This window comes from Synechococcus sp. MU1611 (assembly GCF_020514255.1).
GTDB lineage: Bacteria > Cyanobacteriota > Cyanobacteriia > PCC-6307 > Cyanobiaceae > Parasynechococcus.
In genome coordinates this window covers 1-106789 of the sequence record NZ_VTLC01000005.1, presented here as the reverse complement: position 1 = coordinate 106789, position 106789 = coordinate 1, and the positions used below count along the sequence as shown (strand labels likewise).

The 106789-nt window shown below is 56.2% G+C and carries 129 protein-coding genes and 5 tRNA genes (1 of these 134 cut by a window edge); 44 read left to right on the top strand and 90 right to left on the bottom strand.

The genetic code is table 11. From position 1 onward, the window contains the following. The 13 genes in view from rplE to rplC are tightly spaced (at most 40 nt apart) and all read right to left on the bottom strand, a layout consistent with a single transcriptional unit that may run on beyond the window. Positions 1 to 222 carry the start of a 50S ribosomal protein L5 gene (gene rplE, locus FZZ92_RS10675; protein WP_115022791.1) on the bottom strand. It extends 318 nt beyond the left edge of the window, so 222 of the gene's 540 nt are visible here — the first part of the coding sequence; its start codon is at positions 220 to 222; its stop codon lies off the left edge, out of view. A gap of 40 nt (positions 223 to 262) precedes the next feature. Further along, positions 263 to 619, bottom strand: a complete 357-nt coding sequence (rplX, locus tag FZZ92_RS10670) for a 50S ribosomal protein L24 (RefSeq protein WP_115022793.1) — start codon at positions 617 to 619, stop codon at positions 263 to 265. A 2-nt stretch (positions 620 to 621) separates the two neighbouring features. Beyond that, a complete protein-coding gene (gene rplN, locus FZZ92_RS10665) occupies positions 622 to 987 on the bottom strand; it encodes a 50S ribosomal protein L14 (protein WP_115022795.1) in 366 nt (121 codons plus the stop codon). After that, positions 984 to 1280: a 30S ribosomal protein S17 gene (rpsQ, locus tag FZZ92_RS10660; protein ID WP_115022797.1), complete on the bottom strand. Its 297-nt coding sequence runs from the start codon at positions 1278 to 1280 to the stop codon at positions 984 to 986. The genes rplN and rpsQ overlap by 4 nt, the downstream gene beginning before the upstream one ends. A 16-nt stretch (positions 1281 to 1296) precedes the next feature. Beyond that, positions 1297 to 1506 carry a 50S ribosomal protein L29 gene (gene rpmC, locus FZZ92_RS10655; protein WP_038551201.1) on the bottom strand — a complete coding sequence of 70 codons (210 nt, stop codon included), beginning with the start codon at positions 1504 to 1506 and terminating at the stop codon, positions 1297 to 1299. A gap of 2 nt (positions 1507 to 1508) precedes the next feature. After that, positions 1509 to 1985 (bottom strand): 50S ribosomal protein L16, encoded by a 477-nt coding sequence (gene rplP, locus FZZ92_RS10650; protein ID WP_115022799.1) that lies wholly within the window; start codon positions 1983 to 1985, stop codon positions 1509 to 1511. A gap of 16 nt (positions 1986 to 2001) precedes the next feature. Continuing rightward, positions 2002 to 2730 (bottom strand): 30S ribosomal protein S3, encoded by a 729-nt coding sequence (gene rpsC / locus FZZ92_RS10645; RefSeq protein ID WP_115022801.1) that lies wholly within the window; start codon positions 2728 to 2730, stop codon positions 2002 to 2004. Positions 2731 to 2750: 20 nt separating this feature from the next. Continuing rightward, positions 2751 to 3116, bottom strand: a complete 366-nt coding sequence (gene rplV / locus FZZ92_RS10640) for a 50S ribosomal protein L22 (RefSeq protein WP_115022804.1) — start codon at positions 3114 to 3116, stop codon at positions 2751 to 2753. Between the two features lie 3 nt (positions 3117 to 3119). Continuing rightward, positions 3120 to 3395 carry a 30S ribosomal protein S19 gene (gene rpsS, locus FZZ92_RS10635; RefSeq protein WP_006849645.1) on the bottom strand — a complete coding sequence of 92 codons (276 nt, stop codon included), beginning with the start codon at positions 3393 to 3395 and terminating at the stop codon, positions 3120 to 3122. A gap of 35 nt (positions 3396 to 3430) precedes the next feature. Then, positions 3431 to 4294, bottom strand: coding sequence for a 50S ribosomal protein L2 (gene rplB / locus FZZ92_RS10630; protein WP_115022806.1), 864 nt, complete (start codon positions 4292 to 4294; stop codon positions 3431 to 3433). Positions 4295 to 4309: 15 nt separating this feature from the next. Beyond that, positions 4310 to 4612 (bottom strand): 50S ribosomal protein L23, encoded by a 303-nt coding sequence (locus tag FZZ92_RS10625; RefSeq protein ID WP_226398187.1) that lies wholly within the window; start codon positions 4610 to 4612, stop codon positions 4310 to 4312. Next, complete coding sequence (gene rplD / locus FZZ92_RS10620) at positions 4605 to 5240, bottom strand: 50S ribosomal protein L4 (protein ID WP_115022810.1); 636 nt, start codon at positions 5238 to 5240, stop codon at positions 4605 to 4607. Before rplD ends, FZZ92_RS10625 begins: the two co-directional genes overlap by 8 nt. After that, positions 5240 to 5896: a 50S ribosomal protein L3 gene (gene rplC / locus FZZ92_RS10615; RefSeq protein ID WP_115022811.1), complete on the bottom strand. Its 657-nt coding sequence runs from the start codon at positions 5894 to 5896 to the stop codon at positions 5240 to 5242. The genes rplD and rplC overlap by 1 nt, the downstream gene beginning before the upstream one ends. 380 nt (positions 5897 to 6276) lie before the next feature. Between rplC and FZZ92_RS10610 the strand changes: the two genes are divergently transcribed. From FZZ92_RS10610 to recA, 6 genes are all read left to right on the top strand, one after another. Further along, the gene (locus tag FZZ92_RS10610) at positions 6277 to 6738 is read left to right on the top strand and encodes an NAD(P)H-quinone oxidoreductase subunit N (RefSeq protein WP_115022813.1); all 462 of its coding nucleotides are present in this window, start codon (positions 6277 to 6279) and stop codon (positions 6736 to 6738) included. Then, complete coding sequence (locus tag FZZ92_RS10605) at positions 6705 to 7736, top strand: LdpA C-terminal domain-containing domain (protein WP_226398188.1); 1032 nt, start codon at positions 6705 to 6707, stop codon at positions 7734 to 7736. Before FZZ92_RS10610 ends, FZZ92_RS10605 begins: the two co-directional genes overlap by 34 nt. A gap of 22 nt (positions 7737 to 7758) precedes the next feature. After that, the gene (locus tag FZZ92_RS10600) at positions 7759 to 9387 is read left to right on the top strand and encodes an AAA family ATPase (protein WP_226423196.1); all 1629 of its coding nucleotides are present in this window, start codon (positions 7759 to 7761) and stop codon (positions 9385 to 9387) included. 103 nt (positions 9388 to 9490) lie between these two features. Further along, a tRNA-Gln gene (locus FZZ92_RS10595) sits at positions 9491 to 9562 on the top strand. A 9-nt stretch (positions 9563 to 9571) separates the two neighbouring features. Beyond that, positions 9572 to 10321 carry an HAD family hydrolase gene (locus tag FZZ92_RS10590; RefSeq protein WP_115022818.1) on the top strand — a complete coding sequence of 250 codons (750 nt, stop codon included), beginning with the start codon at positions 9572 to 9574 and terminating at the stop codon, positions 10319 to 10321. Positions 10322 to 10407: 86 nt separating this feature from the next. Beyond that, positions 10408 to 11529 carry a recombinase RecA gene (gene recA, locus FZZ92_RS10585; RefSeq protein ID WP_115022820.1) on the top strand — a complete coding sequence of 374 codons (1122 nt, stop codon included), beginning with the start codon at positions 10408 to 10410 and terminating at the stop codon, positions 11527 to 11529. A gap of 2 nt (positions 11530 to 11531) precedes the next feature. On the opposite strand, the gene FZZ92_RS10580 is transcribed toward recA, so the two are convergent. From FZZ92_RS10580 to FZZ92_RS10570, 3 genes are all read right to left on the bottom strand, one after another. Continuing rightward, a complete protein-coding gene (locus FZZ92_RS10580; RefSeq protein WP_226398191.1) occupies positions 11532 to 11876 on the bottom strand; it encodes a DUF1815 family protein in 345 nt (114 codons plus the stop codon). Between the two features lie 70 nt (positions 11877 to 11946). Continuing rightward, on the bottom strand, positions 11947 to 12195 hold the full coding sequence (locus FZZ92_RS10575) for a DUF2839 domain-containing protein (RefSeq protein ID WP_115022824.1): 249 nt from the start codon (positions 12193 to 12195) through the stop codon (positions 11947 to 11949). 35 nt (positions 12196 to 12230) lie between these two features. Further along, positions 12231 to 13676, bottom strand: coding sequence for a helicase (locus tag FZZ92_RS10570; RefSeq protein ID WP_226423195.1), 1446 nt, complete (start codon positions 13674 to 13676; stop codon positions 12231 to 12233). 83 nt (positions 13677 to 13759) lie between these two features. Between FZZ92_RS10570 and FZZ92_RS10565 the strand changes: the two genes are divergently transcribed. Beyond that, the gene (locus FZZ92_RS10565) at positions 13760 to 14641 is read left to right on the top strand and encodes a prephenate/arogenate dehydrogenase (protein WP_226398252.1); all 882 of its coding nucleotides are present in this window, start codon (positions 13760 to 13762) and stop codon (positions 14639 to 14641) included. Here the strand turns inward: FZZ92_RS10565 and crtD are convergent. After that, a complete protein-coding gene (crtD, locus tag FZZ92_RS10560) occupies positions 14625 to 16127 on the bottom strand; it encodes a C-3',4' desaturase CrtD (protein WP_226423194.1) in 1503 nt (500 codons plus the stop codon). The genes FZZ92_RS10565 and crtD overlap by 17 nt on opposite strands. A 50-nt stretch (positions 16128 to 16177) precedes the next feature. Here crtD and FZZ92_RS10555 point away from each other — a divergent pair, with 50 nt between their 5' ends. Then, positions 16178 to 17065 carry a fructosamine kinase family protein gene (locus tag FZZ92_RS10555; protein WP_226423193.1) on the top strand — a complete coding sequence of 296 codons (888 nt, stop codon included), beginning with the start codon at positions 16178 to 16180 and terminating at the stop codon, positions 17063 to 17065. Between the two features lie 3 nt (positions 17066 to 17068). Here FZZ92_RS10555 and FZZ92_RS10550 read toward each other — a convergent pair whose 3' ends face one another. Further along, entirely contained in the window at positions 17069 to 17455 is a 387-nt protein-coding gene (locus FZZ92_RS10550; RefSeq protein ID WP_186571359.1) for a CAAD domain-containing protein, read from the bottom strand. 10 nt (positions 17456 to 17465) lie between these two features. Between FZZ92_RS10550 and FZZ92_RS10545 the strand changes: the two genes are divergently transcribed. Further along, a complete protein-coding gene (locus FZZ92_RS10545) occupies positions 17466 to 17993 on the top strand; it encodes a M67 family metallopeptidase (protein ID WP_226398194.1) in 528 nt (175 codons plus the stop codon). After that, complete coding sequence (gene moeB, locus FZZ92_RS10540) at positions 17965 to 19101, top strand: molybdopterin-synthase adenylyltransferase MoeB (protein WP_226423192.1); 1137 nt, start codon at positions 17965 to 17967, stop codon at positions 19099 to 19101. Before FZZ92_RS10545 ends, moeB begins: the two co-directional genes overlap by 29 nt. 9 nt (positions 19102 to 19110) lie before the next feature. On the opposite strand, the gene FZZ92_RS10535 is transcribed toward moeB, so the two are convergent. Continuing rightward, complete coding sequence (locus tag FZZ92_RS10535; protein WP_115022838.1) at positions 19111 to 20259, bottom strand: cob(I)yrinic acid a,c-diamide adenosyltransferase; 1149 nt, start codon at positions 20257 to 20259, stop codon at positions 19111 to 19113. A 53-nt stretch (positions 20260 to 20312) separates the two neighbouring features. On the opposite strand from FZZ92_RS10535, the gene larE reads away from it, so the two are divergent. After that, a complete protein-coding gene (gene larE, locus FZZ92_RS10530; RefSeq protein ID WP_226398196.1) occupies positions 20313 to 21140 on the top strand; it encodes an ATP-dependent sacrificial sulfur transferase LarE in 828 nt (275 codons plus the stop codon). Between the two features lie 16 nt (positions 21141 to 21156). Here the strand turns inward: larE and speD are convergent, their stop codons facing one another. Further along, on the bottom strand, positions 21157 to 21624 hold the full coding sequence (gene speD / locus FZZ92_RS10525) for an adenosylmethionine decarboxylase (protein ID WP_226398197.1): 468 nt from the start codon (positions 21622 to 21624) through the stop codon (positions 21157 to 21159). A gap of 31 nt (positions 21625 to 21655) precedes the next feature. Then, on the bottom strand, positions 21656 to 22750 hold the full coding sequence (gene recF / locus FZZ92_RS10520; RefSeq protein ID WP_244279297.1) for a DNA replication/repair protein RecF: 1095 nt from the start codon (positions 22748 to 22750) through the stop codon (positions 21656 to 21658). 103 nt (positions 22751 to 22853) lie between these two features. On the opposite strand from recF, the gene FZZ92_RS10515 reads away from it, so the two are divergent. After that, positions 22854 to 22927 (top strand) — tRNA-Arg (locus FZZ92_RS10515). Between the two features lie 17 nt (positions 22928 to 22944). On the opposite strand, the gene FZZ92_RS10510 is transcribed toward FZZ92_RS10515, so the two are convergent. The 8 genes from FZZ92_RS10510 to FZZ92_RS10475 all read right to left on the bottom strand — a co-directional run bounded on the left by FZZ92_RS10510 (position 22945) and on the right by FZZ92_RS10475 (position 33350). Beyond that, positions 22945 to 23400, bottom strand: a complete 456-nt coding sequence (locus tag FZZ92_RS10510; RefSeq protein WP_115022843.1) for an N-acetyltransferase — start codon at positions 23398 to 23400, stop codon at positions 22945 to 22947. 6 nt (positions 23401 to 23406) lie between these two features. Continuing rightward, a complete protein-coding gene (gene ppc / locus FZZ92_RS10505; RefSeq protein ID WP_226398199.1) occupies positions 23407 to 26400 on the bottom strand; it encodes a phosphoenolpyruvate carboxylase in 2994 nt (997 codons plus the stop codon). Positions 26401 to 26432: 32 nt separating this feature from the next. Next, positions 26433 to 27578: a glutamate--cysteine ligase gene (gene gshA / locus FZZ92_RS10500; protein WP_226398253.1), complete on the bottom strand. Its 1146-nt coding sequence runs from the start codon at positions 27576 to 27578 to the stop codon at positions 26433 to 26435. Continuing rightward, positions 27575 to 29092, bottom strand: a complete 1518-nt coding sequence (locus FZZ92_RS10495) for an anthranilate synthase component I family protein (RefSeq protein WP_226398200.1) — start codon at positions 29090 to 29092, stop codon at positions 27575 to 27577. Before FZZ92_RS10495 ends, gshA begins: the two co-directional genes overlap by 4 nt. 60 nt (positions 29093 to 29152) lie before the next feature. After that, complete coding sequence (locus tag FZZ92_RS10490; protein ID WP_226398201.1) at positions 29153 to 29584, bottom strand: photosystem I reaction center subunit II PsaD; 432 nt, start codon at positions 29582 to 29584, stop codon at positions 29153 to 29155. Positions 29585 to 29686: 102 nt separating this feature from the next. After that, on the bottom strand, positions 29687 to 31036 hold the full coding sequence (locus tag FZZ92_RS10485; RefSeq protein WP_226423191.1) for a sensor histidine kinase KdpD: 1350 nt from the start codon (positions 31034 to 31036) through the stop codon (positions 29687 to 29689). Then, the gene (rodA, locus tag FZZ92_RS10480) at positions 31033 to 32271 is read right to left on the bottom strand and encodes a rod shape-determining protein RodA (RefSeq protein ID WP_226423190.1); all 1239 of its coding nucleotides are present in this window, start codon (positions 32269 to 32271) and stop codon (positions 31033 to 31035) included. The genes FZZ92_RS10485 and rodA overlap by 4 nt, the downstream gene beginning before the upstream one ends. 2 nt (positions 32272 to 32273) lie before the next feature. Next, positions 32274 to 33350, bottom strand: coding sequence for an Mrp/NBP35 family ATP-binding protein (locus tag FZZ92_RS10475; protein WP_115022852.1), 1077 nt, complete (start codon positions 33348 to 33350; stop codon positions 32274 to 32276). A 115-nt stretch (positions 33351 to 33465) separates the two neighbouring features. Between FZZ92_RS10475 and hemF the strand changes: the two genes are divergently transcribed. Continuing rightward, positions 33466 to 34554: an oxygen-dependent coproporphyrinogen oxidase gene (gene hemF / locus FZZ92_RS10470; RefSeq protein ID WP_226398204.1), complete on the top strand. Its 1089-nt coding sequence runs from the start codon at positions 33466 to 33468 to the stop codon at positions 34552 to 34554. Here hemF and FZZ92_RS10465 read toward each other — a convergent pair. The 3 genes from FZZ92_RS10465 to FZZ92_RS10455 are packed head-to-tail and all read right to left on the bottom strand — an operon-like array spanning position 34551 to position 36406. After that, positions 34551 to 35414: an N-acetylmuramoyl-L-alanine amidase gene (locus FZZ92_RS10465; RefSeq protein WP_226398205.1), complete on the bottom strand. Its 864-nt coding sequence runs from the start codon at positions 35412 to 35414 to the stop codon at positions 34551 to 34553. The two genes, hemF and FZZ92_RS10465, sit on opposite strands and share 4 nt — an antisense overlap. Before the next feature lie 3 nt (positions 35415 to 35417). Beyond that, positions 35418 to 35972: a cofactor assembly of complex C subunit B gene (locus FZZ92_RS10460; protein WP_166017557.1), complete on the bottom strand. Its 555-nt coding sequence runs from the start codon at positions 35970 to 35972 to the stop codon at positions 35418 to 35420. A gap of 50 nt (positions 35973 to 36022) precedes the next feature. Next, a complete protein-coding gene (locus FZZ92_RS10455) occupies positions 36023 to 36406 on the bottom strand; it encodes a helix-turn-helix transcriptional regulator (protein ID WP_115023011.1) in 384 nt (127 codons plus the stop codon). A 115-nt stretch (positions 36407 to 36521) separates the two neighbouring features. Here FZZ92_RS10455 and FZZ92_RS10450 point away from each other — a divergent pair, with 115 nt between their 5' ends. Next, a complete protein-coding gene (locus FZZ92_RS10450) occupies positions 36522 to 37166 on the top strand; it encodes a ribonuclease D (RefSeq protein ID WP_226398206.1) in 645 nt (214 codons plus the stop codon). Between the two features lie 2 nt (positions 37167 to 37168). Here FZZ92_RS10450 and FZZ92_RS10445 read toward each other — a convergent pair whose 3' ends face one another. Continuing rightward, on the bottom strand, positions 37169 to 37426 hold the full coding sequence (locus FZZ92_RS10445) for a hypothetical protein (protein ID WP_115023012.1): 258 nt from the start codon (positions 37424 to 37426) through the stop codon (positions 37169 to 37171). A 19-nt stretch (positions 37427 to 37445) separates the two neighbouring features. Continuing rightward, positions 37446 to 38666, bottom strand: coding sequence for a lipid-A-disaccharide synthase-related protein (locus FZZ92_RS10440; protein WP_226423240.1), 1221 nt, complete (start codon positions 38664 to 38666; stop codon positions 37446 to 37448). Positions 38667 to 38720: 54 nt separating this feature from the next. Between FZZ92_RS10440 and FZZ92_RS10435 the strand changes: the two genes are divergently transcribed. Then, positions 38721 to 38791 (top strand) — tRNA-Cys (locus tag FZZ92_RS10435). Positions 38792 to 38802: 11 nt separating this feature from the next. Here FZZ92_RS10435 and FZZ92_RS10430 read toward each other — a convergent pair. After that, positions 38803 to 39276 (bottom strand): hypothetical protein, encoded by a 474-nt coding sequence (locus FZZ92_RS10430; protein ID WP_226398207.1) that lies wholly within the window; start codon positions 39274 to 39276, stop codon positions 38803 to 38805. Beyond that, a complete protein-coding gene (locus FZZ92_RS10425) occupies positions 39276 to 39434 on the bottom strand; it encodes a hypothetical protein (protein WP_166017559.1) in 159 nt (52 codons plus the stop codon). The genes FZZ92_RS10430 and FZZ92_RS10425 overlap by 1 nt, the downstream gene beginning before the upstream one ends. Between FZZ92_RS10425 and FZZ92_RS10420 the strand changes: the two genes are divergently transcribed. Further along, positions 39433 to 40449: an aldo/keto reductase gene (locus FZZ92_RS10420; protein WP_226398208.1), complete on the top strand. Its 1017-nt coding sequence runs from the start codon at positions 39433 to 39435 to the stop codon at positions 40447 to 40449. The two genes, FZZ92_RS10425 and FZZ92_RS10420, sit on opposite strands and share 2 nt — an antisense overlap. Before the next feature lie 9 nt (positions 40450 to 40458). Here the strand turns inward: FZZ92_RS10420 and FZZ92_RS10415 are convergent, their stop codons facing one another. Together FZZ92_RS10415 and purM are read right to left on the bottom strand one after the other, a co-directional pair. After that, positions 40459 to 41091 (bottom strand): histidine phosphotransferase, encoded by a 633-nt coding sequence (locus tag FZZ92_RS10415; protein ID WP_226398209.1) that lies wholly within the window; start codon positions 41089 to 41091, stop codon positions 40459 to 40461. Positions 41092 to 41209: 118 nt separating this feature from the next. Beyond that, entirely contained in the window at positions 41210 to 42253 is a 1044-nt protein-coding gene (gene purM / locus FZZ92_RS10410) for a phosphoribosylformylglycinamidine cyclo-ligase (RefSeq protein WP_226398210.1), read from the bottom strand. A 319-nt stretch (positions 42254 to 42572) separates the two neighbouring features. Here purM and FZZ92_RS10405 point away from each other — a divergent pair, with 319 nt between their 5' ends. Then, positions 42573 to 43112: a septal ring lytic transglycosylase RlpA family protein gene (locus tag FZZ92_RS10405; RefSeq protein ID WP_226398211.1), complete on the top strand. Its 540-nt coding sequence runs from the start codon at positions 42573 to 42575 to the stop codon at positions 43110 to 43112. Further along, positions 43109 to 44626 (top strand): bifunctional pantoate--beta-alanine ligase/(d)CMP kinase, encoded by a 1518-nt coding sequence (locus FZZ92_RS10400; protein WP_226398255.1) that lies wholly within the window; start codon positions 43109 to 43111, stop codon positions 44624 to 44626. Before FZZ92_RS10405 ends, FZZ92_RS10400 begins: the two co-directional genes overlap by 4 nt. On the opposite strand, the gene FZZ92_RS10395 is transcribed toward FZZ92_RS10400, so the two are convergent. The 9 genes from FZZ92_RS10395 to FZZ92_RS10355 form a co-directional block, all read right to left on the bottom strand. Beyond that, positions 44610 to 45086: a low molecular weight protein-tyrosine-phosphatase gene (locus tag FZZ92_RS10395; RefSeq protein ID WP_226423189.1), complete on the bottom strand. Its 477-nt coding sequence runs from the start codon at positions 45084 to 45086 to the stop codon at positions 44610 to 44612. The two genes, FZZ92_RS10400 and FZZ92_RS10395, sit on opposite strands and share 17 nt — an antisense overlap. After that, complete coding sequence (locus FZZ92_RS10390) at positions 45087 to 46436, bottom strand: HEAT repeat domain-containing protein (protein WP_226423239.1); 1350 nt, start codon at positions 46434 to 46436, stop codon at positions 45087 to 45089. 148 nt (positions 46437 to 46584) lie between these two features. Beyond that, the gene (locus FZZ92_RS10385) at positions 46585 to 47178 is read right to left on the bottom strand and encodes a chromophore lyase CpcT/CpeT (RefSeq protein WP_226423188.1); all 594 of its coding nucleotides are present in this window, start codon (positions 47176 to 47178) and stop codon (positions 46585 to 46587) included. 79 nt (positions 47179 to 47257) lie between these two features. Continuing rightward, the gene (cpcA, locus tag FZZ92_RS10380; protein ID WP_115093396.1) at positions 47258 to 47746 is read right to left on the bottom strand and encodes a phycocyanin subunit alpha; all 489 of its coding nucleotides are present in this window, start codon (positions 47744 to 47746) and stop codon (positions 47258 to 47260) included. Between the two features lie 42 nt (positions 47747 to 47788). Continuing rightward, positions 47789 to 48307, bottom strand: coding sequence for a phycocyanin subunit beta (locus FZZ92_RS10375; RefSeq protein WP_226409249.1), 519 nt, complete (start codon positions 48305 to 48307; stop codon positions 47789 to 47791). Positions 48308 to 48483: 176 nt separating this feature from the next. After that, on the bottom strand, positions 48484 to 49257 hold the full coding sequence (locus FZZ92_RS10370) for a phycoerythrobilin:ferredoxin oxidoreductase (RefSeq protein ID WP_186571382.1): 774 nt from the start codon (positions 49255 to 49257) through the stop codon (positions 48484 to 48486). Then, on the bottom strand, positions 49254 to 49961 hold the full coding sequence (locus FZZ92_RS10365; RefSeq protein WP_166017566.1) for a 15,16-dihydrobiliverdin:ferredoxin oxidoreductase: 708 nt from the start codon (positions 49959 to 49961) through the stop codon (positions 49254 to 49256). The genes FZZ92_RS10370 and FZZ92_RS10365 overlap by 4 nt, the downstream gene beginning before the upstream one ends. 5 nt (positions 49962 to 49966) lie before the next feature. Beyond that, the gene (locus tag FZZ92_RS10360; protein WP_226423187.1) at positions 49967 to 50578 is read right to left on the bottom strand and encodes a phycobiliprotein lyase; all 612 of its coding nucleotides are present in this window, start codon (positions 50576 to 50578) and stop codon (positions 49967 to 49969) included. 60 nt (positions 50579 to 50638) lie between these two features. Continuing rightward, entirely contained in the window at positions 50639 to 50872 is a 234-nt protein-coding gene (locus tag FZZ92_RS10355; RefSeq protein ID WP_226398219.1) for a hypothetical protein, read from the bottom strand. 310 nt (positions 50873 to 51182) lie between these two features. Here FZZ92_RS10355 and cpeB point away from each other — a divergent pair, with 310 nt between their 5' ends. The 5 genes from cpeB to FZZ92_RS13195 all read left to right on the top strand — a co-directional run bounded on the left by cpeB (position 51183) and on the right by FZZ92_RS13195 (position 55390). Continuing rightward, positions 51183 to 51737 (top strand): class 1 C-phycoerythrin subunit beta, encoded by a 555-nt coding sequence (gene cpeB, locus FZZ92_RS10350; RefSeq protein WP_115022906.1) that lies wholly within the window; start codon positions 51183 to 51185, stop codon positions 51735 to 51737. A gap of 61 nt (positions 51738 to 51798) precedes the next feature. Next, positions 51799 to 52293: a class 1 C-phycoerythrin subunit alpha gene (cpeA, locus tag FZZ92_RS10345; protein ID WP_115022908.1), complete on the top strand. Its 495-nt coding sequence runs from the start codon at positions 51799 to 51801 to the stop codon at positions 52291 to 52293. Between the two features lie 130 nt (positions 52294 to 52423). Then, positions 52424 to 52858 carry a DUF2656 family protein gene (locus FZZ92_RS10340; RefSeq protein ID WP_226423186.1) on the top strand — a complete coding sequence of 145 codons (435 nt, stop codon included), beginning with the start codon at positions 52424 to 52426 and terminating at the stop codon, positions 52856 to 52858. 496 nt (positions 52859 to 53354) lie between these two features. After that, entirely contained in the window at positions 53355 to 54674 is a 1320-nt protein-coding gene (locus FZZ92_RS10335) for a HEAT repeat domain-containing protein (protein WP_226423185.1), read from the top strand. 77 nt (positions 54675 to 54751) lie between these two features. Beyond that, a complete protein-coding gene (locus FZZ92_RS13195; protein WP_226423184.1) occupies positions 54752 to 55390 on the top strand; it encodes a HEAT repeat domain-containing protein in 639 nt (212 codons plus the stop codon). Between the two features lie 11 nt (positions 55391 to 55401). On the opposite strand, the gene FZZ92_RS10325 is transcribed toward FZZ92_RS13195, so the two are convergent. Beyond that, complete coding sequence (locus tag FZZ92_RS10325; protein WP_115093405.1) at positions 55402 to 55746, bottom strand: Nif11-like leader peptide family natural product precursor; 345 nt, start codon at positions 55744 to 55746, stop codon at positions 55402 to 55404. Between the two features lie 404 nt (positions 55747 to 56150). On the opposite strand from FZZ92_RS10325, the gene FZZ92_RS10320 reads away from it, so the two are divergent. Further along, positions 56151 to 57302, top strand: coding sequence for a HEAT repeat domain-containing protein (locus tag FZZ92_RS10320; RefSeq protein WP_226423183.1), 1152 nt, complete (start codon positions 56151 to 56153; stop codon positions 57300 to 57302). Between the two features lie 32 nt (positions 57303 to 57334). Here the strand turns inward: FZZ92_RS10320 and FZZ92_RS10315 are convergent, their stop codons facing one another. From FZZ92_RS10315 to FZZ92_RS10285, 7 genes are all read right to left on the bottom strand, one after another. Next, positions 57335 to 58300, bottom strand: coding sequence for a helix-turn-helix transcriptional regulator (locus tag FZZ92_RS10315; RefSeq protein ID WP_226423182.1), 966 nt, complete (start codon positions 58298 to 58300; stop codon positions 57335 to 57337). 3 nt (positions 58301 to 58303) lie between these two features. Continuing rightward, on the bottom strand, positions 58304 to 59287 hold the full coding sequence (locus FZZ92_RS10310; protein WP_226423181.1) for a helix-turn-helix domain-containing protein: 984 nt from the start codon (positions 59285 to 59287) through the stop codon (positions 58304 to 58306). Positions 59288 to 59551: 264 nt separating this feature from the next. Then, positions 59552 to 60448 (bottom strand): HEAT repeat domain-containing protein, encoded by an 897-nt coding sequence (locus FZZ92_RS10305; protein ID WP_226423180.1) that lies wholly within the window; start codon positions 60446 to 60448, stop codon positions 59552 to 59554. Positions 60449 to 60605: 157 nt separating this feature from the next. Continuing rightward, positions 60606 to 61475 carry a phycobilisome rod-core linker polypeptide gene (locus FZZ92_RS10300; RefSeq protein ID WP_226398227.1) on the bottom strand — a complete coding sequence of 290 codons (870 nt, stop codon included), beginning with the start codon at positions 61473 to 61475 and terminating at the stop codon, positions 60606 to 60608. Between the two features lie 351 nt (positions 61476 to 61826). Beyond that, entirely contained in the window at positions 61827 to 62324 is a 498-nt protein-coding gene (mpeA, locus tag FZZ92_RS10295; protein WP_115022927.1) for a class 2 C-phycoerythrin subunit alpha, read from the bottom strand. Between the two features lie 46 nt (positions 62325 to 62370). Next, positions 62371 to 62907 carry a bleomycin hydrolase gene (locus FZZ92_RS10290; RefSeq protein ID WP_006850273.1) on the bottom strand — a complete coding sequence of 179 codons (537 nt, stop codon included), beginning with the start codon at positions 62905 to 62907 and terminating at the stop codon, positions 62371 to 62373. Between the two features lie 177 nt (positions 62908 to 63084). Beyond that, positions 63085 to 64281: a HEAT repeat domain-containing protein gene (locus FZZ92_RS10285; protein ID WP_226423179.1), complete on the bottom strand. Its 1197-nt coding sequence runs from the start codon at positions 64279 to 64281 to the stop codon at positions 63085 to 63087. A 242-nt stretch (positions 64282 to 64523) separates the two neighbouring features. Between FZZ92_RS10285 and FZZ92_RS10280 the strand changes: the two genes are divergently transcribed. From FZZ92_RS10280 to FZZ92_RS10270, 3 genes are all read left to right on the top strand, one after another. Then, positions 64524 to 64844, top strand: a complete 321-nt coding sequence (locus tag FZZ92_RS10280; protein ID WP_226423178.1) for a hypothetical protein — start codon at positions 64524 to 64526, stop codon at positions 64842 to 64844. A gap of 2 nt (positions 64845 to 64846) precedes the next feature. After that, positions 64847 to 65128, top strand: a complete 282-nt coding sequence (locus FZZ92_RS10275; protein ID WP_226423177.1) for a Nif11-like leader peptide family natural product precursor — start codon at positions 64847 to 64849, stop codon at positions 65126 to 65128. Positions 65129 to 65189: 61 nt separating this feature from the next. Beyond that, positions 65190 to 65423, top strand: a complete 234-nt coding sequence (locus FZZ92_RS10270) for a Nif11-like leader peptide family natural product precursor (protein ID WP_115022935.1) — start codon at positions 65190 to 65192, stop codon at positions 65421 to 65423. A gap of 8 nt (positions 65424 to 65431) precedes the next feature. On the opposite strand, the gene FZZ92_RS10265 is transcribed toward FZZ92_RS10270, so the two are convergent. The 11 genes from FZZ92_RS10265 to FZZ92_RS10215 form a co-directional block, all read right to left on the bottom strand. Next, positions 65432 to 65737, bottom strand: coding sequence for a CpeR family transcriptional regulator (locus tag FZZ92_RS10265; RefSeq protein WP_226423176.1), 306 nt, complete (start codon positions 65735 to 65737; stop codon positions 65432 to 65434). A 1-nt stretch (position 65738) separates the two neighbouring features. Continuing rightward, entirely contained in the window at positions 65739 to 66353 is a 615-nt protein-coding gene (locus FZZ92_RS10260) for a chromophore lyase CpcT/CpeT (protein ID WP_226423175.1), read from the bottom strand. 9 nt (positions 66354 to 66362) lie between these two features. Continuing rightward, positions 66363 to 66905 carry a phycobiliprotein lyase gene (locus FZZ92_RS10255; RefSeq protein WP_226423238.1) on the bottom strand — a complete coding sequence of 181 codons (543 nt, stop codon included), beginning with the start codon at positions 66903 to 66905 and terminating at the stop codon, positions 66363 to 66365. Between the two features lie 282 nt (positions 66906 to 67187). After that, positions 67188 to 67931: a phycobilisome rod-core linker polypeptide gene (locus FZZ92_RS10250; protein WP_186571399.1), complete on the bottom strand. Its 744-nt coding sequence runs from the start codon at positions 67929 to 67931 to the stop codon at positions 67188 to 67190. A gap of 74 nt (positions 67932 to 68005) precedes the next feature. Next, complete coding sequence (locus FZZ92_RS10245; protein ID WP_226423174.1) at positions 68006 to 69652, bottom strand: phycobilisome rod-core linker polypeptide; 1647 nt, start codon at positions 69650 to 69652, stop codon at positions 68006 to 68008. Positions 69653 to 69707: 55 nt separating this feature from the next. Continuing rightward, positions 69708 to 70592 (bottom strand): phycobilisome linker polypeptide, encoded by an 885-nt coding sequence (locus tag FZZ92_RS10240; RefSeq protein WP_226423173.1) that lies wholly within the window; start codon positions 70590 to 70592, stop codon positions 69708 to 69710. Positions 70593 to 70764: 172 nt separating this feature from the next. Then, entirely contained in the window at positions 70765 to 71478 is a 714-nt protein-coding gene (locus FZZ92_RS10235; protein WP_226423172.1) for a pentapeptide repeat-containing protein, read from the bottom strand. A gap of 1 nt (position 71479) precedes the next feature. Continuing rightward, positions 71480 to 72238 (bottom strand): phycobilisome rod-core linker polypeptide, encoded by a 759-nt coding sequence (locus FZZ92_RS10230; RefSeq protein WP_226423171.1) that lies wholly within the window; start codon positions 72236 to 72238, stop codon positions 71480 to 71482. A gap of 72 nt (positions 72239 to 72310) precedes the next feature. Further along, positions 72311 to 72886: a phycobilisome polypeptide gene (locus FZZ92_RS10225; RefSeq protein WP_226423170.1), complete on the bottom strand. Its 576-nt coding sequence runs from the start codon at positions 72884 to 72886 to the stop codon at positions 72311 to 72313. Beyond that, complete coding sequence (locus FZZ92_RS10220; protein WP_166017587.1) at positions 72883 to 73308, bottom strand: hypothetical protein; 426 nt, start codon at positions 73306 to 73308, stop codon at positions 72883 to 72885. Before FZZ92_RS10220 ends, FZZ92_RS10225 begins: the two co-directional genes overlap by 4 nt. Positions 73309 to 73417: 109 nt before the next feature. Continuing rightward, on the bottom strand, positions 73418 to 74074 hold the full coding sequence (locus tag FZZ92_RS10215; protein WP_115022950.1) for a TVP38/TMEM64 family protein: 657 nt from the start codon (positions 74072 to 74074) through the stop codon (positions 73418 to 73420). Between the two features lie 59 nt (positions 74075 to 74133). Here FZZ92_RS10215 and FZZ92_RS10210 point away from each other — a divergent pair, with 59 nt between their 5' ends. Next, the gene (locus FZZ92_RS10210; protein ID WP_226423169.1) at positions 74134 to 74613 is read left to right on the top strand and encodes a hypothetical protein; all 480 of its coding nucleotides are present in this window, start codon (positions 74134 to 74136) and stop codon (positions 74611 to 74613) included. Here the strand turns inward: FZZ92_RS10210 and FZZ92_RS10205 are convergent, their stop codons facing one another. Continuing rightward, the gene (locus tag FZZ92_RS10205) at positions 74614 to 74853 is read right to left on the bottom strand and encodes a hypothetical protein (protein ID WP_226423237.1); all 240 of its coding nucleotides are present in this window, start codon (positions 74851 to 74853) and stop codon (positions 74614 to 74616) included. Positions 74854 to 75068: 215 nt separating this feature from the next. Here FZZ92_RS10205 and FZZ92_RS10200 point away from each other — a divergent pair, with 215 nt between their 5' ends. Both FZZ92_RS10200 and FZZ92_RS10195 read left to right on the top strand, forming a co-directional pair. Next, a complete protein-coding gene (locus FZZ92_RS10200; protein ID WP_226423168.1) occupies positions 75069 to 76499 on the top strand; it encodes a hypothetical protein in 1431 nt (476 codons plus the stop codon). 101 nt (positions 76500 to 76600) lie between these two features. Then, positions 76601 to 76876 carry a hypothetical protein gene (locus FZZ92_RS10195; RefSeq protein WP_226423167.1) on the top strand — a complete coding sequence of 92 codons (276 nt, stop codon included), beginning with the start codon at positions 76601 to 76603 and terminating at the stop codon, positions 76874 to 76876. Positions 76877 to 76949: 73 nt separating this feature from the next. On the opposite strand, the gene FZZ92_RS10190 is transcribed toward FZZ92_RS10195, so the two are convergent. The 3 genes from FZZ92_RS10190 to FZZ92_RS10180 are packed head-to-tail and all read right to left on the bottom strand — an operon-like array spanning position 76950 to position 77899. Continuing rightward, positions 76950 to 77135: a hypothetical protein gene (locus FZZ92_RS10190; protein WP_226423166.1), complete on the bottom strand. Its 186-nt coding sequence runs from the start codon at positions 77133 to 77135 to the stop codon at positions 76950 to 76952. A 3-nt stretch (positions 77136 to 77138) separates the two neighbouring features. Further along, complete coding sequence (locus FZZ92_RS10185) at positions 77139 to 77321, bottom strand: hypothetical protein (RefSeq protein WP_226423165.1); 183 nt, start codon at positions 77319 to 77321, stop codon at positions 77139 to 77141. Continuing rightward, entirely contained in the window at positions 77315 to 77899 is a 585-nt protein-coding gene (locus FZZ92_RS10180; protein WP_226423164.1) for a recombinase family protein, read from the bottom strand. Before FZZ92_RS10180 ends, FZZ92_RS10185 begins: the two co-directional genes overlap by 7 nt. A 222-nt stretch (positions 77900 to 78121) precedes the next feature. On the opposite strand from FZZ92_RS10180, the gene FZZ92_RS10175 reads away from it, so the two are divergent. The 4 genes from FZZ92_RS10175 to FZZ92_RS10160 are packed head-to-tail and all read left to right on the top strand — an operon-like array spanning position 78122 to position 83295. After that, positions 78122 to 78826: a hypothetical protein gene (locus tag FZZ92_RS10175; RefSeq protein ID WP_226423163.1), complete on the top strand. Its 705-nt coding sequence runs from the start codon at positions 78122 to 78124 to the stop codon at positions 78824 to 78826. 5 nt (positions 78827 to 78831) lie between these two features. Then, the gene (locus FZZ92_RS10170) at positions 78832 to 79596 is read left to right on the top strand and encodes a hypothetical protein (protein ID WP_226423162.1); all 765 of its coding nucleotides are present in this window, start codon (positions 78832 to 78834) and stop codon (positions 79594 to 79596) included. Then, positions 79596 to 82133, top strand: a complete 2538-nt coding sequence (locus FZZ92_RS10165) for an AAA domain-containing protein (RefSeq protein WP_226423161.1) — start codon at positions 79596 to 79598, stop codon at positions 82131 to 82133. Before FZZ92_RS10170 ends, FZZ92_RS10165 begins: the two co-directional genes overlap by 1 nt. Positions 82134 to 82167: 34 nt before the next feature. After that, complete coding sequence (locus FZZ92_RS10160; protein WP_226423160.1) at positions 82168 to 83295, top strand: DUF4236 domain-containing protein; 1128 nt, start codon at positions 82168 to 82170, stop codon at positions 83293 to 83295. Here FZZ92_RS10160 and FZZ92_RS10155 read toward each other — a convergent pair. After that, positions 83279 to 84157, bottom strand: a complete 879-nt coding sequence (locus FZZ92_RS10155; RefSeq protein WP_226423159.1) for an ion transporter — start codon at positions 84155 to 84157, stop codon at positions 83279 to 83281. The genes FZZ92_RS10160 and FZZ92_RS10155 overlap by 17 nt on opposite strands. A 255-nt stretch (positions 84158 to 84412) precedes the next feature. Between FZZ92_RS10155 and FZZ92_RS10145 the strand changes: the two genes are divergently transcribed. After that, positions 84413 to 84661 carry a DUF1651 domain-containing protein gene (locus FZZ92_RS10145; RefSeq protein ID WP_226423236.1) on the top strand — a complete coding sequence of 83 codons (249 nt, stop codon included), beginning with the start codon at positions 84413 to 84415 and terminating at the stop codon, positions 84659 to 84661. 1358 nt (positions 84662 to 86019) lie between these two features. Here FZZ92_RS10145 and FZZ92_RS10140 read toward each other — a convergent pair. The 10 genes from FZZ92_RS10140 to psbB form a co-directional block, all read right to left on the bottom strand. After that, a tRNA-Phe gene (locus tag FZZ92_RS10140) sits at positions 86020 to 86092 on the bottom strand. Positions 86093 to 86122: 30 nt separating this feature from the next. After that, a complete protein-coding gene (locus tag FZZ92_RS10135) occupies positions 86123 to 86767 on the bottom strand; it encodes a ComF family protein (protein WP_226423157.1) in 645 nt (214 codons plus the stop codon). Between the two features lie 54 nt (positions 86768 to 86821). Continuing rightward, on the bottom strand, positions 86822 to 87097 hold the full coding sequence (locus FZZ92_RS10130) for a DUF2470 domain-containing protein (protein ID WP_115022958.1): 276 nt from the start codon (positions 87095 to 87097) through the stop codon (positions 86822 to 86824). A gap of 181 nt (positions 87098 to 87278) precedes the next feature. After that, entirely contained in the window at positions 87279 to 88517 is a 1239-nt protein-coding gene (locus FZZ92_RS10125) for an FGGY-family carbohydrate kinase (protein ID WP_226398237.1), read from the bottom strand. 3 nt (positions 88518 to 88520) lie between these two features. Next, the gene (gene metK, locus FZZ92_RS10120) at positions 88521 to 89771 is read right to left on the bottom strand and encodes a methionine adenosyltransferase (RefSeq protein ID WP_115022963.1); all 1251 of its coding nucleotides are present in this window, start codon (positions 89769 to 89771) and stop codon (positions 88521 to 88523) included. Positions 89772 to 89794: 23 nt separating this feature from the next. Further along, positions 89795 to 90568, bottom strand: a complete 774-nt coding sequence (locus FZZ92_RS10115; RefSeq protein ID WP_226423156.1) for an HAD family hydrolase — start codon at positions 90566 to 90568, stop codon at positions 89795 to 89797. A gap of 6 nt (positions 90569 to 90574) precedes the next feature. Next, positions 90575 to 91666, bottom strand: a complete 1092-nt coding sequence (locus FZZ92_RS10110; protein ID WP_226398240.1) for a 30S ribosomal protein S1 — start codon at positions 91664 to 91666, stop codon at positions 90575 to 90577. A gap of 118 nt (positions 91667 to 91784) precedes the next feature. Beyond that, the gene (nrdR, locus tag FZZ92_RS10105) at positions 91785 to 92267 is read right to left on the bottom strand and encodes a transcriptional regulator NrdR (RefSeq protein WP_115022969.1); all 483 of its coding nucleotides are present in this window, start codon (positions 92265 to 92267) and stop codon (positions 91785 to 91787) included. A 213-nt stretch (positions 92268 to 92480) separates the two neighbouring features. Next, complete coding sequence (locus FZZ92_RS10100; protein ID WP_011128841.1) at positions 92481 to 92576, bottom strand: photosystem II reaction center protein T; 96 nt, start codon at positions 92574 to 92576, stop codon at positions 92481 to 92483. Between the two features lie 21 nt (positions 92577 to 92597). Continuing rightward, positions 92598 to 94157, bottom strand: coding sequence for a photosystem II chlorophyll-binding protein CP47 (gene psbB / locus FZZ92_RS10095; RefSeq protein WP_115022971.1), 1560 nt, complete (start codon positions 94155 to 94157; stop codon positions 92598 to 92600). 182 nt (positions 94158 to 94339) lie between these two features. On the opposite strand from psbB, the gene FZZ92_RS10090 reads away from it, so the two are divergent. Then, complete coding sequence (locus tag FZZ92_RS10090; protein ID WP_166017597.1) at positions 94340 to 94816, top strand: 2Fe-2S iron-sulfur cluster-binding protein; 477 nt, start codon at positions 94340 to 94342, stop codon at positions 94814 to 94816. A gap of 59 nt (positions 94817 to 94875) precedes the next feature. After that, complete coding sequence (gene psbM / locus FZZ92_RS10085; protein ID WP_115022976.1) at positions 94876 to 94980, top strand: photosystem II reaction center protein PsbM; 105 nt, start codon at positions 94876 to 94878, stop codon at positions 94978 to 94980. Positions 94981 to 94982: 2 nt separating this feature from the next. On the opposite strand, the gene FZZ92_RS10080 is transcribed toward psbM, so the two are convergent. Then, on the bottom strand, positions 94983 to 95831 hold the full coding sequence (locus tag FZZ92_RS10080; RefSeq protein ID WP_115022978.1) for a universal stress protein: 849 nt from the start codon (positions 95829 to 95831) through the stop codon (positions 94983 to 94985). An 83-nt stretch (positions 95832 to 95914) separates the two neighbouring features. Here FZZ92_RS10080 and FZZ92_RS10075 point away from each other — a divergent pair, with 83 nt between their 5' ends. The 5 genes from FZZ92_RS10075 to FZZ92_RS10055 all read left to right on the top strand — a co-directional run bounded on the left by FZZ92_RS10075 (position 95915) and on the right by FZZ92_RS10055 (position 99114). Beyond that, on the top strand, positions 95915 to 96319 hold the full coding sequence (locus FZZ92_RS10075) for an acyl-CoA thioesterase (RefSeq protein ID WP_226423155.1): 405 nt from the start codon (positions 95915 to 95917) through the stop codon (positions 96317 to 96319). 110 nt (positions 96320 to 96429) lie between these two features. After that, entirely contained in the window at positions 96430 to 97446 is a 1017-nt protein-coding gene (locus FZZ92_RS10070; RefSeq protein ID WP_226423154.1) for a DNA-processing protein DprA, read from the top strand. Next, entirely contained in the window at positions 97425 to 98330 is a 906-nt protein-coding gene (prmC, locus tag FZZ92_RS10065; RefSeq protein ID WP_370631281.1) for a peptide chain release factor N(5)-glutamine methyltransferase, read from the top strand. The genes FZZ92_RS10070 and prmC overlap by 22 nt, the downstream gene beginning before the upstream one ends. After that, the gene (locus FZZ92_RS10060; protein ID WP_226398244.1) at positions 98330 to 98944 is read left to right on the top strand and encodes an L-threonylcarbamoyladenylate synthase; all 615 of its coding nucleotides are present in this window, start codon (positions 98330 to 98332) and stop codon (positions 98942 to 98944) included. The genes prmC and FZZ92_RS10060 overlap by 1 nt, the downstream gene beginning before the upstream one ends. Next, positions 98941 to 99114 (top strand): hypothetical protein, encoded by a 174-nt coding sequence (locus tag FZZ92_RS10055; protein WP_226398245.1) that lies wholly within the window; start codon positions 98941 to 98943, stop codon positions 99112 to 99114. Before FZZ92_RS10060 ends, FZZ92_RS10055 begins: the two co-directional genes overlap by 4 nt. A gap of 9 nt (positions 99115 to 99123) precedes the next feature. Here the strand turns inward: FZZ92_RS10055 and FZZ92_RS10050 are convergent. From FZZ92_RS10050 to ctpZ, 7 genes are all read right to left on the bottom strand, one after another. Then, a tRNA-Thr gene (locus FZZ92_RS10050) sits at positions 99124 to 99195 on the bottom strand. Then, on the bottom strand, positions 99186 to 99443 hold the full coding sequence (locus FZZ92_RS10045; RefSeq protein ID WP_226398246.1) for a response regulator transcription factor: 258 nt from the start codon (positions 99441 to 99443) through the stop codon (positions 99186 to 99188). The genes FZZ92_RS10050 and FZZ92_RS10045 overlap by 10 nt, the downstream gene beginning before the upstream one ends. Positions 99444 to 99461: 18 nt before the next feature. After that, positions 99462 to 99749: a cell division topological specificity factor MinE gene (gene minE, locus FZZ92_RS10040; RefSeq protein WP_115022992.1), complete on the bottom strand. Its 288-nt coding sequence runs from the start codon at positions 99747 to 99749 to the stop codon at positions 99462 to 99464. Between the two features lie 4 nt (positions 99750 to 99753). Then, on the bottom strand, positions 99754 to 100566 hold the full coding sequence (minD, locus tag FZZ92_RS10035; RefSeq protein WP_226398247.1) for a septum site-determining protein MinD: 813 nt from the start codon (positions 100564 to 100566) through the stop codon (positions 99754 to 99756). A 56-nt stretch (positions 100567 to 100622) separates the two neighbouring features. Further along, complete coding sequence (gene minC, locus FZZ92_RS10030; protein ID WP_226423152.1) at positions 100623 to 101261, bottom strand: septum site-determining protein MinC; 639 nt, start codon at positions 101259 to 101261, stop codon at positions 100623 to 100625. Beyond that, positions 101258 to 102532: an HD domain-containing protein gene (locus FZZ92_RS10025; RefSeq protein ID WP_226398249.1), complete on the bottom strand. Its 1275-nt coding sequence runs from the start codon at positions 102530 to 102532 to the stop codon at positions 101258 to 101260. Before FZZ92_RS10025 ends, minC begins: the two co-directional genes overlap by 4 nt. Then, positions 102529 to 103806: a carboxyl-terminal processing protease CtpZ gene (ctpZ, locus tag FZZ92_RS10020; protein ID WP_226398250.1), complete on the bottom strand. Its 1278-nt coding sequence runs from the start codon at positions 103804 to 103806 to the stop codon at positions 102529 to 102531. Before ctpZ ends, FZZ92_RS10025 begins: the two co-directional genes overlap by 4 nt. A gap of 67 nt (positions 103807 to 103873) precedes the next feature. On the opposite strand from ctpZ, the gene petB reads away from it, so the two are divergent. Beyond that, positions 103874 to 104530 (top strand): cytochrome b6, encoded by a 657-nt coding sequence (petB, locus tag FZZ92_RS10015; protein ID WP_011363493.1) that lies wholly within the window; start codon positions 103874 to 103876, stop codon positions 104528 to 104530. Between the two features lie 39 nt (positions 104531 to 104569). Continuing rightward, positions 104570 to 105052 carry a cytochrome b6-f complex subunit IV gene (gene petD / locus FZZ92_RS10010; RefSeq protein WP_115022998.1) on the top strand — a complete coding sequence of 161 codons (483 nt, stop codon included), beginning with the start codon at positions 104570 to 104572 and terminating at the stop codon, positions 105050 to 105052. Positions 105053 to 105128: 76 nt separating this feature from the next. Here petD and FZZ92_RS10005 read toward each other — a convergent pair whose 3' ends face one another. Beyond that, positions 105129 to 106586 (bottom strand): glycoside hydrolase 100 family protein, encoded by a 1458-nt coding sequence (locus FZZ92_RS10005; RefSeq protein WP_226398251.1) that lies wholly within the window; start codon positions 106584 to 106586, stop codon positions 105129 to 105131. Positions 106587 to 106789 lie beyond the last annotated feature (203 nt).

The following is a 106789-nucleotide window of genomic DNA, read 5'->3' as shown; positions in this document are numbered from 1 at the left end:
GGCGATGGCCTTCTTTGCACGGGTCACCAGGACCTTCTGGCCGGTGATCTGCGCCAGCTCATTAACCGAGGCCTCGAGGGACTTGGCGTTGGCGGCGGCTTCGCCGAGACCCCGGTTCACGGTGACTTTCACCACCTTGGGGACTTCATGGATGTTGTTGAGGGAGAGATCCTTCTTCAGCTTGGGCTGAATGGTCTCCCTGTAGCGCTTCTTGAGTGACATAACGGGTTGGGGTGCTTCTGGACGTGGTCAGAAGTCGGGATCAGTCGAGGACTTCACCGGTTTTCTTCAGCCGGCGCTTTTTGGTGCCGTCCTTCTCGACGACGATTTCAACGCGGCTTGCCACCTTTTTGGCGGTGGAATAAAGCATCACGTTGGAGGCATGCAGTGATGCTTCCTCGGTCACGATGCGGCCTGTCTCGCCCTCCTGGGTGGGCTTTTCGTGGCGGGTGCGCATGTTCACCCCTTCCACGACGACACGGTTCTCGTTGGGCAGGGTGCGCAGAACGGCACCGGTCTTGCCCTTGTCCTTGCCGGCGATCACCTGGACGGTGTCGCCCTTGCGGATGCGCATTTTGATGCGCTCGGTGGCCTTGGCCTTGGTGGTTGCAGTCGCCATGGTCAGATCACCTCCGGAGCGAGGGACACGATTTTGGTGAAGCTGCGCTCGCGCAGCTCACGGGCCACCGGTCCGAAGACGCGGGTGCCTTTTGGGTTCTTGTCGTCGTTGATGAGCACGGCGGCGTTGTCGTCAAACCGGATTGAGTTGCCGGTTTCACGGCGCATGGTGGCTTTGGTGCGCACCACGACAGCCTTGACGACGTCGGATTTCTTGACGCCCATGTTGGGGGCGGCATCCTTTACAGCGGCAACGATCACGTCGCCCACGTGGGCATAGCGACGGTTGGTGCCGAGGACGCGAATGCACTGGATGCGCTTGGCGCCACTGTTGTCGGCAACGGTGAGATAGGACTCCTGCTGGATCACTGCTTCACCTCCTGAGCTTCAGCCTTGCTGGCTTCCTCAGCTGCAGCCTTGGGGCTGTGGCTGAGAACCTCGGCAATGGCCCACCGCTTTTGGCGGCTCATGGGACGGGTTTCAGTGATACGAACGCGGTCTCCGACGCGACAGGTGTTGTCTTCGTCGTGAGCCTTGTAGCGGGTGGTACGGCTGACCGTCTTTTGATAGATGGGGTGAGGGAAGCGGCTTTCCACCGCGACCACCACCGTTTTCTCCATCTTGTCGCTGACGACGGTGCCGACCCTTTCCTTGACTGCCATGGTTACGGAGGGGGGATCAGGAGGCGGTGGAGCGCTGGCGCTCCGACTGCACCGTCAGCAGCTGGGCCAGCTTGATGCGGACCTCTTTGAAACGGTGCGTGTTGGCGAGCTGGCGCGTGGCCTGCTGGAAACGGAGTTGGAACAGTTCGCGGCGGAGGCCGTCGATCTGTTCGGTGATGTCCGAATCGGAGAGGCTGCGCACATCTGCGGCGTTGGGACGGGCCATGGTCAGGACTCCACGGTGACGGCTTCAGAAGCTGCCGGGGCCTTGGCACCAGCTGGCTTCTCCTGCTCATCCAGCTGGATGAACTTGGTCTTCACGGGAAGCTTGTATTGCGCGAGGCGCATGGCTTCCTTGGCGATTTCGGGGGTGATTTCATCACCGCCCATCTCGAACAAGATCCGGCCGGGCTTGATCACCGCCACCCAGAATTCTGGGTTGCCCTTACCGGAACCCATCCGGGTTTCGGCAGCGCGCATGGTGACTGGCTTGTCGGGGAAGATCCGGATCCAGATTTTTCCGCCACGCTTGACGTAGCGGGTCATGGCACGACGGCTGGCCTCGATCTGGCGCGAGGTGATCCAGCCACATTCCTGTGCCTGCAGCGCGAACTGTCCGAAGGCAATGGTGTTGCCCCGGGTGGCGACGCCGCGCATGCGGCCTCGCTGCTGCTTACGGAATTTGACGCGTTTTGGACTCAGCATGGTTCAGGCCTCCTGTTCAACCCTCGTTGGAGCGGTCTTCGAACTGTTGGGGCCGACGGCTGGCCCGGCGCCGGGGGGCGGCACCCACCGGCATGGGCTGAGCCTGTTCGCTCAGCACCTCGCCCTTGAACACCCACACCTTGATGCCAAGCACGCCGTAGGTCGTACTAGCCACTTTGGTGGCGTAGTCGATGTCAGCACGCAGGGTGTGCAGGGGAACTCGACCCTCACGGGTCCACTCCGTCCGAGCAATCTCAGCACCGTTCAGGCGACCGGAAACCTGGATTTTGAGACCCAGTACACCGGCACGCTGGGCGCGCTGCACAGCCATGCGGATGGTGCGGCGGAAGGCCACACGCTTTTCCAGCTGCTGGGCGATGTACTCGGCCAGGAGGAAGGCATCACCGTCGACGCGTTCGACCTCGACAACATTGATCCGCACCTGACGACTGGAGTCGCCGACGGTCTTCTGAATGCCGGAGCGAAGTTCTTCGATACCGCTGCCTTGACGGCCGACCAGCACACCGGGGCGTGCGGTCTTGAGTTCAACTTCCAATTGATCGGCCTTGCGGGCGATCAGCACATCGCTGATGCCTGCCGAGCCGTACTTCTTATGGATGAACTTGCGAATCCGATCGTCCTCTTGAAGGAGGGCCGGATAACTCTTGCTGGAGGCGTACCAGCGTGACCGGTGTTCCTGGGTGATCCCCAGGCGCAGACCGGTTGGGTGGATTTTGTGTCCCATTGGGTCAGAGTCCTCGGGGGTCAGGAATCGGTCTGAGCCGCCACAGCAATGCTGATGTGGCAGGTCTGTTTCTTGATCTGGAAGGCCCGGCCCTGGGCGCGGGGGCGATAGCGCTTCATGGAGGGGCCCATGTCAGCGCTCGCGCTCGCGATCACCAGAGATGAGGGATCGAGACCGAGATTGTGCTCAGCGTTGGCCACTGCAGACCGGAGCACCTTGGTGATGGGTCCGGTGGAGCGGTAAGGCATGAACTCGAGCATGATCAGTGCGTCGCGGTAAGTGCGGCCACGGATCTGGTCAAGCACACGGCGCACCTTCGAAACGGAGCCTCGGATGAAGCGTCCGTGAGCTTGGGCAATGGGTGCCGTTGGGGTAGACGATGTCATGGATTAGCGGCCTCCTTTCTTGTCTCTGATGTGGCCCTTGAAGGTGCGGGTGGGAGCAAACTCCCCCAGCTTGTGACCGACCATTTGCTCGGTGATGAACACCGGCACGTGGGTGCGGCCGTTGTGTACCGCGATCGTGTGGCCAATCATCATCGGCAGGATCGTGGAGGCCCGTGACCAGGTCTTGATCACGGACTTGTCGTCGTTGTCGTTCTGCTTTTCAACCTTGCGAAGCAGGCTGTCGGCAATAAACGGACCTTTTTTGAGTGAACGTCCCATAACGGTTTAAGCAAGCGGCAAAGTGATGGTTTGCATCAGGAATCGCGTCCGCCACGGCTCCGCTTGGAGGTCTTGCGACGCTTCCGGAGCACGTATTGGTTGCTGGGCTTGTTCCGCTTGCGGGTCTTGAGACCGAGGGCGGGTTTGCCCCAGGGAGTCACCGGACCGGAACGGCCGATTGGTGCACGACCCTCACCACCACCGTGGGGGTGATCGCAGGGGTTCATCACACTGCCTCGAACCTGAGGACGACGACCCAACCAGCGGCGACGTCCAGCCTTGCCCAGGCTGGTGTTGCGCATCTCGGAGTTGCCGACCTCGCCGAGGGTGGCGTAGCACTCGCGGCGCACCAGCCGAACTTCGGTGGAGGGCAGTTTGAGAGCGACGTAGTCGCCTTCCTTCGCCATCACCTGGGCGCTGGCACCAGCAGTACGGACCATCTGGCCGCCGCGGCCGGCGTAGAGCTCGACGCAGTGGACGCTGGAACCAAGAGGCACGGCTGAAAGCGGCATGGCGTTGCCGTTCTCAATCGGGACATCAGGTCCGGAGACCACGGTCTGGCCGACCTGCACTCCTGCGGGAGCCAGGATGTAGCGCTTCTCGCCATCGGCATAGAAGAGCAGTGCCAGGCGTGCGTTGCGGTGCGGGTCGTAGTGGATTGCCGCAACCTTGGCGGAGACACCGTGCTTGTTGCGACGGAAATCCACCACGCGGTAGAGGCGTTTGTGACCGCCACCGCGGTGGCGGCAGGTGATCACACCGCGGTTGTTGCGGCCCTTGCGGCGGTGTTTAGCCACCACCAGGGTCCGCTCAGGTTTGCGGCTGGTGATCTCACTGAAATCAGTGACCACCCGGGTGCGGGTACCGGGGGTGTAGGGGCGGAAATTACGGATTGCCATGACGATTCAGACCCCTCAGGACTCAGGGAAGAGTTGGATCGAGTTGCCCTCCGCAAGGCGCACCACGGCTTTCTTCACTTGGGCACGTTTGCCAGCGAAGCGCCCCATCCGACGCGAGCGTCGAGGGGGATTCATGGTGCTGATGCCGGTGACCTTCACATCGAAGAGCTGCTCAACGGCGGCCTTGATGTCGGGTTTTGCGGCGCGGTGGTCCACCTCGAAGGTGTACTGGTTGATTTCGAGGGCTCGTGTGGCCTTCTCGGTAATCAAGGGACGGCGGATCACATCCGCCAGGCGGGCTTGGAAACGTTCAGTCATCGCCGTAGACCTCCTGGATGGTTGCGAGAGCTTCCTCGCCCAGCACCAAAGCATTGGCATGGAGCAGGTCGAAGACGTTCAGCTGATCCGCGGAGATCAACTTGACTTTCTCCAGGTTGCGCACGGAGCGGCGAACAACATCGGAGGGGTTCGTCAGAACGATGAGCACCTTGGAACCGGCAGCGACACCGAGGCGTCCCAAAGCATCCGTGATCTCACGGGTTTTGGGGGCTTCCAGCGAAGCAGCGAAGTCCTTCACGACAGTCACATCGTCAATGCGGGCCATCAGCGCTGTGCGCAGGGCCAGACGACGCTCCTTGCGGTTCATCGCAAGGTTGTACGTGCGGGGCTTGGGTCCGAAGATGATGCCGCCGCCCGGTTTCAGGGGAGTCCGGATGGATCCCTGGCGGGCCCGTCCAGTTCCTTTCTGCTTGTAAGGCTTGCGACCGCCACCACGTACTTCTGAACGGGTGAGGGTGCTGGCGGTTCCTTGGCGTGCATGGGCCTGCTGACGCAGAACAGCCCGGTGCATGAGATCAACCGCGGTGGTCTCCTTGGCCACCTTCAGGTCCAGGGTTGCCTTGCCGGCTTCCTTGCCCTGCCAATCACGAACGACACAACTGGCCATCACTTACCTCCTTTGGCGGGCTTGGCGCCCACGCGCACGGCCGGGCGGATGTTGAGCAGCGCACCGGGTTTGCCGGGCACGGATCCCTTCACCACCAGCAAATTGTGCTCGCTGTCCACCTTGAGGATGGTCAGACCGCGGGTGGTGATCTTCTTGCCGCCGTAGCGACCGGCCATCCGCTTGCCGGGGTAGATGCGGCCCGGGGTTGTACCGGCACCGGTTGAACCCGGTTCGCGGTGGTTCTTGGAGCCGTGGGTCATCGGACCCCGGCTGAAACCGTGGCGCTTTTGGTAGCCAGCGAAGCCTCGGCCCACGGTGTCACCGCTGACGTCCACCTTCTGACCGGCTTCGAAATCGCCGACGGTGATGGATCCACCGAGTTCGAGCCCTTCAACGCTGTCGATGCGGTATTCGCGCAGATGACGAAGAAGACCCTCACCGGATTTGGTCAGGTGACCCTGGGCGGGTTTGTTGATCAGCTTTTCGCGGGATTCGCCAAAGCCGATCTGCACTGCGGAATAACCGTCAGTGTCGTTGTTTTTGAGTTGGGTGATGCGGCAGGGGCCGGCTTCGATCAAGGTGACCGGAACAGCTCTGCCCTGCTCGTCGAAGAACTGGGACATACCCAGCTTCTTCCCGAGAATGCCGATGGACATGGGTGGGGAGGAAGCGCCAGCGTGGACAACCACCAGGCGGAGATCCGCATGGGGTCAGGTGCTGATCGATTGGACGCAGACGTGGTTCGAAGCTGAACTCCCGAGGGAGTGGATTCGAATGGGCTAGCGAACGATGCAGCGAGGCTGGGACTTGCATCTGCACGGTGTGCTGTTGCAGTTTCCCGACGGGGATTTCCGAAGAAAGCTCCCGTACTGGCCTAGAGATCCGACGCAATCGTCGAATCTGTTCTGTCGACTGGAGGCCCGGCTAGCGGACGGGCACAGAAACACAGAACAAACAATGAACCTACACCACCGCCCTTGCAGCTCCCCTGATCCCTCTGCCTGCTGCCAGAATCACTCCAATCCCTGTAGATGCCATGCCTCTGCTTCTCACCGGTCAGGCATTTCGCCGCGATCTCGAAGCCAATGGCTGTCTGGCTGTTCAGGCCCCGCTCGAGGGTGGTGCAGAAACGCGCTTGCTGCGTCGTTTGCGAGGCGCTGGATACCGCACCCGCATGACATCAGCCCGGGGACTCGGTGATCCGGAGGTGTTCCTCACCCAGAAGCACGGCATCCGTCCTCCCCATCTCGGTCATCAAAGCGTGGGTCGTGGTGCTGCTGTGGGAGAAGTGCAGGAGGTGGCTCCCCAGCTCGGAGACCTGTTTGAGGGTGATGCCCCTGTGGCTCTCTGGCTTCTTGAGGGTCAGGTGCTGTCGCGTTCGGAACTTCTCTCGCTTTGCGACCTCTGCAAGCGCGAACCCCGATTACGCATCATCGTGGAGATGGGTGGTGCCCGAAGCCTGAAGTGGGAACCGATGACCACACATTTGAACGCCTGACACCTGAGGAAGCCCTCGATCAGGGCCGCTGGGTCAAGCTCATCTGTGGGGCCAGCAATCAGGATTTGCCTGCCATTGCCGATCTGACCGCTGTTTTTGCGGCTGTCGGTGTTCATTGCATTGATGTGGCTGCCGATCCAGCGGTCGCGCTTGCAGCCCGTCGTGGCCTCGACTGGGCTGAAGCCCACACGGGCCATCGTCCCTGGCTCATGGTCAGCCTCAGCGATGGCATGGATGCTCACTTCCGCAAGGCTTGGTTCGACGCCGACCGCTGTCCCGCGGACTGTCCGCGTCCTTGCGAAAGGATTTGCCCCGCTGCAGCAATTCCGCCCGGTTCTGGGATCGACCAGCAGCGTTGCTATGGCTGTGGTCGCTGCTTGCCGGCCTGCCCCCATGGGCTAATCGAGGAACGCGACCATCGACTGGCTCCAGAGCAGGTGATCACGCTGCTGAAATCCATTCAGCCCGATGCGGTGGAGATTCACACGGGGTCTGGGCATGAGGAGGGCTCCACGATGCTGATCCAAAGCCTTCAGCACCACAACGTTCCCTTGCAGCGCTTGGCCGTGAGCTGCGGGTTGGAGGGTCATGGCGTGAATGCTGATCAGTTGGCTCGGTTGCTGTGGCATCGCCATTCCTGTTTGCGGCAAGCCGGTTACAGGCCCCTCTGGCAATTGGATGGGCGGCCGATGAGTGGTGATGTGGGGGCTGGAACAGCGCGGGCTGCGGTTCAGCTCTGGCGTGCCATGCGTCTTCTGGCACCACCTGGTCCGCTGCAGCTTGCCGGTGGAACCAATGCCGCAACGGTGGATCTCTTGCATTCGACGGAACGGCCGGCTGGCATTGCCTTTGGTGGTGTGGCGCGTCGCTTGCTGATGCCCGTGCTCAATGAGGCGCAAACCCGTGGATCTGCCCTGTGGCAATGGCCCGAGGGTTGGGAGCGTGCCCTCTCCCTTGCGCGTCCATTGGTTACTCCATGGCTGCGCCGCTCTTGCTAGAAGGCTGAAACGCGCAGATCCCATGGGCACGCAACGGGTCACCGACGATCTGGATCGCCTTCTCGAACTTCTGCCGGATGCCGTGCAGGAGCAGTTGCGGGAGGAGGAGGCTCGACAGCAGTTGCTTGAGGTGGTGCTCGATCTCGGTCGACTCCCGGAAGCGCGTTATCCAGGTCGTGCCTTGGCACTGGGCTCCACGCCCTTGTCTCGGGAGGACCTTGCGGCGGTGGTGGCCAGGATTGGTCAGTTCGGAGGCGATAACCGAGCAGGGATTGAAAGGACCCTTCACCGGATCAGCGCGATCCGCAACCGCCAGGGTGAGGTGGTTGGTCTGACCTGCAGGGTGGGGCGTGCCGTGTTCGGCACCGTTGCCATGGTGCGGGATCTTTTGGATGGAGGGCAGTCCCTGCTGTTGATGGGGCGCCCGGGTGTCGGCAAGACAACGGCATTGCGGGAGATCGCCCGGGTGCTCGCTGATGAGTTGGAGCGGCGCGTTGTGGTGATTGACACGAGCAATGAGATCGCGGGTGATGGCGACATCCCGCATCCCGCGATTGGCAGGGCCCGCCGCATGCAGGTGGCCAGGCCTGAACTGCAGCACCAAACCATGATCGAGGCGGTGGAAAACCACATGCCTGAAGTCATCGTGATCGATGAGATCGGCACCGAGCTGGAGGCGCAGGCGGCGCGCACCATTGCTGAGCGTGGCGTGGTGCTGGTCGCCACCGCTCATGGCAATGCCCTGGCGAACCTGATCAAGAACCCCACCCTTAGTGATCTGGTGGGTGGAATTCAGGCGGTCACCCTTGGGGATGAGGAGGCCCGGCGGCGGCGCAGTCAGAAGACGGTGCTCGAGCGCGCGGCTGACCCAACTTTTCCGGTTGCGGTTGAAATGCACAGTCGACACCGCTGGGCCGTGCATACCGACGTTGCTGCCACGGTGGACCAGTTGCTCAGGGGCCTGCAGCCCAGAGTTCAGGAGCGCGAGCTGACTGCTGAGGGTGGTGTTCAGCTTGTCGATCCCCCGCAGTCGTCGGGTTTGCTAAGCCCTCCTTCTCCTCGACCGGCAGCTGGACGGCCTGTCTCTGTTCCTGTGTCTGTGCCTCAGACCAGTGCAGCAGAAGCATCTCCTCCTGCCCCTCCTGAGAACACCAACGTTTTGCAGGTTCTCTGTTGTGGGATCACCCCCCGGCTTGTGGACGAAACCATTCGTTCTCACGGCTGGACTGCGCGGGTGGTGGACGATTTAAGTGAGGCGGATGTTGTGTTGAGCATTCGGCTGGGACTCAGCCGCCAACCGTCTCTGAGGCGTCAGGCTAGGGATCTTGGGATTCCAATCCTGGTGATCAAGTCCGACACCCTGCCCCAGGTGACCCGTGCTATGGCTCGCCTCTTGAGTCGTCGGGCAAGTGAAACGGCTGCGGATGCCATCGCTCCCGATCGGGCGTCAAAGGACGATGAATTGGCTGCTCTTGAGGAATGCCGGCTTGCAGTGGAACAAGTGGTGATGCCGCAAGGCAGGCCCGTGGAGTTGTTGCCGCGAACGGAACGCGTGCTTCGCATGCAGGCGGATCTTGTCAGTCGTTACCAACTGCGTAGTGATGTTTTCGGTCAAGCCGAACAGTCGCGTTTGCGGGTCTTCCCTCCCTGATCGCCCTTCGCTTGATTCGCCCGGTGGATTGACGAAGGGTTGGCTGCTATGAGTAACTATTAGTGCTCCGGTGAGCCGCAGGTTGTGGTCTTTTCCGGTTCAGTGGGCCGTCGCCAAGCGGTAAGGCAGCGGGTTTTGGTCTCGCCATTCCTAGGTTCGAATCCTAGCGGCCCAGTTTTTGTTCATGAACCATCGACCCTTGCTGGTGTTCGATTTCGACGGGGTCATCGTCGATGGCATGGCCGAGTACTGGTGGAGTGCTTGGCATGCGTGTCTTCGCCTTGATGCCTCTCCGACAGGATTGACTCCCGACCGGGTGCCTGATGCGTTCCGTCGGCTGCGCCCATGGGTGCATCACGGTTGGGAGATGGTGTTGCTGGCTGCTGAGCTGCCTGTTCTGGATCCCCAGGTTTGGATGCAGTCCTACGCCGAAGCCCAGGCGCTCGCTTTACAGCGTCACGGATGGGAGCCGGAGCAGCTGCAAGCCGCCCTGGATGCGTCCCGTGATGAATCTGTTCGGCAGAACCGCTCCGCTTGGTTGGCGTTGCATCGGCCCTTCCCAGGGTTGGTGGCAAGGCTCCGCCAGCTTGAGGCTGAGGGCGTGGACTGGGCTGTCCTGACCACCAAGACCCAGGCCTTTACCGCTGAGCTGCTGAACAGTCTTGGCCTGCATCCCTGGCGTTTGGACGGTCGCGAAGCTGGAGCGAAGCCCCAGGTTTTGCTTCGGCTTCAGCAGCAGCGAACGTTGTGTGGCTTCGTTGAAGACCGTCGGGCGACGCTGGAGGCTGTGCGGTCCACGCCAGGATTGGAACGACTGCCCTGCTTCCTGGTGAGTTGGGGCTATCTTCGCCCCCAGGATCAGAGCAATCTTCCTCCCGGGATTGCGTTGCTCCATCCGGATCGTTTCCGGGCCCCCCTGGCGCAATGGCCCTGATTCGCTACGGTACGCTTGTACTACCTGAGACGATTCGGCGCTTCTGTGGCATTGGATCTCTCGTTCCTTAGTTTCAGGTCTCTTCCATGCCTGCAGATATGAAATCCAGTGCTTCCGACCCCCGCTCCTCCGGCGAGAAAGACAAGGCGCTAAATCTGGTCCTTGGTCAGATCGAGCGCAACTTCGGTAAAGGGTCGATCATGCGGCTCGGCGATGCCTCCCGCATGAGGGTGGAGACGATCTCCACCGGTGCTCTGACCCTTGATCTTGCCCTGGGTGGTGGTTACCCGAAGGGCCGGGTGGTGGAGATTTATGGCCCAGAAAGTTCCGGTAAAACCACTCTCACCCTGCATGCGATTGCTGAAGTGCAGAAGCGTGGTGGTGTGGCGGCCTTCGTGGATGCGGAGCATGCTCTGGACCCCGTTTATGCCGCTTCGTTGGGTGTGGATGTTGAGAACCTTCTGGTCTCTCAGCCCGATACCGGTGAGATGGCTCTGGAGATCGTCGATCAACTGGTGCGATCGGCGGCGGTTGATCTTGTCGTGATCGACTCGGTGGCCGCTCTCACGCCCCGCGCCGAGATCGAGGGAGAAATGGGAGACCTGGCGGTTGGCAGTCAGGCGCGTCTGATGAGTCAGGCCATGCGCAAGATCACCGGCAACATCGGCAAGTCGGGTTGCACCGTCATCTTCCTCAACCAGCTGCGTCTCAAGATTGGTGTGACCTACGGCAATCCAGAGACGACCACTGGAGGCAATGCTCTCAAGTTCTATGCCTCGGTTCGCCTCGACATCCGTCGGATTCAGACGCTCAAGAAGGGGACGGAGGAATTCGGGATCAGGGCCAAAGTGAAAGTGGCGAAAAACAAGGTGGCGCCACCCTTCCGCATTGCTGAATTCGACATTCTTTTTGGCCGCGGCATCAGCACCCTGGGCTGTCTGCTCGATCTCGCCGAAGAGACAGGTGTGGTTGTGCGCAAGGGCGCTTGGTACAGCTACGAGGGAGACAACATCGGGCAGGGTCGCGACAACACCATCACCTGGATGGAGGAGAACCCGGAATCGACGGCCACGATTGAGACGCTCGTGCGTCAAAAGCTGACGGAAGGTTCGGAAGTGAAGTCGAATTCCATGCGGCCCCTGGCGGCTGCTGCGAAGGCGACTGTCGATAAGTCGACTCCGGGTAAGGCTCCGGAAGCAGCTGCTTGATCTCAGCCGGCTTGGGTCAGTGACTGCTTGCCGCAGACCTGGCCCTGCTGAGCCAGTTCAGCCATTCGGTGTAGTTCCTGGATGGCTTCAGCTCCCTCCAATTTCACGAGTTCTCGGCCATTGCGGGATTCCACCCAGCTGATGCCGAAATCGGAGACAAGAAAGCGCACGATGTGACCATCGCCGATGTCAGCCACAAAAGACGCGCCATGGCCATCGCGACCGTCGCCGCAGGAGTAACAGGTGGCTGTGACGCCGGCAGTTTCGAGGCTGCCGGCGAGGGCCTGCAGGCTCATCACCAAGTCTTCGACGACAGACCTGTAGTGCTCGGCTAAACGCGGAAACATGATTGAGTCTCCAGTGAGACCAATCCTAAAAGTTTTCTTTCGTTTTCGCGTGTTTGGTCCGGCTGGCCGATCAGGGGGTATCCGAGAGCGTCCACCAGCCTGCGGCGGGTCCGATGAATCGCACCGTGATCCATAGGACCACCATGGCTCCGATGCCGATCCAGGCGCCGCGTGTGGTCACCGCCATGAACTGCTGTGTCTGATTGCGCGTCAGAGGAAGCCAGGACACCACTCGCGGCGATGTATCCGGTGCTTTTGTGTTGGCCTTGGGCTGACGAGGGGGCATGCCCTGTGCAGCTCGGCGGCGTGCTTCTCCCATGCACTTCTGCGCGTTGAACGGAGGTTAGGTGTTGTTCAGTCCGGCAGCAGTCGCTGCAGTGGAATCCAAGGCTCAAGCCGATGCAGCACCTGATCACCCCAACTGCGCCCTCGGAGACGACCATCAAGGATGGCTAGGCGTCCACCGCTGCGTCGCAGTGGTGCAATGGCTGCTGGAATCAAGCTCAATGCTTCCGGCAAAAGCAGGGTGCGGAACCAGTCTTCGCCCTGTTGTTTCATGCGTTCCACCCTTGCTGAGGTGAGTGGATTGTCCAGGCTGGAGAGGGGAAGCATGCCGATAATCAGCTGCGCTGGAGATGGGAGATGCTCCTGATGCTCAAGCCACCAGTCCCAGCTGCAGGTCACCACACCATTGCTTTCGGGTGCAGTCGATTCATGGTCCACACGGCGTCCGAATTCGGCAGCCAGGGAGCTGGTGAGCTGTCGCCGTAGTTGGTCGTCATTGATCAGCAGGATGGTCATTCCCGCCTGACCAAGGATGAGCCGTCTGCTCTCCTCAAGGAGATGTTGGGAATAGATCCGTGTGTTCGGCAGCGGCTGGCGGCGGGGGGCATAGAGAGGGAGGGGTTCATTGAGCTCCCGTTCGCGCAGTGTTGCGCGGACGTCGGGGACCACCCCCGCCTGCTCAAACTCCAGATCCAGCCTTGCGTTATCTCCATTGCTGCTAAACATCAGGCAGGGGTGATCATGCAGAACCCCCCGCAGAAGTTGAAGGGGTTCCAAGGGGGCCAGCTGCCAGCGCCATTGGAGCAACCGGTGATCGAGTTCAGCCCACTCCGTCCAGTCCGCCGGGTTGATCTTTCGGAGCTTGTCCCAGGGCTCAGGGCTCGATGGCATCAGCTGGAGGAGGTCACGCAGCGCTTGCCCTGCTGATCCCTCGAGTCGCACCGCGCCCCCTGGTCGCGTGGCTCCAGCGAACAGCTGTCGGCTCATCCGGTCATGCAGCTCCATCAACCCGGCTTCAGCCTGTGGGCAGGCTTGGCGAAGCTCGTCCCAGTGATGGGGAGTGATCTCAAACGTGAGGGCGTTGCGCATTCGACGGCTCAACTGATCCATCTCCGGGATCAGCAGTTGTCGCGTGCCCAAGTGCCCGTCCCGATGGGCCTGAATCAGCTCTGCAACATCCATCAACCAGAGCTGTGGCCCCTCAGGTGGGGTTGTCCCTTGCCAACAGGGAAGGCGTAGGCCCTGGTTCCGTAAACGGGGCAATTCCAATTGGAGCAGGCGCCGACGCTGGGGGGCCGTCAACACAAGAGCCCCAGCTTCGGGAGCCAGACAAAGCGGTACAAGAAGACCGAGCCACCAACGTTCGCTGCTGCTGGGGGGGAGTTGGACGAGCGTTGTATCGCGGCGCCTCAGGCTTCTGGCCACCAACCGGCTCAGGGTCAGGTGGTGGGGCCAATCCGATTCCTCCTGGCGGAGCAGGGTTTTGATCTGATGGTGGGCCTGGGCTTCCAACATCGTCAAACCCTAAGCAGGGCTCCCCCTGTGATTGGTTCATGGCAATCCATCCATCAACATGGCTTTACGACCCTGCAGGAGTGATGGCGGTGCAACCGGGAAGGGTGGGGATCGTTGGCCTTGGATTGATTGGGGGATCCCTCGGTCTCGATCTCCAGGCGCAAGGTTGGACGGTGCAGGGTCTCGTGCATCGTCAGATCACGGCGGATCGTGCCATGGCCCGAAGGCTGGTGGGAACGGTGTCGACGGATCCGCGCTGCCTCGCGGATTGCGATGTGGTGATCCTGGCCTTGCCGATTCCCTTATTGCTGAACCCACCTGATGAGTTGGTGGCCGCCCTGCCTGAATCAGCGGTGGTGACCGATGTCGGTTCGGTTAAACAGCCCGTTTTGGAGGCTTGGCGCCAACGGCATCCCCGCTTTGTGGCGAGTCACCCCATGGCGGGTACGGCCCAGGCGGGGGTCGATGCCGGTGTGCTGAATCTGTTCCGAGGCCGCCCCTGGATCGCAACTCCGGATGCTCAAACGGATCCCATCGCCCTGGACCAGGTTCGTGATCTTGCCCTCAGCGTGGGTGGACATTGGCTGACGTCCACCGCCTCTCAACACGACCAGGCCGTAGCTTTGATTTCGCACATGCCGGTGCTGGTCAGTGCCGCACTGCTGCGTGCGGTGGGCGATGAGCGGGATCCGGAAATCCGGCAGCTGGCGATGGTGCTGGCCTCCAGCGGCTTTGCCGATACCAGTCGCGTGGGTGGAGGGAATCCGCAGTTGGGGGTCGCGATGGCCTCCACCAATCGAGATGCGGTGTTGCGCGGATTGGCGGCGTACCGCTGGAGCCTCGAGCAGCTTGAAGATGCCGTTCTCCAGCAAAACTGGTCTCAATTGGAGTTGGAATTGCTCCGAACGCAAACCCTGCGCCCAGATTTTTTGAGGGCACCTGGTGAGGTCAGCTCCGAAAGCTGAGGGGCTGTCCCCGTTCCGCCATGAGCTGACGGCAGGCATTGAGGGCAGACAGGCTGACCCCTGCTGTGCCCTCGCCTGGGTGAAGGCTGTCGCCGCAGAGCCAAAAACCTGGCATTGGCGTTCGTCCTGCCAGGCCAAAGGGGCCAAACCGGCTGGGATGCTGCCCGAGTCCCCCCACCATTCCATTGGGACGACCCGTCCAGCCGGCGAAGCCCCGTGGCGTTGCCAGCTCAGCGTGCAACCAGGCATCCTCCCGAAGGTTGAGCCAGCTGTTCAGTTCTGCTTGGATCAGGGTCATCATTTCTTGCTTTCGCTGCTGATAGTCCGGCTCCGGCAAGCGGCACCAGTCACCCGTTGGGGTGAACACGCTGGCGATCAAGGTGGCCTGTCCCCGGGGCGCGCGCCCGTCGCCGTCGCGGCTGACAGAGACAAATAGGGATCCCGGGGATGCGCAGCCGCGCTGGAGATGGCCTGGGCAGGGATCGGGCAGGGCATCACGAGATACCGCTCCGTAGAGAACCAGCGCACCACTCGGTTCATGCAGGTTTTCTAGACGCCTTCGATATCCCTTGGGCAGCTGATTCAGATCGATCAGTTTCAGCAGGCACTGGGGGGGAAGGCTGCAGACCACATCGCGACTGTTGAGTTGTTTGTGCTCGTCTCCGGCCGTGGTGACATGCACTTGCCAACCGGATGAGCAGGGCTGCAGTTTGGTGACCCGATGCTTCAGAAGCACGTTCCCGCCGTCGCGCTTAATGGCGGCCACCAGCTGGTCGCTCAGCACCTGCATCGATCCCTCCAGATGCCAGAGACCCAGTGGCGCTTGAGCCATCTGTAGGACTGTGGCGCCGTAGAGAGCGGCGGTGCGATTGGCCGGCTCCTGGGAGTACAGCTTCAGCTGGAGGTCGAGAAAGCGCCGGAGTCGTTGATCTTGACCGCACCCACAAAGCTGCAACAGATCGGCGATGGTGAGTCCGGTGAACAGTCCCGATGCCAGCGTCGCGGGACGCAGGGCCCGCAGCATGGTGCCGAGATCCCAGAGGGAACGCGGTGTCACCACGGGATCCTTGTTGGCGAACTGCCAGTTGCTCGAATGCAACTGATGGCAAAGGCTCCAGAAAGGTTTGCTGCCAGGAAACTGATGCTCCCGTTCAGCGGCCCACGCTTCCGGGTCATGCCAAAGGGGAATGGGAGGTGAGCCATCGCCCAGGTCCACCACACACCCGGGGTTCAAAATCTCCGCTGCGGGAAGAGGCACGTTCAGATGCTTCAGCAGTCGTGCATGACTGCCCCCCGGCTCCAGACCGGCGACCTGGGTCGCCCCAACATCGAACACCCATTCACGGCGACGGAATGTTCCGGCACATCCCCCTGTTTGGTGGTGCGCTTCCAACAGGGAGACCTTGACGCCATCGCGGGCCAGCAGTGCCGCTGCGGTTAAGCCTGCGATGCCACCGCCCACCACGATCACGCTGGAATCGCTCACGACGCTCTGAAGAATCGAGCCATGCTGGCAAGAGAGGGGGCCTGATGAGGATGAACAGCGAACTGCGCCTCGAACTCACAGCGGAGGGTGGTCCGTTGGCGGGGGCTGACATCGCTGATGTCTCGCCCGTGGGTGGCGGTTGCATTCATCAGGCCTGGAAACTGCGTCTCAGTAATGGCCAGGTGTTGTTTGCCAAAAGCGGCGGCTTAAGCGCGCTGCCCCTGTTTGAGGTGGAGGTGGAGGCCCTTGAGGCCTTGCGTGCCCATGCAGACAACACGTTTTTGGTTGTCCCGCAGCCCTTGGCTCTGGCAGCACTGCCCCATGGTGCGGTGCTGCTGTTGCCTTGGTTGGATTGTCGTGGCAGCGACCAAGCAGCCCTCGGCCGGGGTTTGGCACTGCTGCACCAGTCGTCCATGGCATCCAGCCCAGCACGTTTCGGCTGGCACCGTGATGGCTTCATCGGTGCTGGTCCCCAGCCAGGTGGTTGGCGGGGTGATTGGGGATCTGCATTTGTGGAGTTGAGGCTGCGCCCCCAACTCGAGGCCCTTGATTGGTTGAATCAAGCTTCAATCGACTTGGACCCGTTGTTGTATCGCCTTGCAGAGCACCTGAATGAGCATCAACCGCGTCCTGCGTTGGTGCATGGCGATCTATGGGGTGGGAATGCCGCCAGCCTCGCGGATGGACGGGGAAGCATTTTTGATCCCGCCAGTTGGTGGGCTGATCGGGAAGTCGATCTGGCCATGACCCAACTGTTCGGCGGCTTCGGGGAAGAGTTCCGATCTGCCTATCGGAAAGTGCTTCCTGAGGTTCCAGGCGCTGACGGTCGGGTGGAGATCTACAACCTGTACCACCTGCTCAACCACGCCAATTTGTTTGGGGGCGGTTACATCAACCAATGTCGAGCCAGTCTTAGAGATCTGGCTCGACGGCTTTGAGGATCAGCCCAGGTACTCCTGTCGGAGTGTTTGAACACGCTGCACGAGGGCGTTGCGCTTGTCGCTGGTGGTCAGGTTCTGCCAGCTCCATTGGCCGACCACAACCACGCCGAGCAGTTCAAGTAGCCCCGGAACGATCGGTAGGAGATTGATCGTGTCCAGGATGCCCTTGATCAGAATCTGGGCAATGATGACGGCGGCAAAGATGCCAACGATCTTGCCGATGCGTCCCATCTGACTCCAGTCGACCTGGTCAAGGGTGTCGTTCACCTTGCCCAGAACGTCGCTGTAGCGCTCAGCAAAGGAGGTGGTGTCTTCCTGAGCAGGAGCGTCGATGGGTGTCGTCACAGTTGTGTCGGCATCCTTGACTTCAGTGGGGGCGTCACTCATGGAAACGACCATGTCATTCGCTATTTCAGCTGAGGGTATCGGTGAGACGCGATATACGCCATCCGTGCTGCAAATTGATTACCGATGCCACACGGATCTGTGCTCCACTCTCCTGGCACCTCACCCCGAGGAGGGTTGTGCATTGCTGCTTGGCGAACGGGTCTCGCCAGGGCTCTTGAGAGTTCAAACGGCCTGGCCCTGTTGCAATGTCTGGGGGCGAGGAGGATCAGATCAGCAGCCCGTCATCGGCCGCCGCCGCAGATTTCTGGTGGACCCCAGAGAACAGCTTGCAGCGCAGCGTTGGGCTCGTGCACGCCATCAACGTTGTCTTGGCGTGGCCCACTCCCATCCGGCTTCCCCCGCAGTGCCATCGCATCACGATCGGCTTTGGGGAGAGACTGAAGGTGTGATGCTGATTCTTTCGGCTTCGGTTGGGTTGCGTGCCTGGTGGCTGCATGGCGACCGCACCGTGGATGAAATTCCCATCCAGCTTTGGGACACTCACAACCATGCAGGACCGATCGATGCTGAGTGCTGATGAGCGGGGTCGCTATGCCCGCCATCTGATCCTTCCCGAGGTTGGCCCGGCAGGCCAGCTCCGGCTGAAATCTGCATCTGTGTTGTGTGTTGGCAGCGGTGGGCTCGGATCTCCTCTGCTGCTGTATCTGGCTGCGGCAGGCGTCGGCCGCATCGGAATCGTGGATGGTGATGTGGTGGAGCTCTCGAACCTCCAGCGACAGGTGATCCACAGCTCAAGTGGGGTTGGTCGTTCCAAGGCTCGGTCGGCAGCAGCTCGAATCCATGAGCTCAACCCCCACTGCCAGGTCGATGTGCACGAACACATGCTTGATGTGGACAACGCCTTGGATCTCATCGGTGCCTATGACCTGGTGTGTGACGGCACGGATAACTTCCCCAGTCGCTATTTGATCAACGACGCCTGCGTGTTGCTTGGCAAGCCACTTGTTTATGGATCCGTGCAGCGCTTTGACGGCCAGGTCAGCGTGTTCAACCGCACGCCGATGAGCCCTAACTACCGCGATTTGCTCCCAGAACCTCCCCCGCCTGAGTCTGTTCCGTCTTGTTCAGAGGCTGGGGTGATGGGCGTGATGCCGGGGCTGATCGGTCTGCTTCAGGCCACGGAAGCGATCAAGCTGATCACCGAGATCGGTGAATGCCTGGATGGTCGGCTGCTGGTGGTGGATGCCCTGGCGATGCGCTTTCGGGAACTCACCCTCCGCGTTGATCCCGATCGCCCGAAGATTGAAAGCCTGATTGACTATCGCGAGTTCTGCCGTCCGGCGTCATCGGAGATGGAATCCATCAATGTCACGGAGCTGAAGGCCTTGCTCGACTCCGCCCCAGGCGAGATTGTGCTTGTCGATGTGCGCAATCCTGCTGAGGCAGAGGTGGCTTCGATTGAAGGAAGCCACTTGGTTCCTTTGGCCTCCCTGGAGAGTGGAGAGGCGATCGATCTCGTGCGTTCCTTGGCGGAGGGACGGCGCCTTTTGGTGCACTGCAAGCTGGGGGGGCGCTCTGCACGTGCTGTTGATCTGCTGGGGCAGCAGGGCATTGCGGCCACGAATGTGACCGGTGGAATTGATGCCTGGTCGCAGCAGGTGGATCCTGCGGTTCCCCGCTACTGAACCCCAGGGTTAGTAATCCACCCCTCTCTTGAGATCGACACCCTGTTCGGCGTAGTGCTTGTGGCACACCATCTCCGAATGGATGCTCGCTAGATCGAAATAGGCGGGAGGGTTTTTGCAGCGCCCCGTGATGATCACTTCGGTTTCCGCCGGTTTGCGGAGCAGTGTCTGCAGGATCGGTTCGACCGGCAGCAGCTCTAAGTCCACCGTGGGGTTTAACTCATCGAGGATCACGGTCTTGTAGAGGCCACTTGAGATAGCTGCCCTTGCGATCTCCCAGGCCCGCTCGGCTTCCACGTAGTCAATCGGTTCCTGCTGCCCCCGCCAGACGATCGCATCACGGCCGGAGCGGAGGTGGTCCACCAGATGGGGATAACTCTCGCGAAGGGCAGCGATCGCCGCGTCTTCGGTGTAGCCGCTGCCGCCTTTCAGCCACTGCAGGATCAAGACCCGATGGCTCTTGTCTTGGCTGATGCCCCGACCGATGGCCTGCAGGCCCTTCCCGAGCGCACTGGTCGATTTGCCTTTGCCTTCCCCGGTGTAGATCTCGATGCCGCTGCTCACATTGAGAGGCACGACCCGGTTGTCGTTCATGCCCGGACGGCGATGGGCCCGCATCTCGGAGTGGAGGTCGGCTTCACGCACCAATGGGGCAGGTGCGGCCCGACCGGTGACGATGATTTCCATCCCCTCCGGCCGGTTGCTGAGGGTGCGGACCACATCCTCAAGATCCAGCAGACCGAGGTCCAGCACAGGATTGAGTTCGTCAAGCACCACCACCGAGTAGAGGGCACTAGCGATCGCGCCTTTGGCGATCACCCACCCCCGCTGCGCTTCCTCTCGGTCGAAGCGGGTGGCTTCCTCCGCCGTGAAGTGGTCGGCCCTTCCGGTGCGTAGGTGGTCGATCAGGTGTGGGAAGCCCTGCTGCAAGGCCTCAATGGCCGCATCCTCGTCGTAGGCACGGCCGGGACCCTTGAGGAAGCGCAGCAGCAGCACACGGGTCTGCCGCTGCTCGCAGATGCCGAGTCCGATGGTGCGCAGCACAACCCCAAGGGCGGCTTGGCTTTTGCCCTTGCCCTCGCCGTCATAAATGTGCAGCTGTCCATGGCTGCGCTCGCGACTGTCCGCTGCGGTGACGATGCCGATGCTTTGAGGCATGGGGGCGGCTCTTACCGTTGGAGCCTACAGAGATCAAACGATTTTCCCCGCTGATGTTTCGGTTGCAGGAGCCTTTGGCGGATCGTGAGCAGCAGCAGCTGGCTGAATTGCGGCAATGGATGGATGCGCAGTCCGCACTGTGTGTGGCCTATTCCGGTGGGGTCGATAGCACCCTGGTGGCGGCAATCGCCTATGAAGCCAAGGGCAGTTCAGCCTTGGCGGTAACGGGCGTATCTCCGGCATTGGCTCCTCATCTGTTGCGGGAGGCGCGTGACCAGGCTGCCTGGATCGGCATTCAGCATCGGGAGTGTCCTACGGCCGAGTTGAGCGACCCCGACTACAGCAGTAACCCCGTCGATCGATGCTTTGCCTGCAAGCGCGAATTGCATCACCATCTCCAGCCCATTGCCGCGGAGGCGGGCGATGCGTTGGTGATTGATGGCGTCAATCTCGATGACCTGGGTGATCATCGCCCGGGTATCGAGGCCGCCCAACAGGCTGGGGTTCGCTCCCCCCTGGCTGAATTGTCGATCGACAAAGCAGCGATCCGTCTGCTGTCGCGGGCCCTCGGTTTCCCCTGGTGGGACAAACCAGCGCAGCCTTGCTTGGCGTCTCGCTTCCCCTACGGCGAAAGCATCAGTGCTGAACGGCTGAAGCAGGTTGGCCAGGCGGAAGCCTGGTTGATCGCCAGGGGCTTCAGCACAGTCCGTGTGCGATCCCATGGTCTCGCTGCGCGCATTGAGGTGCCCAGTGAACAGATTCGCGCTGTGTTTGCGCTCGCGGAGAGTGAACCTCTGGTCGAAACCTTTCGCTCCCTTGGGTTCACCTCCGTCAACCTGGATCTCGAAGGTCTCGTCAGCGGCAAGTTGAATCGCCGCTGAACGCTTGCCGGTCTGTTCAGCTGGGGAGCTGGGTCGGTGTCTCCACGGGTTCTCTCACCCCAGTGGCAATAGCTGCAGGCGTTTCGCGCAGAAAGCTTGTCAGCGCATGCCGTTTCGCTTGAAGCTCCGTGCAGAGAATCGCGCAGGCCTGCTCCGGCATGGTGTGGTCACCACAGGTGAACACATCAACGGCTGCGTAGCCGGATTCCGGCCAGGTGTGGATGGATATGTGGGATTCCGCCAGCAGGGCCAGACCCGTGACCCCCTGGGGCTGGAATTGATGGGTGATCAGGTTCAGCAGCGTTGCACCAGCGCCTTTGGCTGCTGAGGTGATCGTTGTGCGGATAAAGGCTTCGTCGTCGAGCCGGTTTGGATCGCAGTCGTAGAGCTCGAGAATGCAGTGTTTACCGACCATGTCGGTGGCATGAATCTCAGTTGCACCCCATCCCGGGTTGGGATGCAGTTCAGAGAGGGTCTGCTCCATCAGGCGATGAGAGAAAAACAAGGCCGCCAGACTATCTGATGTCCAGGTCTGGTCTCAGGTCTCTTGCTCCGAGAATTTGGGCCTGCTGCTGCCAGCCGCCGCCAAAGCCTTCGAGGTGGGTGGCGCTCACCAGGCATTGATGCGATTCGCCCACGGCTTCGAGCAAAAGTTGCTGTCGGGTTGGATCCAGTTCGGCGAGCACATCATCGAGAAGCAGCAGCGGTGGCTCTCCGCACAACTGGGTCACCAACTCCAGTTCAGCCAGCTTCAGCCCCAGCACCAGCGACCGCTGCTGTCCAGCGGATCCAAACCGTCGTGCTGGGCTGCCGCCTAGGAGCAGGGCGATTTCATCCCGGTGTGGCCCCACGCGGCAGTTGCCGAGGCGTTCTTCGTCTTCCCGCTGCTCGCGCAGTTGCTCTTCAATGGCGAGTCGCCATGGTTCTTCGGCGTCTTCTCCGTCGAGTCGGCTGCCTGGTTTGTATTGCAATTCCAGAGCTTCTGTCCCACCGCTGAGGTGGGCCTGCCAGCGCTGGGCAATTGGTTCCAGCCGTTGCAGGGCCCGTTGACGCCGCCGGTGAATTCTGGTGCTGACCAGCGCCATCTGGACGTCAAAAGCGTCGAGCAGCGCATGGCGTTCGGCGCTGGGGGTCTGTCTCTGGCGCCAAAGCTGGCTGCGCTGTCGCAACAACCGGTTGAGCCGTGCCATCAGATCGGCATAGACCGGTTCGAGCTGCAGCACGACGCGGTCAAGCCACTGCCGGCGCAGACCGGGTTCGCCTCGCACCAAATCAAGATCGAGGGCGCTGAAGCCGATGCAGCGCAGCGGACCAATCAGGTCCAGCTGCCGATCCAGCAACTTTCCGTTCCGCTTGGCCTGACGCCCTCCCTGGCGACGAAGTTCCAGTTCCAGACGATCACCATCCCCCACGTCGGCACGGATCAGGGCCTGGGGTCTGTCCCACTGGATGAGGTCCCGATCATTGCTGCAGCGATGGGAGCGCAGGCTGCCCAGTAACTCAACCGCCTCGAGCAGGTTGGACTTGCCAATTCCGTTGGGTCCGATCACCAGCAAGCGCGGCTGCGTCAGTTCAAGCTGCAGAACGGTGTGGTTCCGGAAGCCCTGCAGCTGGAGCCTGTGTAGCCGGATGGGTGCAGGGGCGAACAGTGAGTAAGGTACCTGTATCGGGTCGGTTGCCGCTCGATATCACTGAGGCTTACCGCCTATCAGTGGGCATGTAGCTCAGTTGGATAGAGCATCAGATTCCGGTTCTGAGGGTCGGGGGTTCGAGTCCCTCCATGCTCGTGTTTGACCTCAATGTCTCAGCTCAGGCTGAGTCCCATGGCTCGGATGCCATTGGGATCAATCAGAAAACCTTGCTCTTTGAGAGCTTGCAGGGCATCTGCTGGTGCTGAGATCGAAAGGCTGCAGCCTGGTAGATCCCGACGCAGGATTTGCAGGGCACGATGCACCAGAACAGCGAAGAGGATCGCTTGGTTTGGCCCCGGTTTCGCTGCCAAATTCCAAAGATTGGCGTTGAGGGCTAGATCACTGGTGGCCCGCACAAATCCAATCAGTTCCCCATTCGACTCATCCAGGATGCTGATTTGCCACAGACTGCGCTGAAGCGCGAGCTCCCAGCGTTCTTCCGGGTGGGTTGATTCCCCACAGGACATCAGCAGGGTGTTGAGCTGTTCAGACGTTGGAGGGGTCGATGTCTCAAGTCGCGTGCCCTGGGGCAACGGTGGAATCGAGGGTTGTTGAAGGAACGACAGCACAGTGGCTCAACCGGTGTTGCGCATGCCGGCTGCAATGCCATTGAGGGTGAGCAGTGCACCTCGCAGCAGCTCACTGCGGCTGTAGGTGCGTGTGTCTTCGGGCGCTCCCGGGGTTTCGCTCATGGGCGGTTGCCGGTTCTGATCACGCAGTCGCTTCAGCAGCGCAACCTGGAGAAAGCCCAGGGGAACGATGGTGCGATTGCGCAGATCAACGGACAACTGCAGCCCTTGATCAGCTCCCAGCAGTCGGTTTTGTCCCGTGATTTCCAGCACCAGCTTGCGGGTGAGTTCGTATTCCTTGGCGATCACCTGGAAGATCGCTTCAAAGGCCTCTCGCTGTTCGGGGTGCCCCAGGCTGTTCATGTAGTGATGAGCCAGGTCGAGATCCACCTTGGAGAGGGTCATTTCTACCTTTGAAATGAGCATCCGGAAGAACGGCCAGCGTTGATGGAGGCGGCGCAGCAGATCGAGTTGTTCGGAGTCGCTTCCCACTTCTTCCGACAGAGCTGTGCCGAAGCCAAACCAGCTCGGCAGAAGAAATCGGCTCTGGGTCCAACCGAAGACCCAGGGGATCGCCCGCAGACTGGACAGGTCTTTTGCGCCTGTTTTGCGTCGGGCCGGTCTGCTGGAGATCTGCAGTTTGCTGATTTCTTCGATCGGAGTGACTTGCTGGAAGAACGCCACCAGATCGGGATTGTCGTGAACCAAAGCCCGGTAATGCTCCCTTGAACGGGTGGCGAGGCGACTCATCAGCTGATTCCAGCTTGGGGTGGCATCCAGCTGGTTGGTAACCAGGCTGTTCTGAACCACGGCCGTGGTCACGGTCTCCAGGTTGTACAGCGCCAACTCGGGCAGGCTGTACTTGGAGTTCAGTACCTCACCCTGTTCGGTGATTTTGATCCGGCCCTGCAGCGTGCCGCTGGGTTGGGCCAGGATCGCCTGGTAAGCCGGCCCGCCTCCACGACTCACAGACCCCCCGCGGCCGTGGAAAAGGCGAAGCGCCACATCCTGGCGGCTGGCGAGTTCCTGAAGTGCGATCTGAGCCTGGTGAATCTCCCAGTTGCTGGAGAGAAAGCCGGAATCCTTGTTGCTGTCTGAGTAGCCCAGCATGAGCTCCTGCAGCGGCTGTTTCTGTTGGCCTGCAACCGGTAGGAGTTCGCGGTAGAGCGGCGTTTTAAACAACCCCTCCATCACCGCGGGGGCCCGTTGGAGATCCTCCACGGTTTCGAACAGCGGCACCACTAGTAGGGAGGCTCGTTTGTTCGGCGGGTCCACCAGACCCGCCTCTTTCGCCAGCAGCAGAACCTCCAAGAGATCCGATGCCGTGTGGCTCATCGAAATCACATAGGAGTTGCAGATCCGCTGGCCGAATTCTTCCTGGAGGCGCTGCAGCATTCGGAACACCGCCAACGTCTCTGATGTCGGCGCTGACCAACTGGTGGCTGGCGGAATCAGGGGCCTGCGGGTCTTCAGTTCCTGGAGGAGCCATGCCATCCGCTGCGTTTCATCCATGTCCCCGTAGGCCTGGGGCAGTTCCAGGTTGCGGGTGAGTTCATCGATCGCATCGCTGTGGCGGGTGCTCTCCTGACGGATATCAAGGCTGGCCAGCGAAAACCCAAAGATGTGCACCTGGTGCAGCAGCGTGTCGAGCTGTTCGCAGCTCAATTCGGTGCTGACGAGGCTGTTGCGGACCAACTCCAGGTCACTGCGGAACTGATCCACCGAGGTGTAGTGGAGAACATCGGCTCCGCCGAGTCCGTCCTTGGGATCGGTCAGGGCTTCACAGGGCATCTGCCAGCCCGCCTCCGACAGCTGATTGTTGCGGGCGAGCGTGCGCTCAAGCTTTTCGAGCACGTAGCAGAGCTTCAGCCGGTAGGGCTCCAGTCGGTATCGAGCTGCTCTGCGCTCGTAGATCTCCGGGAACCGGAGCCGATCCATCTCCAGGGACTCCAGCAGTGATGGCGCCACCTGACTCCACTGCATGGAGATGCTCAGCTGCTGGCGTAGCGACTGGACGGAGTGGATGTACAGCTCCAGCATCAGCTGACGCTGGTAACAGGCTGTTCGCCAGGTGATCTCGGGTGTCACCGAGGGATTGCCGTCCCGATCGGAACCCACCCAGGAGCCAAATGTGCAGAAGGATGCCTGGGGGACCTGGACATCGGGGTAATGCCGATGCAAAGCAGTGATCAGCCTCTTACGCAGTTTCGGCATCGCGTCAAACAACACCTGCTGGAAGTAGTGCAGGGTCGAATCCACCTCATCGATCACGGTGGGTTTGAACTGGTGGAGTTCATCGGTCCGCCACCACAGTCGGATTTCCTCTTCCAGTTGGTCGCGACAGTCCTCGCGCAGCTGATTCGCGAGAGGGTTGTCTGATTGAAGTTGCTGGAGCAAGTTGGCCACACGCCGCTGCTTGTGACGCACTGTGTGCCGAACGATCTCCGTGGGATGGGCGGTGAACACCAGACGGATATCCAGCTCCCGCAGCAGGTGCTCCACCTGCGCGGGGGGGACGTTCATCCGACGCAGCCGCTCGAAGACTTCTCCAAAGGTGGCTGGATCAGTCTGATTGGCGAGAGGGGGTGCAAAGGGATCAAAGGCGTCCCGTTGAGCCGATTCAGCACTGAGATTGGGCCGCAGGCTATCGAGATAGCTGTCTTCCTCGATCCGTTGCTCAAGGATGTTGATGAGCTGGAAATAGAGCGAAAAGGCGCGGGCCGCCGAGATGGCTTCTGAAAGATCCATGGCTCGGATCAGCTCGACGATCGCCTCGCTCGTGCTGTCGCCGTCCCGTCCCTCTAAGGAGACAGGGTCACTGAGTTGTTTGAGTCGCAGCAGACGTTCGCTCTGCTCCGGTGGGCACTCACTGCGCAGCACCGTCTTCCACAGGTCTTCAATCAGATCCAGACGGTGCTGAAGAAGCTGCCCGGCACCCGATGCACCACCGTTCAAGCGTGCTGTCTCGTTGTCGGAGACATGGGTGGTGGACTCGGGCATGAAGTCTCCACGCTGCGATGGACTCGACATGATCATCCCAAACAGGGTTCCCCGGTGGTCATCTGTTGTTCTTCCTGCTGCATCAGTTGGATCCCCTCCTGAAGCAAGTCATCGATGGATTGGCCCCGGGCATGAGCCGCTTCCCAGCGCATGGCCTGATTGCCGTGGGTCAGCAGTGCATCCAACGGCTTCAAAAAAGCACTGAGCTGGAGGGATTCGGCGAGGGGAGCGAGCTCATCAAGCAGCTCCTCAAGCCAGTCCTTGCAGGTGATCACACGGCCATCCCGCCAATGCTTGAGTTCAGCGTTCAGGCTTGATTGAGCGACGGCTGCATCATTGCTGTCAGCCAGCTGGGCCAGCTCATCCGCGGATAGGACGCTGTTGCAAAGGGGATCGAGGCGAGTCATGTCCTGTCTGAGGGCAAGAAGCCGCAGTTCAAGCAGGCAGGTGATCGCCAGCAGCTCATGGGGATTGGTGATGAGATCGCAGATGCGTAATTCCAGTCGGTTGAGGTCGTACGGGCGTCGCGGACCATTGGGACGAACGGACGTCCATAGGTGACGTTCGTTGCGCATGGCCCCCGTGGCCAGTTGCTCCTCCACCCACTGGATGTAGTGGTCGTGATCCCGAAATAAGGGAACCGATTGCGGCGTTAGGGGGAATTGATGCCATCTCTGGGAGTGGTGGCTGGTGCTGCGCCCATCCAGAAAGGGGGAACTGGCGCTCATGGCGAGCAGGAGAGCCGCCTCGCAGCGCACGAGCCGGACCGCCGCAAACAACCAGTTCAGATCTGTGATGCCGAGGTTGATGTGAATGCTGGCCGTCACGACCCTGGTGCCGTAAAGCCGCTCGATGAGAGCGTGATACGCATTGCCGGGGTCCGAGCGTTCGAACCGGCTGCTGTCTCCCAAACTCATGGTGCTGCCTGGCAGAAGCGTGAGCTCCCGCTCGTGCAGCCACCGCCTTAATTCCCGTCGGGGAGCGAGCAGTGCCTCGGGGAGTTCGGCGTAATCCCTGATCGGGTCGGTGACGTATTCGAGATTGCGACAGTCCGGTTCTGTTACGAAGCCAGGCAGTTCCCTGGCAACGTCGGTGGCGACGCCGACGTTGGCTCCGTTGGGCTGACCGGTGAACAGTTCGACCTCGAAGCCTTTCAGTAGAAGTTGTTGAGCTGTCATCCCGGCGGGTTCAGGCAAGCCAGTGCTGTCAGCATTCCTCGTGCTTTGTTCAGGGTTTCTTCGAATTCAGCCGTCGGTTGTGAATCGGCAACGATGCCGGCCCCGGCCTGAACTTTGACCCGGCATCCACCGCCGTCTCGTGGTTGCACCACCATGGTTCGGATCGTAATGGCCGTGTTGAGGGCTCCGGCCAGATCGACGGATCCATAGACCCCGGAATAGGGGCCGCGCGCATCGGGCTCAAGCGTATGGATGAGTTGCATGGCACGGATCTTCGGTGCGCCGCTGACGGTGCCGGCGGGAAAGGCCGCCATCAGCAAATCCCACACATCGTGCGTCGGGGCCAGGCGTCCTTCGACTTGGCTGACGATGTGCATGACGTGTGAGTAGCGCTCGATCACCATGAGGTCTTGCACCGCCACGCTTCCGGGTTGGCAGACCCTGCCGAGGTCATTGCGTCCCAGGTCAACCAGCATCACGTGCTCAGCGCGCTCTTTGGGGTCGGCCAGCAGATCAGCTTCCAGCTCTCGATCCTCTAGTGGCGTGGCTCCCCGTGGTCGGGTGCCCGCGATGGGCCGCAGGCTGGCATGGATGCCATCTGCTGCAGGCTCGGCTTGAACCATCACCTCCGGGCTTGAGCCGATCAGTTGCCAGTCCCCAAAGTCGAAGAACGCCATGTAGGGAGATGGATTCACCATCCGCAAACTGCGATACAGCTCCAGGGGCGACTGAGGAACGTCGGTCTCAAGGCGCTGACTGATCACCAGTTGAAAGACATCGCCGGCCGCGATGTGTTCTTTGGCAGTGTCGACGGCAGCTTCGAATTCATCGCGGCTGCGGTTGGAGCGCACGGCGGGAAGTTCTTTGCTTCTGGCATCCCAGGTCAGCGGTTGCACGGCCGGAAGAGGTGCATCCATCCGTTGGCGCAGGTCGTCAATCCGTCCGATGGCGGTCTGCCATGCCTGTTCCTCATCCGCGCCATCGGACAAGTCGCCGAAGGCGACGGCCGTGATCTGCCGTTTTACTTGATCAAAGATCAGGAGCGCGTCCATCAACATCCAGATCCCGTCCGGGGGATCGGCCGCGGCTCGGGGATGCACCGCAACAGTTGGTTCAATCCATTGGATCAGTTCGTAGCCCCAAACGCCATAGAGCTGTCCCAGAGGGGGCAAGCCCGGCAGGTTGACGCAGGCGTAAGGAGCTAAGCAGTCGCGGAGTGATTCAAACGGGTTGCCCGTGAACTCGTCTTTGCGACCATCGCGCCAGGTGCGTGTCAGACGGTCATTCCTGGCTGATGCTGTCCAGAGGGGATCGCAGGCGATCACACTCCAGCGTCCGAGGGTTTCGCCTCCTTCGACGGACTCCAGCAAAACACCTGGAGGCCTACCCTCTCCCACCTTGATCCAGGTGGTGAGCGGTGTTTCAAGATCTGCGGGCCAACTCTGAGCCAGAGGGATCAGGTTGGCGCCACTGCAAACCGCCTGATGAAAGGCGTCGCGATCGGGACTGAACATCTCATGATCATCGCAGCCAAGACCCGAAGATCACGACCTCCGGGCTTGCAGATTGATCGTTCAGGAGTCGAAGGTGTTGCGGCCGCTGAACTTGATGTTGGCAGGGTTGACGTTTTCGCCGATGCGACGGGAGTTGTGCCCGACCATGGAACGTCCTTCGTTCACCTTTTCGGGGAAAACGCCATCCTTGGGATGCAGGAACTCGGTGTCACCACCGGGGTAGATCCGGTAGATCTTGTAGTCCTCAATCCGGGGCTTGAATTTGGTGCGCAGTTGGGTGCCGAGGGCGAGGCACTGCTCTTTGCGGGCGAAATACATCAGGTTTTCGCCTGAGTTCATCAGGGCAGCTCCACCGGTGGGGAGCTCGAAAGCCTGTTCTGTCTTGCTGGTCCAGGTGATCGCGTATTTCTCTTCAGTCTCTGCTGAGTTCAGAAGTCCGCCAGTGCTGGCGATGTGCTGAGGAAGTTGACCATTCAACGCCGTTGCTGCCATGGCTGAAGGAATCCACAAGAGCCGTTACGACTGGAAAGTAGCACCGTCATCGGTTGCTCTTTTGCTCTCCGAAAGCAAGCTTCACACCCGACAACATATTGATCAGTTTCCTGGGGTGTGTACGGGGAAGAAAACGGTGATGTCGCGATCACGTCTGGACTGATAGCGCCCCCCCAGGCTGGCCATCATTTGGCGGGTTGCATCCTGACTTAACTGCAGGCTTCCAGTGCTGGGATCCCAGCTCAGGACGGTCCCTACTTCCTCGCGTTGGGGAGCTGTGCCGGGCTCGGTGGCTGAGGTTCTGTTGGGATGCTCCACCTGGAGTTGAAGCTTCACTCGCTGGCCCGCCGCTTGGAGATGAAGTGTCAGCTGACTGCCGGGGGCTAGCCCTCTGGTGCAGCGGTCGATCAGACCTCCCAACATCGGTTCCAGCCGTCGGGAGTCACTGAGAATGGCCGGCAGGTCAGCGGTGAGGTCCAGCTCAAGGCTGATCCCTCTCCGATCCAGTTGCTCCGTCCAGCTGGGTGCAAGGGCGGTGAGGATGGCGTGTAAATCCGTGCGGGCCAAATTGGCTTCGTTGGGCTCCCGTTGAAGCTCGGCGGCATGGAAGATCAGGCCAAATCGGTCGATCTGTTCGCTGCATTCAACATCGATCTGACGCAAGCGATTCACGACGACTTCGGGCAGATCCTTCCGCCGCAGCAGAGACCGGATCAATGTTCTGATCGTTGCTAGAGGGGTTCTCACCTCATGGGTGATGGCTTCCAGCAAATTCAGATCGCCATGGCTGGGGTCTTCTGGTGGGCGCTCGGCCTGGATGGGTTGCAGCATCAGCCCTGGGGCTGTTCCGGTAAGCCGTTCAGTTAGGCGGGGCCAGAACTGTTCTGACCAGGATCCATTGCCCTGAAGGGTGCCGATGGATTCGAGTGCTTTGCGCAGCTGATCGGCCTCTGCCGGTGACTGATGCTCCAGCCGACGCCCGAGCTGCAGCAGAACATCACTGAGTGTTTCCGGGTCAGAACGCATCAGCAACTGGCGTTTCTGGGCGGGGCCGTGCAGGGCCAGGGCGACTTGGACCTCGGGCGTGATTACCAGCAGCAGGGGATCATCTCCGTCATCGCGGCGCAGTGACAAGCGTTGGCATCCCTGCAGCGTGCCTGGTTCATCGCTGCTTGACCGTCCAGGTAGTGCCGTTGGATGAGGACTCAATTGATCCAGGCGCTCTGGAGCCCAGACCCATCCCTGCAGATGTTTCAGCAACTCCGGTTCGTAGAGAGCTGGCAGGGGCGCTGCTAGCCAGATTCCACGCTCAATGCCGCGCTCAAGCAGGTCCTGTTGCAGGGTCTCCAGAGCTGCCCACCAAAGCCGTCGGACACCGATTTCATCGCAGCGCCCCTGGGGCACATCCTGCGCCAGTCGTTGCCGCAGGTCGGTAAAGGTTGGCCCGGTCAACGGTGTTGTGCCAAGGAGCGACGGCTCTGCCGAACCACAGACAGGCAGAGGCCGAGGGCGATGAAATTCACAACCATCGCTGAGCGCCCATAGCTCAGGAAGGGCAGGGGGATTCCAGTGACAGGGCCCAGGCCAATGGTCATGAAGATGTTGACCACCACTTGAAACATCAGCATCGTGCCGATTCCGATCACCACGAGCGATTCGAAGTCGGTGCGGGCATTGCGCGCGACTTGAAGCAACCGCGCCATCAATGCAGCAAAACCAAGAACCACCAGGAGACACCCAACAAACCCCGTCTCCTCGCCTAGAGCGCTGAAGATGAAATCGGTGTGCTGTTCGGGAATGAACCGCAGTTTGGTCAGTTGCCCTTGAAGAAGGCCCGTCCCCAAGACGCCGCCTGAACCGATGCCCACGGTGCTCTGAAGGAGGTGATAACCCCCGCCGAGGGGATCCTTGCTGGGGTCAAGGAACAGCACCAAACGATCCCGTTGGTAGTCCTTCAGGCCATGCATCCAAAGCCATGGCGTCACTGCAGCCATGGCGCTGTGGATGGCCAAGGTTGCTGTTGCCGCCAGGCGCTTCCAGGGCAGGGAGCGGTAGGCGACAACGACCATCAGTGGGATCCAGATCCCCATGGCCCAGGGGAGAAGCCCTGACAGAAGGGCCGTCACCAGCGGTGACAGCAAAAGAATCACCCACTCAATTGGCATTCCCGACCAATAGAGCATCGTGAGCATCAGGGCGCCGAACACAAGGGATGTGCCCAGATCAGGCTGGATGAACACCAGGAGCCAAGGCACGGCGATCACGCCCAGCGGACGCATCAGATCGATCGGTCGTTCCACCGGGTGCCGTGACAACACCGCTGCCACAAGCAGGATCGCGGCGATCTTGGCGAATTCCGAGGGCTGAACATGAACCCCGCCGATGCTGATCCAGCGTTGGGCCCCCAGCGCCGTGGTTCCAATGACCCGTACCGCCACCAGACTGATCACGGTCAAGCCATAGACGGGAACCAGCAGCGGTCGGAGCCGCTGAAGTGGCAGGCGTTCCAGTCCCAGCGCCAGCAGCACCCCAAAGGCCGCGGTGATCCAGTGGTGATACCAGTCGGCGTAGTCCGCCTGGCGTTGTGTGCTGGCGATCAGCACCCCGGCGATGGCGATCATCCCGACCGGAACACCCCAGAGCACCCACTCCCGGTGCGGTCTGCGGCGGTCACGTCGGCTGAACATCGTCAGGCGGGCTGGGTGACGGCCTTCAGCACTGCATCTGCGAGCCCTTTGAACTCTGCGGCGCTGGCTGATTCGCTGCGATTGATCACGATCGGCCGTCCTGTGTCTCCACCTTCCTGCACAGGCATTTCCATCGGAATTTGGGCCAGAAGAGGAACGTCGTAGTCGGAGGCGAGTTGGGCTCCGCCGCCACTGCCGAAGAGGGCATAACGGCAGTCGGGACGATCCGGAGGAATGAAGGCGCTCATGTTCTCCACCACGCCGAGGACGGGAATGCCCATCTGCCGGAACATGGCAAGTCCCCTTCGCGCATCTTGCAGCGATACCTGCTGCGGGGTGGTCACGATCACAACTCCTGCCATCGGAACTGCCTGGGCCAGGGACAACTGCGCATCACCGGTGCCCGGCGGCAGGTCGACGACAAGAACGTCCCTTTCACCCCATTCGGCCTGGTAGAGAAACTGACGAATAATGCCGTTCAGCATCGGGCCACGCCAGATCACGGGCTGGTGATCATCGATCAGCAGACCCATGGACACCATGGCGATTCCGCAGGTTTCGATCGGGACAATCCGCTGCTGATCTCCGCTTCCCTGCACCTCCGGCGTTTGATCAGCCACACCCAGCATGGTTGGTGCGTTGGGTCCGTAGATATCGGCGTCCAGGAGCCCAACCCGCAGGCCGGTCTGGGCGAGTGCGCAGGCCAGATTGACCGCCACGGTGCTCTTGCCGACGCCTCCCTTGCCGCTGCTCACAGCAATCACCTGGCGCACTCCTGGGATCGACTGCCGTTCAGCCGGCTGTCCGTGGCCTGCTTGGCCAATCCCCCCCTGGCTTGGTGGTTGGCCGATCTCAATCTGGACGTCGTCGATGCCGTCGATGCTCAGCAGCGTTTCCCGTGCCTCGGTCACGATTCGGTCTCTCTGACCTTGGGCGAAGCCGGGAAGGCTGAGGCGAAACACGGCCCGCGGCGGGCTGATGCGGATTTGTTCGATCCAGCCGAGCTCCAGTGCCGATTTGCCACTGCCGGCATCTTTGACTTGCTGGAGGGCGTGGTTGGCCTGCTCGACCGGGTTCATCAGTTTCATTAGGGCAAGCCGGATCCTAGGGGCGTCGCCCGTGACAGTCCCTCACGGATGCTTGTCCAGGCCTGGGGTGACTTGGTTAGGTTTCGATGTCTTCAGTCTCTGACACATGGTCCGCTCCCTGATTCGCCGCGTCCTCGGACGCCAGGACGTGGGTGTCAGCAACTCCACCCTCGAGCTTCCTCCCAGCGACTCCAGAGATCGGGCTCGGGCAATGGTGATGGGGCTTCAAGACGAGATCTGCTCTGGTCTGGAAGCTCTCGATGGTGAAGGTCGCTTTGCAGAGGAAAGTTGGGTGCGGCCTGAAGGGGGTGGTGGCCGCTCCAGGGTGATGCGTGAGGGCCGCGTCTTTGAACAAGGCGGCGTGAATTTCTCAGAGGTTCAAGGGGAAGAACTGCCCCCATCCATCCTCAAGCAGCGTCCGGAGGCGAAGGGTCATCCCTGGTTCGCCACGGGAACATCGATGGTGCTGCATCCGCGTAACCCCTACATCCCAACGGTTCACCTCAATTACCGCTACTTCGAAGCTGGCCCGGTGTGGTGGTTTGGAGGGGGCGCCGACCTGACCCCCTATTACCCCTTCCTCGAAGATGCACGCCATTTTCATCGCACCCATCAGGCGGCCTGTGATTCGGTTCATCCGGATCTGCACAAGGTCTTCAAGCCCTGGTGCGATGAGTACTTCTTTTTGAAGCACCGTGGTGAGACCCGCGGCGTCGGCGGCATTTTTTACGACTATCAAGATGCCAACGGCACGCTTTACAAGGGACAGGACCCGGCGGGCCCAGCCGCCAAGGTGTCTGCACGTTTGGGGGCCAGGCCGTTGAGCTGGGAGCAGCTTTTCTCGCTCGGCCAGGCCAACGGCAGAGCCTTCTTGCCCTCCTATGCCCCCATCGTTGAGAAGCGTCACCCGATGGCTTATGGCGACCGCGAGAGAGAGTTCCAGCTCTATCGCCGTGGCAGGTACGTGGAATTCAACCTGGTCTGGGATCGCGGCACGATTTTCGGATTGCAGACCAATGGGCGTACGGAGTCGATCCTGATGTCTCTGCCCCCGCTCGTGCGCTGGGAGTATGGCTACACCGCAGAGGCCGGATCAAGGGAGGCCCTGCTGACCGAGCTGTTCACCAAGCCTCAGGATTGGCTTGGGGATTCCACCCTCGACGACCGTTGCCGCCCCCATGGAGCGATCAACTAACTGACGCCCTGAACGAGTGCGTTCACTACGCGCTCGGCCAGGCAGTTCACGGTTTGCTCCCTTGTGCTCGGATCTCTGAGCTTCGTTTCGAGGGGGGGTTCAAGCATGGCGATTTCAAGAATCCCGATGCCACGCCTTGGACCTCCAAGGCCTCCTCGAAAATTCCGTGGGAACCGTCCAAAGGCCTTGGCCAAGCTTTCATCGACGACATTGAGTGCACGCACGTTCGCGAGCACGGGAATCAGGCCTGAGCCGAAGCCATGGGGCCGGTAGGCGTCGAAATGGATCTCTAGTACATATTCCCCGCGTTCGGAAAACACTTTGGCCTTCGACCAATTGGTGGAAGGGTGGTTGTCGTTCGCGATGGTGATTGAGGGAGGGGTGTAAGACCGGATGTTCAAGCCACGTGCTTTGCCTTGGCTGACAACAGCAGCCTGAACCTCGCGGTTCCAGAACAGCTCATCCCGAATGCCCGGTTGCATCGGCGGACGGTTTTGCTGATCCACGGCATAACCCGGTGTTCCGGGACTGACGGTGCCCTGGGAGTCGGCGTGTCCTGCCATGACGACGATCGGCAAGTTGGTTTGAACAGGGCTGCTACCGACCCATCTCCCGGATTCCTTCGTGCGCGGGCCCAGCAGCGGGTCTGGCGTGGCGGGCGCGGGACAGGGTTTTGGCTCTGGCGGTGCCGGCGCTAGTTGCTCTGCTGGTTGCTCTGGTGGTTGCTCTTTCGTCCCTGGTGCGCTCAGCCAATTGCGCTGTTCAGCAGCCTTGGTCATGGCGAGCGTCACCAGGGACAGCCCTGTGATGGCAAGGCCTGTGGCAAAGCGACGCCGTTGAATCCAGGCCGGCAGACGCATGGTTCAGATGGGGGAGGAGAGCAGGGATCCATCACTGGCGAGTTCAAGGGTCTCGGCCAGTTCCAGTTCGATCGCGATCAATTCGTCGCGATGGGCCCGCAAGCGAATGGCGCTGCCTTCTCCCTCTGGAGGAGGTAGCAACTGCAGTTCTAAGGCTTCTGTGCGTGAGGCTCGCCGTGTGTAAAGAGCTCCGGCCATAGGTCCGAAGCCAATCAACAGCAGGGGCCACCAGTGCAGTTGTGGTGACAGCTGACGCAGAACCAGGGCGAAGCAAGCGGAGCCGATGGCAGCCAGTAGAGACAGCAGAACGGCCAGGGGTTGGCTGGATGCCACCTTCCCCTTAAAGCGGAGCACCTGCCGCTCTGCATCTCCGCCATCTCGGCTCCAACCGCGAGCTTCCAGCCAAGCGCTGAGCCCGTCGAGAACGGTCAAGGGCGGTTGGGGAGACATCACATCCACAACAGTGGTTCGGTCTTTGCTTGCTGCCCGCAGGAAGAACACCAGGCCAATCGCCAGCAGAACGGTCAGCAGGAGAGTGGATTGGAATCCTGCAGGCATGGCATCCCGATCGTGATGAACCTTTTTAAGCCTTTCGCAGGCTGAATCGCTTAGTTCAACGCGAATCGGTGTGCGTCCAGCCAGCTGCGCCAGGGGGCCATGAGTCGCTCGGCTTCATTGCGGGCATCCGATTGAAGATGCAGCATGCGCCGTGGTCGTCCACGACTCGGGCAGCGTTGGGTGTAGCTGCTAATTGAGCCCTGTTGCTCTAGAAAATCCAGAGCCTGCTGCAGCACGGTTTCAGAGAGCCGCAGTTGTGGCTCTTCCTGGATCAATTTCTGCAGGAGCGCGGAGGGATAGTTGTCGTCTTTGAGCAGGCACTCAAGGATCCAGCAGACAGCCAGTTCCAGGTCGAGAAATTGTGGCGGTGGCTGGTGGAAGTACTGCTCGATGTCTGCCAGGCAGGTGCGCGATGGCTTTCTGCGGGAGAACACAGGCGAGGGATAACTTCCCCAATCAAATGCGATCTCATTTCGAGATTCAAGAGGAGAGTCTTGAGACTTGCTGTAGAGGCGGTTGGCCACACTGGCCATATCCATCCTTGAAGCCATGGCTGAGCAGTCCTCGTCCCCTGCGGAATTCGCCGTCTTTGATCGCGATCTCGATGCAGCTTGGACGGAGCGCTATTTGCAGTGCCCGCGGCTTGCGGTCGATACCGAAGCGATGGGATTGATCCATGGCCGTGACCGGCTTTGTCTGGTTCAAATTGCGGACGCAGAGGACCGTGTCGCCTGCGTCCGCATTGGCTTGGGCCAGACCGATGCGCCCAACCTGAAGCGCCTGTTTGAGGCCTCCACTGTGGAGAAGGTGTTTCACTTCGCACGGTTTGATGTGGCAGCTCTCGCCGCCGGTCTGGGGATTGCGGTGGATCCTGTCTTCTGCACCAAGGTCGGGAGTCGGCTCGGGCGGACCTACACCCCCCGCCACGGTCTCAAGGATCTGGTGATGGAATTGGTGGGTGTTGAGCTTGATAAGGGCGCCCAAAGCAGTGATTGGGGCCGTGTGGACGAACTCACGGATGCTCAGCTGGCCTATGCCGCTAACGACGTCCGATATCTCTTGCCGGCCCGGGAGCGTTTGGAACAGATGCTGCGACGGGAAGGGCGCTGGGATCTGGCTCAGCGCTGTTTTCAATGCGTTCCGGTGGTTGCCGAGTTGGACCGGCAGCGTTTTCACCAGATCTTTGAGCACTGAAGTCAGTCTTCAAGCATGAAATTGCCATCTCCTTCGCTGTGCTCCAACAACGTGTTCAGCTGACGGGCGTGCTCACCGTTGTCGTTGTCGAGGGCGGCCAGCATGGATTCAGCCGTCGCCCGTCGCCCCTGCACATCGCGATGACCTTCACGGGCCGCGGCTTGCTCGACCTGGCGACGGGCGCTGGCGAGGCTGATGCTCAATCGACTCGCCAGCTGAGCGCAAAGTTTGACGAGGGTGGGGTCTTGAATCGCAGCCATCGCATCCAACCGGGTGTCTTCAGTATCCGTTGAAGCGATCCAGGATGAGGCGTGCCAGCTGATCGCTCCCTCCTGCAGGTCCCATCCGCTGAGCACCGATTCGTCCCAAGTGGGAGCGGAGTGCCGGGTCATCCAGGAGGTATTCGAGCCGTCTGGTGAGCTCGGATTCGTCAGAGCACGGACGAACCGCTCCCCCCAGCAGGCGGCTCTGACGGCGGGCGAAGCCTGGCTTGAACTGTGGTCCTCGTCCCGGCAGGGACAGGGCAGGAATGCCTAGCCCCACCAATTGTTCCGTCGCCGTTCCGGCGGTGGCGATGCCGGCTTCCGCCCAGCCGGCCCATTGGTCAAAGCAACCTCGCCCGATCAGCACCAGACAGGCTCCTTTCACCCAGCACGCTTCGGCACCCAGTTGGTCCGAAGGAGGAAGGCTGCGTCGAAAACCCAGTTGTTCAAGACTGTCGCTCAGGGCCTTTGCATCGGGTTGGGCGCCGACGGCCACGAGCAGTGCCATCGGGACACTGCCGGGCAGGGCCATGGCGCTGCGAACCAACCGCTGCAGGTTGCGCTGGGCCTCCGGCATGCGACTGCCGCAGAGCAGGAGCACCCGTCGGCAGCGTTCTAGGGCCGACGGCAACGGATGAATTCGTAGGCCATCCATCATCGGATTGCCCGGAGACAGAGCATCCACTCCTTTGCGGCGCAGGCCACGGGCCGTGAGGCGATCACGCAAGGCCACAACTCGACAGCGCCGCGAGCGCATCAAGCTCCATTCCCAGGGATCCCACTCACTGCCTTTGAGCAGGTGGTAGCAGTCGCTTCTTGCCCGTCCGGGCCCGCTGCGCCAGGTGTAGTCGCTCTTGGGGGTGCCGATGAAACCAAAAGGGGAGCCACTGCTCCAGGCCATCAGCAGCGGCAGCAGATCGCCGACGGCAACGATGGGTTGGTGGTGATGACCCAGGCGGCGCACCAGGCGCCACTGGCTCCAGCTCAGGGTTGGGAGGCCAGCGCTGAGGTCCGCCAGCAGTCCCCGCAGGCTTTGGTTGCTGAAGCCACCGCTTGGTAGAGCCGCTTTAGGCCCCATGCGCGTTAACCATCCCTGCTGAACCGCAGCATCAAAAACACGGCCGGTTCCCACCAGAGGAAGCACGGATAGGGAAAGTCGGGGAGCACGTCGATGGACGGCCTGGATGATCCGCAGGGTGATCAGGTCTTCGCCGTGGCCATTGCAGAGAAACAGCAGAGAGCCAGGGGCATGGCTGATACGATCCCCTGATGGGAGCGGCTGTTCCCCAGCGGCGGCATGGCCAAGTGGTAAGGCAGAGGATTGCAAATCCTTTATCCCCAGTTCGAATCTGGGTGCCGCCTTTTAATCCTCGTCACAGTTGAGCCTCCGCGCTCATTGCGGGAATGTTGCGTGAGTGACTCTCGCAGTTGACGGTTTCGGCATCAATCCAACAGCTGCCAGTGGCTGTGCGTGCCACTGGCAGGCCCGTGGGAAGTCCTCTGGCGTCAAAGCGGGCCCATGCGGTGCTGAGAAGGCTCGCGCTCCAGCTGCGCTGATCCAAGCGGCAGCCGGAGCGGTCGCAGAGAAGCGGACTGCCCTGGTCTCCATCAAGGCTCACGAAGCTCAATTGAAAACTGCCCCCCGTCGCCTCATCGTCTCCGATGAAGCGAAGCCGCAGGCCACTACTTCCGTTCGCACTGATCTGGAGGCGCTTGCAATCCAAGGGACGCCCGTCGACAAGGATGCGGCATTTTGAAGGCCTGTGCTCCAAGCGGCCAAAGGTCAGCATTGGATTGGCCGTTGCAGGAACGGCGAGCAGCAGGGAAGCCAGCCACAGGCGGATCATCAGTAATCACTGTCGGCGACGCACATGCCCAGGCAGCGAATCCCGTTGCTGGCGGTTCTTCGGCAGTGGTTGCAGAGGATGCGTTCCTCGTCTGCAGACGATCCCTCCACAGCCTGATCGGGCGATGTCGCAGGCTCCTGTGCGGGGGATGCGGTCATGACGCAGCTGGACGAGATGAAGGCGATCATGGCTGGCAGCAGCGTCGCCCCGTTGAACGGCATCGGTTTTGGCACCTGGGCCTGGGGTAACAAGGCGGTTTGGGGATACGACCCCGAGCGGGACGATGGTCGACTGCGCGACACGTTTCGACAGGCCCTTAGTTCTGGGCTCAACCTGGTGGATACAGCGGATTCCTATGGCACGGGGAGGCTGACTGGGCGCAGTGAAGAGCTTCTTGGCGAATTCATTGCTGAGTTGCCAGCCCTTCGTCGATCCCAGCTGATGGTCGCGACAAAGTTGGCACCCTTCCCCTGGAGATGGGGCCGTCGAGGATTCGATGCCGCCTTTGAGGCCAGCCGAAAGCGTCTCAAAGGGCAGCTCCAGCGGGTGCAGTTGCACTGGAGCACCGCTCGCTATGCGCCTTGGCAAGAGGCAGGCCTTCTCGATGGCTTGGCTGAGCTCGTGCTTTGTGGCCGGGTCTCCGAGCTGGGGCTGTCCAATTTGGGCCCCCAGCGCTTGGCGTTGATCCACAACCGTCTGTTGGAACGCGGTGTTTCCCTGCGCAGTGTTCAGGTTCAGTGTTCACTCTTGGCGCCTGGGGATGATCAGCTGCTCGAGTTGATCGCCGTCAGCAGGGACAGGGATGTGGAGGTTTTGGCTTACAGCCCTCTGGCCTTCGGCGTCCTTGGATGTCCTCCCGGGGCTGAGCAGACGCTTCCCGCAACCTGGTTGAGACGTCGTCTGTTCCGGCGACTCCTTCCCGCAAGTTTTGAGCTGCGCAGGGTGATGCATGCCATCGCGATCGAGCATGGAGCAACGATGGTGCAAGTCGCCTTGAACTGGTGCAGATCACTGGGTACGACGCCGATTCCTGGGCTACGAACTCCGAACCAAGCAAGGGATGTTGCCGGTGCACTGCAGTGGTCCTTGTCGACGCAGGAATGCCAGCGTTTGGATGCTGCCCGATGCAGTTGCAGCGAGCGGATGCCCGCTAATCCATTCCAGAGTCGCTAAACGAGATGCTCAGGCCTCCGAGGCGGATTCGGGGGCTGGACTCACCACGACTGGGAGGCTATCTCCGTTGGTGCGAATCGGAATGACCTTGTCTTCGGAGGGTTCCCGGGGAGTGGGAGCGGGGGAGGCCTCCTGCTGTTGAGCGCAGGCGGTTAGCGCTTCTTGCAGGAGTGAATCGAAGGTTGCCCCGGGCAGTCGATGCCGGGCGACCTCCAGAAATGTGCGAGGTAGGGATTCGCTTGCAGCGCTCTTTAAAGCAGGGTTGTTCTGACGGTTCTCCTGCTCGTCCTGAATGGCGCGGATGAATCGTCGGGTGACGTCGCGTTTGGTGCACGCCTTGATCAGGGTGTCGCGCTCCTGAGGGCCCTGACTGAGCTCCTGCTCCATGTCTTGAATCCGCCGTTCAAGGCTTTCCAAAACCTCTTCGGCTTCTTTCCCGATGTGGGCCAACTGCCCATCTGAGAGGTACGGCATGTCGGCCACGAAGACCTTGCCGTGATCTCGCAGTGTGAGAAATGTCGGCCTTGCACCCTGCCTGTAGCCCTGCTGCCTGTCTTGTCCGGAAGCTAAAGGGCGTCTTGGTGGAACCGGTCCTGCAGACGATCGACGTCGCGTGATGCGCTGGGGCTTATCAAAAGGCATTGAAAATAAATGTATTGACGTTGCTATCGGAAAAGATTCCGATGTGCTTGGCAGCACCCTATTCGATCCTTTCCGTTCTGGTGCTCAGCTGCATTGAACCCGTCTGAAACTGACGCAATCAGGCGGGCACCCCCTCCAGAGCCGTTGTGTTACCCGGGTCGTTGGACTTGGACGCCACGTCGCCAATCACCCAGGCCTGATGTTGTTTGACGCGGCAGTAATCGATGACAGTGCCTTCACTCCCTGCCGGCACAACCAGACAGAAACCGATGCCGAGGTTGAACGTGTGCCAGAGGTCCCGTTCGGGAATGTCTCCTGCGTCCTGCAGCCAGCGGAAGAGTGGAGGCCTGGTCCAGCTGGTGGCGTCGATGCGAGCAGATAAGCCTTCTGGCAGGCACCGCGGCAGGTTTTCCGGTAGTCCCCCGCCTGTGATGTGGGCCATTCCGTGGAGCTCACATCCGCCCTGCAGCAGATGTTGCACGAGGTCGGCATACAGGGTTGTGGCTGCCAGTAGGTCGCTGATCAGAGGCCGCTGGTCATCGCCATAAACGGTGCTCGCATCAGCATTGGCGCGTTGCAGCACCTTGCGCACCAGGCTGAAGCCATTGCTGTGCACGCCGCTGCTGGCCACACCGATCACGCTGTCGCCAGGCTGGATGCGCTGGCCGTCAATGAGTTGGTCTTCTTCGACGACGGCCACGCAAAAGCCGGCGAGGTCGTAGCGCCCCTTGGGATAGAACCCCGGCATCTCCGCGGTTTCTCCACCAAGCAAGGCACAGCCGCTTTGCCTGCATCCATCGGCGATTCCCTCCACGACCTCAGCCATCGCCGACGGCGCCAGAGCACCAGTGGCCATGTAATCCAGAAAAAAGAGAGGCGCTGCTCCTGAGGTGATCACATCGTTGACGCACATCGCCACCAGGTCGATGCCAACGCCGTGATGGCTGCCATGCTCCTGGGCCAGTTCCAATTTGGTTCCGACGCCATCGGTGCCCGACACCAGCAGGGGCTTTCGCAGGCCGCTGGGGAGGCGCATCACCCCCCCAAATCCCCCAAGGCCTCCGATGACCTCCGGTCGGTGGGTGGCTTCCACAGAGGCCTTGATGCGCTGCACGAACGCACGTCCGGCTTCAACGTCAACTCCAGCGCTCTTGTAATCCATGGAATGAATCCGTTGCAATGATCCTGCAATGCCGGGGCGCCTGTGCGGCTTGGGCTGCCGGCACAGCTTCTGATTCGATCTGCTTATTGTTCCTTTATTCCCGGCTTATGCGTGGGGGCTTGCTTTTGGGCGTTGATCTGCCAGTCAGTGCAGGGATTGCCGGTGCAGTCGGGCTTGGGTTGTTGTGACGGTCATGGCGATGGGGCCCCATTTTCTTTCGGGAGCGGTTTTTTTAGGTTCTCAAGCAACTGTTTGATTAGGCCAGTCAACGCTCGAGAACTGCGACTTCAGTTCCGTTTCGTTGGTCAAGCCGCTCTGCATGCGAGTCCTTCTGACGGTGGCCACGCTCTCCGGAGCGATTTCAGGTAGTGCTGCACTCTTGCCCGTGGTGGCAAGCGATTTTCTGGCTGTTGATGGTGCAGAACGCCTGGATCCCCTCGATCTGGTCGTCGAGCCACAGGTGTCTGAGTTGCAGGCAACGCTCTCTCCTGCAGAGGTCAAGCAAGTCGATGCACCCCCTGCAGCGGAGCTCCCTAAGCCCAAGCTGAGGGTCGTCCCTGACGTCGTCAAAGTCATCACCGGAGAAGCCAGTTGGTACGGCCCCGGTTTTTATGGCAACCGAACAGCGAATGGCGAGGTCTATCAGCCCGGCACGATGACGGCGGCCCATCGCACGCTTCCCTTCGGCACCAAGGTTCGTGTGACCAATCTTTGGAACGGGCGAAGCGCTGTTATTCGCATCAATGATCGTGGGCCCTTCGTTTATCACCGTGTGATCGACCTTGGCCACGGCGCCGCCTCCGATCTTGGGCTGACCGCCTCTGGAATTGCCCAAGTCAAGCTTGAGGTGCTGCGCTGAGCCTTGTTGTTCTCTCCACGCAAGCCGAGCTGGAGATCTTCCGGACTGGCCTCCGTGGACCGCTTCAATTCGTGCCCACCATGGGTGGTTTGCATGAAGGCCACGGCCAGCTGATTCGCCGAGCTGCCCAACAAGGCCCTGTTCTTGTGAGTGTGTTCGTCAACCCACTCCAATTCGGTCCTACCGAAGATTTCGACCGCTACCCCCGCGCGCTCGAGGCGGATCGGGTTTTAGCCCAAGGCAGTGGCGCCAACGCCCTCTGGGCTCCGAGTGTCGACACGGTCTACCCCGGTGGACTCAATTCAGTTGTGTCCCGGTCAGCGCCGGCCGCCCTCCAGTCCCATCTCTGCGGCGCATCCCGTCCAGGTCACTTTGATGGTGTGGTCACAGTCGTGGCCCGTCTCCTGCAGCTGGTGAAGCCCTCATGTCTTTGGCTAGGTGAAAAGGATTGGCAGCAGCTCGTGATCCTGCGCCGGTTGGTCGCTGATCTGGATTTGAACCTGGCGGTGCAGGGGGTTCCCACGCTTCGTGAAGCGGATGGCCTGGCATTGAGTTCCCGCAACCAGTACCTCTCTGCTGCGGATCGTGAGCGGGCTGCTGCTCTGCCAGCAGCTTTGCGCCGTGCTGATCAGAACGATCCCAAGGATTCAGTCCGCAGGAGCCTGTGTGATGCGGGGCTTGAGGTGGAGTATGTAGAGAGGGTCGATCCCCTCAGTCTTCAGCCCTGTGGGTCTGAAACCGCCATCTCGCTGCTGGCCGCGGCGGTGCGCTGCGGGACGACCCGTTTGATCGATCATGTCTTCCTGATGACTCGCCAGCCTCTCGTTGCCATTGATGGCCCGGCCGGTGCCGGGAAAAGCACCGTTACCCGGGCTTTTGCTGAGCGGTTGGGGCTGGTCTACCTCGATACCGGCGCGATGTACCGGTCGGTGACCTGGTTGGTGCAACAAAACGGTGTGGACCCCCAGGATGCGACGTCCATTGAGGCTCTCTTGAATGCCTTGGATCTTCAGCTGCGGTCGCTGCCCGGTGGCGGCCAGCAGGTGTTGGTGAACGGGCAGGACGTGAGCGACGCGATTCGCTCCCCTGAAGTCACAGCGTCGGTCTCGGCTGTGGCGGCTCACCGCTGCGTGAGGCAAGCGCTGACGGCACAGCAGAAGGCGATGGGTGCCAAGGGTGGCTTGGTTGCGGAAGGTCGCGACATCGGCACGGCTGTTTTTCCGGATGCTGATCTAAAGGTGTTTCTGACGGCCACGGTGGGCGAGCGCGCCCGGCGTCGAGCCCTTGATCTTGAGCAGCGGGGTTTCCCGGTGCCTGAGCGATCTGAGCTCGAGGCACAGATCGCCGAACGGGACCATCTCGATAGCACCCGCGAGGAAGCCCCCTTGGTGCAGGCAGACGATGCTGTGGAGCTCGTCACCGATGGCATGAGCATTGCGGCTGTGATCGACGCCCTGGTGACGGAGTTTCGGTCTCGAGTGGCCGAAGAAGCCTGGCCTACGCCGGCGGGCTGAGCTCGTCGAGCAGGTTGGAACAGGCATCCTCGAGCAGGTCGAGCACATGCTCGAAGCCCGCGTCGCCTCCGTAATAGGGATCGGGGACCTCTGTTTCAGAGAAGCTGCGGGCGTAGCTGAGCATCGGTTTGATGGTGGCTGTCGCCCTTGGGCCAGCTTCCCTGGCCAGTCCTTGCACGGCGGTGAGATTGTCGTAGTCCATGGTCAGCACCAGATCGAAACTCGAGAAATCGTCGAGGCTGATCTGTCGTGCGCGGCTGGGCAGCTGAATGCCGCGGCGGTTGGCCGCTCCCTGCATCCGTCGGTCCGCCGGATTGCCCACATGCCATCCGCCTGTTCCGGCGGAATCCACCACGAATTGATCGCTGAGACCACGTTCCTGCAGCAGATGCAGAAACACGCCTTCGGCTGCTGGAGAGCGGCAGATATTGCCAAGGCAGACGAACAATACTTTCATCATTTATTTTAGAGAACTTTTTTGCTTTCGATGTGATGGATAGAAGTCTTGTTTTTTTGATTTTAGTATTGCCTTGTCAAGGCGTGCAGAGAGGACTGGGTCGGTTTCTTTTGCTTTGGCTTCATTTAAAAGTTCAATTGAATTGGCATTGTCAATTCCTTCCAGCGCCAAGCATGCGCTGTAGCGCAAACCCCAGTCTTCAGGTGAATGAAGTGTCCATTCGAGTTTGTTGAAAACGGCATGCAGTGATTGCGACGAAATCTGTGCGTTCCAATTGATGTCACCAAGGGCGCACGCTGCGACGCGTCGAATGTTTCCTTGGCAATGATTGCCAATTTCGACCCCAATGGCATCAATAAGTGCGTTTGCGTAATGGGGATTTTTGAGTTCAGCCATGGCCTTGATCAGCCCCATTGTGATGTCTTGATCCGATTCTGAGAAGTACAGATCAAGAAGATCGATTTTGAAATGATCAGCGCCACGGACGAGTTGTTGTATGCCTGCTTTTCTGCTCGTCAAGGATGGTGCCCTTAGGTTGTCGAATGCATCTGAAAGTAGATCGCTTTCTGTTGAGTCGTCTCCTGGATAGGTTTCTGGAATTTGATTGTCTTGCTCAATCAATAGGTTCCCCGAAAAGTTGTCTCTGGCGAGACTGTCAAGTGATTTGAAGAGAGAGGAATGAATTGATGCGAGGTCGGTATCTGGAATAGAATCTGCTTGATTGCTTCGGCTGAGTGATTTATTGAGTATGGCTTTTATGGCAAACATCTTGACGTTGTTGGGGATCCTGGCAGTTAGGATTGGATCTGTTGCCTTGATTGTTCCGATACGGGCTAGGTCGAATGCAGCGGATTGCCTGATGAAGCGATTCTGGTGATCAAGAAGTGAGATGACTTTGTCTAAATAGGTCATCTCGCCTGTGTAGCTATAGAAAAAAGCTGCTGCAGAGCCAACGATCCTCTCTGATTTATCGTTAAGAAAGGGTTGAATCTTTTCTGAAATATCCCACAGTCTTTGCTCTGTTAAAGCTTCTATAAGCGCTTCTATTGGTTTGTTGGGAATGTCTCGGTCAAGGTAGCTTATGAGTGAGCTTGAGCATTGATCACTCTTGATTTCAATTAGGGCTCTAAGTGTTGCTTCATGCAATTGCACGTCATCTGTTTCTAGTGTTTTAAGAAGCTCTGGTAAACAGCGTGAGTCTTTGATCATTCCCAGTGATCTTGCTGCTTGCCTTCTTAGGGGGTATCCACCTGTACATGTTTTGTCCCTTTCGTCTAGAAGGCATTCCACCAATCGTGGTACTCCCTCAACCGACCTGTTTTTTCCGAGCCACCAAGCACCGTGATACCGCACACCCGCATCCTGGTGGTCGAGGGCTTCAAGAGCGGCTGTGACTGAGTCAATTGGAATCAAAGTAGTTTTGTTTAACAAAACTTGCTTTGCATTCTATAGGTTTGCCCCACTGTCTTAGGCGCTTAAAAAATGGTCTTTGTATCCATGCTCATGAATGAATGTCTTGTTCCCACTTTGCTTCCCATGATTTTGTTCGTCTGAATTGAAATTCTCCTGCAATGGCGCCCCAAAGTCTTTCATTCGTTTTTGGGTCATGACCACGGTCAAGAGTTTTTAATGAGTCCTCCTGGAGGTGAAAAGTGCTTACCAGGACTGTTTCTTGCCCATTTCGGGTAACCATACACCGACAGCCTGGTTCGATTGATCCATGATATCCGTCGCTCTTGTGTGCAACTTGGTAGTGACATTGGTCAAGGCAGATCAGGTCGCTGTCTTGAATGGTCTGCCGACATTCTTTGTCAAAGGTTGCTTTGGCAAATCTTGATGGCTCGCGGAAGGTATGGTTCCACAACTTAATAATTCCAGGTGATTGTTCCTCTGCTCTGATCATGCGTAGTCGGTAAGGATTCTTTGGGTCAACTGCATAGCTTTGCTCTAACAAAATAGACCCTGGTTGGAGATGCTCTAAAGGTCGGTATCTCAGGAAAATATGTGCAAAGAAAGGAGGGTTGTCCAATGCTTGTTGCTGATTGCTGTATTCGCCGCAAAGCAAGCTGAGAAAGTTCTGCTCTGTTGGGGTCATTTTTAGAATCCTGGCCCAAGCTGTTTGAACAAAAAAAAGCCCTCCATGAGGAGGGCTGTCACATCTGTTGTCTAACCGATCAGGTCAGAGCATTGATGGCGTAGTCGATGTAGCTGTTGGCTTCAGTGGCAGCGTCGCCAGAGAGGCCGTGGTTCGCCTTGATGTGCTTCAGAGCTTCCACGTACCAGGAAGGGGAGAGCTCAAAAGTACGGTTGATTTCGGCCAGACCGGCAATCAGGTAGTCGTCCATGGGGCCAGTACCACCGGCGACCAGGCAGTAGGTGATCATGCGCAGGTAGTAGCCCACGTCACGGGAACACTTGGCCTTGCCTTCGGGAGTTGCTGAGTAATTTGGCCCCGCCATCTGAGTGGTGTAGGGGAACTTGGTGTACACAGCTTGAGCTGCGCCGTTCACCAAGGAATCGGCCTTACTCGTGAGGGCTTTGGCCGCTTCGAGACTGGCTTTGGCGCGATTGAAACGGCCGGAGGCAGCCTGAACTTCGGTGTTGCTCAGGAAACGACCCTGGGAATCAGCTGCTGCAACAGCTTCGGTAAGAGGGGTTTTCATTGGTTGATGGGAGAAGTGAAAGACGTCGGATTAACGCGTCGATCAGGCGACGGATGCTGCGGCCTTATCGAAGTAGGTGCCGATCTCGCTACTCAACGAGGCGCAGTCGCCATTGGAAATACCTGCCTTGTCGTTAACGATGGAGAGGGCAGCCTCCTTCATCAGGTTGACGCCTGCTGCAACCGAAGCACCAGGAGTACCAAGGGCCAGATAGGTCTCACGCAGGCCATTCAGGCAGCGGTCTTCCATCACGGAAGCGTCGCCGGTGAAAGCGGAGTAGGTGACGTAACGCAGGATGATCTCCATGTCACGCAGGCAAGCTGCCATGCGACGGGAGGTGTAAGCGTTACCGCCTGGTGAAATCAAAGAGGGCTGCTGAGCAAACAGCTGGCGTGCAGCCGAAGCAACAATGCTGGAAGCGTTGCTGGAAATGCGGTTAACGGCATCCAGACGCTTGTTGCTGTCGGAAACCATGGCTGCGAGAGCATCGATCTCGCTGGTGCTGATGAATTGTCCCCGGGCATCGGCCTGGGCGACAACCTTGGTGAAGGCGTCGAACATGGTTGTTGTTCCTGTGAACTACGTCTGGAGGGGGAATCTCAGACATGAAAGGGATGAACTGAGGCTATTGCCTCCATCCCGTCGCCTGCGATTCTGACCAACAGCTCGGGAGCCTCCCGAAAGCTGTTCATAATGCTTAACTCCCTTGCTACAACAAGGAAGTGGTGAGGCTTTTCTCAAAGATCGAAAAGTACCTCGTGGATGTATGCCTCTGTCCACTCACTGCCATGAAAGCGGGTCAACATTCCTCGGGCCGGGTCTTTCTCGGCGCGATAGTCGGTGTAACGACGTTGACCTGCGAAGAGAACCTCAGAGCGCTGGTCAGAGACAGGTTCAGCCGTGGCCGCAAGCCGCAGATAAAGAGACAAGTACTCATTGAAGGCAGGTCGCACCACGGTTTCGATCAAGTGCTCCCCTTCTTCCCCGAGAGGAAGACGGGTCCAGAGAAAGCCAGGAGAAAAGAAGGGCTGGGCTTCTTCGGGGATCGGCCCACCGTCGGGTAATTTCTCGCGCCACCGCTCAAAAATTGGCATCAACTGATCCCAAACCGGTCGCGTGTGTTGCTCATCGCTTTTATCGGCGGGCTGAAGGTCGAGTGCAAGAAGATGACCGCCAGGCAGGGTGACGAGATCACCTCCAAAAAAGGGCAAGTCGTACTTGGAGGATGGATTGATGACGAAATTAAGTACCGATGCTGCGTCCCCCCCGTTGACACAAGCGGCACGAACTTGCCGAAATTTTTCAGTGCGGCAAGCCCATGTGGCTGTGGTCACGGTGACTGGCTTCGCCCGTGAGCCAATTTGCCCCTGCTTGAATAAAAAATCTTGTTCAATTGGGTAGGGCTGCGGCTCAAATGTCTGGAGTGCCGCAACCGCATCATCAAGAAATGGCTGCCATGCCCAGCCCGGTATTGCGAGCGGATCAGAGCTGTTAGCGCGCTGGAGCGTCATGGTTTAGCAGATTCAGGGAAAAGAAATTCGTGCAGGAAACGATCAGACCAATCACTGCCAAAATGACTGCTGAAAAGGCCGTGCGCAGGATCTCTCTCGGCGCTGTAGATATCGTAGTTTTTTTGAAGCTGCTCTACTTTTTCTGGATTGATGAACGATGAGTTTTTAACTGCTTCGTCGTGCAAGTTCCAATAAGCTTTTAGGAAAGCGCTAAAGGCAGGAGGCAGTGATGTTGTGGCCTGTTCCGAGCCGCCACGGCAGAAAAGCAACCAGGAGGAGAAATACTGATTTGGGTCGAAAGACCGCATTGTCTCTTCTCCGTTGAGATCCGGGAATTGAGCATTGAGAGACTTCAGACCATCGAAGTAACGTTCTAAGTAATCCTTGTCTTGAACGAGGGGCTGGAAATCTAGAACTGCCACTAACTTCTGCTTGGCTCCGAACCACAGAAGATCAACTCCCATCAGAGGATGGTCGTAGGCGTAATCCGGATAGGCAACTGAATTCAGCACCTGGAGGCTGTCGCCAGCATCCAATCTTGTAACGCGCCAACGACGAAATCCAGGAACGTCCCAAAGCCAGCTTTGGATCGTGCTGGAGCGCTTGGATGATTGATTGTGCTCCAGGCCAGGGGGAACCTCAATTGGCACTGCGCCCCGGGCTTTGATCCCTGAATGCAATTCATCAAGAAATGGATCAAACATGATGTTCAGCCTTTGCTTGTAGAGGTCGCCATGGCCAGGTTCTGTGAACGCTCGGAAATGCCGGCGATTTCAGCATCGGTAGGGCATCGAAACTCAGTGCAATATGTGGTCATTGCAACGCCGTCTAAACACTGAACAGAACTTACTCTCATTCTGATCTGATCTGTCACAAACCAACACCGTTCAATACCAACATTGGTGTCGTATCGCGTCGTGATTGTTACCACTCCGTCGTCCGCAAAGGTGTATGTGCTCAGTACGGATTGTTTCTCGACATAGCCTACATCTCTCAGAAGAAAACCCTTGCGGGAATCATCGTGGGAGGGGACGTCGATCACGACTGCCGCATAGTCATCGTTGCGGACGCCCTTCTTGATGTTGCTTTCCCACCAAAACCGAGCTCCACCAGAACTGTCTTCGGTCTTAATGTTCAAAGAATCGCAGATTTTGGATACGACTGGGTCATCTGAGTTGAAAGGTTCAATGATTAGATTCGAGTCTGCCGCTTCATCATCTTGGTGGTCGAGGTGATGAACAGCGCGCCTGTTCAACCAAGTTCCGCGGCTGGCTTGAAAAAAATCCGCCATCGTCATCGGCGGGGATAGTGTTTGGACCATTGGCTTGAACCTGTGGAATAGATTAATTCAAGTCGACGAACGAATTATTGCCTAAGCGGATCAAGATTGTGCCTGCTGCGCATTCTTCTGGGCGACGAGTTGTGACATGACTTCGTCGAGCCGTTGTAGCTCTGGATGCGCCGCTACCGTGGCGTCGATTTTTTTCTGTGAAAGGCGCAGTTTTTTGCCTAGACCAATTACATCTTGAAAAAGTCTTTCTCGGTAGGCAGCTAATTCCTCAATAGACTCTTGCAATTCTTGGATGCTGGGTAAATCGGATGCTGCGTTGTCCATGCATTTCACATGTTGACCCTGGCGATAGTAAGCCTCCAACTCGCCTGCTTAAGGCTTTTGTGAACCTTCGCTCAGCATTGCTCAAACAAAGGAAAGAGTGCTGTTGAAGGTGCCCTGTTCAGCTGGAGGAACTCCTTGCTATTGCCGCAAGGTGACAAACTTTTGCGTAAAGGGGTCTGTTTGCAAAGCCAGCTGACAACTGAGTTTAGCCTTGGTCAGCGCTTCCACCACCCTTGGGCTACCAGGTCTTTAAGGCCTGCTCACCCATCGGTCCCCGAAGCACTGCATCCCCCAAACTGTCTGGCCCCCAATGCTCGACGCATTCTCCCGCACAGTCGTCAGCGCTGACGCCAAAACTGCACCTGTTGGTGGTAGCGACCTCGCTAGCCTCCGCTCCTACGTGCAAGATGGCAACAAGCGTCTGGACGCTGTCAACGCCATTACCTCCAACGCTTATTGCATCGTCTCCGATGCGGTAACCGGAATGATCTGCGAAAACACAGGTCTCATCCAGGCCGGCGGCAACTGCTACCCCACGCGTCGCATGGCTGCTTGCCTTCGCGATGGTGAGATCGTGCTTCGCTACATCAGCTATGCCTTGCTGGCTGGTGACGCTTCCGTGCTGGACGACCGTTGCCTTAACGGCCTCAAGGAAACCTACATCGCTTTAGGTGTTCCTACTCAGTCTGCCGCCCGCGCAGTTGCGATCATGAAATCCGCTGCTACGGCTCTTATTGGTCAGACCAATACCCCTGCAAGCGGTGGTGCTAAGTACCGCAAGATGGAAACCACTCAGGGCGACTGCTCTGCACTGGTGTCTGAAGCAGGTTCCTACTTCGATCGTGTGATTGGCGCTATCAGCTGATCTGCGGACGAACAAGTCTTCTCTTTTTACCTTCTCAGCACCTTTTACCTAAGGATCTCAAATGAAATCCGTCGTCACCACTGTTGTGACCGCTGCTGATGCAGCCGGTCGCTTCCCTTCTCAGAACGACCTTGAGGCTGTTCAGGGCAATATTCAGCGAGCTGCTGCTCGTCTGGAGGCTGCTGAAAAGCTGGCCGCCGGTCTGGACAACGTCACCCGCGAAGCTGGTGATGCTTGCTTCAACAAGTACGCCTATCTGCGGCAACCCGGTGAAGCCGGTGATAGCCAGGTGAAGGTCGACAAGTGCTACCGCGATCTCGGCCACTACCTGCGCTTGATCAACTACTGCCTCATCGTTGGTGGTACCGGCCCTCTCGATGAGTGGGGCATTGCTGGAGCACGTGAGGTGTATCGCACCTTGGGTCTTCCCACCAATGCATACATTGAAGCTCTCACCTACACCCGCAACCGCGGTTGTGCACCTCGTGATATGAGCCCCCAGGCTCTGAACGAGTTCAAGAGCTACCTTGATTACGCGATCAACGCTCTTTCTTGATCCGCTCAAGGTTCTAGCTGGGGGGGGGCTTTGCTCCCCCCTTTTTTGTGTCCGTCAGATGGAAGACCTTGAATCACCCATCACAGACAAGCTTCAATTCCATTAGATTTCTCAAAGAAACTGTTTTTTGATGACAACGTTTGTTCTATCTCATAACTTACAAGTTCAATCAGGCCACGTGCCTGCATTGAATTTTGAGGAGCTTGCACAAGCACTTAAATCTCTTTCAGAAAACATTTCATCAACTGCAGTTCTCGATCATCCTCATTGGAAACTCTCAATATCATCTGATTTGTCGCCGCAAGAACTGGCTGCTGATCTAGTTCAGACATGGTCTCAATACCGTCGACAACTTGGGCATGAGATGAACCACGTTGTCTTGGCACTCGGTGGAAGGAAGGATTCCCAGGCTTCTCCTGGAGCTCCACTCCAGGAGGGATATTGGGGTGTTGACTTAGTCGAAACAACCGATGAAGTTGCTTTTCTTCAGGCGATCAATTGGGATGTTCTTAAATCTGGGCGTCCAGAAGATTCCATTTTTCAGGTTTCCTCAGCATCCCTATAAGCAGTCTTTAAGACTGCTTTCGGCGATTTTTGCGTCGACCAGAGCTTTTTTTGGTCTCTTTACTTTCTTCTATCTTGTCTGAGGTTTTCTTGCTGGAAGAAGACTCTGACGTCGATGTCAATTTCTCAACTAGTTGTCGTACCTTGGAAGTCGATTCTTTCGTTTTAGGTGTTGCTATCAATGGGCGATGCTCGGCTTTGCTCCACCCGACACATGTGATCGATGTTTTGCAACTTCTAAAAGCTTGCATCCATTGCGCCATGAATCGGGTGTCCACACCAACTGTGTGTGGCGTTGAGGGCCTACAGCCGTCCATCACTCCTGTCGAAACCTGAATCAATCGTCCTGGAAACGGTCCCATAATTTTTTATAGTGGATAAAAAGAATTTTGCCCCTTGTATCGTCTGTTGGCAAGCTTGCTAATACTTTCTTATCTTGACGTGAAGCATTCAATCATCTACAGCATGTAGAATCATTGAGAAGTTGGTCATTTCTGATGCCCGGTGTTTTTGATAATATTCATGCTGGCCTTGATCAAAGTGAGGCCGTTAATATCCTGTCTAAAAAAGTTGATGATTTAGAGAGTGAAAGTGATTATTATATGGCCGTTTCCCACCTGATCAATTTTCCTGACCCAATAACAAGCCAAGCATTATTAATTTTTCTCGATAGGCCGTCTACAGTTACAGCTATAGGTCTTGCACAACGAAAATCTGTAGAAGTTCTTGCGCGATTAGGGGTGACAGAGGCCAAACCTAAAATTGCGAGTTTTTTAGATAGCTCTGATATTTATATGGTTGAGAATGCTGCTTGGGCTTTGGCTCGTCTGAATTGTCAAGACCCTGAAGTGCATCAACGCATGATTCATTTGGTGGATGACACTTGTCAAAATCAAAGAGTCTTAATTCAAAGTTTATCGAAGCTTTCTGTTAAATCAGCAATTTCAACGATTTCGGCTCTTACAGCTCATGAAAAGCCTTCGGTGCGCGGTGCTGCTATCGCCGCCATGATTCAGCTATCTGGAGATCATTCACATCTGGCTGATCTTTCAGATCATTTGTACAGTTCCAATCAAATGGATCGACAGTCGGCTGTACAAGATGTGATCGACGCGAATGCTGTTGAGCTTTTATCTGATTTAGTCCAGGCACCAATTTCCCCTGCATTTCGGATGCGAGCTGTTCGAGCTTTATTTGATAACCCTGTAAAAAAACTCTCAAACGATCACGCAATAACAGCAGTTGATCAACTTTTTTTTGATGATCCTCGGTCGATAACTGTTCTTCATCATTACGCTGAATCTATGCCTACACAGCTTTTGGTAGAGGGCTTGTTTCACCCAGATTTCAGTCGTTGTTATCTTGCGATGCAGGCGCTCTTCAACTGCGATGCTGAAGAGACTTGGATTGCTGTTGACAATTGCTGGCGAGAAAAAGCCCATAATGACTACGGTGCGCACTATTTTTTGATGCGTTTGTTTGGACTGAAGGCAGGTTGGAGTGATGAAGCCCTTGTTCGAATATATAAAATCCTCTCGGATGCGATTATCGATAAGCGCCCACAATTTAGAAAATCACCACCAGCGGCTTTGTTATCATTCGCTAAATTGTTTCCTGGCCAATACGATTGTATTCTGGACAATTGTTTTTCTCTAGAAAATAAGCCTGGTTGGGATATGTGTTATGCAGGCCTCCTCTTAATCCAAGCTGATCAGACAGATCGTCTGCAAATTCGATATCAACGTCAGCTACAACAGCTTGTCGAATCGGATGTCGACAGTTTGCTGCGTCTGAAAGCACAGGCAGTTATTGGTTAGTTGAGAACCAAATTCCAATATCTTATGACCCGAGACATCCAATGCTAATATGGAATACTCAATGATTAGTCTATTAAGTGAGCGACGATTCGATTATTCCTTCAATTGATGCATTATTTGAGGATCTAATGCATCCCAATCCTAGGATTCAGGAAGAAGCCTGTTTGATTCTCTCTGAGCACTATCAGAAGGAGGCGATGCCAAAATTATTACAACTTTTCTGTCATCATGATCCCAAAGTATATAGAGCGGCTGTTAAAGGAATTGGTTTCTTTGGGAGTTCTGCATTCGATCCTTTGATCGAACTTTATGCAACAACTGAGAATCAAACTGCAAGGCGTTGTTGTCCGAAGGCATTCGTACAATTGTTCAAGAACTTTCCTGATCAGCCTTTTCCTGATTCAGTGATGGAGATGCTGGAACAAGGGATTGATGATACAGATATGGTGGTCGTACAAGGTGCTTTGATGTGTCTCGGTCAGATTGGTAAGCAACAATTTAAGTCTGAAGAGGCAATAAGACTTCTTGCAAGGTCTCTCAGCAGTGAAAATGTGGCTTTGATCTTTAGTGCATCTCAGGCTCTTGCCGATATCCCGAATCCTATGGCTGAAGATGCTTTACAGAAACTTCAAGAAAACAATGATGATCCATTGATTCAGGAAGCAGCTCAGTCTGCATTGGCACGACTTCAGAACCTATTAAATTCTAGGAGTTAATATCTTTTCCTTTATCCAGTTACTGTTTTTACTCCTTCATAATAGCCTCCAGCACGAAAATCAAAACGTTCTACTTTATCCTCTTTGGCACATGTTGTCTGTGAATAATGTAGGAGTGTGCTAAATCCTTCCGGCACCATTTTTGGGCATAACCTGCCTACATCATTGGCAAATGGGCAGAAATACACACCTGCCCATCGATTCAGGAAACGACCCTTTATTTCATCCGAAAAGATAAATCCATGTTCATCTGCGAGCTTGAGGATTTCCTCGGGCTCAGCTTCCTGGAAAAGAGCTCTGAATGGCAAATCTTCTTCTAGAACTTCAAGAAAGCGTATGAATTCAGCGCGCGACATAGAGAATCTAGTTGCTTATCCATATTTTACCAGCATGTATCCGCTTCTTATCAGAGTTGTTTTGCTTATGGAGGGTCCAGTGGGCTTTTCATTCTCCTTGGATGTAAGGGCCCCGTCCGCGTTGTCAGGCTTCTGTGCAAAAAGCAAAGTATTTAATCAAGCTTGATTTTGAGATTGGCTTGTTGCTGCTTGGTGCCTATGCAATGGATGAAATTCTCATCGTGCTCTGATCACTTGCTTCGCTTTATTCTTCTTAAGCTAGATATCCATTAATTATCAATTTTGCAGGTGCATGGGTCAATTCTTACCAATTCATCGTTATAGATAAATTCCGCTGTTAGAAATAAATATACGCGTTTCGCATGGTGCCTAACTCGCAGAGATTTGATACTTTATTTTCGTGGATGGATGAACAGCAGGCCATTAGATTGCTTTCCCAAAATATTAGTACTCTCGATAATCCTGGCATTAAGTATATTGCAGCGACAAGGCTGGGAGCTTGTTCTTCGCGAGACTCTCTTGACGCGTTAGTTTTAGCTGCCACTGGGGACAGAGAAAATATTTTTGACTCTATTACTCGCCGCAAATCTATTGAAGCACTAGGACGTCGACGTGATCTCAGTACATTGCCTACTATTTATGATGCTATATCTAGTAGCGATGAGCAGACGATTGTTAATGCGGTTGATACGTTGATTAATTTTGGCGTTCCACTTGATTCTCAGTTTAAATCATCTCTTTTAAAGATCATTCAAGATGGCTCAGATGTACTTAAGCGTGTTGCAATTCAGTGCTTTAGTCGTTTAGAGATGCATGACAGTAATGGGATAATCTCAAAGCAACAGAGCAATCCAAATATATTGGTTAATGGCGCATCTATCGCTTATTCAATAAGAGTTGAAGGTGATAAGAGCAAGTTGCAGACTCTTACAGATCACCTCGATAATACCAATGTTATTTATCGGAGATCGTCGGTTATTGATATTGGTGATGCTGGTGAGCCGTCTCTTTTGTCGAATATTGCAAAAGTAGCTGTTTCAATGCCCTTAAGAGCTAAAAGTGCGTTCAAGATAACTCCGAAGATTAAAACTGAATCCCAAAGAAGCCTGATCAATCAACTGTTGCAGGATGATTCTCGTCATCTCTGTTTCACGCAAAGTGTTGATGTACCTGTTGATTTAAAAGAAGTCTGCGACTTACTAAGGCATAGAGACGAAGAACGCCAGTATTCGGGTGCAAAAACCTTGTTTACTTGGCCGGTTGCTGGTCTAACGGAGGCAATCAACTCTATTTGGGAGAATCATGGCTCCGACTATGGCGTTCACTATCAAGTCAACTGTTTGATCTCTCAACTTGGATTAACAGAATTATCTTTCATTACCAAGGAATCATTATCAGAGCCAGCTCCACAGTATGCAAAATCAAAAATTGCAGCCACTTGGGGATGTTTAAACTTAGGTTTATCCGAATGTCGCAGTGAGATTGAAAATCTATTCATGATGTCTAGTTGGGAACCTCTTCGATGGACATGTGCAGAGGTTTTACGCAAGTTGTAGAGGGTTGATCTTTTATTGTTTTGATTAGTTGTTTAGAAAGGTAACTTGTATCGCCTCGACTTTTCTATGGTTTGACTTGGAAGTTCGCCAAAGGCAGTGTAGTAACGTCGCGCATATCTTCCTTGATGTTTAAACCCATATTTAATCGCAATATCGCGAATTGAGTATAGTTTTAATTTCTGACGAGCTTCCTTGTTGAGCATCATTCTTCTCGATTCTTCTAGCCTAATATGTGTCATCAGCTCAATGATTCCCATGCCAAAGAATTCCTGACAGACGCGATATAATGATGCCTGGCTTGTGTTGATATGTTTGCAGACTTCAAGCAACGATAGAGGAGATTCCATAGACTTTTGGCTGTGGGCAAGGTTGATGATTTCTCTTAATTGACCGATGTTCTTTTGTCCGTGACTATCTTGTTCACTCATTGGTTCTTCGAGGCATGCTATTACTAGGTCAAAGTATTTTTCTGGCGTCTGAATTCCTGACGATACCTCTTTTCTCGCTAATCTTTTGAGTTGGCCTAGGGCATTATTATTGGAATAAACTCCCTGATCACTCGTGAGTCTTTCGAGTCCATCGTATGCTTTGCAGTTTTTAAGCAATTCAAGGAGTAGTTTTTTATCAATCATGCAACCAGTACTAGAGCATTCACTGGAATATTTTCCCCATGCATTCCCTGGTACTGAGTTAATGGTTCCAAATCCAGCTAGACTATTATTCGCCATTTTAAATCCATCACAATATCCAAAGGCATCTTGAATGTCTATTTTTGGAGTAATCCAATTGAAGTCGATGGTAACACCATTGCCCCATCCCTCGTACAACAAGGTTTTGTTGGCAGATATTTCTGCAAGTGATACTTTATTGGCAGTTGCGGCTTGCATCGTATAGATACCATTGCCACCATCTAGCTGCGTTATTTTTGTCAGTTGACCAAGTTTTGCCAGCTCTTCAGAAATCTCTAGTGGATCTCGAAATTCAAAAGTTGTTTTCATCTCTTATTCTCCCTTCCAAGCACTGAATGAATATATATTCCTGTTTGATCGATCTATTGTTTGACTGGGAGTTTCTCCATAATACAAAGAGTAGGAGTGCTCAAACTTTCTCCAGTTTTTGAAACCATAGTAAAGTGCTGTTCTTTTCTTTGTAAATTCTTTTAGTCCGGTTGAGGAATGGGGAGTTAAAAATGCCTTGCGGGTCTGCTCCAAACGTATTCTTCTGACAAGCTCAATTACATCCATATTGAAAATTCTTCGACATGTAGTATTTAGAGAGTCTCTATTTGAATTGAGGTATTCAGTGATTTCTTCGAGTGTGATTGGCGGCATTCCTGCACGATCTTCGTGAATCAGTTTGACCATGTCTTCTATGAGGTCTGTTGACTCACACCGATGTGCATCAAATGTTGATTCATTATCTTCATTGTCAAGAAATATGATTGCTAGATCGTAAAAGGAATTCGGTTTCTTTGATGGCTGGCCGTTGAAATGATCATGGAATAATTTTTTGAGTTGAGTGCTGGCATGATCATCCGAGTCAATTCCAATGCATTCTTCGAGCCTTGCATAGGCATTAAATGCATTCAATTTATTTATTCTTTCTTGTAATTTATTCCATTTTAAACTCATGCAGCAAAGCTCTTCATTTGCTCCCACAATGTCCCAGATATTTCCTCCTGTTTTGTTGATCCGATTGAATCCGGCAATACTATTTCTCGTCATCTGGTGGCCACTTATTGTTGTAAGTGCCTCCTTATTAGTTGTCGCCAAACTATCTAGCCAGCAGAACGATACTGATTTTGTATTAGCTTCTTCCTCGTAGAGCAGTGTTTGGTTGGATTTGAAAATTTCAAGATGGACATCTTGAATTGGTGAGCAAGTGGTCTGCGTTTCTAGAATTCCGGTGCTTAACTGAGTTACATTGCAGCCGAAGCTGGAGGTTGAATGATATTCCTCAAAATGTGCCTTGCAAAACTCTTCCATTTCGAGCGTATCGCAAAAAACATAATTCCGCGATCGTTTTCTTCGCAAGACCTTTCAGCTTATTTTTTCTACTCTATGGTTTTTGGGGCTCATGCGTACGAAGCTTGATGTTTTTCTTGAAGATTAAATTTTCACTTGCTACTATCCGCTTCTTATCAGATTTGCTTGAATTCCTTCTATTTATGTTATGCGGAGTAGAGCTTGAGCTGCTTAGGGCATCCTTTTAATGCTTTGGCCCTCTTATTCGTATTTGCTCCTGTGTTCTTATAAATCTCTACTTAGTATGTTGATTGCAACATTGAATACTGCTTGTACTGACTCATCTGTTTCTGCTGACTTTGCCCTTTCTATGCTTTCTACTGAATTATACGCTTCTAATTTCATCAGCGCCATTGCAGTATTCTTGCGTACCTGATTGTCTTCGTCAATCAGCTTTTTGCGCAGCATATGTTCAACATCTTCTGCATCGCATGATTTTCCAATCAGGGTAACTGCTTCTGCTCTCACCTCCGATGAGATGTCATCTAGTGCTTTGAATACTCTGATTTGTGCCCGAGGATCATCACTCTTTTGTATTTGATCTCCTAAAGCTGAAATTGCAGCAACTCGAACTTCAGATACGTCTGAATCTGCTGCCTCTAGCAATGCCTCGGGTGCTTTGGCACCAATGAAACTTAGCGCCAGGTTGATCAAGCCAACCTGAAATGGTGTGCAGTCTGGATTTTTCAGGATTCCTAGTAAGGAATCCATGGCGTCGGGTCCAATGGTTGCCATTGCTCCAGCAGAAGATCCGAGTACAACTGGATCACTATCTTCTAAAAAGGCTTCGAGCAGAAAAGGGAGAGCTTCCTTTTGTCCTATTAAATTGAGCGTCTTTGCTGATGCTCTCCTGACGATGACATTCTGGTGACTTCGAAGTGCTTTACAGAGTATAGGAATAGCTTTGTCTCCTACTGCGCCAAGACTTTTTGCAAAGGTGAGTCGCAGAGCTCCTCTCGCATCTCCGAGACCGGCGACCATTCGCTCGAGTGACTCTGCATCTGATTGAGGGATTTCACCTTCACCTAACTGTGTGCTGAGCTCATCAGCAAGCTGCTGTGCTTCTTCTTCCGTGAGTTGGCTTTCGCTGATTGATGAGATATCGCTGAAATCCTGGAGCACGGTGGACGTCCAACTTTGTTGAGTCGCAATCTAAGCGACTCTGATCAGGCACCTACCGGCTTGTGGGGCTTTGCAGTGTCGCCGCGTGGGCACAAAAATGCCCCCTTCCTGGGAAGGGGGCAGAAGTGATGGCATTTCGGTGCCTAATTCATGTTCATCAATATGGCAATGGCTTAACGCCGAAGGGACGGAAGGGAGCAGCGCCGGTTCTCCTGGGAGGCTGATGTCCGCCGTACTTTTGTTGGGGCAGCGTTGGTGCGCCCTTAAAGATCGGCTTCATCATGCTGATCGCTGCCGCAGCCAGTTGCGTCGTGGTGCGACTCCGACGTCCTTGTGCGTTGTCACTAACGGCAACCTTTGTGCCGGCAAGCTCGCGCATCATGCTGAAGGAGCTTGTCATCATTCCTGCGTAGGAATCGCCTGCTCGCATGTAAGGAACGATGTCTGATCCAAATACCTCGGCATATTCTGCGCAATCTGTGAGGCTGTCAATCAGAGCATCAAATCCCTCTTCTGCTTGAAGTTTGATGCTGTTTTGAACTTCCTCTTGAGTGAGGGGTGCCCGTCCTAGCAGGTGTTTGAAGTTCAGTTCAATCCCACGTTGGGGGGCGACACTATGGAAATAATTTTCCTTGTAGAAAGGAGATTTTGCCAGGCCGTTAACAAAGTCGCGGACTGTAATTTCTCCGTTCATCAAGCGCACCTCAAGCGAAGTGCAACGCTCGTTTTCAGTGGGAGGCAGGTTTCCGTATACCTGCCTGTAGGCGGCAATGATCGTGCGCTCCAGTGCTTCATTGCTGCTTGGGTGATACTCGTCGAAAGTCACCGCAAAGGGACATTCGCTATGAAGCCGAGGACCAATGCCAAGGCCCATCTGGGAACAGGTGTTGCGTTTGAACTCAGCAATGGCTCCAGCAACAGTCCGATGAACTGTGTTTTTTCCAGCCTTGCTGGGCATGGAGTAAGACGCTGGTTTGGTGCGGCTTGCTGCAGCCATACCTGCTGGACTAGTTTGTGTGCTTAGCATGGGGGAAAATAGTGAATAGATTAATAACAGTGACCTTTTCCAACGTGCTTAGAAGCTCACGAATTTGTCGTTACTTGCAAGCGAGCTGGAAACTTAAGTTCAGTGATGTTTCATCTAGGATTAAATGAAGACCTTTCACTTGAGGTCACCTTGAGTAATCATTTCGTCGATGAATGTTCTCACTACTGCCTGATTGGCTATTAGTATCTTGGCTTTTGTGGCCTTTTGGTGTTATTGACTGAGTATTTCTGACTTGTTAATGTCAGATTTTTGATCTTGAAAATAAAAAGGGGTGGGCTTTTGGCCCACCCCCTCAGTCAGATCAAAAAATCACTCAGCTTGAACTGATGATCAGCCCAGGGAGTTGATCACGTAGTCGAGCAGCTGGTTGTAAGCGGTCAGAGCCTGAGCGCTCATGTCGCGAGGGGCGCAACCACGGGAGCGGATGTGGGAGAAACCAGCCACGTAGGTACCAGCATCGATGCTGAGAGCCTTGTAGACCTCTTTCTGACCATTGATGGCCAGCTCATCCAGAGGGCCGGTGCCGCCGGTGACCAGGCAGTAGTTGATCAGACGCAGGTAGTGAACGAAGTCACGCTTGCACTTCTCTTTGCCTTCGGTGGCGCACTTACGGGGCTGACGGCCGGTGGCACCGTTGGGGTACTGGCTGTAGACAGCGTCGACAGCTTCCTGAGCGACCTGGTCGTAGTTGCTGGCGAGTTTCTCAGCAGCTTCCAGACGAGCAGAAGCACGCTGGATGGAGCCCTGGACGGACTCCATGTCGGAGGCGGTGGGGAAGCGGGATGCGCTGTCGGCTGCGCCGACGACGGTGGTGATGACGGACTTCATGATTAAGAAGAAGGTTGTTCAGGTGTGCAGAAAATCAATCTCTGGCTCAGCTGATGGCGCTGATCACCATGTCGAAGTAGCTAGCAGCTTCACCAGACAGGCTGGCGCAATCACCAGAAGTCAGAGCCATCTTCTTGGGCTGGCTGTTGGTGTTGGTGATCAGAGCACTGGCGGCTGCCTTCATGATGGCAACAGCGCGAGCGGCGGATCCGGTAGGAACGCCCAGAGCTGCATAGGTCTCGCGGAGACCGTTCAGGCAGCGGTCCTGCAGCACAGAAGCGTCACCGGCGAGCAGTGCGTAGGAGACGTAGCGCAGAACGATCTCGCCGTCGCGCAGGCAAGCAGCCATTTTGCGGTTGGTGTAAACACCACCGTTAGGGGCTGTCAGGCCGGTGTTCTCGCAGCAGATGCCGGCGACGGCGTCTGACACGATGCAGCTGGCGTTGGAAGTGATGGCGTTCACAGCGTCAAGGCGCTTGTTGCCATCAGCAATGAAGGACTTCAGAGAGGCAAGTTCGCCGCCACCAATGAAGGAGCCGCTGGAATCGGCCGAGACAGCAGCCCGGGAGAATGCGTCGAGCATGGGGTTGTGGAATACGTTGTTTGGGGAGATGCATTCCGCATCACGAATGAACATACCCCTGCTTTCCAGACCGACTTCCTGAACACCGTCGTCAGGACACACAAGTTGACAAAGGAAAAATTAGTGAAGTTTTTTCCGCCAACCATCCTTTGACTATTCATCTCTTTGTGCCCCGCTTTATGACATCTGTTTAAGGACTTGTTGGCAGCTCCATTTCAGTGGTAGCCAGAAGGCATTGGCCGAAAGCTCCTCCAGCAGAGGCTTCTGGTCCACAAGGCCCAAGCGGAGGCATCCCCAGGCCGCCGCAATTCGCGATTTTGTGTATTGAGGAATCGTTTCAGCCAAGGCAAGCCTGATGAGTTCGCTTCGCTCTCCCAAACCCTGAAGGCTTACAACGGCTGTTAGGTAATAGTGCGTTACATAATCGCTCCATAGTTTTTCTTTGATGTCGTCAATCAAGATCAGTCTTTCTGGCATGGCCATGGCCATCAAGCTTGAAGCTCCTCCGTACTGACGTGCTTCATCGCGATGCTGGAGGTTGTTTTCGATCTCCGTCGGTTCGACGGCGCAAATCCACTCCTGCCTAAGTTTTAGTTGTTGGGGGTTGTCTTGTAGGAGTTGTGTGATCAAGTCGGTATACCTATCGGGAATTTGACATTTCTTGTCTGGGTCGACCAACTGAAATGCACTCCTAGCGCGCAACGACATCGAGACAGGTGCGGTTACGAGAGCCTCTAGTCTTGATACATCGCCAGCATCACCGAGATCGATAACGGCAGAACGCCTTCTCCCTGCGATTGGATCGACCAATTGAGGAATGAGTACATCCAGCCCTTTGGATTGCAGGGTAACTTTTGATAAGTATGCTCTTGCTGCACCAGCCACCAGTGGATTGCAGTCTTCAGCAAGTGGTCTGATGCTGTCGATGACTCCGGAGACTCCCAATCGACAGAAGGCCTGAATGACAGCTCTTTTCTGAATATCTTCTCCTTCGAGTGCACCCAGTAATTTTTCTTGGTCTGTTTCAGTTAGTGGGGCTCCTATTTTTGTAATTGCCTCTACTGAATTGATGACTGCTGCTTCGTCACTACAGGTCAATGCGCGAAAAAGAGAGGGCAGAGCTTTTGTGCTTTTTCTTCTACCAAGGGCATCGATTGCCTTGCGTCGGGTGATGCGATTATAGAGATGTTCCGGATCTAACTCTGAAGCTTTAATCAGCACTTCGAGGGATTCTTCAGTGTTGCTCGCGCCGAGTCTTGTCGCGGCCATGTATTTATCAACCGGCCTCTCAAGTGTGTCTGGATCAGCCAAGATTACAGCCATAGCCTGCTCCTCAGTCAAGCCTTCAACCAAGTTGTCGAATCTCTCGGTCATGTCTCAGGGGTCGTTAAGGAAAAACCTGGATTTCGTTGCCAGCTGCTAGTGGAGCTCCAAATTGAGCTTGATCATGTCTGAGCCTGCAGCGGCTTAGGAGTTCCATTGTCCTTTTGACCATAGCATCGATATATCCGGCTTAGAGGTAATTGATTCATGATTAATGTATATCGCCGTTCTTCTGGTTTCAGCTTTAACGCATCCTTCCCTTCTGTTATTGTAGTTAAGAGAAGTTTGACACCATGCCTGTTTCGCCTGAGCTTGAGCAAGCACTTCCAAGGTTCGTGGAAGCTGTTCAGAGTTCAATAGAGGTTCAAAATCAACTTAACTTGGTTGTTGAGTTGGCACAATTGACAGACATTGTTAAACAAGTAGAGCCTGCCCTCACTGGCTCAGCACTGATTCCTTATGAACAGGCAACAAGTCCCCCTAAAATTACTATTGATTCTGGTGTATTGGAGAAAAATATTCCCTGGCGTTTGTTGCGATGCCCTGGAGGCCCTTTGGTTCTGCAGATGATTTGTGAAAAGGTCAATTTTGCACTTTGGATTGAAAGCTGCTGACGATGTCGAATTCTGTTATTGAGCAGTTTATTGATCTGGTTGTTTACGACCATGCCATGGCCACTGGATTGAAGGCCTGCGAGACTGATCAAGATATTGTTGATTATGCAGCCTCCCGTGATTATGTGTTTTCAATTTCAGCTTGGCTTCAGTATGTCGAATCAGATGCAGTTGTCTTGTCTGAAGCTGAAGTCTTAGCCATTCAAACCATTACGAACGACCATTGGTCATGGGCTTTCCGTAGGGTTGCTGCTTGGAGAGCCATGTTGATGGATGGTGCCTAGTTGTACTGTCTGTTTGCAGTCGTTCCGTCTAGACTCATTCCTATGATTTCAGAGGCTCTAGATGACCAATTCTGCCCTTAGCGCAAATCAAGACAGTACTTTAGAGGCTTTTATTTCTTTGGTTCGTCAAAATCCTGACCTAAAAGCTCAAATTAAAGCCGCTCTTAATCAAGATCAAGTTATCGATATCGCTGCCGCTAATGGTTTTGAAATCGATTCTTCTGCAATTTTGAGAAAGTGGAGCAAACATACTGACTTTACTCAGGATACGTGGATGGGATGGTTTGAAGAGTAAGAATTCCCTCAAGAATTAATTTCTGAATATCTTGTTGATTTGCTGCCTTTTTTGGCCCAATATGTGACAAGTTCTTCTCCTCCTGGCCTAGGTACACTTGCGGTAGCTTGTAGTATTTTGAATGATCGCCTTGGTCCCATTGGCCAATTCCCGATAGCTTTAACTCTTCTAATTCTTCCGCCAATTGCTTGTATGCAACTTTCAAATTTTTCTAGCTGTGTTTGATCAACAGTTTCGAAGATAAAGTCCGTTCCAACGCATATTAGATGCTGAGAACGTATCCATGCTTTCATTTGTTTTTGTGTATCCTGCATCTCAGGCTTTGTTATTTAGCCACTCATCACTGATTTCTTCGGAGAAACTTTTAATTCTCTTGAATTTTAGAAGGCCATGCTCGGATCCCCAGATCTGTTCATCTGTCTTGGGGTCAAATCCTCGATCACGGCTGATCCAATTTTCTTGATCCACTTCAACTTCGCTAACAAGATAAGTTAGTTTTCCGTCTCGTGGAACTAAGCAGTTTTTTCCCGGTTCAACTTTTCCGATGTAATGACCTGCTTTTTCTTGTTGGAAATGCATCGCACATCCACACCGTTTTTTTAAGGTTGCAGTGTTGATATCTTTCATGAGTTCGGCATCACGACCTGCTCCAGCCAATCTTCTCGGGTTAGCGAATCCGTAGTTCTCTACTATGAATGATTCTTTGCTTGCAGTTAAACGATGAATTCCCTGTCTATAGGGATCCCAAGGTGCATAGTCGTAACATTGTTCAGAATAAAAGCCAGGCCCTTGGAAGACGTGCCACGGTAAGGGTCGAAAAAAGATATTGATTCGAGCAAAATCCTTTGGGTTTTGTTGTGACTGCTCGATGTTGTCGTAAACACCAGCGAGAGTCTTCGCGAATTCGGCAATGGCTAAATTCATCTTCATCTTATGTCTCTACGCATTAATGCGTCTGACTTCGGATGCAAACGAAGTTTGTAGTATCCCTGATCCGGCAGATGTTCTCAAGACGGAGGATCTACAGCGAACATTTTCTGAAACAAACCAGATTCTTTCTTCCGCAATTGATTGCTCATATTGAGTTGTAAGGGTAAACGTACCATCATCCAAAAAGTGATATTCAGATATTGCGGCCTCAGATTCTGCGTATCCAACGCTTCTGATTAATTTTCCTGAGCAATTGTCTTTTGTTAGAGGAACAATAATGCAAGATCCTGATGATACTTCTGACGGATCTTCGGGTTCCCAGTCGCTTTCTGCGCACCACTCCATCCTGAATGGTGATGTAACCACGTGGTCATCTTGGTTCGCGATAATTGATGATTCAAGTAGCTGTTTTACCTCGGTGTTTTCTTTATCGATCTGTTCTATTGTGACTTCGCTAAGAACTTCTTCAAACTGTTGAAAAGCTAGAGAGTGCCCTGATCGCATTGAGCGCCACTTGCCTGAACTTTGAGCAACAAATTGCTCAATCGTCATGCGAGGTTGTGTTGCTTTCTGGGTTGAGCTCATCCAGTGAAGGACGGTTTATCTGCATCATGTTAACCATTGAATCCACCATCATGGACATGGCCATGGGAGTCGACGCTACAGATTGCAGGAATGTTGTGTTCCTGCTTGGGTGTTCACTTGATGGTGGGCGGAGAATAGGCATGTTTAGAAAGGTTGTTGCTCCTGTAGTTGGCGGCCGGACGGCTGCTGTGGCTGATGTTTGATTATCTTGCCATCATCACTGATGAGCCAACGATAATTCTACGAAAATCAAAAGGAGTTAACCTTCGCAATAGAAAGGATCTTGCCTCCCTGAGACAAGATTGTTTTGATGGTTGCCGACATGGACGTTTGGTTCACCACTGATTTCTGGACCACTCTGCGGTTGGCACCAACTTGACGGGGGGATGTCCAGTTGATGGTCAACGAGCCGGCATTACCAACACCTCTACGATCTTGTGCCTCAGGTGAACTTTCAGTGCAGAGGCTATTCAAGAGCTTTGAATCTGTTTCTGCGTTGTCGTATCCGGCATAACCGGCATCCAAAGCTCTTGCTCGTGTGAAGAAGAGCGTGCTTCCGCCAACGACGCTCTGTGTGGCCCGGTTGTAAGGAACTTGGTCGATGCCAAAGGCCCCAAGATACTCATCGCTATAGGTATAACTAGCGATCTCTGCTTCATATCCTTCTTCTTGCAGGAGGCGGACATGACTCATCAATTCTGCTTGGTCACGGGGTGGACGGCCAAGGAGATGCTTGAAGTTCAGTTCAACAAAGCGGTATGGGCTGTTGGTTTCTAAAAAAAGCTTTTTGTATGTTTCTGACTGCGCGAGAGCCGTTACCAATCCTTGGACTGTCAAATCTCCATTCATGAACAATGCCTCGATCGAGGCGTTCACGTCGAGTTCCATCAGGTGTCGATTCCCAAAAACCTGGCGGTACGCTTGTCGAATCACATCCGAAGCATGTGTTGTGTCGACGTTGGCAGCCGAGGAAAGAGTTGTTGGCTCAGTCATGATGATGTGATTAGAAGGTGATTTGAGGGAGCTGCTTCATGCAGTAGCTCCCAGTAGCGGCAACTGATTTGCCCTTACATCACCTCAGTGATGGAAACGATCTTGCCTCCGCGGGCATGGATGTACTTCATCTGGCTGCTCATGTCTTTGCCGGACACGACGTAGCTGTTACCAGCCGTGCGTTGACGTGAGCGAGCTGCCTGCGAAGCAACAACAATGCGGAAACGCTTTTTGGTGGGATCTGGGGCACCAGACTGTGTACCGGTGCGGTTTGCCCTGCTGGTGGTTTTGCTCCAGCCGCTGGGAGCCAGGCCTGTGGCCACTGAACTCACCAATGCGGAGCTGCCCAGCACCGTATCGCTCGCCGCATATCCTTCTGCCAGGCTCAGTTGACGGTTGAAGTCAACCTGAGAGCGGCCGCTTTCTGTAAGGATCCGAGCGAACGGAACTGTGTCTTCACCAAAGGTGTTCTGGTATTCCGCGCTGTCGACGTAGCTAGCGATTTCAGCCTCATAGCCTCCTTCGGCGAGAATCTTGGTGTGCTCGCTGATTTCGGCCTGGGACTGCGGAGCCCTTCCCAGGAAATGTTTGAAGTTCAGCTCGATGAATCGATATGGCGCACTGGTTTCGAAGAAACGGCGCTTGTATTCGGCTGATAGGCCAACGGCACGAACGAATTCACGTGTGCTTAGGAAGCCGTCGATGAATTTGCTCTCTGCGGAAATAACCCGTTCGAACTCCATCAGATGGGGGTTGCCCATCACTTGCTTGTAGGTGGAACGAATCAGCGCAGCGAGTTGATCGGGGCCGTCACCAGGGCAACGTTGGAAAGTCTCTTGCTCCCGCTGGCCAAGACCAAAGGTGACGTACACATCGCCGCGCATTGGTCCGGAGTCTTTGCCTGAGGTGATGCCAGGTGCTTTGCTGCTGAATTGGGTGGAGGTGTAGCTTCCGGACGATGGACGCAGACCAACGGGCTGACTTGGCAGGCTGATGCGAGGAGCCACACCATTGGCAAGGCTGCGGGTCAGCGCTGGACCTGCGCCGCGGGCACTATCACTGCCTGCAAAGCTCTTTTGCAGAGCGGCCAGCATTGGGAAGGCTGCTGTCGACAGGTCAGCGGGTGAAGACCATGAACGGGCATAGGGGACAACATCGCTGCCGAAGACCTCGAGGTATTCCGCGGAGTCAATGATGCTGTCGACCAGGCCATCGTGACCGTGTGCTGCCAGCAGAGCGATTTTGGCTGAGATTTCGGCCTGTGTTTCAGGTGCTCGGCCTAACAGGTGCTTGCAATTCAGCTCGACACCCCGCTGCGGGGCAACGCTTCTGAAGAAACGGTCCTTGTAGAAGCTCGACTTGGCCAGTCCACGAACGAATTCACGCACGGTCAAACGACCGTCACGAAGCTGAGCTTCCAATTCCGAGCACCGCTCGAAATCCATCACATGGGCGTTGCCAAAAACCTGTCGATAAGAAGCACTGATTACTGTCTCCAGTGACGCCACATCTTCTGGGCTGTAGCACTCGCTCGTGACGCGATGGGGGCAGTCAGCATGGGTCCGAGGACCAACCCCAATCGCCATCTGATCACACGACTGCTTCAGGAACTCACCAATGGTGAGAGCAGCGGTTTGGTCTACTCCCTTGCGCTGGAAGCGAACAGGATCACTCCACTTGGTGGTTGTGCCGAAGCCAAGAGAAGATTGTGTGCTGGCCATTGTTTTGCTGAGGGGAGAGGGGGCGTGGGTGTCGAGATGAGTGCGGATGAGGCTTCTAGGTCACCGGCGTAATGCTGGCGATCTTGCCGCCTTCGTTATGGATGCGTTTGAACTGCTCGGAGAGCTTGTCGAACGGCACGTAGAAGACCCGGTTGCCGCGGGTGTAGCGGGAAATCCGCCTGACATTGTTGGCTTTGTAGGCCGTGACCTCGACCCGATACGTGAGGCCTTGATCGCTTGCGCCAGCTCCGAGACGCGTTGGTGCGTCCTGCAGGTTGGGGGACGGCCGGAAACTCCAGCCAGCGGTGTCTTTGGAGGACGGGGGAACCACCGCGATGGCTCGGTTCAGATAAGCAGCACCTCCCAGCTTGCTGCTGTTGCCTGCAAGATCACCCTTGAGGCTGCTGCTGCTGTTGCCGCGCAGCAACTGGAAGCTCCAGGTGAATTCCTGCAAGGTTGCACAACTTTCGGTCTTCCAGCCCCGCTGATACGGGACCGTCCATTCGCCGAAGGTGTTTTGGTATTCCTCGCTATTCAGAAAGCTGTCGATATCAGCTTCGTATCCCTGGCTGTCCAGGCGATCGGCGTGCTCACGCATTTCGGCGTAGTCAGCAGGTGCGCGGCCTAAAAGATGGCGGAAGGCCAGTTCGATGTAGCGGTAACGCGCGCAGTTATCGAAGAAGCGGCTGCGATACAGGTCGCTTTTGGCAATGCGGCCCACCAGCTCTCTGACGCTGATTTCACCAAGCTTGAACTGGGATTCTTCAACGATCTGCCGCTCGCTGTCCATCACGTAAGCGTTGCCAAGCACTTGCTTGTAAACGGCTCGGATGATCTGTTCTTTCCTGGCGTCCTCATCGCCTGGGATCAGCTCGAGGGGGGCTTCACTCTCCTCAGAGAAGCGTTCGACCCCTAGAAGCGAGGCTGGACCGAAAGGCATGAATTCACACGCAGTGGTTCGACCAATAGTCCTTCAGAAGTTTGCGCTCGAAGAGCATTCTTTATAAACCTCAATCAATTATGTCCGACTGTTGCGTCACGCAATGATTTCTCGGCCGCGACGGCGATCTCGGCGGGTTTTGTAGGAAAAGTTTTGATTCGGAACGTTCGCCTTAGGCGTCTTTCCCATTGATCAGCGATTCAAGGCTTCCTCTTGTCGTGGAGCGGGTGATCGGATTCCAGCAGTCGAGTTCTTCGACTGATCGGCTCAAAAGCGTGGCAATTTGATCCTCCAGCCCGGTGCACAGGGAAAAGTCTGCTCCGCGAATCGACGTGACCGTGCCGAGAGCCGCCCCCTCCAGGTTGGCGCCGCGCAGATCGGCCATGTCCATTTCGCAGGTTCCGAATCGGGTCCCCCGGCACATGGCTCCGCGAAATGTGGCTGATCGCAGGTCCGCGCCAGCTAAGGAGACTCCATCCAGCAGAGCTCCACTCAAGTCTGAGCCACTTAAATAGGCACCCATCAGCACGCTGCCTCTGAGGTCCATTCCCCGCAAATCTGTGCTGTTCAGAAAAGCCCCATTCAGCTTGGCCCCTGGGCCAACGGCTCCACTCGTGTTGAGTGCGAAGTCTTCCGGTACCAAAGTTGTCTGGTCGTAACGGGCTAGGCGTAAGTCAGCTCCTTCGAGTTGGCACTTGCTGAGATTCGTGCCGCGTAGATCACATCGACAGAGTTTGGCGTCTCTCAGGTCGAGTTGTCCTAAGTCTTGACCACTCCAGTCGGCTCCTCGAGCATCGACTGGACTGTTAGCGGAGCTGGTTGCTCCGCACTGTTCCGGTGCCGCCCATTCACGCAGATTAAGAGCCCCAGATTTGGGCATCGACATCTCAGTTGCGGAGCATGGCAACAACGATCGTAAGGAGCACCCGCACTATTTCGAATCCACCGACGGCAAACAGACCGAGCCAGAGCTTCAGTGCGAAGGCAGGCGGTTCGTCGTTCACCCATGTGGCGGCGACGTCCAGTCGTTGTGCCTCGGCGCCCTGCTGGCTGGGCGCGCGATCTTGAAGCGCGTCGCGCCAGTCGGTTCCGTAGCGCGGGAATTGTTGGTAGATGGGGATTTCTCCGAGACCCCGTCCGGGCAAAACGCGGGACCTTTGCTGCGGAACAAGGTCATACCCGAAGCAGTTCATGTATTCGGGGCTGTCCAGCAGGGCGTCGACAAAGGATGTGAAACCCTTTTCGCCGATCACGATGGACCAGGCACGGCGTTCAGCGTCGCCATGGGTCGGGCGGCCGAGTACTCGGCCGACGACCTGGTCCACCATGCGGTAGTTCGAGCTGCACTGGTAGTAACCCTGCTGGAAGCGTTCTGACAGGAGCAGGCCACGGATGAAATCCCGAACCGTGATGTTTCCGCTGCGCAGCTGTGATTCAAGGAACGGTTCGCGATCACTGCGCATCGCATGGAAGAACACCTGCCGGTAGGCCTGCTCAATCAAACTGTCGATCTCGACTCTGGATGTGTCATCGCCTGCAGCACAGGAGGCATACATCTGAGGCTTGATGGTGCTGCTGTCACCGGCAAGATTGCTGACGCGACCGTTCTGTGTGTTGAGCGGATACCCAAGAAGCGGGATGGCCATGGCGTGCCCCGTGAGTAGAAATACTGGGGTGTGATCTTCTCTTGATAATTGGGTGTGAGGTGGCTGCGCTTATCAGCTCTTAACTGCAGATTTGTTGAGCTCCGCACTGAGGTGCTGGAAGCAGTCGTTGATCAACTGCCGGTCGCTTGGTTGCGAGATCTCTTTCAAGGCCTGCTGTCTCAGCTGGTCGAGGGCGATATTCATTCCCTCGATGGGGACATTCATCCGCCTGTAGAGCTCCCGCAGGGCCGCCATCCCGTTGGGATTTGTAAAGCGGCTTTGGTTGCATGCCACCGAATAGATGATGACGCGCAGAAAGTTCCAGCAGTCGCGCCAGCAGGCCTCTGCTCTGTCCTGCGGGTGGAGAGCCCCGCCCGGCTCCACGAGCTCTGGCTGGGTTTCAAGCAGGTGGCCCCTCGCCTGATTCACCAAGTCATTCGTCCTGTTCGTCAGGTTGCCGGGGAGCGTGCAATCCACTCCTGACGACTGGCAGATGCTGGCCAGTTCATCGGGTGTGAGCAGTCTTTGCCCCTGGTCGGCACGCTCGAGGATGGCGCGCGTGGCCTGGGGCAGTGCCTCGCTTTTGCTCAGGCCCTGAACTTGCGCACCCTGCACCAGGGTCTTGAAATCGATGTTCTGGAGGTTCAAGCGTTGACGGTGGCCACTGGTGTGGCGATGAGCCAGCCGTGGCGTTCCAAGTAAAAGGCCCACACCAAGTCTTGGCCAAGCCCAGGGCAACGGGTGATTGCAGCTTCGCTGAGTTCTGCCGGTATGCCCAATTGCGACAACAGCACAGCCACGGCGTCTGGATTGGAGGCCGTCGCTGTGCGGATGGCTGATCCGACCACCCACGTCAGTCGCGTGTCTTTCAGATCGCCGCTGCTTTCTTCGCAAGCCAGCAGAAGATTGGCTGGCGACGTGTGTTGATCAAATGTCTCTTGCCAGAGCTCGATGTTTTCATCGCGAAGATTGATCCGAAAACAGCCATCTCCTACTGGTAGATCCAGCTCACCGCTGCTGCCGGCCTGGTCCTGAAGGACAACAATTCTCGGATCTGCCAGTGCGCTCATCAAGAAACGCCGCTCAACATGAATTTAACCAGTGTCCTGGAATTTCCCCGTGCAGGTGATCGGTTCGTGGGAATCGACATGCACCAGCAGTGATCCCTGAGGTTTCGCGTCAGGGGGTGTCGTCTGAGGGCACCGCTGAGGAGTTCTTTTTCAGCAGGCCCGTGACAGTGGCCAGGGCAAACATCGCTAGCAGAGCCAAACCCAGGGTGAGGCTTGCGCCCTGAGCCACCCCTGCGCCGACGGCCACCAGGATCGAATCGCTGATCAGCACGCTGATCACTAGAGCAGGGGCAAAGATGCGCCAGTGGGTGCGGCTGATCCCGATGGCATAGCTGAGGAAATCAAACAGTCCGGTCATCAGCAGCCCCGTCATCAAAAAGAAGTTGCCTTCCAGTTGGTTTTTGCTGAAGCCATCGATCCGTTTCATCGCGCTGGCCCCCACCAGACGGCTGACCGGGCCCCGTCCCCAGCGGCGGGCGATGAAAAACGCCGCACTGCAGAACACCAGGTCCGAGAGGATGATCGTGAGGTAGCCGACCTTGAACCCCAGCAGAGAGCCGGCCAGTAAGGAATAAACGGAACTCGGCAGCGCCGGCAGGATGATGCTCACCCCCCGCAGCAGAAAAAGACCGAGTGGTGCCCAGATGCCCATGTCATTCACAGCGCTCTGCAGCGGCGCGATGCCGTAACGCTGCAGATAAACGACGGCAACAATGAAGACGGCGACCCAGGCGCTGACCTTCAGCCCTGTCTTCAGCCTTGACATCTCCTCAATCGCTTGAAAGCCCTGGGGAATGTAGGCCAGTCGCGGCTTGTCCCAGGGCCGTGGACACGAAGCTCAGCATCGATACCATCGGCGAAATCTCTCGACCCGAGGCCTGTCCGGTGACCACCTCCTCTCCGCGCACCGCGTTCGAGCAACAGCTATGCACCCATCTGTTCAGTCTCAGTGAGGTGGTGGAAACACTGGCTGATCGTTTGATGGAGCTGGAGATGCGGTTGGCCGACGTTGAGGGCCAACAGGTGGCTGATGCGGAAATCGCCGCGGTCAGCGATGACGCCGGCGAACTGCTTTTGGCGAGCGAAGAGAAAGTGCGGATGCTTCGGGATCGTCTGACCCCAGGCGAGGTCGTGGCTCTTCATGCCGAGGCTGCGCCAGCCGCTGACGATCAAGAGGTTTCAGAGACCCCTGAGGTTGAGATGGAGGTCGTCGACCGTGTCGAGGACGAGGCGCTCAGTGAGGACGCCATCAGCGCTGACACGGAATATGTGGATGATCCTCAGATCGATCTGCTGTCTGCCTGATCAGGTCAGCTCAAGCAGACGAATCCGGAAGGCGGCCACCTGTCGTGCCATGTCGGGGGAACTGATCAGAAACGGGTGGTCTGCCATCGCCTCAAACACGGCTTCCAGGTGCTGCTCTTGGCTGACCTCGCCGCTGTTGCTGCCTCGCAGTTGTTTCCAGGTGCGATCGAACACCATCGCGAAGCTGTCTGCGTTGTCAAACACACGGTCTGTGCCTGCATCTGGAGAGATGAATGACACGGCAGTTTTGGCATCGATGTGATGCCAGGACCCAGATTTGAACTGGGGGCGTTGCGACAATTCGCCCCCTTAAACGCTCAATCTGTATAGCAACAATACTGAAAATGCCCTTTACGGGCGTTTTTGCTTGCTGCTCCCATACCGCTCCCATACCATCGGGATGATTTGCGGTAGGTCCGAACCACTCCTGGAAGGTGTTTCGGTAGGGGAACTCTATGGGACGGTCGCTGCCACAGGAATGGATAGACGGCACCCTTCACACCCTCAACGTGGTGCGCGACCTGGGGGGCAAAGGGAACATCCCCCACACCTCTCTGTCGGTCGTCCGTCAGAAACCCAGCGCGAACAGCAGAAAGACCAAGAACCTCCAGTGGCGCTTCCTGCCGGAGAAAGCAGATGACCCTCGTCCGTTTGCTGGCAAAACCAATCGGGGGCGGGGAAAGCGCATCTATATAGAAGGGACTTGCGGGACCACCGACCCCTGGGAAGCAGCAAAGGTCGCGGTCGCTGCCTCCCAAAAGAAGTGGCAGGAACTTCTCTCACAGTCCCAAGTGCGGGAAGTGGAGAAGCAACACGCTCTGTCGGTCTATTGGGAGCGTTGGTATGCCAAGGCGGAACTGGAACCACGGAATAACCAAAACCGCTGGTTGAGCGACAAAAGGAACCTTTGGAACGGGACCACAGGCATAGGCGTTCAACCCTGGGCGACGGTCAAAAGCATTCAGGCGATCACGAGCAACGACTTTTTGGAGTTCTTCCGTCTCGTCAGGGAGAACTGTGAAGCGAAGGGCAACTCAGGAGAAGAGACCAGAAGGCAATACAAGACCCTTATCCGCAACCTGTTCAAAGAGGCGAAGGCAGATTTCCCCGCTCTGTCCTGCCCTGAGTTTCCTGCGATCAAGAAAAGCGTGCCTCAGAAGAGGCACTTCACCCATCAGGAGTGGGAGCAACTGGTTCGCTTTGCTTCCGACTTGTCTGGTGGTGCTGCTCGTCGGTCTCTCACGGCGGAGGAATATCGGGAACTGCCTTGGACCCCGACGAACCGTCAGAACTCTCGGAATTGGGTGGATTTGTATGACGCGCTCCACCTGCAGTGGTTCTACTACCTCCGAAGTGAGGATGCTCCTCGGTTGAAAAGTGAGTGGTTCAGCGAGCGACTTACCGACGAGGGGGAACCTCTAATCATTTGCTGCCTTGAGAAAACAAAGGGGGATAGGGACAAGCACGACACCTATGCCTATCGACCAGATGCGTTGGAGAACGTCCGCCGCATCCTCAAGAGGAAACCAAAGGGGTGGTTGAACTTCCCCCACATCAAGAGAACGGAAGGCAGCGAAAACGAGAGCAACGTCGGAGAGACAATCAACTTCCTTCTCAAGAAGGCGTGTGAGAAGGCAGGCATCTCAACCAAAGGGATTGATTGGACTACTTGCCGCCACACCGCGTTCCGCTTGACGCTGGAGGATCACCCAAAACTCGGGTCCACTCAATACATCCGTGATTTCGCGGACAACGGTCATACGTCGCAAAAGATGCTGGAGGAGCGTTATTTGCGCTTTATCCAGCGTGAGAAGACAGCGGCAAAGGCACGGGCAGCAATCACCCCAGGGAAGTGGTCAATGGTCAGACGGGTGGAGAACAACTGATGAGAAGTACAGACGACAACCTCGTTCCATCCGATAAGGACCTGGAGCACCTCCTTCGCAAAGCACAGAAGTCTGCTGCTAAGAAAGAGGCATATAAAAAAATGACCAAGCAGTACTACTGCTCAGTTGCTAACGGGATCGTGAGGGAGGTGTTCGAGGACTCTTCCATTGACGACCACTACCTGCTGCTGAAGTGCCTGATGCTGCGTTGTGCCCAAGAGTTCAGCGATCTGCACAGGGAGGTAGGTCTTGAGCGCATGAACAAGCGACAGTTCGATGCTGCCGCTCACTGGATCAGTGATCAAGGAAAGATCGCTGCTGCTGCTGAACTCCTTGCAGGAGTTGAGATGGGGGAAGACGACTGGATGGTGCCTTGAGCATTACTCTTCGCCTCACTGACCTGGATAAGAGGTGCTTCTTTTAACGCTGAATAGATGGATTGCTATGGAGTCATTGCCCTGGATCCACCTCACTGAGTACTGCACCGTCTTCGCTTAGGACTCGTGTTTTTCTGCCGATCATCCTGGCGATCCTCTTTGCTTCTTCAGAGGCGATCTCCAAAGACGTTGCTGTGGCGTGGAGGTGCCATTCCATGAAGGGATTCAGTTCTTGGACGCGGAACTGGTCTCCTGCCATCCCTCAGTCGCCCTCCATAACTTTCTCCACCACTGTGTCCTTCACCCTGTCCTGAAAGGTCTTGCCGTCTTGCTCAGGAGCAATCGCATTCGCAGTTGATCTCAGCAGATCTGCGGTGATCTGCCTTGCCTCTGGGTTGGTGAAAAGAAGGAACCCAAGTCCAACTCCAACAAGGATTTTCAGCACGACACCGCCTCTTGTTCAGCAATGATCCGACGGATCGTTGAGAGCGCCAGTCCTGTCTGCTCTCTTATGGAGCGATAGGAGCACCCCTCGTCTCTTAGGCGCAGCACCAGGCGTTCCTTTGCCTGGTTGGTTTTCGGGCGACCGCCCAAGTTCCCGCCTGTTGCTTTGCGGTGCTGGATGCTCTCCAAGGTTCGTTCCTGGATCAGTGAGCGTTCCACTTCCGCCAAACCAGAGAGCAGACCAATAAGGACAGGGGCGAATTTCCCTAGTCCTTTGGTGTTGACCAATCCATCCAGCGTTCGGACATGGATCCCTTGCTCCTGAAGTTGGTGCAGACGGGAAACCACTTCCACTTGAGTTCTGCCGAGGCGATCCAACTTCGCCACCACCAGTTCATCGCCTTTAACGACGGCGTTCAGTGCTGCCTGTAGTTGAGGTCGGTCTTTCTCTTTGACCCTAGTGCTGATGGTCTCCTCAAAGACGACCGCACAACCTGCTTCCTTCAACGCTGCAACTTGAGCGTCTGTCTTCTGGGATGCCGTGGAACAGCGGGCATATCCAACGCTGCGGGCAGTCATGGTTCCAAAAAGGGCGTTAGCGAAACCATAGCAACCGAACACCCTTATTGGAACACCCTGATTCCAGTGCCTGTTCATTTCCCTGGTGTTATCGCAACCGTTCGGTTGTTGGAACACCTACAAGTCCATGCGTCTTCGGCAATGACTGCTGAGATCCCTCAACTGAGTGAGGCGTGACCCGAGGAGGGCGTCCAGAATGGGGGTAGGCACTCAGGCACCCGCATGAACGTTCTCCTTGCCGCAATGGCGGTGGCGAACCCTGTCATTACTGCCCTCCTCACCATCGTGGTGTTCCTCGAGAAGGACAAGATCAAGAAAAGGTCCGAGGACCTGGAAGCGGCACTTAAAGCAGGTAACCAAGAATTGGTTCAGACCGTTGCTGCTCAGAAGGAGAACTTCGAGAACATTGCTTCACGCCTCGAAGCACTCTCAAAAGATTCTGCAAAGTCGGCAGAGACCTTTGTTGGTCTCTCCACTGCTTTGACTGAAAGTTCAGCAGTCAGTGCCACTGCGTTGAATGGAGTGACCACTGGACTGGAGGAACATGCCAAATCAGTAGAAGGATTGGTAACCAACTTGTCGAACCATGTTTCTTCGACCAGTGCAACAGCAATTGCTGATCTAACGAAAAGATCAGAAGAAACTTTGCAGAAAGTGTCTGCGAATGTACAAGCGATTGAAACTTCCCAAGAAAAGGCAATAGCAAATCTCGGATCCCAGTCAGAGCAAACGCTTCAATCGGTTCTTACTCATGTCAAGAGTCTTCAAACATCGCAAAGCGATGCTATTGAAACCTTGTCCTCAAGTTCTAAAAATACTCTGACTTCGTTAATTGATGAGGTCAAAAAAGTAGAGGCAGCGCAGATTGCGGTTGCGAATGCCGTCAAGGAATTGCAGGAGACACTGAAGAATACAGTTTCGCTTTGAAATTTATGGACAACAATCTGAGCGAACGCTATTTACTTTATCTGCGCGACATGAGCAGAAAAGTTGCTTTTGGATCTGCATCTGGAGGCGATTATGCTCAGGTGTTAATTACAGCGGCAAAAAGAAAGACAAAAAGTCGATTTCAGCGAATAACAAATATAAATCTTGCTGACTTGAGGACCAAAGGAGAAGAGGCATATAGAAGAGAACTTGATCAAGAAAAAATTGGCAATGGGATCTTTTGTGGTGTTGGGATGCTCGCTGGTACTTACACCAAGAAGGTAGGTGCCAAGAATTCTTTGCGCTTAATTGCTGCTCCAACCATTTATGGACAAGTTGTTTTTGAAGAAAGCGGTGAATGCGAAATATCAGAGTGGGTTGTCAACTATGACCTTGCGACTGCTTTAATTTCGAGAAACGCTGACGAGGAAGAGGAGGCATATGCTGCTTTTGATCCTGATGCCAATCCAACTGGTAATCAGATCGTCCAGGACATTGAAGACAGACTTGACAGCGTGTCTTTAGAGGATCTGGCAAGTGTCTCCGCCTTGTCCGAAAAATTTGTCAGTGACTTTAAAGAATTCACTGAAACACCATGCGAAAGATTGGAGTTGCCTCTTGCATGCGCTGAAGCAGCAATCGAAGCAAGAGATGTGACCAAGACAAGAAAGTTTTTTTACTGCCCTGGCGACTGGATCTTCTTTGCACCAGTGCCGCCAGGTTTAAGCACATATCGAGCACTTAATGATCTTGCTCAGGGGTTTTCCTGATGACTACTCTCGAGAGACTTCTCCAATCTGTTTTCGCTGGGAAAAAGTTTGAATCAGGACATCGTCAAATAGAGGATGAGGACATATTTTCGGCATTAACCAGACTTCCTTTCTCGCTTTCAAAGTCCCAGAAGACAGCAATATACCGTTCTCTTAAAAATGATATTTCTTATATCCAAGGTCCCCCAGGAACCGGAAAATCGTTCACTATTTCAGCGCTGGCAATTGCTGCAAGCGAAATGGGAATGAAAGTTCTGGTTGCATCCCAGAAAAGACCAGCGGTTGATATTGTTTATGAGAAAGTGACTAATATTCTTGGTCAGGCGGCATGTCTTTATATTTCTGATGATCAGCAGACAAAGCAAAAAACAAGAGGTGTCATTAATGAGTTGATTTCAAAGGCAACTGACTATCAGACTGGAAACGAAGTAAACGAACTTCAGCGACTTACTAAGACAGTGCAGACGCTTGTCAAAGAACGGCAAGAATATGCGATTAGAATTTCTGACTTTGAGTCAGAGTTGAGAAAGTATTACGACGTTAATCAAGAGGCGTTGGATTCGCGGAAGGTGCTTGAGGAAGACTTTGCCTTACAGGAATCGACTATCAAAAAGATCAATCTGCTGTCATCAGAAAAATCAAGATCGAAGGCGCAGATACTTCTTTCGGAATGCATTGAGATCAGAGAGTCATCCAGGCGTAATGGAGGCAAAGTCCTTCGAGAGCAGGCAGTACGACTCAGAATTCTTTCTACAGCAGTGCTTCGGGCACTAGATATGGAAATAGATCAGTACAAGAAGCACAAAGAAGAAGTTTTGCTCAGAGCGCTGACGTATTCGTCATGCCTTTCTGATGCCCAACAAATGCACAGAGGCATTTCTGAACAACCGTTAGAAGTCATGAGGAAGACTTTTGATCGACGCAATAAGGAACTATATCCATCAGATCCTAATGAATCAATTCTGTCAGACTTCCTCTCAAGTAGTCATTCAGTTCGCATCAACAACTTGCTTCAAGAGAAAAAGTATAGGGATGCATTAGATGCCTTTTACAAAAGACTTAGATGGAAAAGTGTAAATAGAGTGCGGAGTGCAAATTCAAAAATCGATTTCGATCTTCTCCTTAAGGTCTTTCCAATTGTCATGGGAGAGATCAAGTCATTACATCCCTATCTCCCTTTTAAGGAAGAATCATTTGATTTGCTCATCCTTGATGAAGCGTCCCAGGTCAATTTGGCAGAAATATTCCCGATCCTTTTTCGTGCCAAACGCTTTTGCATTGTTGGAGACCATAAGCAATTGGGAATCAAGGCGGGCGGCGTCATATTCCTGAGCAAAGTCTTTGAGAAATTGACTTGGAATAAGCATTTTTCTGGACTTCCTGGTTATCCATTGGACTTCAAGACAGCGGGAGAACGAGACTTGCTTGTATCACAGTCATCGATTCTTGATTTAATAAGAAACGATCTAAATCCCATTGCTGCTGCACCTGTTCTTCTGAATGAGCATTTCAGGTCACTACCAATGCTTGCTGAATTTACAAGTGACCAATTCTATTCAGATGAGGGATCTGGTAAAGGTCTAAGGATCATGACTTCATTGCCCGAAAAGAAGGCAATAGATGCCTTTATGGATCTCCAGGTGGCATCAAAGCGTGAGGAGAATTCTCAAATAAACAAAGGAGAGGTTGATCGTGCTTTTGAGTTAATTGAGTCCTTTGCAAGAAGCACACCAATCCCTTTGACACAGAAAGTCTTTGCCATATCTCCATTAGATAAAAAGGAATTTATAAGCGTAGGCGTTGTTTCATTTATTAGGGATCAGGTTAATTACATAAGAGAAGAAGCATTGCGGCGATTGTCGGACGAAGAACAAGAAAATATTTCCTTGATGATCGGAACCCCAGAGGAATTCCAAGGCAATGAGAGGGATGTGATGATATTTACGCCGTCTGTTGACAAGGATCAGAAAAGATCAAAGGCATTTATGGAGGACAGGAATAGATTCAATGTCGCCACGAGTCGGGCGAAGTACTTTACTTACTTTGTTCATGGCGAGTTGCCCTCCAACATGCTTCTGATGCAGCAAATGCTTGCAAAGATGGGGCAAGGGAAAAAAGATGTCAGTGACATCGATCTCGGGTACCTTCCTATTGGATGGTCATACGAACCATCTGCTTGTGAATCCGAATTTGAGTTGATAGTCGCTGATGTTATCGCTGATCTAATACAGATGGAATTCCCGCAAAGACTTGTTCTTTACAATCAGGTCCATACCTGTGGTTACAGACTTGACTTAGTTGTTTATGACCGCTCCTCCAAGAAGGCGGTCGGTATAGAGGTTGATGGAAAACATCATTACTACGCTGATGGTTCAACCTATACAGACAATCATCTTGAGCGGGCAAATGCTTTGAAGCGTGCGGGGTGGAAAATCAAATATTTGCCTTATTGGAATTGGTTCCAGGACGGGTGGATTGAAAAAGATGATGCTGCTGCACAAGATCTTCGTCAATTCCTTAGAAACTTTTTCTCGTGAAATTACTCATGTGTTTGCTTGGAGGAATTGACTGATGGCGTGGGCATTCCGTAAGCGGATCAAGGTCATCCCTGGCGTCTACATCAACCTCAGTAAGAGCGGGATCAGCGCCAATACGGGTGTCAGGGGTGCCTCCCTGACATTCAGGTCTGATGGCGTTTATCGGAATCTTGGTCTCCCTGGAACAGGCATCTACAGCAGGCAAAAGGTTGGTGACTATGGCGGTCGTGCCCCTGATCAGGGCACCGATCAGGAATACGCTCCTGAGGAAGCGTTTGAAGTCGCGGCACTTGATTACTCCTTCATTAGTGCCGACCCTCTGGAGGTCACTAGCGAAGGACTTCAAGGACTTCAGCAGGCAGTCATCGATGCCAATCGCCAAAAGCAAGAACTGACCAGAGACGCTGAGTCCATCAAGGGGTCTCTGTCTCTCCTCCGTCTTGGGGAGGTCCTCTCCAAGGTCTGCCTGATCTACTTCTTTGTTCCCTCCCTCAAAAGGAGCATCCAGTTAGGAATCAAGGGGCGACAGGATGCTCTGAAGGAGGTGACTGAATCCATTGCAGCATCTGCGGTTTCACTTGCGGTGGAGATGGATGCCGACTGCAGTTCTGCTCATCAAAAGGTTCAAAGCACCTTCGATGCACTCACCCGTTGTTCCTGCATTTGGGACATCACTTCGGGTAGCGACATCGATCGGGTTCAATCTCGTTCCGCTGCCTCGATGAGCATCGAGCGATCGATCACAAAGTGCTTGCGTAAGGACCTTCCAGGCATAACTGCTCCTGAGACCCCCTTGGTCTTCCTGAATCGGAATGGTGCAGACATATATGTATATCCAGGATTCTTCGTGATGTTCGAGTCTCCATCTCGAATGGGGATTCTCGATATCTCAGAACTAGAAGTCGATTACGAGACAACAAGATTCATCGAGACGGACACAACGCCTCCTGATAGCAAGCGAGTTGGAGAGGTCTGGGAGAAATCGAATAAGGACGGAAGTAGAGATAAGCGATTTGCAGAAAATCGACAGTTCCCCGTAATGGAATATGGCGAGATCACCTTTAAATCATCGTCGGGTATCTACGAAAAATATATGTTCAGCAATGCCAAGGCATCTGAGGTTTTTTTTAATGCTTTGCAGGCGCTTAAAGATCTTCTCTAGAGTTCTCTGATCCAAGGGACTCAGTGAAACCTGCTGAGATAATACCGATTGGGATTGCGATCACTGCGATCCCGCATATGGCAGTTAATGCTGCCACTAGTTTCCCCAGTGCTGTTATGGGAAAAGTGTCGCCATATCCAACTGTTGTCACCGTAACAACAGACCACCATAGGCATCTGGGTATTGAACCGAACTGCTCCTTCTGGACCCCTCCTTCAACCAAGAACATCAATATGCTGCTGATAGTGATGACAACTCCCGAGTAAATAGCGGAAATCTGAAGTGCTTCTTTCTTGGCGGTGATTGCTTTATTGAAATGCTTGTTGCTCTTGCGAAAACGCTTTGAACGACCTACACGCCCTATGCGTGCAAGTCGAATAATCCTGAGCAAATACAGTTCAGGGGTGATGAAACCTAGGATGGTTGGGGCAATTGCAATTAGATCCAGGATTGCAAGAGGCGTGATGGCGTAGTCCCAGGCACCTCGAATACCTCTTCTTGCTCCTTCCCTAAGTGGAGCAACCCAGAGTCGCAAGATGTACTCAAATAGGAAGATTATTGCAACTGCGATATCAAGTTTTACGAGTAAATCTCCCAGTGATGAGCGAACAACAGGTTCTGTCGCGACAACTGCCAAAACGATTGATAAGGCGATCAGGAGACCTATCGCTTTGACGGCATTAGTCGCTTCCCCTCGCTCGCCCTCAGAGTTCAACGAGTGGAAGAGTTTTTCTCGGAAAGTTCTCACGACGACTGGACTTTGCCCATATTCATCTTGTCCGCCACCGCCGTTCAGCGCCACCAGCGGCACATTCTTCAGATTTCCCCCTTGATTCGACCCCTCCAACCAGGAGTAGAACATTTGAACTACTCAACAGGAGGGATCGATGGCGGAAGAGGAATGGGACTTCGTTGATGGTTTGAAGAGCACCAGATCGTCCTGCGTCTGTATGACCTGCCAGCACTTCACCTATGTCTGCGACCAGCACTGCTACACGCTTCTGACTTGCGGTCTCCAGCGCCGTCAGGTTCCACACGGTGAACACCTGACGAAGAGATGCCGTAACTGGATGGTCCGCAGGGAGGTGGAAATGGGTTGGTGCCCGGAGGTGGCGTGATGAAGGAGGGATGGTTGATTGATGCCAATGACCACTGGGTCTGGAGATTCCATCGGGATAACTCCGCCTGGGTCAGAGACTCCAAGGTCTTCATTGACCGAGGGCGACAGATGCCTCAAGGACCTCCGTTGCTTAAAGAGCGCCTGTATCTGAGGAAGGACGCCGCAGAACAGTTGTGGAAGTCGCTGCAAACACAGGGATGGAAACCTCTGAAGGAACCTGCTTGGGGCGCTGCTGCTGATGTTTAAGACGTTCGGCAAACCGTAAGCACAAATACTCAGCGGGCGGTGTTAGACCAGTCGTATCGCATGAGAGCGAGGAACCCAGGAGGTCAAACACTCCTGGGTCTTTTCTTGGAAAACGCTCACGGCACCCACGGCAGTCCCGCCTCATCGGTGAGGGTGGTCATCGCTTGGCGTCGTCCCGCCCAGCGGCACTTTCAGTTTCCGAAGCAGCGATAGGGATACCGCTGCTTTTTTTTGTGCCTTCAAGCGGACCGACAGGAAGGTGTTCCCGTTACCTAAGTCCCAATCCAGTAAAAATCGCTGCCGCTACCCATATATCGGGTGCCTACAACCTCAAAAAGGTGTTGCACCGCCATGTCTTACAGAGACGCCAACCACCTCAAATCAACCTTTCAGCGGGAACTTTGGAGTGAAGCGGGGACTTGGTTGCTGGAGAGGACGCAAACGCTGTGGGATGGCGGGATGCCCGACGAAGCATCGGCGCTTTATTCCGAGTTCTCCAGGGGTCCTACTCTGGGCGAATGAACTTCTGCCCTTGAGGAGTAGTTCCGCTCATGCCCTCGTGTTCTGAACCGCCTTAGAACAGGGATGAGGTCAGAGACCGCTGAAGCAGTAAAACCAGGTCTCAACGACCTTTAGGGGGGTACCGCTTGCCCCCCTTTTCAATGGGCGCTTCTACGGATGGCACCAGGTCCCTAGCGGGGCGAGCATTTGTTCAACCTTCTTCGGAAGGGTGAATGCGTCATCGAGGGAGGGACTAGGGAACCCTCCTTTTTCTTGGTTGCCTCACGCCAGCGACGTTTTGTCGTGATGGCAACGACCCGTAGGTATTTCTTCCGCCATCTTCAATGCGTTCCCTTCGGTGAGGGGACGATGCGTCGTACGGGGAGGGGTTAGGGACCCTCCTTTTTTTTTTGGCAGTTCGTAAACGGCGCCCACGGCACCGCTGTTGGTTTTAAGAGGGTGGTCTTGCTGGAACGACAGCACCTTCGACGCATACGTCCCCTTAGTGGCGGCATTCCCTGCCGCCTTTTTTATTGCTTGCGGGCGACCGAACCATGAGCGGTCCTCACCACCTTTTCTGGCGGTTCTCCTACTCCTCACCGGAGAAGACCAGGAGGAAGGTGATGGGGCGTCAGATTGAGAGGGCGGGACCTCTGGGGTGTGGGCACTCCAGGGGTCTTTTTTGTCCTTGGGTAGGGGAAATCTGGGGACCTTTCCCTGTCTGACCGAAAGGACGTGCTCCCCTACTGCTCCCCTACCATTTCGGCAAAATTCAATTGGGTGCTTGAGGCACTAAAAAGCACGTGATAACACCAGATATGGTGCTATCACGTGCCTTTAGAGGCGTTTTCGGGAAATGCCAGGACCCAGATTTGAACTGGGGACACGGCGATTTTCAGTCGCCTGCTCTACCAACTGAGCTATCCCGGCGCGTCGCCTAAGCGACCTGGGAATCTTAAATCACCGCCTGCGCTGTCTTGCGGGTGTGCGTCCCAGGCAGATCAATCCAGCCACCCCATGGCCGGCCTCTTCCAGCGCCTGGCGAGCCGCCAAAGCGGTTGCCCCTGTCGTGAGGATGTCATCCACGAGCCAGACCGAGGTGAGGGCGGTTGCTGGGTTGTGGGGCCTGGCCCGGAACGCGCCGATCAGGTTCGTCTGGCGTTGGCTTCTGTTCAGATGGTGTTGGCTCAGCCCGACACGGGGTCGTTGCAGCAGGTCTGCTGTTGGTCGGTCCAAGCCCATGGCAATGCGCTGAGGCAGGGGGTTGGTGCGCTGCCGTTTCCAGCTTGGAATCGGCACCAACACCGCTGCGGAAGGCAAGCTCAAGCTGTCAGACAGCATCTGAACCAACGTCGCAAGTGCGTTCTGTTTGGTTGGCTGACGCACTTTCAGTAGCAGCTGGCGCAGGGCGCCCTCATAGGGCCCTAGAGCGCACCATCGCAAGGGCTCCAGGCCCTTGATGCCCTCAGGAGGAAGCTCCAGTGCGTCTAGGCAGTGTCTGCAGGGAAATGTCGGTGTCTGTGGCTCTTGCCAAGGTCCATCACAGATCGGGCAACGGGGCTCGATCAGCAGGGTCTGGGCAAAGGCCAGGAACGCTCGATGCATAGCGGGAAGCTCGGTGCATCGAGCGTTCCACTGCTGAATCAGATTGTTCCTGGCTTAGCCGTTCTCCTTGGGCATCGCCCGAAGCATGGCCACCAACGTGCGATGGGCGTCTTCGCTGTCGGTGAGGGTGTGATCGAAAGCGATGCTGATGCTCGCGCCATCCACCTCTAGTTCCATGGTCTCTGCTTTCACAGACACCATGCGTGCGGCGGCGGGATTGCTGACGCCGCCGTAGTGCTTGGCGTAGGCCAGCACCGCTTCCGCATGGTCGTCGTTCATGTGTTTGCAGATCCGTGTGCTGACGGCATCAGTGAGGGCGTCTGCAGGCATCGGTATGAAACGAGGAGAATGCAATCTTTGCAGTGATTGGTTCAGGCGAAGCGCTCGATCAGCAGAAGGCCGAGGCGGATGCCGCTGAATCCCACATAACAGGCCAACACGACGAAGAGCCCCATCGCCAGAATTTCGCGGAGATTGGAGGGCATGGCTGGCTGGCTTGTTGCCCGAATTCTCACCCGACTAGGGCCTGTTGGGCCAGTCGCGCCACACCTGCAGCGGGGGGTGTTTGACAACTGGTCACAGGACAGCCAAGACGGCGTTCCCGAAGCCGTCTCCATTGGGGATTGCGCGCTCCTCCGCCGATGCTGATGATCCGTTGGGGCGCGGCGGCACCCAGAACCTGGAGGCGTTGCCAACCCTGCGCTTCGATCTCGGCGAGGCCTTCGAGCAGTCCATGCAGGTAGAGGGCATCACTCACCGGGCGAGGTTCCAGCACCGGCAGTAGCTCAGGATCATCGACAGGGAAGCGTTCGCCCGGGCCTGGCAGGGGGCGCAGTGAGAGGCCGCTATTGGTGTCAGGGTCGATTTGGCGGCTGAGCTCTGCGAGCTGGTCGTCGCTGTAGAAGCGCCGCAGCACGCCTGCCCCTGCGTTGGAGGCGCCTCCACAGAGCCATCGCTCACCAACGCGATGACTGGTGACGCCGGGGGCTGCCAAGGGCGTTTCTGTGAAGCACTTCATCACCAACGTGGTGCCCAGCACGGTGACCCCGTCTCCTGGTTGGGGATGGGCGGCCAACACAGCGGCATTGGAATCCGTTGTCCCGGCCACGATGATCAGATCGTCAGCCAAGCCCAAGGCTTTGGCCTGGTTTGGTGCGATCGTTCCCAGGATGCTGCCGCTGCGACGGATGTCGGGGAGTGTTTGCTTCCAGGGTTGTGTGGCAAAGCTGGATGGCCAGCTGTTGGTGATGAGATCCCAGCCCAGTCGGAGATTGTTGCCTTCTTCCCCCCAGCTCCAGTTGTTCAACAGCCATCCGCTGATCCAGTCCGCTTGATGACGCAACAGGATCTCGTTGCCGTATCTGGCTAGCAGCCGAAGTGCCCTCGCCAGGCTGCTGCTGCTGCTTTGCGCAAGGTTTCCCGTGCCCACCAGCTCTTGCAGAAGGGGAGCTACCTCTGGACAGGCCAGGGAGTAAGGCAAGGCTTCCCCGAGAGGGAGACCATGGGAGTCGCAGGCCAGGAGGGTGCCTGATGTGCCATCAACTGCAAGCGCCCTGAGCCGAGATTGAAGGGCGTTGGGGATGGCTTGAAGCAGCTCGCGACAGGCCTCACGCCAAGACTCGGGGTCGCAAAATGAACCGTGGTAGTTGCTGGCCTGGGTGTGGTGCAACACACCATCCATGCCCAGCACAGCAATGCGAACACCACTGGTGCCCAGGTCGATGCCTAGCACCAGTGGTGGTTGTGTCATGACCTACGCAGTGACGCCCTGTGCAACCTTCGCTTGGCGAAGTTCCTCGCTTTTTGCACTGACGTCTTCCCAGGGCGCCTGCAAGTCGTTACGTCCGAAATGGCCGTAGGCGGCTGTGTCCTGATAGAAGCGACCGCCGCGTTGTTGGGGGAGGTTGCGTAGGCCGAATATCTCGATGATGGCGCCGGGGCGCAGATCGAAATGCTCCTGAACGAGGGCGGTCAGCGCGTCGTTGTCCAGTTGGCTGGTGCCGAAGGATTCCACGAGGATCGACACAGGCTTGGCGACGCCGATGGCGTAGCTCAGCTGCACTTCGGCACGTTCGGCGAGCCCTGCGGCCACAAGGCACTTGGCCACGTAGCGCGCGGCATAGGCGGCCGAGCGGTCCACCTTGGTGGGGTCTTTGCCGGAGAAAGCGCCACCGCCGTGGCGGGCATAGCCCCCGTAGGTGTCCACGATGATCTTGCGGCCGGTGAGGCCGGCATCTCCCTGAGGGCCGCCCACCACGAACTTGCCGGTTGGGTTCACCAGATATTTCGTTGCTTCACGGGAGGGCTTGAGCGCCAGGTCGGCGGTTGCCGGCTCCACGACATGGGTCCAGAGGTCTTTGGTGATGCGTTCACGGATGCCCTGTTCATCGCTGATCCCATCCACTTCCGCCGTGTGCTGGGTGGAGATCAGGATCGTGTCGATCGAAACGGGCTTGTCGTTTTCGTAGACAACGCTCACCTGTGTCTTGCCATCAGGAAGCAGGTAATCCAAGGTCCCGTTGTGGCGCACTTCGGCAAGGCGGCGCGACAGCCGGTGGGCGAGGCTGATCGGCAACGGCATCAGCTCAGGTGTTTCGTTGCAGGCGTAGCCGAACATGATTCCCTGGTCGCCTGCTCCCACCAGATCAAGCGGATCGCCTGCGTGGTCGTCGGCTTCGTTGACTCCCTGGGCGATGTCGGGGGATTGCTGGTCGAGAGCCACCAGCACCGCGCAGCTGTTGGCATCGAATCCACCGGCCCGGGCGCCGCTGTAACCGATCTCCTTGATCACATTGCGAACCAAGTGGATGAAATCCACTTGTGCTTTGGATGTCACCTCACCGGTGATCATGCAGAGACCGGTGTTCACGACGGTCTCGCAGGCCACGCGGCTGGAAGGATCCTGGGCCAGCAGAGCATCGAGAACTGCGTCGCTGACCTGATCGCAGATTTTGTCGGGATGCCCTTCCGTAACGGACTCGGACGTAAAGACGTAACGGCTCATTCGAGGCTCCAGATGGCGCGACTTTACGCGGCTGGGTTGAGGGCGAGGTCGTGCCAGTTGCGGAGCAGATGCTGGGCTGAGTGCAATTCGGGGGAACGACTCCAACCACCGGTGAATCCGATCACGCAGCCAATTCCAGCCTGAAGAGCCATTTGAAGGTCGGTTTCAGCATCCCCGATCAATGCACAACGCTGGGGTGGAAGGCCCAGGCCGTCGCACAGCTCCAGAACGGCTTGCGGATCGGGTTTTCGCGGATGGTCGTCAGCACTCCAGATGCCATCAATGCATGCACTGAGCTCATGGTGATCCAGGAAGTCATCAATGCCGGATCGGGTGTCATTGCTGATGACAGCAGTGGTCACATTCAGCTGATTCAGGGCCCGTAGGAGTCCTTCTGCACCGTTGAGCAAGGGGCTGGGGGTCGCCTTGATCAGGCCGCTCTGGTCAACCTCGTCGAAGCAGGCGTGGGCCATGGCCAGGGCCTGGGGCCATGAGCAGCCAAGGAGGCAAAACACCGTTGCGGTTGAGGCGATGTTGTCCTGTCTGGAGGCAACAGCAAGGGTTCCGCCTGGATGGAGCATGCCGTTGCTCACACCGAACGCTCTGCGCAAGGTGTCTCTCAGCGCAAAGGCTTCGAGTGGTGGGGCTTGGTCTTGCCCGATTTCAATGGCTCTGTTGATGCGTTCCTCTGCCAATGCCAGCAGATGAGGCTCACTATGGGAAAGGGTGCCGTCCTTATCGAACAGCACCCCGTCAATTGAGCTGATGGGTGTTCCCTTCAGCAGAAGTGTGGCCATTCAGGCTCAGATCATCATGGAGTTGATCGGGTCTTCGCCTTCCTCAGCCTGCTCCAGCAGCATTTGCTTGTAGCGCGCGGCCATCTCTTCGGCCTTCTCAAACACCTTCTGAGGATCGGTGAGCATGTCACCGGGTTCCGGTTCCAGGGCCTTGGTGGAGAGAGAGATCCGGCCGCGCTCGGCATCGAGATCAATGATCATCACTTTCATCTGATCATTCACGTTCAGCACCGAGTGGGGGGTCTCGATGTGCTCGTGGCTGATCTCGGAAATGTGCAGCAGACCGCTGACACCACCGATGTCGATAAAAGCGCCATAGGGCTTGATGCCGCGGACGGTGCCGACCACGACTTCGCCCACTTCCAGGCGGTTCATCTTCCGCTCCACCAGGGCGCGGCGGTGGCTAAGCACCAGACGATTGCGCTCTTCGTCCACCTCGAGGAATTTCAGAGGCAGGAAGTCGGCGACCAGTTCTTCCTTCGGCTTGCGGGTGCTGATGTGGGAGCCGGGGATGAATCCCCGCAGGCCTTCCACGCGCACCAGGGCACCACCACGGTTGGTGGCAAACACCTCGGAATAGATGGTGGCATCTTCCTTCTGGAGCTGGCGAACCCGCTCCCATGCCCGCTGGTATTCGATCCGACGGATCGACAGCGCCAGCTGACCGTCCTCGTTCTCCTCACTCATGATGAAGAACTCACGGATCTCGCCGGGCTGCAGCACGTCGCTTAGACCCTCGACCCGGTTGATCGACACCTCTTGAAGAGGCATGAAGGCAGCCGTCTTGGCGCCGATGTCGATCATCGCGCCTTTCGATTCCAAGGCGAAGACCGTGCCATTGACGATGTCGCCTGGCTTGAAGTTGTAGTCGTACTTGCTGAGTAGAGCCGCGAACTCATCAATGGTGAAGCCGGCGTCGTCCAGGTTGCGGCTGGTGGCTCGGCTGCTGGGATCATCCGCTGTGGGGACGTCCTCAGGAATGCTTAAGTCCTCACCCTCAAACGCCTGTTCAACGGCGGAGTCTTCTGGTGAGGCTTCCGTAGCGTTCGCCTCTTGAGCTTGATCCTGGATCTGTTCTTCTGTCGGAGTCGCAGACATGGGGGGCTGGCGGTCTACCTCAGGTGGGTAGTACGAAAAATTCGCGTAAAACGCCCGCCGACGTTCCACGGAGAATCAATGACTTTACAGACCTGAGGGACTGAATCTGCCTCCCGATTCAGCGCACGCTGGCCAGATGGTTCTGTTCCTGATCGGCGTTGAGCGTCTCCAGCGTCGAGACGAAGTCGTCAATGCCACGGAACTGGCGGTAGACGGATGCGAATCGGATGTAGGCCACCTCGCTGATTTGCTTGAGATCTCGAAGCACGAACTCACCGATCTCAACGCTGCTGACTTCCTTGCCAGAGCGTTGCTGAAGCTTCAATTCGAGTTCTTCAACCAGGGATTCCAGGCGTGTTGTATCGAGGCCAGTTTTCTCGCAAGCTCGATTCAAGCCATGCAGCAACTTGCTGCGACTGAAGATTTCCCTGTTGCCGTTGCGTTTGATCACCGTGATCGGCACGGTTTCCACCCGCTCGTAGGTGGTGAAGCGAAATTCACAGTTCAGGCATTCGCGACGTCGTCTCACGCTGCGTCCGCCATCGGCTGCCCTTGATTCAAGAACGCGACTATCTGTGTTTTGGCAGGAGGGGCACTGCATCCCCGAAGGAGTTAATAAGTTGCACCAACTGTAGACAGTGATTTGAGACTTGAGAAGGGCCTGTAGGACATCAGTCTCATTTGCGGATTCGGTCGACGGCTGTCACTGACTTGAGACTGCTTTGATCTGTTCTGGTGGCCGAGACCATCTTGCGACGACCGGCGTGCCCAGGCATGAAAAAACCCCGCCGGAGCGGGGTTTTGAAGGTTTAAATCACTTACCGATCTTCGGCGGATCGCGGAATGCGATTGCAAAAAAGAGTGTGGCAATCGCGAGGGTAAGGATGAGGACGTAAGCGAAGCTTTCCATCGTGTTGTTCCTGAAGGGCGATCAGTTGAGGGGGGTTCCAGCAGGTGGAACGTAGCCCTCGGGCAGGCGACGGGTGGTTTTGTCACCCAGCTTGGCAAAGAGGCCAAACTCAACCTGATCACCGAGGTCGGGATCAATACCTGCAAACACATCGCGGTAGAGGGTGCGAGCACCGTGCCAGATGTGACCGAAGAAGAACAGCAGCGCGAAGGTGGCGTGGCCGAATGTGAACCAGCCTCGCGGTGAGCTGCGGAACGTGCCGTCGGAGTTGTAGGTCTCGCGATCGAAGTCGAACGCTTCGCCCAGTTGTGCTTTGCGTGCAAGACGCTTCACATCAGCAGGGTCAGTGAAGGTCTGACCATCAAGCGCTCCACCGAAGACTTGGGCAGTGACGCCCTGCTGTTCGAAGGAGTACTTGGCTTCGGCTCGTCGGTAGGGGATATCCGCACGGACATTGCCCTGGGCGTCTTGGAGAACTACCGGGAAGTTCTCGAAGAAGTTCGGAAGTCGCCTTACTTCCAGCTCTTCGCCGGTCTTATCAGTAAAGACGATGTGACCAATCCAGGAAGTTGCTAAGCCATCGCCATTGACCATCGGACCAACCCTGAAGAGGCCGCCCTTAGCAGGGCTGTTGCCGACGTAATCGTAGAAAGCGAGCTTTTCAGGGACTGCCTCAAAAGCTTCTTCACGAGTCGCGCCATCGTCCATGGCGGTTTGGACGCGACGGTTGATCTCTGTCTTGAAGTAGTTCTGATCCCACTGATAACGAGTGGGGCCAAACAGCTCAACAGGGGTGGCTGCTGCTCCGTACCACATCGTTCCAGCAACGATGAATGCGGCGAAGAACACTGCCGCAATGGCACTCGCCAGGACTGTTTCGATGTTGCCCATCCGCAGTGCCTTGTAAAGACGCTCTGGCGGACGTGTGGTGATGTGGAAGATGCCAGCAATGATGCCAACGATTCCAGCCGCGATGTGGTGGGCAACGATTCCACCGGGATTGAAGGGGTTGAATCCCTCTGGACCCCACGACGGTTGCACCGCTTCTAGATGACCGGTCAGTGCGTACGGGTCAGAGACCCACATGCCTGGTCCAAAGACACCAGTGAGGTGGAAAGCGCCAAATCCGAAGCAACCAAGACCAGCCAGAAGCAGGTGGATGCCGAAGATCTTCGGCAGGTCAAGAGCAGGTTCACCTGTACGAGGGTCTTGCCAGATCTCGAGATCCCAGTAAGTCCAATGCCAGATGGCAGCCAGCATCAGCAGGCCAGAAAAAATGATGTGAGCGGCAGCGACGCCCTCGAAACTCCAGAAACCGGGATCAACACCCGTTTCGCCGGTGATGCTCCATCCACCCCAGCTACCAGTCACTCCCAGGCGGGACATGAAAGGCATGACGAACATGCCCTGACGCCACATTGGGTTCAGGACAGGATCGGATGGGTCAAAGATGGCCAGCTCATAGAGAGCCATGGAGCCGGCCCAGCCGGCTACGAGGGCTGTATGCATGAGGTGCACAGCCAGAAGGCGGCCCGGGTCATTAATGACGACGGTGTGCACCCGATACCAGGGCAATCCCATGGGTCAGGTTCGGGGGACAAGACTGCTAGTGCAGTCAGACATGGGCGATCGTAAGGGCTTCTGCTCGACGGGCGGGAGAAAAGGGATGTCCTCGCAACGGTCAGTGACATGAAAGTTGAGCAGAAGCTGTTCACAAATCGAAATGCTTGAGCCCATGATGGAGGTTGGTTGCTTGGGGACTCATGCCCGTTATCCGGTTTGTTCGTGAAGGGCGTGATGTGGAGTGTTATCCAGGTGAAAACCTGAGGGAGGTGGCCCGGCGTGAGGGCATCGAGCTCTACGGATTGAAGGGGCAGTTGGGCAACTGCGGTGGTTGTGGCCAGTGCATCACTTGCTTTGTTTCGGTCGTCGACGAGAACTCTGTTGATGCGTTGACAGCTCGAACTGCAGTCGAAGAGAACAAGCTGCGTCGCCGCCCCCAGGAGTGGCGCTTGGCCTGTCAGGCCCTTGTGGAGAAATCCGTCATGGTGCTCACCCGTCCTCAGGTACGGCTCGCTAATGCGGACTCGAGGTTGGCCGCGGCTCGACAGGCACCGCTCCCCGCCGGGCCCACCGCATGGCCTGCGCCACCGGTCAGTGAGCTCGATGAGGAGGATCAGGATGCGATCGATGGCGACGGCACGGATGCCAGGGCTGCTACCGCCGGTGACGAGGGCTAAGGGAGACGCTCCCTAGGCCTCTTGTCGGTGATACCTTCGCCTTGATCCCTCCAACGGCCATGGAAACCAACGATCTCGGATTCGTCGCCAGCCTCCTGTTCATTCTGGTTCCGGCGATCTTCCTGATCGTGCTCTACATCGGCACGCAGAACAAAGAGGCCTGAGCTCAGCCCTGTTCCGGTTCGCGCACCAGCAGTACAGGCGCTGGTGCGTGAACGCGGATGTAATCGCTGACCGATCCGCCCAGCAGCTTGTCGAGGTCCACCAGCCCTCTGGCAACAAGAGGTCGTCGGTCTTGAGATGCGATGACCACAAGGTCGGCGTTGCACTCAGATGCGGCCATGCAAACGCTGCGACCGATGTCTTTCCCTTCGGTGTGAATGGCTTTCATGTCAACACCGAATCCCCTCGCACGCTGAACAGCAGCGTCGAGCACTTCGTCTGCTTTGGTGCGGCCTCCCCTGGACGGTGCTGACTCCTGGCGAACGACATGAACGCCGGTCAGGGTTCCGCCGGGGATTTCTCGAACAAGCTCGCAGGCTGTGCGCAGGGCGTCGTCCCCGACCCCTGTTCCATCGACCGTCACCATCACGCGATTGACATGCTTCACGTAGAGGTCGTCACGGACCAGCAGCATTGGGCGCGTTGAGAGTTGGAAGACGTACTGGCTGGTGCTGTTGGCCAGAATGGATTGAAGGCGTCCGAGGCCTCGGGACCCCATCACGATCAGGTCGGCCTGAACTTCATCGGCAACCTTAAGAACGGTCTGCTTGGTGTCGCCCTCCCGAATCAATGTGCTCACGCTCGAGGCGTTGAGCCCCATGCGTGTCACTGCACTGCTCAACAGGTTTTCTGCTTCATCGCGATGGCCATCGGATTGCGATTTGCTCTGCTCAGAGACCACATGCAGGAGATTGATTTTCGCGGACTTCAGGCTTGGAATGTCCTGGAGCATGCGGATCATTTCCTCGACGTGACCCTTGCCCGAGTCGGCAATCAGAAGGTTCCTGAACACAGGGGTATGAAGCAGTCTCTGCGGAAGCCTATGGGGAGGATTCCTACGTAGCGACAAGCTGATGGCACAGCGTTACGCAGACCATGTGGACCTTGACCAAGCGTGTGCTCCCGCAGCACACCGATTACGCCGGTGTGATGTGGCATGGAGCCTATGTGCAGTGGCTGGAGGAAGCCAGAGTTGAGGCCTTGCAGGCTGCTGGTCTGGGTTACGCCGCAATGACCGCGATGGGTGTTGACATGCCAGTGGTGTCTCTACAGCTGGAGTACCGCCATCCCCTCCGGCACGGAGATGAGGTCTGTGTGGAAAGTCGTTGCTCAGCACAAAAGGGTGTGCGTTGGCCATGGGCCTCTTGCTTTATCCGTGGAGACACGGTGGTTGCCGAGGCGACGGTGCAGCTGGTGATGTTGCGTCAGGGTCGCGTGCTGAGGCGCGTGCCATCTGAGTTGCAGTTGGTGATGCAAAAGCTTGTGAGGCACGGCTTGTGAGCCAGGCCCAGGGCGAAGCGCAATTGTGCTAGTACAAACGTACTTGCGGTGAGCCGGTGCGGGGTTGGTGGTGGCGATGGAGTTGTTGTCCGGGGCTGGGGAATTCACGCATGGCGGATCTGCGCGCGTTCTGCCGCGACCGATCCATTGGGCCGGATCAGCTCTGGGGCTGGCCCACAGAGCGTCTTTGCCAAGCGCTGGGCTGGCCGTCGCACTGTCAGTGCGCCGTCGATCGATACAGATGTGAGCAGGGGGCTGCGCCCGATCTTGAGGTCCCCAACTGTGTTCTTCTGCCCGGTGATCCTGCCTGGCCAAGCTGTTTGGACCAGGCGGATCCCCCTCCGGCTGGGCTGTTTGTCCAGGGGGCTCGATCGATGCTCCGGCATCTGAATGCCCGCGAAGCGATTGCGGTGGTTGGCACGCGTTCTGCCTCTGAGCATGGCCTTGCAATGGCGGAAGAGCTGGGTCGCGCTCTCGCCGAAGCCGGCTGGCCTGTGCTTAGTGGGCTTGCGGAAGGGATCGATGCTGCAGCGCACCGCGGCTGTCTGGCCAGGAACGGAGCACCCATCGCTGTCTTAGGGACGCCGTTGGATCGTGTTTATCCGACCCACCATCGATCCCTGCAACAGCAGGTCGGTGAGCAAGGGCTGCTGCTGAGCACAACCCGGTCTGGCTGTCGGGTTCATCCAGGGCACTTCGCGGCTCGGAATCGTTGGCTGGTGACCTTTGCGAAAGTCCTTGTGGTGGTGGAGTGTCCGCAACGAAGCGGAGCCTTGATTTCGGCAGGCTGGGCGAGCCAGATGGATTGCCCTCTATGGGTCGTCCCTGGTGATGCCCGCCGTTGGTCCTGTCGGGGCAGCAATGCACTGCTTCGGGATCGAGCGACAGCTCTGATTCATCCCGAGGATCTCCTGCGGTGTCTGGGTGATGGTCCGTTGAAGTCGGATGATTCTCGCCTCATGAGCCGCAAGCTGTTGGGGGCTATCGGAACCGGGGCTTCTTTGGATCAGCTGGTGCATCGCTTGCAGTGTTCCCCTGCTGAGCTGGCCCCTCAGCTGCTGGCTCTCGAGTGCCAGGGCGAATTGCTGTGTGAGTCTGGACTGCACTGGCGCAAGCGTCGGCCTTGAGAGACTGCAGCACGCTGACTGGCACTGAACTTTTGCAGTGGCGGCGCAGACAACTCGCCCTAGGTGGGACCGCGGCGGATCTCGATTGGTTGATTGATCTGGCAGGTGGTATCCCCTGGGCAAGCTTGCAAAGGCTGCTCCTGGATCCATCACGCACCATTGCCATGGTGCAGTCCCTCGATGTGCTCACTCAACTTTGGCAGCGCCATCTTCAGGAGAACGTTCCCCTGCAGCATTTGGTTGGGCTTTGTCCATGGCGGGACCTTCTGCTCGAGTCGTCCCCCGCTGCGCTGATTCCCCGTCAGGAAACTGAACTGCTGGTGGATCTTGCCCTGAGCCACTTGAAGGCGGCCCCTCCCGGCCGCTGGGCTGACCTCGGCACCGGCTCGGGGGCCATCGCTGTGAGTTTGGCCCTCGCCTGGCCGACGGCATTGGGGCATGCAGTCGATCTCAGTTGCGATGCTCTGCGTTTGGCGGCACGCAATTTCAAGCGTTGTGCCCCGAACCACAACTGCTCGCTTCACCTCGGGTCGTGGTGGATACCACTCAAGACCTGGTGGGGAACCCTGGATCTGGTGATCAGCAACCCTCCCTACATCCCGATTTCAGTTGTTCATGGTCTCGAGTCCGTTGTTCGAGACCATGAACCACATTTGGCGCTGAGTGGAGGAGAGGATGGGCTTGACGCGATTCGCGCTGTGGTGGACGGAGCGCCGAAGGGTCTGGCGCCTGGGGGTTGGCTTCTGCTCGAGCACCACCATGATCAGAGCGCTCTGGTTATGCAGCTGATGCGTGATGCGGGTTTGGTGGAGGTCAGCGCGGCTGCTGATCTTGAGGGGACGCGTCGCTTCGCTCTTGCCCGAAACCGTGCTGCAGCGTCCTGATGAAGGAACGATTCATACCCCCTCCGATCCTTGAAGCCACCGCATTGGTGCAGCGTCTTCGTGCTGGTGAAGCCGCCATCATCCCCACCGATACCCTGCCCGGGCTCGCGGTGATGCCCGATCAAGCGCAGACCCTCTGGCACTTGAAACGTCGACCTGCTGATAAACCCCTGATCCTCATGGGGGCAACGGTTGATGATTTGCTCCAGGAGGTCGATGTCTCGTGTCATCGGGAGGTTGAAGCGTTGGCTGAGCACTATTGGCCTGGAGCACTCACGCTGGTACTACCTGCCTGTGATGGTGGTGCTGCTTGTCATCTCAACCCAGGGGGCAGAACCCTCGGCTGCCGCATCCCTGCCTGCGAGCAGACCCGTGAGTTGCTTCAGATCAGCGGGCCGTTGGCCACCACCAGTGCCAACCGCTCCGGAGAACCGGCGAGCATGACCTCAGCAGATGCGTCGCGGTATTTCCCTGATGTCGCTCAACTGGGGCCCCAGCCGTGGTCCCAACCCTCAGGTCAGGCCAGCACGGTGTTGGTCTGGGTCGAGGTCGGACGCTGGCGCATGGCGCGACGGGGTGCTGTGATTCCTTCAGGGCTTGAGGTGTTCGAGTGATCCCACTGGTCGGGCTCTGCCTGCTGGTGATGGCAGTGCTTCATTGGGTGTTGGAGCCCCTTGAAGCCCTTTTCACCTGGACGCTTCAACTGAATCTTCTTCCCTGGCTGCTGGGATTGATCCTCATCTGGATCTTTGCGGGTGAAACGGATCGCAGGCCATTCCCCTGATCCAGATCAAGCCGGCTAACGGATTTGAACCGATGGCCTTCGCTTTACAAAAGCGCTGCTCTACCACTGAGCTAAGCCGGCATGGGGGGCATCGTACCTTCGCGGCGTTGGCGATCCAATGCAGGGTCTCCATTCCTGATCAGCCAAAGCGCCAGCTCGAGTCGGTTTCGACAACCGCTCTTGGAGAGTGCCCGGCTGATGTGGCACTCAACAGTGCGGTGACTAATCACCAATCGGTGGGCGATGGCTCGGTTCTCGAGGCCGTCAAGCAACAAGAGCACCACCCGCTTTTCAGCAGGAGTGAGGTGATTTAAAGGGCTAAGAGTCAAGCTTGAACAGGTCGCTGCTCAGAGGGTTCCACCCTTTGATGGTTGGGTGATCGGGCGACGGATGGGAAGGTTGGCCACCAGGGCAGTGACGCGGTCTTCCGTCTCCAGGCTCACATCTCCTTCCTCAAGGTCGATCTCCACGTAGCGGGCAACCACTTCGAGGATCTCGCGCCGCATCTGCTCAAGCAGCTCCGGATTGAGGTCACTGCGGTCGTGGGCGAGCACCAGCTGGAGACGCTCCCTTGCTGTTTCAGCACTGGCGGGCTGACGGCCCAGGAGTTTGTCGATGAATTCTTTGAGTGTCATCGCCTCAGAAAATCCGGGTTTGCATCAGCTTGCGCATCCTGGCGCGTAGGCCGCGGCGGGCCTGGGATGGATCCATCAGGGGAATGTCTTCGCCCTGAAGCCGTTGGGCGATGTTGCTGTAAGCCTGTGCCGCGGGTGATGACGAGTCGGTCAGCGTCAAGGGTTCACCGCGGTTGGTGCTCACAATCACCTGCTCATCTTCAAAAACAAGACCCAGGAGAGGCAGCGCCAGGATGTCGGTGACGTCATCCACCGAGAGCATTTCCTGGTTCGACATCATTTTGGGGCGGACTCTGTTGAGCACAAGCTGCACTGGCTGCACCCCCTGGGTATTCAGCAGTCCGATCACGCGATCAGCGTCCCGAACGGCTGCTACTTCCGGCGTTGTGATCACGACAGCTTCGCGGGCTGCAGCCGCCGCATTCTTGAATCCGTCTTCAATCCCGGCCGGACAGTCGATCAGCACGTAGTCGAACTGGCGCTCCAGCAGCGAAACGATGGCCTGCATGTCCTTGGGGGTCAGCCACTCCAGCATCCGGGGGTTTCCCGCAGGCAGCAGAGCCAGATTGGGCTCCTGCTTGTGTTTCACAAGGGCTTGCTCAAGTCGGCAGGTCTCGGCCAGCACCTCCTGAGCGGTATAAACAATGCGGTTTTCCAGACCCAGGAGCAGATCGAGGTTTCTCAGTCCGAAGTCCGCGTCAAGAACCACGGTTTTGGCTCCTTGGCGAGCAAGAGCGATGCCGAGGTTCGCTGTGGTCGTTGTTTTTCCGACACCGCCCTTGCCAGAACAGATCAGGATGGTTCGGGTCGTCGACACCAGGGTTCTGCTTTGGTGCGGCCAGAATAATCTGGCTTCACGCTCTGACAACGGCGTCAGCGTTTTTGAAAGCTTTGGATGACGGCAGGTTCAATGGCGATCACGCCATCCTTGAGTTCCGCTTGTTCGGCTAAACCAGCCTGGGGCAGATCCTCGGGGCCTCGCGCTACCACGTCGGCAATCCGAAGTTGCAGTGGTCGCAGCTGCAGGGCAACGATTTTCGCGGTCGTCGACCCCTCGCATCCAGCGTGGGCTACACCTCGCAGGCGCCCCCAAATCAGAACATCAGCAGCTGAGCTGATCCGTGCTCCGGGATTCACATCGCCGCAGAGGAGGATGCTTCGGTCACTCTGGAGATGATCGCCGGAGCGGAGTGTGCCCTGGTGGAACAACAGCTCTGTAGGGCCCGCTGGGATCGAATTCGTCTGGGCTTTATTTTTAAAAGATGCGTGCTCAGGGCTTGCGTCCAGGCCAAGCGCTGAGGCACTTACGACGGTTTCCAGCGCTCGGCTTGTGATCCTTCCGAGTTGATGGCCTGCATCGGCAACCAAGGCACATAGGTCCGTCAGATCGGTGCAGCTCAGGATCCAGTCTTCGCAATCCAGATCAACGATCGTTTCGGAGCAACTGTTCAAGAGATCAGGCAATCGATCCCTCCAGTGATCAAGGCGCTGGTCGGGAAGCTTCAGTGTCATGGCTGCTTCACCTTTGCTGATCGGGGCCATTCAACGTCCATTTCTTCCCTGAGCTCGGAACTGATGTCACGGGGGTGAATCAACCAGGACGTCGCCGCAGGTGTGGCCAAACTGGCAACAAGTGGCGATGCCTGTTCCAGAGCCTGGAGTTGACGTCCATCCCACAGGCGCAAGCCGCCTCTATAGGGGTGGTACCCACGGAGTTGTTGATGACGCAATCCGCAGCACAGTTCCGGGTCATGGCCATGACGATCGGCCAAACGCCTGGCTGTCGCGAGCAGTTGCAGTTGATCAGCCCGGGGGAGATGTTCGACGGCCGTAGCTTTGAGTAGGCGTCGATCTAAAAAACGACCGCTGAGTTCAGCGAGGGGCGCTGGGGCTTCAGATTGCCATCGCTGAAGGTGGTAGCCGGTGCGTTGGTCGTCGTTGGCGAGGAAGTCCTCAAGGCTGATCATGTTCGGTTGCCAGAGCCAGCTGGCCATCACTTCATCAGCCCACACCTGCTTAGGACCAAGCTGTCGTGCCGTCAGGATCAGTTTTTCCAGCAGCCAATTGCACACCACATTCAGCCGGTGGTTGTAGACGCTCCTGTACATCAGATTCCTCACCACCAAGTAGTGCTCAACAGCCATCAGACCTTTGGGGTGAATGGCCATCTCACCATCAGGGGCAAGGGTCAGTGCTCCGAGAATTCGGTCGAGATCCAGCTGCCCGTAGCGGGTTCCAGTGCTGTAGCTGTCGCGCAGGAGATAGTCCAGACGGTCGCAATCCAGTTGGCTGCTGACCAGGTGTTTGACCAATGGGTGTGGGCTGAGGCCATGCTCAAGAAGATCTGCCACCGCATCTGCTGTACCGGATTGATGGCTCTCCAGACATGCACGGATTTTTGGGTGATGCCGGATCACCCGTGCTGACCATTGTTCGTGGCGCAGGCCGAACATTTCCTCGCCGGTATGGCTCAAGGGGCCATGGCCGATGTCATGGAGCAAAGCAGCGCCATAGAGCAACCCGCGGTGCTGCTCCAGATCCGGCGCCAACGGCAGCATTCGCTCAAACGCACGTCGCGCCAGATGAAAGACGCCCAGCGAGTGGGTGAACCGACTGGATTCGGCGCTGTGGAAGGTGAGGTAAGCCGGTCCCAGCTGCCGAATACGACGCAGGCGCTGAAAAGGTGTCGTATCCACAAGGTCCATCACCATCCCTTCTGCTGGGGCTTGTCGGTCAAGACCGATGCCCCGATGCAGAGGGTCGTGATAGGTGCGCTGGCTCATGCCTCGATGTCGTCTGCGGATTGTTCAAGCAGTGCTTCCATCCATTGCTGCGCTTCGGAGAGCCAGCGGTCGCCATCACCGCCGGGATTCAGCGGCTCCGGATCGGACAGCGCACGATCGGGTGCGATCCCCTGTCCCTGAATATCCCGTCCGCTGGGTGTCACATACCCCGCGACAGTCACTGCAAGTCCGCTGCCGTCACTCAGGTTGGTCAGCGTTTGAATCAGACCTTTCCCAAACGTCTGGCCTCCGAGCAAGGTGGCTCTTTGATTGTCCTGAAGTGCTCCTGCCAGGATTTCACTGGCGCTGGCAGTTCCCCCATTCACGAGGGTGACCATTGGTCCGTCGAAGACCGTCTGGAGACTCGCCTGGATGGTGTCATTGATTCCGTCGCGGTTGCGGGTTTCGACGATGGCGCCACCGGAAAGAAACTCGTCTGCGACTGCCAATCCAGCACTCACCAAGCCACCTGAGTTGTTGCGTAGATCGAGAACCAATCCTTCGATGTCCTTGTTTCCAAGATGGGTGAGAGCTTCTTTTACCTGTTCTGGTACGCCTTCACTGAATTGGGTGATTCGCAGGTAGCCGAGGGTGTGGCTGCCGTTGCGCAAGCGGCGTGTACGCACCGGCCTGAGATCCACGCTGCGGCGTTCAAGGGTCAGTTCATTCGACTCGCCATTGCTGTTTCCCAGAGTCAGAACCACCTGCGAGCCCACGTCTCCCCTCAACGCTGCCACCGTTCCCTCGAGACCTAAATCCACCACCGCTTTGCCATCAACGGACAGCAGCTGGGTTCCACTGGTGATGTCTGCCTCTCCAGCTGGCGAGCCTTCTAGGGCTGAAATCACCACAACGCCATTGCCGCCTTCGTCCGGTCCCAGTTGCAATCCCACACCGCTGAGATTTCCGCTGGTGCTGTTTTTCAGAGCTGCGTAGTCCTCCGGACGGAGCAGCCGTGTGTAAGGGTCTCCCAGCTGAGCGAGCATGGTTTCGATGGCCGCGTAGGCATCGTCACTACTCTCGATGCTGCGTTCCATGGCCTTCTGGCGTTGACGTCGCCAGCGGACCTCATCGAGTTGCTCGGGGTTCCAAAATCCCTGGTTCACGAGGCGCCAGCTGTCCACCACGAGCTGTTGTGTATCGCTGAGTGCAACGGCTGTGCACACGTTCCCCAGCACCAAAAAGCAGCAAAGAGCAGCTGTGATCAGTTGGCGCAGCGCTCGAAACCCTCTGCGCCGCAGCCAGTCTGAAAGATCGTTAACAGTTGGATACATCGCGGGGGGTTCGCCTCGATGGCAGAAGCGTGCTCAGTAGACTTTCGCAACTCGAGCCCGCTTGTGCATGGCGAACTCATCACCGGTTTACGACTGGTTCCAGGAACGTCTGGAAATCCAGGACATTGCAGACGACATCGGCTCCAAGTACGTGCCTCCCCACGTCAACATCTTTTATTGCTTGGGTGGCATCACGTTGGTGTGCTTCCTGATCCAGTTCGCGACCGGGTTCGCGATGACCTTCTATTACAAGCCCACTGTCGCTGAGGCCTACAAGTCGGTCGAGTACCTAATGACCGATGTCAGCTTCGGCTGGTTGATCCGCTCCGTGCACCGCTGGAGCGCCTCAATGATGGTGCTGATGCTGATCCTCCATGTGTTCCGCGTCTATCTCACCGGTGGCTTTAAACGCCCCCGTGAGCTCACCTGGGTCACTGGCGTCACCATGGCTGTCATCACGGTGTCCTTCGGCGTGACCGGATACTCCCTCCCTTGGGATCAGGTCGGTTATTGGGCTGTGAAAATCGTCTCCGGAGTTCCCGCAGCCATTCCAGTGGTTGGAGACTTCATGGTTGAACTGCTTCGCGGTGGTGAGAGCGTTGGTCAGGCCACCCTTACGCGCTTTTACAGCCTGCACACTTTTGTGATGCCTTGGCTGCTGGCTGTGTTCATGCTCATGCACTTCCTGATGATTCGGAAGCAGGGCATTTCCGGTCCTTTGTGATCTGCGTTCCTACTGTTCCCTCAACACCTGGACTAACCGATGCACATTCTCAAGAAGCCTGATCTCTCCGATCCCAAGATGCGGGCCAAGCTCGCGAAGGGTATGGGTCACAACTATTACGGCGAGCCCGCCTGGCCCAACGATCTGCTCTACATCTTTCCGGTGGTGATCCTCGGCACTATCGCTTGTGTGGTGGGTCTGGCTGTTCTGGATCCCGCGATGCTCGCCGACAAGGCTGATCCATTCGCGACACCCCTGGAAATTCTTCCCGAGTGGTACCTCTATCCGGTCTTCCAAATCCTGCGGGTTGTTCCGAACAAACTTCTGGGCATTGCACTCCAGACTCTGGTTCCCCTCGGTCTGATGCTTGTTCCTTTCATTGAGAGCTTCAACAAGTTCCAGAATCCGTTCCGTCGTCCCGTTGCAATGACTGTGTTCCTGTTCGGAACTGTCACCACGATCTACCTGGGTATCGGCGCTGCACTCCCTATCGACAAGTCCCTCACCCTCGGACTTTTCTGATCAATCGCAAGATTTCAGATTTCTTACCCCGACTCCATGAGTCGGGGTTTTTTTGTGCTGATGGATTGGAGCTTGTTTAGTGACCCATGGATTCGTCCAGATTCAGCATCAGGACGTCGTCTGGGTTGACGTGGAGGAAGTGGTGCATCAGCAGAAAACCAACGATGGTCCAGGTCTGATAGGTACGTGACTGCTGTCCAACCCATGTCCCTGTCGGTCCGTCGAAGTATTCGGCCCACTGCTGACGGGGCAGTTGGTTGAGATGGCTCCAATAGCACTCGTCCAACAGGGTTTTCATTTGCCCCATCAGCAACACGTCGGCTTGGGGGTTCAGGCGTTCATGGAGAAGGATGGACGCTCCGAAAAACCAGAGCAGGCTCGGCCAGTGGCCGCCGTTGTGATAGCTCCATGGCCAGTTTTTGGGATCGGACCCTGTCTTGTTCTCCCACTCCACCCCTTCCATGGGTGGATGACAGATGCGCATCGGCATCTGGGCCATGAGGTGATCCCGGTTGTGCAGAACCAATCGGAACATTGCCCGTTGCTGCGGCGCGGTCAGCAGCCCGAACAGGGATGCCAGGGAGTTTCCCAGGGAATAGAAGCGGAAATCCGGTCGTCCGGTTCGCATGTTCCCGATCATGTAACCGCCTCGGTTTTCGAGCCAGTCCTGCAACCAGTCCGGGATGACCTGCGGTTGAACGTTGAACTCGTTCTGATGCTGGTTTTCTCCGTACTGCTCCGTCGGACGTCGTCGAAGCACTTGCATGGTTTTACTGGTGACCCAGTAGTGCTTCAGCAGGAACTGCCGCAAGTCATGGGTCCACTGCCGGCTTAAGCGCAGCCGTTCTCCTAAAAGAACACTGTTCTCCTGGCGTTGGCACAGCTCCATCAGTCCCACGCAGCTGCGGAGTGCAGCAAAGAGCAACACTTCCACTTCCAATGGAGCCCCCCATACGTCCATGGGGCGGTCAATCATGAAGGCGCAGTCCGGAACGAACAGCACCGGTGTTCCCTCGAAACTTGGGTGAAGAACGAGATCGAGCAGCAGTTGCAAACCACGCTGCACCTCAGGACTTCGACCGAAATCCGTGTCTCCACTTCGCTTGACGTAGATCCAGCAAAGAATCGGCCACCACAGGCTTGCATCCACTGAGGTGATGCGACCGATTGAGCGTTGGCCGTAGTCCGCAACGAGTTCCCCTTCCTCTTCAACGAAACTGGTGGGAAAGACACCGCGCGTTTGAACACTGGTGCTTTGCAGGTGAAGGCTGACGCTTAGAAACTGCTTCACGATGGCGAAGCGGCCTTCCAGCATCAGATAGATCATCACGGGAACGTTGTCCCGTAGGAAGATTTCTCCGTAGTTGAGAGCTTCGTCAGAACGGCGATGTTCCATCGCCGCAACGCTGCCGGCGAGTTCCCCTTGTACCCCGATCAGCGTGGCCTCGAAGTGTTCACGTGCTTTTTGCAGCACCTGGTATTCGTTCGAATTGGGGCGGAAACGCTGGCTCTGTTCAGTGAAGCGCGTTGGCATCGAGGTGACCTCCATCTGAAACGTAGTTCTGGCAATGGGTTTCGCCAGTGGAAGCAACTCTTCAGATCTGAATACGACGTGCCTCTTGCGAGCTGGGGAGATGTGGTGTTATGGTTTTGTCTTGCGCGGGAGCCGAGAGGCGAGCGCGCAAGCCGAAGCGCTGAAGGCGAAAGTCTTGATGTGTCTGAGGCGACTTACAAGAT

Bases quoted from the DNA above. Each gene is read 5' to 3' on its own strand.
- FZZ92_RS10110 (WP_226398240.1), bottom strand. From the start codon at position 91,666: ATGTCTGCGACTCCGACAGAAGAACAGATCCAGGATCAAGCTCAAGAG.
- FZZ92_RS10580 (WP_226398191.1), bottom strand. From the start codon at position 11,876: ATGTTTCCGCGTTTAGCCGAGCACTACAGGTCTGTCGTCGAAGACTTG.
- FZZ92_RS10450 (WP_226398206.1), top strand. From the start codon at position 36,522: ATGGCTGAGCAGTCCTCGTCCCCTGCGGAATTCGCCGTCTTTGATCGC.
- hemF (WP_226398204.1), top strand. From the start codon at position 33,466: ATGGTCCGCTCCCTGATTCGCCGCGTCCTCGGACGCCAGGACGTGGGT.
- rplV (WP_115022804.1), bottom strand. From the start codon at position 3,116: ATGACATCGTCTACCCCAACGGCACCCATTGCCCAAGCTCACGGACGC.
- gshA (WP_226398253.1), bottom strand. From the start codon at position 27,578: ATGACAGCTCAACAACTTCTACTGAAAGGCTTCGAGGTCGAACTGTTC.
- cpeB (WP_115022906.1), top strand. From the start codon at position 51,183: ATGCTCGACGCATTCTCCCGCACAGTCGTCAGCGCTGACGCCAAAACT.
- FZZ92_RS10460 (WP_166017557.1), bottom strand. From the start codon at position 35,972: ATGCCTGCAGGATTCCAATCCACTCTCCTGCTGACCGTTCTGCTGGCG.
- rpmC (WP_038551201.1), bottom strand. From the start codon at position 1,506: ATGGCCCGTCCCAACGCCGCAGATGTGCGCAGCCTCTCCGATTCGGAC.
- FZZ92_RS10545 (WP_226398194.1), top strand. From the start codon at position 17,466: ATGTCATTCGCTATTTCAGCTGAGGGTATCGGTGAGACGCGATATACG.
- FZZ92_RS10100 (WP_011128841.1), bottom strand. From the start codon at position 92,576: ATGGAAAGCTTCGCTTACGTCCTCATCCTTACCCTCGCGATTGCCACA.
- FZZ92_RS10115 (WP_226423156.1), bottom strand. From the start codon at position 90,568: ATGGCCACACTTCTGCTGAAGGGAACACCCATCAGCTCAATTGACGGG.
- FZZ92_RS10270 (WP_115022935.1), top strand. From the start codon at position 65,190: ATGACCAATTCTGCCCTTAGCGCAAATCAAGACAGTACTTTAGAGGCT.
- cpcA (WP_115093396.1), bottom strand. From the start codon at position 47,746: ATGAAAACCCCTCTTACCGAAGCTGTTGCAGCAGCTGATTCCCAGGGT.
- ctpZ (WP_226398250.1), bottom strand. From the start codon at position 103,806: ATGTATCCAACTGTTAACGATCTTTCAGACTGGCTGCGGCGCAGAGGG.
- recA (WP_115022820.1), top strand. From the start codon at position 10,408: ATGCCTGCAGATATGAAATCCAGTGCTTCCGACCCCCGCTCCTCCGGC.
- FZZ92_RS10465 (WP_226398205.1), bottom strand. From the start codon at position 35,414: ATGCGTCTGCCGGCCTGGATTCAACGGCGTCGCTTTGCCACAGGCCTT.
- FZZ92_RS10610 (WP_115022813.1), top strand. From the start codon at position 6,277: ATGCCTCTGCTTCTCACCGGTCAGGCATTTCGCCGCGATCTCGAAGCC.
- FZZ92_RS10160 (WP_226423160.1), top strand. From the start codon at position 82,168: ATGGCGTGGGCATTCCGTAAGCGGATCAAGGTCATCCCTGGCGTCTAC.
- FZZ92_RS10245 (WP_226423174.1), bottom strand. From the start codon at position 69,652: ATGGCCAGCACACAATCTTCTCTTGGCTTCGGCACAACCACCAAGTGG.
- FZZ92_RS10230 (WP_226423171.1), bottom strand. From the start codon at position 72,238: ATGGCCATCCCGCTTCTTGGGTATCCGCTCAACACACAGAACGGTCGC.
- FZZ92_RS10170 (WP_226423162.1), top strand. From the start codon at position 78,832: ATGGACAACAATCTGAGCGAACGCTATTTACTTTATCTGCGCGACATG.
- FZZ92_RS10600 (WP_226423196.1), top strand. From the start codon at position 7,759: ATGGGCACGCAACGGGTCACCGACGATCTGGATCGCCTTCTCGAACTT.
- FZZ92_RS10070 (WP_226423154.1), top strand. From the start codon at position 96,430: ATGGCGGATCTGCGCGCGTTCTGCCGCGACCGATCCATTGGGCCGGAT.
- FZZ92_RS10300 (WP_226398227.1), bottom strand. From the start codon at position 61,475: ATGCTAAGCACACAAACTAGTCCAGCAGGTATGGCTGCAGCAAGCCGC.
- psbB (WP_115022971.1), bottom strand. From the start codon at position 94,157: ATGGGATTGCCCTGGTATCGGGTGCACACCGTCGTCATTAATGACCCG.
- rpsC (WP_115022801.1), bottom strand. From the start codon at position 2,730: ATGGGACACAAAATCCACCCAACCGGTCTGCGCCTGGGGATCACCCAG.
- purM (WP_226398210.1), bottom strand. From the start codon at position 42,253: ATGGATTACAAGAGCGCTGGAGTTGACGTTGAAGCCGGACGTGCGTTC.
- rpsS (WP_006849645.1), bottom strand. From the start codon at position 3,395: ATGGGACGTTCACTCAAAAAAGGTCCGTTTATTGCCGACAGCCTGCTT.
- FZZ92_RS10370 (WP_186571382.1), bottom strand. From the start codon at position 49,257: ATGACGCTCCAGCGCGCTAACAGCTCTGATCCGCTCGCAATACCGGGC.
- FZZ92_RS10625 (WP_226398187.1), bottom strand. From the start codon at position 4,612: ATGACTGAACGTTTCCAAGCCCGCCTGGCGGATGTGATCCGCCGTCCC.
- FZZ92_RS10405 (WP_226398211.1), top strand. From the start codon at position 42,573: ATGCGAGTCCTTCTGACGGTGGCCACGCTCTCCGGAGCGATTTCAGGT.
- FZZ92_RS10290 (WP_006850273.1), bottom strand. From the start codon at position 62,907: ATGCTCGACGCATTCTCCCGGGCTGCTGTCTCGGCCGATTCCAGCGGC.
- FZZ92_RS10360 (WP_226423187.1), bottom strand. From the start codon at position 50,578: ATGGTCCAAACACTATCCCCGCCGATGACGATGGCGGATTTTTTTCAA.
- rplX (WP_115022793.1), bottom strand. From the start codon at position 619: ATGGCGACTGCAACCACCAAGGCCAAGGCCACCGAGCGCATCAAAATG.
- minC (WP_226423152.1), bottom strand. From the start codon at position 101,261: ATGACACTGAAGCTTCCCGACCAGCGCCTTGATCACTGGAGGGATCGA.
- rplP (WP_115022799.1), bottom strand. From the start codon at position 1,985: ATGCTGAGTCCAAAACGCGTCAAATTCCGTAAGCAGCAGCGAGGCCGC.
- FZZ92_RS10285 (WP_226423179.1), bottom strand. From the start codon at position 64,281: ATGACCGAGAGATTCGACAACTTGGTTGAAGGCTTGACTGAGGAGCAG.
- FZZ92_RS10340 (WP_226423186.1), top strand. From the start codon at position 52,424: ATGACAACGTTTGTTCTATCTCATAACTTACAAGTTCAATCAGGCCAC.
- FZZ92_RS10415 (WP_226398209.1), bottom strand. From the start codon at position 41,091: ATGCCTTTTGATAAGCCCCAGCGCATCACGCGACGTCGATCGTCTGCA.
- psbM (WP_115022976.1), top strand. From the start codon at position 94,876: ATGGAAACCAACGATCTCGGATTCGTCGCCAGCCTCCTGTTCATTCTG.
- FZZ92_RS10125 (WP_226398237.1), bottom strand. From the start codon at position 88,517: ATGACACAACCACCACTGGTGCTAGGCATCGACCTGGGCACCAGTGGT.
- FZZ92_RS10025 (WP_226398249.1), bottom strand. From the start codon at position 102,532: ATGAGCCAGCGCACCTATCACGACCCTCTGCATCGGGGCATCGGTCTT.
- FZZ92_RS10260 (WP_226423175.1), bottom strand. From the start codon at position 66,353: ATGAAGATGAATTTAGCCATTGCCGAATTCGCGAAGACTCTCGCTGGT.
- FZZ92_RS10075 (WP_226423155.1), top strand. From the start codon at position 95,915: ATGTGGACCTTGACCAAGCGTGTGCTCCCGCAGCACACCGATTACGCC.
- nrdR (WP_115022969.1), bottom strand. From the start codon at position 92,267: ATGCAGTGCCCCTCCTGCCAAAACACAGATAGTCGCGTTCTTGAATCA.
- FZZ92_RS10385 (WP_226423188.1), bottom strand. From the start codon at position 47,178: ATGACCCCAACAGAGCAGAACTTTCTCAGCTTGCTTTGCGGCGAATAC.
- FZZ92_RS10240 (WP_226423173.1), bottom strand. From the start codon at position 70,592: ATGCCTTTCGGTCCAGCCTCGCTTCTAGGGGTCGAACGCTTCTCTGAG.
- rplB (WP_115022806.1), bottom strand. From the start codon at position 4,294: ATGGCAATCCGTAATTTCCGCCCCTACACCCCCGGTACCCGCACCCGG.
- rpsQ (WP_115022797.1), bottom strand. From the start codon at position 1,280: ATGGCAGTCAAGGAAAGGGTCGGCACCGTCGTCAGCGACAAGATGGAG.
- FZZ92_RS10130 (WP_115022958.1), bottom strand. From the start codon at position 87,097: ATGCCTGCAGACGCCCTCACTGATGCCGTCAGCACACGGATCTGCAAA.
- moeB (WP_226423192.1), top strand. From the start codon at position 17,965: ATGCAGGACCGATCGATGCTGAGTGCTGATGAGCGGGGTCGCTATGCC.
- FZZ92_RS10335 (WP_226423185.1), top strand. From the start codon at position 53,355: ATGCCCGGTGTTTTTGATAATATTCATGCTGGCCTTGATCAAAGTGAG.
- FZZ92_RS10280 (WP_226423178.1), top strand. From the start codon at position 64,524: ATGCCTGTTTCGCCTGAGCTTGAGCAAGCACTTCCAAGGTTCGTGGAA.
- FZZ92_RS10570 (WP_226423195.1), bottom strand. From the start codon at position 13,676: ATGTTGGAAGCCCAGGCCCACCATCAGATCAAAACCCTGCTCCGCCAG.
- petD (WP_115022998.1), top strand. From the start codon at position 104,570: ATGCACATTCTCAAGAAGCCTGATCTCTCCGATCCCAAGATGCGGGCC.
- FZZ92_RS10555 (WP_226423193.1), top strand. From the start codon at position 16,178: ATGAACAGCGAACTGCGCCTCGAACTCACAGCGGAGGGTGGTCCGTTG.
- FZZ92_RS10495 (WP_226398200.1), bottom strand. From the start codon at position 29,092: ATGTTCAGTCCCGATCGCGACGCCTTTCATCAGGCGGTTTGCAGTGGC.
- FZZ92_RS10060 (WP_226398244.1), top strand. From the start codon at position 98,330: ATGAAGGAACGATTCATACCCCCTCCGATCCTTGAAGCCACCGCATTG.
- FZZ92_RS10195 (WP_226423167.1), top strand. From the start codon at position 76,601: ATGACCAAGCAGTACTACTGCTCAGTTGCTAACGGGATCGTGAGGGAG.
- FZZ92_RS10375 (WP_226409249.1), bottom strand. From the start codon at position 48,307: ATGTTCGACGCCTTCACCAAGGTTGTCGCCCAGGCCGATGCCCGGGGA.
- FZZ92_RS10175 (WP_226423163.1), top strand. From the start codon at position 78,122: ATGAACGTTCTCCTTGCCGCAATGGCGGTGGCGAACCCTGTCATTACT.
- FZZ92_RS10475 (WP_115022852.1), bottom strand. From the start codon at position 33,350: ATGAACCCGGTCGAGCAGGCCAACCACGCCCTCCAGCAAGTCAAAGAT.
- rplD (WP_115022810.1), bottom strand. From the start codon at position 5,240: ATGGCCAGTTGTGTCGTTCGTGATTGGCAGGGCAAGGAAGCCGGCAAG.
- FZZ92_RS10355 (WP_226398219.1), bottom strand. From the start codon at position 50,872: ATGGACAACGCAGCATCCGATTTACCCAGCATCCAAGAATTGCAAGAG.
- FZZ92_RS10165 (WP_226423161.1), top strand. From the start codon at position 79,596: ATGACTACTCTCGAGAGACTTCTCCAATCTGTTTTCGCTGGGAAAAAG.
- FZZ92_RS10445 (WP_115023012.1), bottom strand. From the start codon at position 37,426: ATGGCTGCGATTCAAGACCCCACCCTCGTCAAACTTTGCGCTCAGCTG.
- FZZ92_RS10145 (WP_226423236.1), top strand. From the start codon at position 84,413: ATGAAGGAGGGATGGTTGATTGATGCCAATGACCACTGGGTCTGGAGA.
- FZZ92_RS10200 (WP_226423168.1), top strand. From the start codon at position 75,069: ATGGGACGGTCGCTGCCACAGGAATGGATAGACGGCACCCTTCACACC.
- rodA (WP_226423190.1), bottom strand. From the start codon at position 32,271: ATGTTCAGCCGACGTGACCGCCGCAGACCGCACCGGGAGTGGGTGCTC.
- FZZ92_RS10565 (WP_226398252.1), top strand. From the start codon at position 13,760: ATGGCGGTGCAACCGGGAAGGGTGGGGATCGTTGGCCTTGGATTGATT.
- FZZ92_RS10310 (WP_226423181.1), bottom strand. From the start codon at position 59,287: ATGGAAGAGTTTTGCAAGGCACATTTTGAGGAATATCATTCAACCTCC.
- petB (WP_011363493.1), top strand. From the start codon at position 103,874: ATGGCGAACTCATCACCGGTTTACGACTGGTTCCAGGAACGTCTGGAA.
- FZZ92_RS10535 (WP_115022838.1), bottom strand. From the start codon at position 20,259: ATGCCTCAAAGCATCGGCATCGTCACCGCAGCGGACAGTCGCGAGCGC.
- FZZ92_RS10425 (WP_166017559.1), bottom strand. From the start codon at position 39,434: ATGACCGCATCCCCCGCACAGGAGCCTGCGACATCGCCCGATCAGGCT.
- FZZ92_RS10005 (WP_226398251.1), bottom strand. From the start codon at position 106,586: ATGCCAACGCGCTTCACTGAACAGAGCCAGCGTTTCCGCCCCAATTCG.
- FZZ92_RS10315 (WP_226423182.1), bottom strand. From the start codon at position 58,300: ATGAAAACAACTTTTGAATTTCGAGATCCACTAGAGATTTCTGAAGAG.
- FZZ92_RS10265 (WP_226423176.1), bottom strand. From the start codon at position 65,737: ATGCAGGATACACAAAAACAAATGAAAGCATGGATACGTTCTCAGCAT.
- FZZ92_RS10220 (WP_166017587.1), bottom strand. From the start codon at position 73,308: ATGAGCGCACTGGCAGATCCGAGAATTGTTGTCCTTCAGGACCAGGCC.
- FZZ92_RS10590 (WP_115022818.1), top strand. From the start codon at position 9,572: ATGAACCATCGACCCTTGCTGGTGTTCGATTTCGACGGGGTCATCGTC.
- FZZ92_RS10550 (WP_186571359.1), bottom strand. From the start codon at position 17,455: ATGAGTGACGCCCCCACTGAAGTCAAGGATGCCGACACAACTGTGACG.
- FZZ92_RS10420 (WP_226398208.1), top strand. From the start codon at position 39,433: ATGACGCAGCTGGACGAGATGAAGGCGATCATGGCTGGCAGCAGCGTC.
- larE (WP_226398196.1), top strand. From the start codon at position 20,313: ATGTTTCGGTTGCAGGAGCCTTTGGCGGATCGTGAGCAGCAGCAGCTG.
- FZZ92_RS10325 (WP_115093405.1), bottom strand. From the start codon at position 55,746: ATGTCGCGCGCTGAATTCATACGCTTTCTTGAAGTTCTAGAAGAAGAT.
- speD (WP_226398197.1), bottom strand. From the start codon at position 21,624: ATGGAGCAGACCCTCTCTGAACTGCATCCCAACCCGGGATGGGGTGCA.
- minE (WP_115022992.1), bottom strand. From the start codon at position 99,749: ATGACACTCAAAGAATTCATCGACAAACTCCTGGGCCGTCAGCCCGCC.
- rplC (WP_115022811.1), bottom strand. From the start codon at position 5,896: ATGTCCATCGGCATTCTCGGGAAGAAGCTGGGTATGTCCCAGTTCTTC.
- FZZ92_RS10430 (WP_226398207.1), bottom strand. From the start codon at position 39,276: ATGATCCGCCTGTGGCTGGCTTCCCTGCTGCTCGCCGTTCCTGCAACG.
- FZZ92_RS10190 (WP_226423166.1), bottom strand. From the start codon at position 77,135: ATGGCAGGAGACCAGTTCCGCGTCCAAGAACTGAATCCCTTCATGGAA.
- FZZ92_RS10135 (WP_226423157.1), bottom strand. From the start codon at position 86,767: ATGCATCGAGCGTTCCTGGCCTTTGCCCAGACCCTGCTGATCGAGCCC.
- FZZ92_RS10575 (WP_115022824.1), bottom strand. From the start codon at position 12,195: ATGGGAGAAGCACGCCGCCGAGCTGCACAGGGCATGCCCCCTCGTCAG.
- mpeA (WP_115022927.1), bottom strand. From the start codon at position 62,324: ATGAAGTCCGTCATCACCACCGTCGTCGGCGCAGCCGACAGCGCATCC.
- FZZ92_RS10255 (WP_226423238.1), bottom strand. From the start codon at position 66,905: ATGACGATTGAGCAATTTGTTGCTCAAAGTTCAGGCAAGTGGCGCTCA.
- FZZ92_RS10155 (WP_226423159.1), bottom strand. From the start codon at position 84,157: ATGTTCTACTCCTGGTTGGAGGGGTCGAATCAAGGGGGAAATCTGAAG.
- FZZ92_RS10090 (WP_166017597.1), top strand. From the start codon at position 94,340: ATGCCCGTTATCCGGTTTGTTCGTGAAGGGCGTGATGTGGAGTGTTAT.
- FZZ92_RS10235 (WP_226423172.1), bottom strand. From the start codon at position 71,478: ATGTCGATGCCCAAATCTGGGGCTCTTAATCTGCGTGAATGGGCGGCA.
- FZZ92_RS10395 (WP_226423189.1), bottom strand. From the start codon at position 45,086: ATGATGAAAGTATTGTTCGTCTGCCTTGGCAATATCTGCCGCTCTCCA.
- ppc (WP_226398199.1), bottom strand. From the start codon at position 26,400: ATGCCCGAGTCCACCACCCATGTCTCCGACAACGAGACAGCACGCTTG.
- metK (WP_115022963.1), bottom strand. From the start codon at position 89,771: ATGAGCCGTTACGTCTTTACGTCCGAGTCCGTTACGGAAGGGCATCCC.
- FZZ92_RS10250 (WP_186571399.1), bottom strand. From the start codon at position 67,931: ATGACTGAGCCAACAACTCTTTCCTCGGCTGCCAACGTCGACACAACA.
- FZZ92_RS10180 (WP_226423164.1), bottom strand. From the start codon at position 77,899: ATGACTGCCCGCAGCGTTGGATATGCCCGCTGTTCCACGGCATCCCAG.
- FZZ92_RS10320 (WP_226423183.1), top strand. From the start codon at position 56,151: ATGGATGAACAGCAGGCCATTAGATTGCTTTCCCAAAATATTAGTACT.
- cpeA (WP_115022908.1), top strand. From the start codon at position 51,799: ATGAAATCCGTCGTCACCACTGTTGTGACCGCTGCTGATGCAGCCGGT.
- FZZ92_RS10365 (WP_166017566.1), bottom strand. From the start codon at position 49,961: ATGTTTGATCCATTTCTTGATGAATTGCATTCAGGGATCAAAGCCCGG.
- FZZ92_RS10275 (WP_226423177.1), top strand. From the start codon at position 64,847: ATGTCGAATTCTGTTATTGAGCAGTTTATTGATCTGGTTGTTTACGAC.
- FZZ92_RS10215 (WP_115022950.1), bottom strand. From the start codon at position 74,074: ATGTCAAGGCTGAAGACAGGGCTGAAGGTCAGCGCCTGGGTCGCCGTC.
- FZZ92_RS10490 (WP_226398201.1), bottom strand. From the start codon at position 29,584: ATGGCAGCAACGGCGTTGAATGGTCAACTTCCTCAGCACATCGCCAGC.